93 protein-coding genes, 1 tRNA gene and 1 pseudogene (1 of these 95 only partly in view) are annotated in these 108964 nt (G+C 73.5%); 48 read left to right on the top strand and 47 right to left on the bottom strand.

The window, feature by feature from the left end:
• Nucleotides 1-170: 170 nt before the first annotated feature.
• The 4 genes from trpB to lgt all read left to right on the top strand — a co-directional run bounded on the left by trpB (nucleotide 171) and on the right by lgt (nucleotide 4235).
• Nucleotides 171-1454 (top strand): tryptophan synthase subunit beta, encoded by a 1284-nt coding sequence (trpB, locus tag KV205_RS22005; RefSeq protein ID WP_265866249.1) that lies wholly within the window; start codon nucleotides 171-173, stop codon nucleotides 1452-1454.
• Entirely contained in the window at nucleotides 1451-2269 is an 819-nt protein-coding gene (gene trpA, locus KV205_RS22000) for a tryptophan synthase subunit alpha (RefSeq protein WP_265866248.1), read from the top strand. The genes trpB and trpA overlap by 4 nt, the downstream gene beginning before the upstream one ends.
• A gap of 64 nt (nucleotides 2270-2333) precedes the next feature.
• Nucleotides 2334-3164, top strand: a complete 831-nt coding sequence (locus tag KV205_RS21995) for a thioredoxin domain-containing protein (protein WP_265866247.1) — start codon at nucleotides 2334-2336, stop codon at nucleotides 3162-3164.
• 69 nt (nucleotides 3165-3233) lie between these two features.
• Nucleotides 3234-4235 carry a prolipoprotein diacylglyceryl transferase gene (gene lgt / locus KV205_RS21990; RefSeq protein WP_265866246.1) on the top strand — a complete coding sequence of 334 codons (1002 nt, stop codon included), beginning with the start codon at nucleotides 3234-3236 and terminating at the stop codon, nucleotides 4233-4235.
• A 98-nt stretch (nucleotides 4236-4333) separates the two neighbouring features.
• Here the strand turns inward: lgt and KV205_RS21985 are convergent, their stop codons facing one another.
• The 7 genes from KV205_RS21985 to KV205_RS21955 all read right to left on the bottom strand — a co-directional run bounded on the left by KV205_RS21985 (nucleotide 4334) and on the right by KV205_RS21955 (nucleotide 12636).
• Nucleotides 4334-5167 (bottom strand): aldolase/citrate lyase family protein, encoded by an 834-nt coding sequence (locus KV205_RS21985; protein ID WP_265866245.1) that lies wholly within the window; start codon nucleotides 5165-5167, stop codon nucleotides 4334-4336.
• Entirely contained in the window at nucleotides 5164-6402 is a 1239-nt protein-coding gene (locus KV205_RS21980; protein WP_265866244.1) for a CaiB/BaiF CoA-transferase family protein, read from the bottom strand. The genes KV205_RS21985 and KV205_RS21980 overlap by 4 nt, the downstream gene beginning before the upstream one ends.
• Complete coding sequence (rbsK, locus tag KV205_RS21975) at nucleotides 6399-7292, bottom strand: ribokinase (RefSeq protein WP_265866243.1); 894 nt, start codon at nucleotides 7290-7292, stop codon at nucleotides 6399-6401. Before rbsK ends, KV205_RS21980 begins: the two co-directional genes overlap by 4 nt.
• Nucleotides 7289-8935: an ADP-ribosylglycohydrolase family protein gene (locus KV205_RS21970; protein ID WP_265866242.1), complete on the bottom strand. Its 1647-nt coding sequence runs from the start codon at nucleotides 8933-8935 to the stop codon at nucleotides 7289-7291. The genes rbsK and KV205_RS21970 overlap by 4 nt, the downstream gene beginning before the upstream one ends.
• Nucleotides 8932-10095 (bottom strand): ADP-ribosylglycohydrolase family protein, encoded by a 1164-nt coding sequence (locus KV205_RS21965; RefSeq protein WP_265866241.1) that lies wholly within the window; start codon nucleotides 10093-10095, stop codon nucleotides 8932-8934. Before KV205_RS21965 ends, KV205_RS21970 begins: the two co-directional genes overlap by 4 nt.
• Entirely contained in the window at nucleotides 10064-11182 is a 1119-nt protein-coding gene (locus KV205_RS21960) for an ADP-ribosylglycohydrolase family protein (protein WP_374214706.1), read from the bottom strand. The genes KV205_RS21965 and KV205_RS21960 overlap by 32 nt, the downstream gene beginning before the upstream one ends.
• A gap of 419 nt (nucleotides 11183-11601) precedes the next feature.
• The gene (locus KV205_RS21955) at nucleotides 11602-12636 is read right to left on the bottom strand and encodes an ADP-ribosylglycohydrolase family protein (protein ID WP_265866240.1); all 1035 of its coding nucleotides are present in this window, start codon (nucleotides 12634-12636) and stop codon (nucleotides 11602-11604) included.
• Nucleotides 12637-12874: 238 nt separating this feature from the next.
• On the opposite strand from KV205_RS21955, the gene KV205_RS21950 reads away from it, so the two are divergent.
• The 3 genes from KV205_RS21950 (at nucleotide 12875) to KV205_RS21940 (ending at nucleotide 20192) form a co-directional block, all read left to right on the top strand.
• A complete protein-coding gene (locus KV205_RS21950) occupies nucleotides 12875-13603 on the top strand; it encodes a VIT1/CCC1 transporter family protein (RefSeq protein WP_265866239.1) in 729 nt (242 codons plus the stop codon).
• A gap of 561 nt (nucleotides 13604-14164) precedes the next feature.
• Nucleotides 14165-18739 carry a glutamate synthase large subunit gene (gltB, locus tag KV205_RS21945; protein ID WP_265866238.1) on the top strand — a complete coding sequence of 1525 codons (4575 nt, stop codon included), beginning with the start codon at nucleotides 14165-14167 and terminating at the stop codon, nucleotides 18737-18739.
• Nucleotides 18732-20192 (top strand): glutamate synthase subunit beta, encoded by a 1461-nt coding sequence (locus KV205_RS21940; protein ID WP_265866237.1) that lies wholly within the window; start codon nucleotides 18732-18734, stop codon nucleotides 20190-20192. The genes gltB and KV205_RS21940 overlap by 8 nt, the downstream gene beginning before the upstream one ends.
• Nucleotides 20193-20320: 128 nt before the next feature.
• On the opposite strand, the gene KV205_RS21935 is transcribed toward KV205_RS21940, so the two are convergent.
• Genes KV205_RS21935 through KV205_RS21925 form a run of 3 tightly spaced genes read right to left on the bottom strand, consistent with a single transcriptional unit; the run spans nucleotide 20321 to nucleotide 23060 of the window.
• Nucleotides 20321-21205, bottom strand: a complete 885-nt coding sequence (locus tag KV205_RS21935; protein ID WP_265866236.1) for an alpha/beta hydrolase — start codon at nucleotides 21203-21205, stop codon at nucleotides 20321-20323.
• Entirely contained in the window at nucleotides 21202-21936 is a 735-nt protein-coding gene (locus KV205_RS21930; RefSeq protein WP_265866235.1) for a glucose 1-dehydrogenase, read from the bottom strand. Before KV205_RS21930 ends, KV205_RS21935 begins: the two co-directional genes overlap by 4 nt.
• The gene (locus KV205_RS21925; protein ID WP_265866234.1) at nucleotides 21933-23060 is read right to left on the bottom strand and encodes an LLM class flavin-dependent oxidoreductase; all 1128 of its coding nucleotides are present in this window, start codon (nucleotides 23058-23060) and stop codon (nucleotides 21933-21935) included. The genes KV205_RS21930 and KV205_RS21925 overlap by 4 nt, the downstream gene beginning before the upstream one ends.
• Nucleotides 23061-23146: 86 nt before the next feature.
• On the opposite strand from KV205_RS21925, the gene KV205_RS21920 reads away from it, so the two are divergent.
• The 4 genes and pseudogenes from KV205_RS21920 to KV205_RS21905 all read left to right on the top strand — a co-directional run bounded on the left by KV205_RS21920 (nucleotide 23147) and on the right by KV205_RS21905 (nucleotide 25492).
• Entirely contained in the window at nucleotides 23147-23722 is a 576-nt protein-coding gene (locus tag KV205_RS21920) for a PadR family transcriptional regulator (RefSeq protein WP_265866233.1), read from the top strand.
• The gene (locus tag KV205_RS21915) at nucleotides 23723-24442 is read left to right on the top strand and encodes a VWA domain-containing protein (RefSeq protein WP_265866232.1); all 720 of its coding nucleotides are present in this window, start codon (nucleotides 23723-23725) and stop codon (nucleotides 24440-24442) included.
• Nucleotides 24443-24525: 83 nt separating this feature from the next.
• Nucleotides 24526-24897, top strand: a pseudogene (locus KV205_RS21910) (VOC family protein); the annotation flags it as partial.
• Nucleotides 24898-24964: 67 nt separating this feature from the next.
• Entirely contained in the window at nucleotides 24965-25492 is a 528-nt protein-coding gene (locus KV205_RS21905; protein ID WP_265866231.1) for a pyridoxamine 5'-phosphate oxidase family protein, read from the top strand.
• Here KV205_RS21905 and KV205_RS21900 read toward each other — a convergent pair.
• Both KV205_RS21900 and KV205_RS21895 read right to left on the bottom strand, forming a co-directional pair.
• Entirely contained in the window at nucleotides 25489-26475 is a 987-nt protein-coding gene (locus KV205_RS21900; protein WP_265866230.1) for an acyl-CoA dehydrogenase, read from the bottom strand. The two genes, KV205_RS21905 and KV205_RS21900, sit on opposite strands and share 4 nt — an antisense overlap.
• Entirely contained in the window at nucleotides 26475-27629 is a 1155-nt protein-coding gene (locus KV205_RS21895) for an acyl-CoA dehydrogenase family protein (protein WP_265866229.1), read from the bottom strand. The genes KV205_RS21900 and KV205_RS21895 overlap by 1 nt, the downstream gene beginning before the upstream one ends.
• A 47-nt stretch (nucleotides 27630-27676) precedes the next feature.
• On the opposite strand from KV205_RS21895, the gene KV205_RS21890 reads away from it, so the two are divergent.
• The 4 genes from KV205_RS21890 to KV205_RS21875 are packed head-to-tail and all read left to right on the top strand — an operon-like array spanning nucleotide 27677 to nucleotide 31481.
• On the top strand, nucleotides 27677-28858 hold the full coding sequence (locus KV205_RS21890; protein WP_265866228.1) for an acyl-CoA dehydrogenase family protein: 1182 nt from the start codon (nucleotides 27677-27679) through the stop codon (nucleotides 28856-28858).
• Nucleotides 28855-29649 (top strand): SDR family oxidoreductase, encoded by a 795-nt coding sequence (locus tag KV205_RS21885; protein ID WP_265866227.1) that lies wholly within the window; start codon nucleotides 28855-28857, stop codon nucleotides 29647-29649. Before KV205_RS21890 ends, KV205_RS21885 begins: the two co-directional genes overlap by 4 nt.
• A 15-nt stretch (nucleotides 29650-29664) precedes the next feature.
• Entirely contained in the window at nucleotides 29665-30294 is a 630-nt protein-coding gene (locus tag KV205_RS21880) for a TetR/AcrR family transcriptional regulator (protein WP_265866226.1), read from the top strand.
• Nucleotides 30295-30323: 29 nt separating this feature from the next.
• A complete protein-coding gene (locus KV205_RS21875) occupies nucleotides 30324-31481 on the top strand; it encodes an acetyl-CoA C-acetyltransferase (RefSeq protein ID WP_265866225.1) in 1158 nt (385 codons plus the stop codon).
• A 64-nt stretch (nucleotides 31482-31545) separates the two neighbouring features.
• Here the strand turns inward: KV205_RS21875 and KV205_RS21870 are convergent, their stop codons facing one another.
• From KV205_RS21870 to KV205_RS21850, 5 genes are read right to left on the bottom strand one after another with little or no spacing between them, the layout of a single operon-like run.
• The gene (locus tag KV205_RS21870) at nucleotides 31546-32472 is read right to left on the bottom strand and encodes a tyrosine-protein phosphatase (RefSeq protein ID WP_265866224.1); all 927 of its coding nucleotides are present in this window, start codon (nucleotides 32470-32472) and stop codon (nucleotides 31546-31548) included.
• A gap of 10 nt (nucleotides 32473-32482) precedes the next feature.
• Nucleotides 32483-33529: a nitronate monooxygenase family protein gene (locus KV205_RS21865; protein ID WP_265866263.1), complete on the bottom strand. Its 1047-nt coding sequence runs from the start codon at nucleotides 33527-33529 to the stop codon at nucleotides 32483-32485.
• Between the two features lie 14 nt (nucleotides 33530-33543).
• Nucleotides 33544-34269, bottom strand: a complete 726-nt coding sequence (locus tag KV205_RS21860) for a CoA-transferase subunit beta (protein WP_265866223.1) — start codon at nucleotides 34267-34269, stop codon at nucleotides 33544-33546.
• Nucleotides 34266-35114 carry a CoA transferase subunit A gene (locus tag KV205_RS21855; RefSeq protein ID WP_265866222.1) on the bottom strand — a complete coding sequence of 283 codons (849 nt, stop codon included), beginning with the start codon at nucleotides 35112-35114 and terminating at the stop codon, nucleotides 34266-34268. Before KV205_RS21855 ends, KV205_RS21860 begins: the two co-directional genes overlap by 4 nt.
• Complete coding sequence (locus KV205_RS21850; RefSeq protein WP_265866221.1) at nucleotides 35111-35863, bottom strand: enoyl-CoA hydratase family protein; 753 nt, start codon at nucleotides 35861-35863, stop codon at nucleotides 35111-35113. The genes KV205_RS21855 and KV205_RS21850 overlap by 4 nt, the downstream gene beginning before the upstream one ends.
• Before the next feature lie 64 nt (nucleotides 35864-35927).
• Here KV205_RS21850 and KV205_RS21845 point away from each other — a divergent pair, with 64 nt between their 5' ends.
• Nucleotides 35928-36692 (top strand): SDR family oxidoreductase, encoded by a 765-nt coding sequence (locus KV205_RS21845; RefSeq protein WP_265866220.1) that lies wholly within the window; start codon nucleotides 35928-35930, stop codon nucleotides 36690-36692.
• Between the two features lies 1 nt (nucleotide 36693).
• Complete coding sequence (locus KV205_RS21840) at nucleotides 36694-37569, top strand: SDR family oxidoreductase (protein WP_265866219.1); 876 nt, start codon at nucleotides 36694-36696, stop codon at nucleotides 37567-37569.
• A gap of 522 nt (nucleotides 37570-38091) precedes the next feature.
• Here the strand turns inward: KV205_RS21840 and KV205_RS21835 are convergent.
• Nucleotides 38092-39684, bottom strand: coding sequence for an ankyrin repeat domain-containing protein (locus KV205_RS21835; protein ID WP_265866218.1), 1593 nt, complete (start codon nucleotides 39682-39684; stop codon nucleotides 38092-38094).
• A gap of 66 nt (nucleotides 39685-39750) precedes the next feature.
• Nucleotides 39751-40584 (bottom strand): hypothetical protein, encoded by an 834-nt coding sequence (locus tag KV205_RS21830; protein ID WP_265866217.1) that lies wholly within the window; start codon nucleotides 40582-40584, stop codon nucleotides 39751-39753.
• A 187-nt stretch (nucleotides 40585-40771) separates the two neighbouring features.
• Between KV205_RS21830 and KV205_RS21825 the strand changes: the two genes are divergently transcribed.
• Entirely contained in the window at nucleotides 40772-41560 is a 789-nt protein-coding gene (locus KV205_RS21825; RefSeq protein WP_265866216.1) for a trypsin-like serine protease, read from the top strand.
• Between the two features lie 67 nt (nucleotides 41561-41627).
• Here KV205_RS21825 and KV205_RS21820 read toward each other — a convergent pair whose 3' ends face one another.
• Nucleotides 41628-43382, bottom strand: a complete 1755-nt coding sequence (locus KV205_RS21820; RefSeq protein ID WP_265866262.1) for a beta-galactosidase family protein — start codon at nucleotides 43380-43382, stop codon at nucleotides 41628-41630.
• Between the two features lie 140 nt (nucleotides 43383-43522).
• Here KV205_RS21820 and KV205_RS21815 point away from each other — a divergent pair, with 140 nt between their 5' ends.
• The 4 genes from KV205_RS21815 to pepN all read left to right on the top strand — a co-directional run bounded on the left by KV205_RS21815 (nucleotide 43523) and on the right by pepN (nucleotide 48396).
• Nucleotides 43523-44410 carry an AraC family transcriptional regulator gene (locus KV205_RS21815; protein WP_265866215.1) on the top strand — a complete coding sequence of 296 codons (888 nt, stop codon included), beginning with the start codon at nucleotides 43523-43525 and terminating at the stop codon, nucleotides 44408-44410.
• Between the two features lie 11 nt (nucleotides 44411-44421).
• Nucleotides 44422-44727 carry a chorismate mutase gene (locus KV205_RS21810; RefSeq protein WP_265866214.1) on the top strand — a complete coding sequence of 102 codons (306 nt, stop codon included), beginning with the start codon at nucleotides 44422-44424 and terminating at the stop codon, nucleotides 44725-44727.
• A gap of 76 nt (nucleotides 44728-44803) precedes the next feature.
• Nucleotides 44804-45802 carry an asparaginase gene (locus tag KV205_RS21805; RefSeq protein WP_265866213.1) on the top strand — a complete coding sequence of 333 codons (999 nt, stop codon included), beginning with the start codon at nucleotides 44804-44806 and terminating at the stop codon, nucleotides 45800-45802.
• 110 nt (nucleotides 45803-45912) lie between these two features.
• Complete coding sequence (pepN, locus tag KV205_RS21800; protein ID WP_265866212.1) at nucleotides 45913-48396, top strand: aminopeptidase N; 2484 nt, start codon at nucleotides 45913-45915, stop codon at nucleotides 48394-48396.
• Between the two features lie 16 nt (nucleotides 48397-48412).
• On the opposite strand, the gene KV205_RS21795 is transcribed toward pepN, so the two are convergent.
• Nucleotides 48413-49303: a LysR substrate-binding domain-containing protein gene (locus KV205_RS21795; protein WP_265866211.1), complete on the bottom strand. Its 891-nt coding sequence runs from the start codon at nucleotides 49301-49303 to the stop codon at nucleotides 48413-48415.
• Nucleotides 49304-49410: 107 nt separating this feature from the next.
• On the opposite strand from KV205_RS21795, the gene KV205_RS21790 reads away from it, so the two are divergent.
• The 4 genes from KV205_RS21790 (at nucleotide 49411) to KV205_RS21775 (ending at nucleotide 54365) form a co-directional block, all read left to right on the top strand.
• Nucleotides 49411-49836 (top strand): hypothetical protein, encoded by a 426-nt coding sequence (locus tag KV205_RS21790; RefSeq protein WP_265866210.1) that lies wholly within the window; start codon nucleotides 49411-49413, stop codon nucleotides 49834-49836.
• Entirely contained in the window at nucleotides 49829-51460 is a 1632-nt protein-coding gene (locus tag KV205_RS21785; protein WP_265866209.1) for a multicopper oxidase family protein, read from the top strand. Before KV205_RS21790 ends, KV205_RS21785 begins: the two co-directional genes overlap by 8 nt.
• A gap of 107 nt (nucleotides 51461-51567) precedes the next feature.
• Nucleotides 51568-52956 carry an aminotransferase class V-fold PLP-dependent enzyme gene (locus KV205_RS21780; protein ID WP_265866208.1) on the top strand — a complete coding sequence of 463 codons (1389 nt, stop codon included), beginning with the start codon at nucleotides 51568-51570 and terminating at the stop codon, nucleotides 52954-52956.
• Entirely contained in the window at nucleotides 52953-54365 is a 1413-nt protein-coding gene (locus KV205_RS21775) for a lysine N(6)-hydroxylase/L-ornithine N(5)-oxygenase family protein (protein WP_265866207.1), read from the top strand. The genes KV205_RS21780 and KV205_RS21775 overlap by 4 nt, the downstream gene beginning before the upstream one ends.
• 13 nt (nucleotides 54366-54378) lie before the next feature.
• Here the strand turns inward: KV205_RS21775 and KV205_RS21770 are convergent, their stop codons facing one another.
• Nucleotides 54379-56178 (bottom strand): bifunctional UDP-sugar hydrolase/5'-nucleotidase, encoded by a 1800-nt coding sequence (locus KV205_RS21770; protein WP_265866205.1) that lies wholly within the window; start codon nucleotides 56176-56178, stop codon nucleotides 54379-54381.
• Between the two features lie 115 nt (nucleotides 56179-56293).
• On the opposite strand from KV205_RS21770, the gene KV205_RS21765 reads away from it, so the two are divergent.
• Both KV205_RS21765 and pyk read left to right on the top strand, forming a co-directional pair.
• Complete coding sequence (locus tag KV205_RS21765; protein ID WP_265866203.1) at nucleotides 56294-56977, top strand: SIMPL domain-containing protein; 684 nt, start codon at nucleotides 56294-56296, stop codon at nucleotides 56975-56977.
• Nucleotides 56978-57113: 136 nt separating this feature from the next.
• Nucleotides 57114-58544, top strand: a complete 1431-nt coding sequence (gene pyk, locus KV205_RS21760; RefSeq protein WP_265866201.1) for a pyruvate kinase — start codon at nucleotides 57114-57116, stop codon at nucleotides 58542-58544.
• A 48-nt stretch (nucleotides 58545-58592) separates the two neighbouring features.
• Here pyk and KV205_RS21755 read toward each other — a convergent pair.
• Nucleotides 58593-58665: transfer RNA gene (locus KV205_RS21755), tRNA-Leu, on the bottom strand.
• A 124-nt stretch (nucleotides 58666-58789) separates the two neighbouring features.
• Here KV205_RS21755 and KV205_RS21750 point away from each other — a divergent pair.
• Nucleotides 58790-59458: an ANTAR domain-containing response regulator gene (locus tag KV205_RS21750; protein ID WP_265866199.1), complete on the top strand. Its 669-nt coding sequence runs from the start codon at nucleotides 58790-58792 to the stop codon at nucleotides 59456-59458.
• Nucleotides 59459-59532: 74 nt separating this feature from the next.
• Here KV205_RS21750 and KV205_RS21745 read toward each other — a convergent pair whose 3' ends face one another.
• The 9 genes from KV205_RS21745 to KV205_RS21705 all read right to left on the bottom strand — a co-directional run bounded on the left by KV205_RS21745 (nucleotide 59533) and on the right by KV205_RS21705 (nucleotide 70197).
• Nucleotides 59533-60249 carry an ABC transporter ATP-binding protein gene (locus tag KV205_RS21745; protein WP_265866197.1) on the bottom strand — a complete coding sequence of 239 codons (717 nt, stop codon included), beginning with the start codon at nucleotides 60247-60249 and terminating at the stop codon, nucleotides 59533-59535.
• On the bottom strand, nucleotides 60246-61262 hold the full coding sequence (locus tag KV205_RS21740) for an ABC transporter ATP-binding protein (protein WP_265866195.1): 1017 nt from the start codon (nucleotides 61260-61262) through the stop codon (nucleotides 60246-60248). Before KV205_RS21740 ends, KV205_RS21745 begins: the two co-directional genes overlap by 4 nt.
• A gap of 5 nt (nucleotides 61263-61267) precedes the next feature.
• Nucleotides 61268-63028 (bottom strand): branched-chain amino acid ABC transporter permease, encoded by a 1761-nt coding sequence (locus KV205_RS21735; protein WP_265866261.1) that lies wholly within the window; start codon nucleotides 63026-63028, stop codon nucleotides 61268-61270.
• A 5-nt stretch (nucleotides 63029-63033) separates the two neighbouring features.
• The gene (locus KV205_RS21730) at nucleotides 63034-63966 is read right to left on the bottom strand and encodes a branched-chain amino acid ABC transporter permease (protein WP_265866194.1); all 933 of its coding nucleotides are present in this window, start codon (nucleotides 63964-63966) and stop codon (nucleotides 63034-63036) included.
• Nucleotides 63967-64097: 131 nt separating this feature from the next.
• Nucleotides 64098-65333: a branched-chain amino acid ABC transporter substrate-binding protein gene (locus KV205_RS21725; RefSeq protein WP_265866192.1), complete on the bottom strand. Its 1236-nt coding sequence runs from the start codon at nucleotides 65331-65333 to the stop codon at nucleotides 64098-64100.
• 470 nt (nucleotides 65334-65803) lie between these two features.
• Nucleotides 65804-66244 carry a hypothetical protein gene (locus tag KV205_RS21720; protein ID WP_265866191.1) on the bottom strand — a complete coding sequence of 147 codons (441 nt, stop codon included), beginning with the start codon at nucleotides 66242-66244 and terminating at the stop codon, nucleotides 65804-65806.
• Nucleotides 66241-67125, bottom strand: a complete 885-nt coding sequence (locus KV205_RS21715) for a trypsin-like serine protease (RefSeq protein WP_265866190.1) — start codon at nucleotides 67123-67125, stop codon at nucleotides 66241-66243. Before KV205_RS21715 ends, KV205_RS21720 begins: the two co-directional genes overlap by 4 nt.
• A 207-nt stretch (nucleotides 67126-67332) precedes the next feature.
• Complete coding sequence (locus tag KV205_RS21710; protein WP_265866189.1) at nucleotides 67333-67842, bottom strand: PaaI family thioesterase; 510 nt, start codon at nucleotides 67840-67842, stop codon at nucleotides 67333-67335.
• Between the two features lie 72 nt (nucleotides 67843-67914).
• Nucleotides 67915-70197: an FdhF/YdeP family oxidoreductase gene (locus KV205_RS21705; protein ID WP_265866188.1), complete on the bottom strand. Its 2283-nt coding sequence runs from the start codon at nucleotides 70195-70197 to the stop codon at nucleotides 67915-67917.
• Nucleotides 70198-70352: 155 nt separating this feature from the next.
• Here KV205_RS21705 and polA point away from each other — a divergent pair, with 155 nt between their 5' ends.
• A complete protein-coding gene (gene polA / locus KV205_RS21700; protein ID WP_265866186.1) occupies nucleotides 70353-73073 on the top strand; it encodes a DNA polymerase I in 2721 nt (906 codons plus the stop codon).
• Between the two features lie 58 nt (nucleotides 73074-73131).
• Here polA and KV205_RS21695 read toward each other — a convergent pair whose 3' ends face one another.
• A complete protein-coding gene (locus KV205_RS21695; RefSeq protein WP_265866184.1) occupies nucleotides 73132-74010 on the bottom strand; it encodes a DUF4184 family protein in 879 nt (292 codons plus the stop codon).
• Between the two features lie 191 nt (nucleotides 74011-74201).
• Between KV205_RS21695 and KV205_RS21690 the strand changes: the two genes are divergently transcribed.
• The 3 genes from KV205_RS21690 to KV205_RS21680 all read left to right on the top strand — a co-directional run bounded on the left by KV205_RS21690 (nucleotide 74202) and on the right by KV205_RS21680 (nucleotide 77295).
• The gene (locus KV205_RS21690) at nucleotides 74202-75953 is read left to right on the top strand and encodes a lytic transglycosylase (protein ID WP_265866182.1); all 1752 of its coding nucleotides are present in this window, start codon (nucleotides 74202-74204) and stop codon (nucleotides 75951-75953) included.
• Nucleotides 75954-76117: 164 nt separating this feature from the next.
• On the top strand, nucleotides 76118-76258 hold the full coding sequence (locus tag KV205_RS21685; protein WP_265866181.1) for an SPW_0924 family protein: 141 nt from the start codon (nucleotides 76118-76120) through the stop codon (nucleotides 76256-76258).
• 11 nt (nucleotides 76259-76269) lie between these two features.
• Nucleotides 76270-77295, top strand: a complete 1026-nt coding sequence (locus KV205_RS21680) for a DUF3068 domain-containing protein (RefSeq protein ID WP_265866180.1) — start codon at nucleotides 76270-76272, stop codon at nucleotides 77293-77295.
• Here KV205_RS21680 and hrpB read toward each other — a convergent pair.
• Nucleotides 77279-79837 carry an ATP-dependent helicase HrpB gene (hrpB, locus tag KV205_RS21675; protein ID WP_265866179.1) on the bottom strand — a complete coding sequence of 853 codons (2559 nt, stop codon included), beginning with the start codon at nucleotides 79835-79837 and terminating at the stop codon, nucleotides 77279-77281. The two genes, KV205_RS21680 and hrpB, sit on opposite strands and share 17 nt — an antisense overlap.
• A 115-nt stretch (nucleotides 79838-79952) precedes the next feature.
• Nucleotides 79953-80783, bottom strand: a complete 831-nt coding sequence (locus tag KV205_RS21670) for a class I SAM-dependent methyltransferase (protein ID WP_265866178.1) — start codon at nucleotides 80781-80783, stop codon at nucleotides 79953-79955.
• A 359-nt stretch (nucleotides 80784-81142) separates the two neighbouring features.
• Between KV205_RS21670 and rpsA the strand changes: the two genes are divergently transcribed.
• The 4 genes from rpsA to KV205_RS21650 all read left to right on the top strand — a co-directional run bounded on the left by rpsA (nucleotide 81143) and on the right by KV205_RS21650 (nucleotide 84919).
• Nucleotides 81143-82645, top strand: coding sequence for a 30S ribosomal protein S1 (gene rpsA / locus KV205_RS21665; protein WP_019885395.1), 1503 nt, complete (start codon nucleotides 81143-81145; stop codon nucleotides 82643-82645).
• Between the two features lie 179 nt (nucleotides 82646-82824).
• Nucleotides 82825-83763, top strand: coding sequence for a PAC2 family protein (locus KV205_RS21660; protein WP_265866176.1), 939 nt, complete (start codon nucleotides 82825-82827; stop codon nucleotides 83761-83763).
• 31 nt (nucleotides 83764-83794) lie between these two features.
• Nucleotides 83795-84400 carry a dephospho-CoA kinase gene (coaE, locus tag KV205_RS21655; protein ID WP_265866175.1) on the top strand — a complete coding sequence of 202 codons (606 nt, stop codon included), beginning with the start codon at nucleotides 83795-83797 and terminating at the stop codon, nucleotides 84398-84400.
• 147 nt (nucleotides 84401-84547) lie between these two features.
• Complete coding sequence (locus KV205_RS21650) at nucleotides 84548-84919, top strand: tetratricopeptide repeat protein (protein ID WP_265866174.1); 372 nt, start codon at nucleotides 84548-84550, stop codon at nucleotides 84917-84919.
• A gap of 58 nt (nucleotides 84920-84977) precedes the next feature.
• Here KV205_RS21650 and KV205_RS21645 read toward each other — a convergent pair whose 3' ends face one another.
• Nucleotides 84978-85259 carry a DUF6343 family protein gene (locus tag KV205_RS21645; RefSeq protein WP_265866173.1) on the bottom strand — a complete coding sequence of 94 codons (282 nt, stop codon included), beginning with the start codon at nucleotides 85257-85259 and terminating at the stop codon, nucleotides 84978-84980.
• Between the two features lie 89 nt (nucleotides 85260-85348).
• Here KV205_RS21645 and KV205_RS21640 point away from each other — a divergent pair, with 89 nt between their 5' ends.
• Nucleotides 85349-86080 carry a bifunctional 2-polyprenyl-6-hydroxyphenol methylase/3-demethylubiquinol 3-O-methyltransferase UbiG gene (locus KV205_RS21640; protein ID WP_265866172.1) on the top strand — a complete coding sequence of 244 codons (732 nt, stop codon included), beginning with the start codon at nucleotides 85349-85351 and terminating at the stop codon, nucleotides 86078-86080.
• Here the strand turns inward: KV205_RS21640 and KV205_RS21635 are convergent.
• Nucleotides 86070-86405, bottom strand: a complete 336-nt coding sequence (locus KV205_RS21635) for a hypothetical protein (RefSeq protein ID WP_265866171.1) — start codon at nucleotides 86403-86405, stop codon at nucleotides 86070-86072. The genes KV205_RS21640 and KV205_RS21635 overlap by 11 nt on opposite strands.
• 222 nt (nucleotides 86406-86627) lie before the next feature.
• Between KV205_RS21635 and KV205_RS21630 the strand changes: the two genes are divergently transcribed.
• Genes KV205_RS21630 through KV205_RS21615 form a run of 4 tightly spaced genes read left to right on the top strand, consistent with a single transcriptional unit; the run spans nucleotide 86628 to nucleotide 93646 of the window.
• Entirely contained in the window at nucleotides 86628-89564 is a 2937-nt protein-coding gene (locus tag KV205_RS21630; protein ID WP_265866170.1) for a DEAD/DEAH box helicase, read from the top strand.
• The gene (locus KV205_RS21625) at nucleotides 89561-90925 is read left to right on the top strand and encodes an SWIM zinc finger family protein (protein WP_265866169.1); all 1365 of its coding nucleotides are present in this window, start codon (nucleotides 89561-89563) and stop codon (nucleotides 90923-90925) included. The genes KV205_RS21630 and KV205_RS21625 overlap by 4 nt, the downstream gene beginning before the upstream one ends.
• 43 nt (nucleotides 90926-90968) lie before the next feature.
• Nucleotides 90969-91463 carry a hypothetical protein gene (locus KV205_RS21620; RefSeq protein WP_265866168.1) on the top strand — a complete coding sequence of 165 codons (495 nt, stop codon included), beginning with the start codon at nucleotides 90969-90971 and terminating at the stop codon, nucleotides 91461-91463.
• 26 nt (nucleotides 91464-91489) lie between these two features.
• Entirely contained in the window at nucleotides 91490-93646 is a 2157-nt protein-coding gene (locus KV205_RS21615) for a tetratricopeptide repeat protein (RefSeq protein WP_265866167.1), read from the top strand.
• Here KV205_RS21615 and KV205_RS21610 read toward each other — a convergent pair.
• Entirely contained in the window at nucleotides 93643-95004 is a 1362-nt protein-coding gene (locus KV205_RS21610; protein ID WP_265866166.1) for a hypothetical protein, read from the bottom strand. The two genes, KV205_RS21615 and KV205_RS21610, sit on opposite strands and share 4 nt — an antisense overlap.
• A gap of 655 nt (nucleotides 95005-95659) precedes the next feature.
• Between KV205_RS21610 and KV205_RS36180 the strand changes: the two genes are divergently transcribed.
• Nucleotides 95660-96445 carry a chaplin gene (locus KV205_RS36180; protein WP_274710685.1) on the top strand — a complete coding sequence of 262 codons (786 nt, stop codon included), beginning with the start codon at nucleotides 95660-95662 and terminating at the stop codon, nucleotides 96443-96445.
• Between the two features lie 185 nt (nucleotides 96446-96630).
• Here the strand turns inward: KV205_RS36180 and KV205_RS21595 are convergent, their stop codons facing one another.
• The 3 genes from KV205_RS21595 to KV205_RS21585 all read right to left on the bottom strand — a co-directional run bounded on the left by KV205_RS21595 (nucleotide 96631) and on the right by KV205_RS21585 (nucleotide 99129).
• On the bottom strand, nucleotides 96631-97290 hold the full coding sequence (locus tag KV205_RS21595) for a DUF2293 domain-containing protein (RefSeq protein WP_265866165.1): 660 nt from the start codon (nucleotides 97288-97290) through the stop codon (nucleotides 96631-96633).
• Between the two features lie 78 nt (nucleotides 97291-97368).
• Nucleotides 97369-97827 (bottom strand): hypothetical protein, encoded by a 459-nt coding sequence (locus KV205_RS21590; RefSeq protein WP_265866164.1) that lies wholly within the window; start codon nucleotides 97825-97827, stop codon nucleotides 97369-97371.
• Nucleotides 97828-97917: 90 nt separating this feature from the next.
• On the bottom strand, nucleotides 97918-99129 hold the full coding sequence (locus KV205_RS21585) for a pyridoxal phosphate-dependent aminotransferase (protein WP_265866162.1): 1212 nt from the start codon (nucleotides 99127-99129) through the stop codon (nucleotides 97918-97920).
• A gap of 84 nt (nucleotides 99130-99213) precedes the next feature.
• Here KV205_RS21585 and KV205_RS21580 point away from each other — a divergent pair, with 84 nt between their 5' ends.
• Nucleotides 99214-99891: a helix-turn-helix domain-containing protein gene (locus KV205_RS21580; RefSeq protein WP_265866161.1), complete on the top strand. Its 678-nt coding sequence runs from the start codon at nucleotides 99214-99216 to the stop codon at nucleotides 99889-99891.
• A 6-nt stretch (nucleotides 99892-99897) separates the two neighbouring features.
• On the opposite strand, the gene KV205_RS21575 is transcribed toward KV205_RS21580, so the two are convergent.
• A complete protein-coding gene (locus KV205_RS21575; RefSeq protein WP_265866160.1) occupies nucleotides 99898-100269 on the bottom strand; it encodes a MerR family transcriptional regulator in 372 nt (123 codons plus the stop codon).
• Nucleotides 100270-100324: 55 nt separating this feature from the next.
• Nucleotides 100325-101107: an SDR family NAD(P)-dependent oxidoreductase gene (locus KV205_RS21570; protein ID WP_265866159.1), complete on the bottom strand. Its 783-nt coding sequence runs from the start codon at nucleotides 101105-101107 to the stop codon at nucleotides 100325-100327.
• A 90-nt stretch (nucleotides 101108-101197) separates the two neighbouring features.
• Here KV205_RS21570 and KV205_RS21565 point away from each other — a divergent pair, with 90 nt between their 5' ends.
• Complete coding sequence (locus tag KV205_RS21565) at nucleotides 101198-101842, top strand: uridine kinase (protein ID WP_265866158.1); 645 nt, start codon at nucleotides 101198-101200, stop codon at nucleotides 101840-101842.
• Nucleotides 101843-102080: 238 nt separating this feature from the next.
• Here the strand turns inward: KV205_RS21565 and KV205_RS21560 are convergent, their stop codons facing one another.
• The 4 genes from KV205_RS21560 to KV205_RS21545 all read right to left on the bottom strand — a co-directional run bounded on the left by KV205_RS21560 (nucleotide 102081) and on the right by KV205_RS21545 (nucleotide 106091).
• The gene (locus KV205_RS21560) at nucleotides 102081-102992 is read right to left on the bottom strand and encodes a PfkB family carbohydrate kinase (RefSeq protein ID WP_265866157.1); all 912 of its coding nucleotides are present in this window, start codon (nucleotides 102990-102992) and stop codon (nucleotides 102081-102083) included.
• Complete coding sequence (locus KV205_RS21555; protein ID WP_374214705.1) at nucleotides 102989-103900, bottom strand: pseudouridine-5'-phosphate glycosidase; 912 nt, start codon at nucleotides 103898-103900, stop codon at nucleotides 102989-102991. The genes KV205_RS21560 and KV205_RS21555 overlap by 4 nt, the downstream gene beginning before the upstream one ends.
• 99 nt (nucleotides 103901-103999) lie before the next feature.
• Complete coding sequence (locus tag KV205_RS21550) at nucleotides 104000-105190, bottom strand: hypothetical protein (RefSeq protein WP_265866155.1); 1191 nt, start codon at nucleotides 105188-105190, stop codon at nucleotides 104000-104002.
• Nucleotides 105191-105194: 4 nt separating this feature from the next.
• Entirely contained in the window at nucleotides 105195-106091 is an 897-nt protein-coding gene (locus KV205_RS21545) for a hypothetical protein (protein ID WP_265866154.1), read from the bottom strand.
• 471 nt (nucleotides 106092-106562) lie between these two features.
• Between KV205_RS21545 and KV205_RS21540 the strand changes: the two genes are divergently transcribed.
• The 3 genes from KV205_RS21540 to KV205_RS21530 all read left to right on the top strand — a co-directional run.
• On the top strand, nucleotides 106563-106919 hold the full coding sequence (locus tag KV205_RS21540; protein ID WP_265866153.1) for a cupin domain-containing protein: 357 nt from the start codon (nucleotides 106563-106565) through the stop codon (nucleotides 106917-106919).
• 317 nt (nucleotides 106920-107236) lie between these two features.
• Nucleotides 107237-108628: a discoidin domain-containing protein gene (locus tag KV205_RS21535; protein WP_265866152.1), complete on the top strand. Its 1392-nt coding sequence runs from the start codon at nucleotides 107237-107239 to the stop codon at nucleotides 108626-108628.
• A 12-nt stretch (nucleotides 108629-108640) separates the two neighbouring features.
• A protein-coding gene (locus tag KV205_RS21530) for an MFS transporter (protein WP_265866151.1) crosses the window boundary here: on the top strand, nucleotides 108641-108964 show its start. 978 nt of this gene lie beyond the right edge of the window; 324 of the gene's 1302 nt are visible here — the first part of the coding sequence; its start codon is at nucleotides 108641-108643; its stop codon lies off the right edge, out of view.

The following is a 108964-nucleotide window of genomic DNA, read 5'->3' as shown; positions in this document are numbered from 1 at the left end:
TCCGTTGTGCCCACCCTCCCCCTAGGGCTTCGCCCTGGGGGGACCCCCAGCCCCTGCGGAACGTATGCCCACAACGGGTGCGGCGAGGCACCCCGCGACACGACACGCGCAATACCGTGACCACCGACCACACGTGATCCCGGGGCACCCGCCCCGCGAGGAGCAACCGCATGTCCAGCGAGTTCTTCATTCCCGACCCGGAGGGTCAGGTCCCGTCTCCCGAGGGCTACTTCGGTGCCTATGGCGGCAAGTTCATCCCGGAGGCCCTCGTCGCCGCCGTCGACGAGGTCGCCGTCGAGTACGAGAAGGCCAAGCACGACCCCGAGTTCGCCCGCGAGCTCAACGAGCTGATGGTCCATTACACGGGCCGCCCCAGCTCCCTCACGGAGGTCCCGCGGTTCGCCGAGCACGCCGGCGGCGCCCGCGTGTTCCTGAAGCGCGAGGACCTCAACCACACCGGCTCGCACAAGATCAACAACGTGCTGGGCCAGGCCCTGCTCACCAAGCGCATGGGCAAGACCCGCGTCATCGCGGAGACCGGCGCCGGCCAGCACGGCGTCGCCACCGCCACCGCGTGCGCGCTGTTCGGGCTCGACTGCACCATCTACATGGGCGAGGTCGACACCCAGCGCCAGGCCCTCAACGTGGCCCGGATGCGCATGCTCGGCGCCGAGGTCGTGGCCGTGAAGTCCGGCAGCCGCACCCTCAAGGACGCCATCAACGAGGCGTTCCGCGACTGGGTCGCCAACGTCGACCGCACCCACTACCTCTTCGGCACGGTCGCCGGCCCGCACCCCTTCCCCGCCATGGTCCGCGACTTCCACCGGGTCATCGGCGTCGAGGCCCGCCGCCAGATCCTGGAGCGCGCCGGACGCCTCCCCGACGCGGCCGTCGCCTGCGTCGGCGGCGGCTCGAACGCCATCGGCCTCTTCCACGCGTTCATCCCCGACGCCGCCGTCCGCCTCGTCGGCTGCGAGCCGGCCGGCCACGGCGTCGAGACCGGCGAGCACGCCGCGACCCTCACCGCCGGCGAGCCCGGCATCCTGCACGGGTCCAGGAGCTACGTCCTCCAGGACGAGGAGGGCCAGATCACCGAGCCGTACTCGATCTCGGCCGGCCTCGACTACCCCGGCATCGGCCCCGAGCACGCCTACCTCAAGGACAGCGGCCGCGGCGAGTACCGGGCCGTCACCGACGACGCCGCCATGCAGGCGCTGCGTCTGCTGTCCCGTACGGAGGGCATCATCCCGGCCATCGAGTCGGCGCACGCCCTCGCCGGCGCCCTGGAGGTCGGCAAGGAGCTCGGACCCGAGGGCCTGATCGTCGTCAACCTCTCCGGCCGCGGCGACAAGGACATGGATACCGCCGCTCGCTATTTCGGGCTGTACGACACCGACGCCGAGGTGGCCGCGAACGCCGCCGACACCGCCGAGATCGAGGGGGACGCGAAGTGACCGGCAACATCCAGCTCCTGAGCGACACCCTCGCCAAGGCGAAGGCCGAGAACCGGGCCGCGCTCATCGCGTACCTCCCGGCCGGCTTCCCGTCCGTCGACGGCGGCATCGCCGCCATCAAGGCGGCCTTCGACGGCGGCGCCGACGTCGTCGAGGTCGGCCTGCCGCACAGCGACCCGGTGCTCGACGGCCCGGTCATCCAGACCGCCGACGACATCGCGCTGCGCGGCGGCCTGAAGATCGCCGACGTGATGCGCACGGTCAAGGAGACCTACGAGGCCACCGGCAAGCCGGTCCTCGTGATGACCTACTGGAACCCGATCGACCGCTACGGCGTCGAGCGCTTCACCGCGGAGCTCGCCGCCGCCGGCGGCGCCGGCTGCATCCTGCCCGACCTGCCGGTCCAGGAGTCCACCCTCTGGAGGGAGCACGCCGGCAAGCACGGTCTCGCCACCGTCTTCGTCGTCGCCCCCAGCAGCAAGGACGAGCGCCTCGCCACCATCACCGCGGCCGGCTCCGGCTTCGTCTACGCCGCCTCGCTCATGGGCGTCACCGGCACCCGCGAGTCGGTCGGCGAGCAGGCCGCCGAGCTGGTCCGCCGTACCCGCGCCACGTCCGACCTGCCGGTCTGCGTCGGCCTCGGCGTCTCCAACGCCAAGCAGGCCGAGGAGGTCGCCGGCTTCGCCGACGGCGTCATCGTCGGCTCCGCCTTCGTCAAGCGGATCCTCGACGCGGACGGCGACGAGGCCGCCGCGCTCGGCGCCGTAAGGGAACTGGCGGCCGAACTCGCCCAGGGCGTGCGCCGCACCTCGTAACCCATACGGGTGGATTTGCGACCGGGGAGGCGCGCCCGCGCCTCCCCGGTTCGTTCTCGTGGGCGTGAGCGAGAAGAACCGTGACGGTAATCGGAGCGCGCGGGAGCGCCTTCAGCAGCAGCGCGAGCGCGAAAAGGCGCGGGAGAAGCAGCGGCGCGTCCTCGTCGTGTCGGCGGCGGTGGTCGGCGTCCTCGGCCTGGCCGCGGTCGTCGGCGTGATCGCCGCCAACAGCGGGGGCAAGGACAGCTCCGACAAGGCCGGCCCCGTCGTCGACCCGGCCGGGGCGATCGCCGGCGACCGGCCCGCCATCCCGACGGGCCGACCGGACGCCCCCTCCACCCTGCAGATCTGGGAGGACTTCCGCTGCCCCGCCTGCCAGCAGTTCGAGGGCGCCTTCCGGGACACGATCCACGAACTGGAGGCGGCGGGCGCGCTCAAGGCCGAGTACCACCTCGCCACCCTCATCGACGGCAACCTCGGCGGCAGCGGCTCGCTGCGCGCCGCGAACGCGGCGGCCTGCGCCCAGGACGCCGGGAAGTTCACGGCGTACCACGACGTGCTGTACACCAACCAGCCGCCGGAGACCGACGACGCCTACGCCGAGAACGACAAGCTGATCGAGCTCGCCGGGAAGGTCCCCGGGCTCGACACGCCCGCCTTCCGCGGCTGCGTCGAGGACGGCACGCACGACGGCTGGGTGAAGAAGTCGAACGACGCCTTCAAGAAGAGCGAATTCAACGGCACCCCGTCCGTGCTGCTCAACGGAGAATCGATCTTCCCGCAGAAGGGCAGCGAGCAGATCTCCCCGGACAACCTGAAGAAGTGGGTCGCCGAGGCCAACAGGGGCAAGAAGCCCGGCACCGCGTCCCCGGCCGCCGGTTCACCCACCCGCTGACGGCGTTACGGAGAAGTTGCCGGGCTGGCTGCCGCACGGCCCGCCCGGCAGGGTAGCGTCGGACCTGCCATGGACCTTGCCTACATTCCCAGCCCGTCGACCGGCGTGATCCACCTCGGACCGATCCCGCTGCGCGGCTATGCCTTCTGCATCATCATCGGTGTCTTCGTCGCCGTCTGGCTCGGCAACAAGCGCTGGATCGCCCGGGGCGGCACCGCCGGTACGGTGGCCGACATCGCCGTCTGGGCGGTGCCCTTCGGCCTCGTCGGCGGCCGCCTCTACCACGTGATCACCGACTACCAGCTGTACTTCAGCGAGGGTGAGAACTGGGTCGACGCCTTCAAGATCTGGGAGGGCGGCCTCGGCATCTGGGGCGCCATCGCGCTCGGTGCCGTCGGCGCCTGGATCGGCTGCCGCCGCCGCGGCATCCCGCTCCCGGCGTACGCGGACGCCATCGCGCCCGGCATCGCCCTCGCCCAGGCCGTCGGCCGCTGGGGCAACTGGTTCAACCAGGAGCTCTACGGCAAGCCGACCGACCTGCCCTGGGCGCTGAAGATCACCGCGGGCCCCAACCGCGAGGCCGGCCTCTACCACCCGACCTTCCTCTACGAGTCGCTGTGGTGCATCGGCGTCGCGCTCCTGGTCATCTGGGCCGACCGCCGCTTCAAGCTGGGCCACGGCCGGGCCTTCGCGCTGTACGTCGCCGCCTACTGCGCCGGCCGCGGCTGGATCGAGTACATGCGCGTCGACGAGGCGCACCACATCCTCGGCCTGCGGCTGAACGTGTGGACCGCGATCATCGTCTTCCTGCTCGCCGTCCTCTACATCGTGATCTCGGCGAAGGTGCGCCCGGGCCGCGAGGAGATCGTGGAGCCGAAGAAGGGCGACACGGCGGAGAAGCCCGCCGCGGACGGCGACGCCGAGGAGAAGGCCGTCGAGGGCGCCGAGGCCAAGGACGCCGAGGCCAAGGATGCCGAGCCCGCGGACCAGGCCGAGACCGAGGCCGAGACCGGCGTCGAGGAGAAGCACAAGGACGGCGCCGGGAACGGGGCCGGGGCCGGCGGGCGCTGACCCGCACGGCACAGGGCCGCTCGCGGCACAGGACATGGCGGAGGGCCGCCGGGACCGAAGGGTTCCGGCGGCCCTCCGCCGTTGTGTACGCCGGGTCGTCAGGCCCTGCGGGCGGCGAGGGCCAGGACGCGGCGGGCCCGGGCGACCACGGCCGCGTCGACGAACCGGCCGTCCGGCAGCGCGAGAGCGCCCTCCTGGGCCTCGGCCGCCTTGACCACCTCCTCGGCCGCGGCGATCTCGTCGGGGGCGGGGAGGTAGGCCCGCTCGATCACCGGGAGCTGGCGGGGGTGGATCGCGGTGCGCCCCAGGAAGCCGAGCGCGCGGCCCCGGGCGCAGCTCGCGGCGAGGGCGTCGAGGTCGCGGACGTCGGGGTGGACGGACTGGACCGGCGGCGGCAGGGCGGCGGCGCGGGCGGCGACCACGACCCGGCTGCGCGGCCAGTCGAGCCCGCGGTCCTCCCGTACGCCCAGGTCGGCGGCGAGATCGGCCTCGCCGAGGGCGATGCCGTGGACCGAGGGGTGGGCGGCGGCGATGGCGTGGGCGTGCTCGACGGCGAGCGCGTTCTCCAGGAGCGGGTAGAGCGGGAGGCCCGCGGCGATCTCGGCGATCCGGGCGATGTCAGTGGGGTGTGTCACCTTGGGAACACGGAGAGCGACGAGTCCGGGGAGGGAGACCAGGGATGGGATGTCGCGGGGTGCGTGCACACGGACATGGACCGGTACGGGCTGGGGGTCGGCGAGCAGTTCGCGGGTGGCCGCGAGGGCGTAGGCCCGGCGGTCCGGGGCCACCGCGTCCTCCAGGTCGACGATGACGACGTCGGCGCCGGAGGCCAGGGCCTTGCCGACCACGTCGGGGCGGTCGCCCGGGGCGTAGAGCCAGGTGAGGGGGACGGGTCGGGTGACAGGGCGGGTGACGGGCCGGGTGGGGGTCATACGGCTCCTTCGGCGCGCAGGGTGGCGATCTCGCCGGGGGTGAGGCCGAGCTCGGAGAGGAGGGTGTGGGTGTCGGCGCCGTGCGGGCGGCCGGTCCAGCGGATCGCGCCGGGGGTGTCGGAGAGCCGGAAGAGCACGTTCTGCATCCGGATCGGGCCGAGTTCGGGGTCCGGGACCTCGGTGACGGTGCCGAGGGCCTGGAACTGGGGATCGTCGAGGACGTCGCGGACGTCGTAGACGGGGGCGATCGCGGCCTCCGCCTTCTCGAAGGCGGCCATGGCCTCGTCGCGGGTGTGGCGGGCGATCCAGGAGCCGACCGCCTCGTCGAGGACGTCCGCGTGTGCGGCCCGTCCGGTGCCGGTGGCGAACCAGGGTTCGTCGATCAGCTCCGGCCGGCCGACCAGGCGCAGCACGCGTTCGGCGATCGACTGGGCGGAGGTGGAGACGGCGACCCAGGAGCCGTCGGAGGTCTTGTAGGTGTTGCGCGGGGCGTTGTTGCGGGAGCGGTTGCCGGTGCGCGGCTGGACGTAGCCGAGCTGGTCGTACCAGAGGGGGTGGGGTCCGATGACGGAGAGCATCGGTTCGATGATGGCCATGTCGACGACCTGGCCGTGGCCGGTGGTGTGCCTGGCGGTGAGCGCGGTCATCACGGCGTACGCGGTGGCGAGGGCGGCGATCGAGTCGGCGAGGCCGAAGGGCGGCAGGGTCGGCGGTCCGTCCGGCTCGCCGGTGATGGCGGCGAAGCCGCTCATGGCCTCGGCGAGGGTGCCGAAGCCGGGCCGGTGGGCGTACGGGCCGAACTGGCCGAAGCCGGTGACCCGGGCGAGCACCAGGCGCGGGTTGACCGTGGACAGCTCCTCCCAGCCGAGGCCCCAGCGTTCCAGGGTGCCGGGGCGGAAGTTCTCCACGATCACGTCGGCATCGGCGGCGAGCCGCAGCAGGGTGTCGCGGCCGCCGGGCGTGGACAGGTCGAGGGTCATGGTCCGCTTGTTGCGGCCGAGGACCTTCCACCACAGGCCGACGCCGTCCTTGGCGGGGCCGTGGCCGCGGGACGGGTCGGGCTTGCGGGGGTGCTCGATCTTGATCACGTCGGCCCCGAAGTCGCCGAGCATCATCGCGGCGAGCGGGCCCGCGAAGAGGGTGGCGAGGTCGAGGACGCGCAGTCCGTGCAGCGGCGGCTGCGGGGCGGTGCCGGCGTCGGGGCTCGTGGCGGCGGGGCTCACGGCGGCGGTCATGCGAGGGCCGCCTCGATCGCGGCGCGGTACGGCATCGAGGTGGACGCGCCCTCGTGCTGCACCGAGAGGGCGGCGGCCGCCGACGCCCAGGCGAGGGCCTCCGGCATGGGGCGGGCCTCGGTGAGGGCCACGGCCAGGACCCCGGCGAAGGTGTCGCCGGCGGCGGTGGTGTCCACGGCCCGGACCCGGGGCGCGGGCACGGTCCGCGGCTCGGCGCCGCGCACGGCGTGCAGGCAGCCGGCCGCGCCGAGGGTGACGACCACCTCGGGCACCTGCTGCAGGAGCGCCTTGGCGGCGGCGGCCGGGTCGGTCTCGCCGGTGAGGGCGGTGGCCTCGTGCTCGTTCGGCACCAACAGGTCGGTGGCGGCGAGGAGTTCCGGCGGCAGGGGCTGGACGGGGGAGGGGGTGAGGATGGTGCGGACGCCGCGCTCGCGGGCGGCCCGCGCACCCTCGACGACCACGGAGAGGGGGAGTTCGAGCTGGAGGAGCAGGGCGTCGGCGGTGCCGATCAGGGCCTCGTCGCCGTGGTCGAGGGAGGTGACGGTGCCGTTGGCGCCGGGGACGACGACGATCGCGTTGCCGCCCTCGTCGTCGACGACGATATGGGCGGTGCCGGAGGCGCCCTCGACGGTGCGGAGCAGATCGGTGTCGACGCCGCTGTGTTCGAGCGCGGCCCGCATCCGTAGGCCGAAGTCGTCGGCGCCGACCGCGCCGATCATCGACACCTCGGCGCCGGCCCGGGCGGCGGCGACGGCCTGGTTGGCGCCCTTGCCGCCGGGGACGGTGCGGAACTCGCGGCCGGTGACGGTCTCGCCGCGGGCGGGCGCCTTGGCCACATAGGCCACGAGGTCCATGTTCGTGCTGCCGAGCACGACGATGCTGCTGGTCATGGGCGTACTGCCTCCGAGTGCGTCAGTGCGGCCAGGGCGTCGAAGCCGATGCCGTCGAAGGACGGCACCGAGGTCGAGAGCCGGTTCTTGAGAGGGGAGGTCCAGGATTCGGGCAGGCGGTCCGGGTGTCCGGCGAGCAGTCCCGCGACCGAGCCGGCGGTGGCTCCGTTGGAGTCGGTGTCCCAGCCGCCGGACACGGCCGCGCCGATGGAGCGGGTGAAGTCGCCGTCGGCGTGGGTGAGCGCGGCGGCGAGCAGGGCGGCGTTGGGCACGGCATGGACCCAGTGATACCCGCCGAGTTCGGCGTGGAGCCGGTCCACCACGGTGTCGAAGTCCGGTTGCGTACGGGCGGCCCCGATGCCGAACCGCACGGCCCGGGCCAGCCGTGACCCGGGCGGCACGACGGCGAGCCCGGCGGCGAGGCAGGTGTGCACGTCGGCGGTCCCGCTCGCGGCGGCGGCGATCGTCGCGGCGACGAACATCGCGCCGTACACGCCGTTGCCGGTGTGGCTGAGCACGGCGTCCCGGTGGGCCTGGCGGGCGGCGCCGGCCGGGTCGCCGGGGTGGGTCCAGCCGTGCACGTCGGCGCGGATCTGCGCGCCGATCCACTCGCGGAAGGGGTTGCGGCGGCAGGCGGTGTACGGGGGTTCGACACCGTCGAGGAGGTTGCGGTAGGCGATCCGCTCGGCGGTGAAGGTGCGTCCGGCGGGCAGTTCGTCCAGCCAGAGCCGGGCGACGTCGGCGGTGTCGAAGCCGCGGCCGTGGCGGCGGAGGAGGAGCAGATTGAGGAGGGGGTAGTTGAGGTCGTCGTCCTCGGGCATCCCGTCGATGTTCTCGGCGAGCGAGGTGGTGGCGGAGCGCCGGTTCCACGGGTGTGCGGCGAGGAGCTCCGCGGGGACGCCGCGGGCCGTGAACCAGTCGCGGAGCGGCCAGTTGCCGGTGGCGCGGGCGAGGGCGCGGATGGCGGGGAGGGGCAGCTTCTCCACGGGCTTGCCGAGGAGGCAGCCGGCGGCGCGGCCGAGCCAGGCGGCGTGCAGCCGGTCGTACAGGGCGTCGGATTCCCGGGCCCCCACCCCGCCCTCCCCCAGAGCTTCGCCTGGGCGGTGCCCCCACCCCGAAACTCTGACGAGACCGGGGGCTCCGCCCCCGTCCCCCCGGTACCGCGGCGCTTCGCGCGCGGGAGGACCGGCCGGGCTGTGGGCGGCGCCCTGCCCGGTGGCGGCTTCGCCGGGGCTCGGCGGCCAGGCGGGGCAGGCGGCGACGATCGCGGCGAGGGGGGTGGGTTCCAGTGGGGCGAGGGGGGAGGGGAGTTCGGACAGGGCGTCGAGGAGGGACTCGGCCAGGGGGCGGAGGTCCGGGCGGGGGGTGGGGGAGGCGCCGGCGGTGGGGGGTGCGGGTGGGCCGCCGGCGGCGGACCAGCGGGCGGCGAGGGCGCGGGCGTCGCGGCCGTCCTCCGCCGCTTGGCGCAGTTCGTGACCCACCAGGTCCTCGGGCTGGACCCAGGTGAGCCGGAGCGCGGCGGGGGGCGCCGAACAGGCGGGCGTTCTGGTGTCGTTGCGGGAGGGGGTGGGCCGGTTGCCCTCCGAGACCAGGCCGAGTTCGCGGCCCACAGGGGCGGAGGGGACGTCCGGGGTGCTCGTCATCGGGCCGCGCCCGTCAGGGTCGCGTACGCCGACTCGTGGGCGCGGCGGCGGGCCGTGTCGCGGGCGAAGATCTCGTGGGTGACGGCGGTCAGGGCGGCGGCCGGGGCGTGCAGGTCCAGGCGGCTGGCCTCGGCGACCTGTTTCGCCCACTCCGCCGGGACGGCGGACTCGCCGTGCAGGGCGCCGGCGAGCGCGCCGGCCATGGTGGCGATGGAGTCGCAGTCGCGGCCGTAGTTGACGGCGCCGAGGACCGTACGGCGGTAGTCGCCGTCGCCGACGAGAAGCATGCCGAGGGCGACGGGCAGTTCCTCGATGGCGTGGGTCCGGGAGGGGCGGCGGGCGTCCAGGGAGGGGGCGCGGTAGTCGGGGCCGACGGAGTCGAAGGGGGCGACGGCCCGGCGCAGCGGGGCGAGCGCGGTCTCGAAGTCCCGGTGCGCGTCGCCGACTTCGGCGACCGCCTCGATCGCCGCGCGGGTGCCGTCCTTGGCGAGGGCGAGCGCCGTGTCCACGACCGAGCGCGGGGTCGCGCCGGGCGCGCAGGCCGCGGCGACGGCGGCCGCGAAGACGCCGGCGGCCTCGCGTCCGTACGAGGACTGGTGGGCGCCCGCGATGTCGACCGCCTCGGCGTACGCGGCGGCCGGGTGCGCGGCGTTGACCAGGCCGACCGGGGCCATGTACATCGCGGCGCCGCAGTTGACGATGTTTCCGGTGCCGGCCTCGCGCGGGTCGGCGTGCCCGTAGTGGAGCCGGGCGACGATCCACTTCTCGGCCAGGAAGACCCGCTGGAGGGGCAGCGCCTCCGCCTCCAGTTCCGGGATCCAGACCGGGCGGCCGATGAGTTCGGGGACCAGGTGCTCGGCGACCGCGTACGCGTCGAGGTGGTCGCGGACCTTCTCGTACACCCTGATCAGGGCGTGGGTCATCAGGGTGTCGTCGGTGACGTGCCCGTCGCCCTTGTGGTACGGCGCGATGGGGCGGGCGGTGCGCCAGTCGGCGCCGTTCCAGGGGCCGACGATGCCGGTGACGCGGCCGCCGTGGCGTTCCACGATCTGTTCGGGGGTGTAGCCCTCGACGGGGCCGCCGAGGGCGTCGCCCACGGCGGCCCCGAGGAGGCTGCCGGTGATGCGGTCATCCAGAGTGGGGTGAGTTTGAGGCGTCATGCCGGAATTGTCCACCCGGGGTGATCGGTTCCGTGGCTGCGAGGAGACCGGCGAGTTCGACCAGGTCGGTGCCCGCGAGGCGGGGCAGGGCGCAGCCCGCGAGGGTGCGGCAGGCGGCCCGCCAGGTCGCCGGCACCGAACCGCCGCCGCCCAGCGCGCCGGTGAGCGCGCCCGCGAGGGCCGGAGCGGAGTCGGCGACCCGGGACAGACAGACGGCGGCCGGTACGGCGGCGGTCATGTCGCCGCGCGCGGCGAGCGCGAGCGCGAGGGCGACCGGGACGGTCTCGGCGGCGGCGATGCCGTAGCTGTAGACGTGGTCGACGATCTGGTGCTCCAGGAGCGGGACCAGCTCGAAGGCGGTGGTGGCGGTGCGGGCCAGCTGGACGGCGTGGCGGGCGTTGCGGCCGATCTCCGTCACGGGCGGCAGCTGGGCGAGCGCCGCCCCCACCGCGTCCGCCGCCGACGCGCCGCCGAGCGCCGCCGCGACCGCCGCGGCCATGGCCCGGGCGCCGTGCACGCCGTCGCCGTCCTGCGTGTACCGCGCGTCGAACTCGGCGAGCGCGGCCGCCGCCTGGGGGTCCCCGGGGTGGACGAGGGCGAGCACGGCGGCGCGGACGCAGGCGGCGTCGTCGAAGTAGTGCGGGTTGTCGTGCCCGGTCGCGGGCGGCCGCAGTCCGGTCGCCAGGTTCCCGAGCCCGGCCCGCACCGAGATCCGCGCCCGCAGCGGGAGCACGGCGGACTCGACCTCGGGCGCGCGGGCGGCCGCGGCGGCGACCTGGCTCGCGAGCGCGTTCCACGCCTGGTCGACGGCGGCCCGCAGCCGCCGCTCGGGCGCGAGCGTCCGGAACAGCGGTCCCGCCGCCGCGAGCAGCGCCTCCGCCGTGAACACCGCCCACTCGGCGTCGTCCGAGGGCCCGAGGCGGAGGGGCTCGGGCGGCTGGTTCAGCGCGATCGGTACGGGCAGCGTCGTCGTCGCGTTCTCCTCGGCGAACGTGTCCAGCTCCCGCGTGAGCCGCCGTGTCCACTCCGGCATCCGCGCCGCCCGGTGCCGTGCCGCCGGCCACCCGGCCGCGTCCCCGGCCGCCATCCCGAGCAACACCCCCTCGATCCCCTCGCGTCGCGCCGCGCCCCGCCCCCGCCTGCGCACCCCCAGCACCGGCGCCCGGCGCCCGGTGGGCGCGGCGGGCCGGGCCCTTTCGGCGGTGGCGGCTTCGCCGGATCGGCGGGCGGCGCGACCCTGCGGCCCGGCTTCGCCGGGATTCGCGCCCGCCGCTGCCGCTGCCGCTGCCGCTGCCGCTGCCGCAGCCGAGTCGGTCGGCGCGCCGAGGCGTGCCTGCGCACCCTGCCCACCGGCTCCGCCCCCGGCTCCGCCCCCGGCGTCGGGCCGGCCGTCCACCCGCCCGTCGGGCTGGGCGCCTGGCGCCTCCGCGCGGTCCTCCGAACTCGTCGAAGACCATTCCTCGCCGCCTCGGTTCGGCGTTGCCGTGGTCGTCAGGTCTGCGCTCATCAGGACTCTCCCTCCGGGGTGAGCAGGTCGGCGATGTCGAGGACGTGGTAGCCGCGCATGGAGGGGAGGCAGGAGCCGGCGACCGGGGGGATGACGGAGGCCCATTCGGGCGGGATCGCGGCGGCGCCGCCCAGGGCGCCGGCGAGGGCGCCGGCGACGGCGGCGGTGGTGTCGGCGTCGCGGCCCATGTTGACGGCGGTGAGGACCGAGGTGCGGAAGTCGCCGCGGGCCGCGGCGAAGGCGCCGAAGGCGAGGGCGACGGCCTCGGGGGCGAGGTCGGTCCAGGGGTAGCCGCCGATGACGACGGCGGAGCGCACCGCGCGCTCCCGGGTCAGCGGGTCCGGCTCGACGCGCTGGGCCGCCACCACCGCGCGGCGCATCGAGCGGGCGGTCCAGGAGTCCATCGGGACCACGGAGAGGGCGGCCGCGATGACGGAGGTGACACTCGCGCCGTCCATCGCCGCCGCGACGCCCGCCGCCACCGCCTGGCCGCCGTAGATGCCCTCGCCCTCGTGGCTGACGCTGCCGTCGATGGAGACGAGCCGCGCCGCCTCCGCCGGGCGGCCCGCCGCGAAGACCCCGAAGGGTGCCGCCCGCATCGCGAGACCGTCGCTCCAGGCGTGCCGGTGCTGGGCCGAGATGGGCGCGGCGAGGCCCCGCCGCAGGTTCTCCAGGGTGCCGCGCTCCGAGAAGCCCGCGCCCCGGAACGGGCCTTCGTCGAGGTCGGCGATCCAGTGGTGCCAGGCCCGTTCGACATGGGCCACGGTCAGGGCGGAGCCGTGCCGGGCGAGCAACAGGCCCGAGAAGATGGCGTACTCGGTGTCGTCGGTACCGGCCGGGCGGTCCGCCACGAAGCCCTCGATCCGGCCCCAGCGACGGCGGATCTCCGAGGGCCGCAGATTCTCCGCGGGCGCGCCGAGCGCGTCGCCCACCGCGAGGCCGAGCAACGCCCCCCGCGCCCGTTCCCGCACCTCGCCCGCCGTTCTCGCCGCCCCGCCCGTCCCCGCCCTGACAGTCGCGTCGCCGGTCCTCATTCCGTACCCCTTCCGTGCTCTCCCCCATCTCTGCCACGCGGGGGCACACACCCTTCACGGAAACGTTTCTGTCACCCGGGTGACGGTGTGTCAGTTCCCTCCGGTCCCCGCGCGAACGGCAAGGTCAGCCTTAGTAAGTACGGCCTGCCTTGCTGGCGAGCCCCTTACATCGGGCGTATTTTCGAGGATGTCGAAGGGGGCGGGGCTGCCGAACCCGCAGCGAAGACAGGGGAGAAGCATGTCCATCATCGAAGCCGTCGCGCCGCTCCACGAAGCCCACCGCGACAACCACACCCACCGTGACGTCAACGGCGGCTGGCTGCGCCCCGCGGTCTTCGGCGCGATGGACGGACTCGTCTCCAACCTGGCGCTCATGACCGGTGTCGCCGGCGGCGCGGTCTCCTCGCAGACCGTCGTCATCACCGGTCTCGCCGGTCTCGCCGCCGGCGCCTTCTCGATGGCCGCGGGCGAATACACCTCCGTCGCCTCGCAGCGTGAGCTGGTCCAGGCCGAACTGGACGTCGAGCGACGCCAGTTGCGCAAGCACCCGATCGACGAGATGGAGGAGCTGGCCGCGCTCTACGTCTCCCGCGGCGTCGAGCCCGCGCTCGCCCGCGAGGTCGCGATGCAGCTGTCCCGGGACCCGGAGCAGGCGCTGGAGATCCACGCCCGCGAGGAGCTGGGCATCGACCCCGACGACCTGCCGTCGCCGACGGTCGCCGCGGTGTCGTCCTTCGGCTCCTTCGCGCTCGGCGCCCTGCTGCCCGTCCTGCCGTATCTGCTCGGCGCGACCGCGCTCTGGCCGGCCGTGCTGCTCGCGCTCCTCGGGCTCTTCGCCTGCGGCGCCCTGGTCGCCCGGGTGACCGCCCGCAGCTGGTGGTTCAGCGGACTGCGCCAGCTCGTCCTCGGCGGTGCCGCCGCGGCCGTGACGTACGGGCTCGGCATGCTCTTCGGCGCCGCGCTCTGACCGTACGAGCGCGCTCCAGCCGTACGGGCCGTGCTCCAGCCGTACGAGAACGGCTTCACCGCCGCGCCCAGGCCCCCCACAGGCCCCCGCACCCGCGGGGGCCTTCCGCCTGCTGCCTACCCTCGCCGCTCGCCGCTCGCCGTGCGCCCGTAGGGCCGACCGGGCACCCTGTCTCTGTGACGTATCTCCCTGGGCGGATCCGCCGTTCCGGTGAGACACTATGCACAGCGCCACATATCTAGCCGGTTACCGGGCGGTTTCGAAGTTCCGTTCGGCGGGCATGAGGCACAAGCGCCGCGGGCAATGACGCCCGCTCTGTGACGGTCCACCCGCACCCCAGGGTCCCGGTCCGTTCCCCACGGGAAACGCCTTCGTCGCACCGCGATTCCCGTACCCCACAGCTGAACCACCCGCCACCGCCCGTATCGGTGGTGTCCGCATGCTGGAATGAGCTATCCACTTTCCGAGAAGCCAGCCATCATGTAACCTGCACGAAATTTCGCGGAGGGCCAACGTCGTCCCTCGGCTGCTGCATATGCCACGACGACGACGGGAGAGCCGATGCGTTCCGACGCCTGGTCGCCCATGGACGGTCGCCCCGCCCCGCAGGGGATGTACGACCCCCGTAACGAACACGACGCCTGTGGTGTCGGGTTCGTGGCCACCCTCACCGGTGTTGCCAGCCACGAGCTGGTCGAGCAGGCGCTGACCGTACTGCGCAACCTCGAGCACCGCGGCGCCACCGGCTCCGAGCCCGACTCCGGTGACGGCGCCGGCATCCTGCTCCAGGTCCCGGACGCCTTCCTCCGCGAGGTCGCCGGATTCGAGCTTCCCGAGGCCGGCGCGTACGCCGTCGGCATCGCCTTCCTCCCCGCCGACGGCTCCGCACAGGCCGTCTCGCGGATCGAGACGATCGCGTCCGAGGAGGGTCTGAACGTCCTCGGCTGGCGCGAGGTCCCCGTCGCCCCCGACCTGCTCGGCGCCTCCGCCCGCTCGACCATGCCGGTCTTCCGCCAGCTGTTCGTGGCAGACGGTACGAGCAACGGCATCGCGCTCGACCGCAAGGCCTTCGTCCTGCGCAAGCGCGCCGAGCGCGAGGCCGGGACCTACTTCCCGTCGCTCTCCGCCCGCACCATCGTCTACAAGGGCATGCTGACCACCGGCCAGCTGGAGCCCTTCTTCCCGGACCTGTCGGACCGCCGCTGCGCCACCGCCGTGGCCCTGGTCCACTCCCGGTTCTCCACCAACACCTTCCCGAGCTGGCCGCTCGCCCACCCGTACCGCTTCGTCGCGCACAACGGCGAGATCAACACGGTCAAGGGCAACCGCAACTGGATGACCGCCCGCGAGGCCCAGCTCGTCGGCGACGTCTTCGGCCAGGGCCAGGACGGCCGCGGCATCGAGCGGATCTTCCCGGTCTGCACCCCGGACGCCTCCGACTCCGCCTCCTTCGACGAGGTCCTGGAGCTGCTCCACCTCGGCGGCCGTTCGCTGCCGCACGCGGTCCTGATGATGGTCCCCGAGGCGTGGGAGAACCACGACTCCATGGACCCGGCCCGCCGCGCCTTCTACCAGTACCACTCCACGATGATGGAGCCCTGGGACGGCCCCGCCTGCGTCACCTTCACCGACGGCACCCAGGTCGGCGCGGTCCTCGACCGCAACGGCCTGCGCCCCGGCCGCTACTGGGTCACCGACGAGGGCCTCGTCGTGCTCTCCTCCGAGGTCGGCGTCCTCGACATCGACCCCGCCAAGGTCGTCCGCAAGGGCCGGCTGCAGCCGGGCCGGATGTTCCTCGTCGACACCGCCGAGCACCGCATCATCGAGGACGACGAGATCAAGGCCGCCCTCGCCGCCGAGCAGCCGTACGCGGAGTGGCTGGAGACCGGCGAGATCGAGCTCTCCGACCTCCCCGAGCGCGAGCACATCGTGCACACCCACGCCTCGGTCACCCGCCGCCAGCAGACCTTCGGCTACACCGAGGAAGAGCTCCGCGTCATCCTCGCCCCGATGGCCCGCACCGGCGCCGAGCCGATCGGCTCCATGGGCACGGACTCGCCGATCGCGGCCCTGTCCGAGCGCCCGCGGCTGCTCTTCGACTACTTCACCCAGCTGTTCGCGCAGGTCACCAACCCGCCGCTGGACGCCATCCGCGAGGAGCTCGTGACGAGCCTGCGCTCCTCGCTCGGCCCGGGCAGCAACCTGCTCGACCCGACCGCGGCCTCCTGTCGCTCGGTCACCCTGCCCTTCCCGGTGATCGACAACGACGAGCTGGCCAAGCTCATCCACATCAACGCCGACGGCGACATGCCCGGCATGAAGGCCGTGACCCTCTCCGGCCTCTACCGGGTCTCCGGCGGCGGCGACGCGCTCGCCGCCCGGATCGACGAGATCTGCGCCGAGGCCGACGCGGCGATCGAGGACGGCGCCCGGCTGATCGTCCTGTCCGACCGGCACTCCGACGCCGAGCACGCGCCGATCCCGTCGCTGCTGCTCACCGCCGCCGTGCACCACCACCTCATCCGCACCAAGCAGCGCACCAAGGTGGGTCTGCTCGTCGAGGCCGGTGACGTCCGCGAGGTCCACCACGTCGCCCTGCTCATCGGCTACGGCGCCGCCGCGGTCAACCCGTACCTGGCCATGGAGTCCGTCGAGGACCTGGTCCGGGCCGGCACCTTCATCACGGACACCGAGGCCGAGCAGGCCATCCGGAACCTGATCTACGCCCTCGGCAAGGGCGTCCTCAAGGTCATGTCCAAGATGGGCATCTCGACCGTCGCCTCCTACCGCGGCGCCCAGGTCTTCGAGGCCGTCGGCCTCGACACCGCCTTCGTCGAGAAGTACTTCAACGGCACCGCCACCAAGATCGGCGGCGCCGGCCTCGACGTCGTCGCCAAGGAGGTCGCCGCCCGCCACGCCAAGGCGTACCCCGCCACCGGCATCCCCTCGGCGCACCGCGCCCTGGAGATCGGCGGCGAGTACCAGTGGCGCCGCGAGGGCGAGCCGCACCTCTTCGACCCGGAGACCGTCTTCCGCCTGCAGCACGCCACGCGCTCCAAGCGGTACGACATCTTCAAGAAGTACACCGACCGGGTGAACGAGCAGTCCGAGCGCCTGATGACGCTCCGCGGCCTGTTCGGCTTCGCCGCCGAAGGCCGCACCCCGATCTCCATCGACGAGGTCGAGCCGGTCTCCGAGATCGTCAAGCGCTTCTCCACCGGCGCCATGTCCTACGGCTCCATCTCGCGCGAGGCCCACGAGACCCTCGCCATCGCCATGAACCAGCTGGGCGGCAAGTCCAACACCGGTGAGGGCGGCGAGGACCCGGACCGCCTGTACGACCCGGCGCGCCGCTCCGCGATCAAGCAGGTCGCCTCCGGCCGCTTCGGCGTCACGAGCGAGTACCTGGTCAACGCGGACGACATCCAGATCAAGATGGCCCAGGGCGCCAAGCCCGGCGAGGGCGGCCAGCTGCCCGGCCACAAGGTCTACCCGTGGGTCGCCAAGACCCGGCACAGCACCCCGGGTGTCGGCCTGATCTCCCCGCCGCCGCACCACGACATCTACTCCATCGAGGACCTGGCTCAGCTGATCCACGACCTCAAGAACGCCAACCCGGTCGCCCGCATCCACGTGAAGCTGGTCTCCGAGGTCGGCGTCGGCACGGTCGCGGCCGGTGTGTCCAAGGCCCACGCGGACGTCGTGCTCATCTCCGGCCACGACGGCGGTACCGGCGCCTCCCCGCTGACCTCGCTGAAGCACGCGGGCGGCCCCTGGGAGCTCGGCCTCGCCGAGACCCAGCAGACCCTGCTGCTCAACGGCCTGCGCGACCGCATCGTCGTGCAGACCGACGGCCAGCTGAAGACCGGCCGCGACGTCGTCATCGCCGCGCTGCTCGGCGCCGAGGAGTTCGGTTTCGCGACCGCGCCGCTCGTCGTCTCCGGCTGCGTCATGATGCGCGTCTGCCATCTCGACACCTGCCCGGTCGGCATCGCCACACAGAACCCGGTGCTGCGCGACCGCTTCTCCGGCAAGGCCGAGTACGTCGTCAACTTCTTCGAGTTCATCGCGCAGGAGGTCCGCGAGCTCCTCGCCGAGCTGGGCTTCCGCTCGATCGAGGAGGCCGTCGGCCACGCCGAGCTGCTCGACACCAGCCGTGCCGTCTCCCACTGGAAGGCGCAGGGCCTGGACCTGGAGCCGCTCTTCCACGTGCCGGCGCTGCCCGACGGCGCGGTCCGCCACGCCCTGATCGAGCAGGACCACGGCCTGGAGAAGGCCCTCGACAACGAGCTCATCGAGCTCGCCGCCGAGGCCCTGAACGCCGCCTCCGCCGAGGAGGCCCAGCCGGTCCGCGCCCAGGTCGCCATCCGGAACATCAACCGGACCGTCGGCACCATGCTCGGCCACCACGTGACCAAGCGCTTCGGCGGTGCCGGTCTGCCGGCCGACACCATCGACATCACCTTCACGGGCTCCGCGGGCCAGTCCTTCGGCGCCTTCCTGCCGGCCGGTGTCACGCTCCGCCTGGAGGGCGACGCCAACGACTACGTCGGCAAGGGCCTCTCCGGCGGCCGCGTGATCGTCCGCCCGGACCGCGGCGCCGACCACCTGGCCGAGTACTCGACCATCGCGGGCAACACCATCGGCTACGGCGCCACCGGCGGCGAGCTGTTCCTGCGCGGCCGCACCGGCGAGCGCTTCTGCGTCCGCAACTCCGGCGCGCTGGTCGTCTCCGAGGGCGTGGGCGACCACGGCTGCGAGTACATGACCGGCGGCCAGGCGGTCGTCCTCGGCGAGACCGGCCGCAACTTCGCGGCGGGCATGTCCGGCGGCGTCGCCTATGTGATCGACCTGAACCCGGACAACGTCAACTCCGGCAACCTCGGCGCCGTCGAGGCCCTGTCCGACACGGACCGGGAGTGGCTGCACGAGGTCGTGCGCCGCCACCAGGAGGAGACCGGCTCCACGGTCGCCGAGAAGCTGCTCGCCGACTGGGACGCCGCCGCGGCCCGCTTCAGCAAGATCATCCCCACCACGTACAAGGCAGTGCTCGCCGCCAAGGACGCCGCTGAGCTCGCCGGCCTCTCCGAGGCCGAGACCACCGAGAAGATGATGGAGGCGGCGACCCATGGCTGACCCGAAGGGCTTTCTCACCACCGGCCGCGAGGTCGCCAGGACCCGGCCCGTCGCCGAGCGCGTCAAGGACTGGAACGAGGTCTACGTCCCCGGCTCCCTGCTGCCGATCATCAGCAAGCAGGCCGGCCGCTGCATGGACTGCGGCATCCCGTTCTGCCACAACGGCTGCCCGCTCGGGAACCTGATCCCCGAGTGGAACGACTACGCCTACCGCGAGGACTGGTCGGCGGCGTCGGAGCGGCTGCACGCCACCAACAACTTCCCGGAGTTCACCGGCCGCCTGTGCCCGGCTCCGTGCGAGTCGGCGTGCGTGCTCGGCATCAACCAGCCGGCCGTCACCATCAAGAACGTCGAGGTCTCGATCATCGACAAGGCGTGGGACGGAGGCGACGTCAAGCCGCAGGCGCCCGAGCGCCTCTCCGGCAAGACCGTCGCCGTGATCGGCTCGGGCCCGGCGGGTCTCGCCGCCGCCCAGCAGCTGACCCGGGCCGGCCACACCGTGGTGGTGTACGAGCGGGCCGACCGCATCGGCGGTCTGCTGCGCTACGGCATCCCCGAGTTCAAGATGGAGAAGCGGCACATCAACCGCCGCATCGAGCAGATGCGCGCGGAGGGCACCAAGTTCCGCACCGGCGTCGAGGTGGGCCGCGACATCACCGCGACCGACCTGCGTAAGCGCTTCGACGCGGTCGTCGTCGCGGCCGGCGCCACCACCGCCCGCGACCTGCCCGTCCCGGGCCGGGAGCTCAAGGGCGTGTACCAGGCGATGGAGTACCTGCCGCTCGCCAACAAGGTGCAGGAGGGCGACTTCGTCGCCCCGCCGATCACCGCCGAGGGCAAGCACGTGGTCGTCATCGGCGGCGGCGACACCGGCGCGGACTGCGTCGGCACGGCGCACCGCCAGGGCGCGGCCTCGGTCACCCAGCTGGAGATCATGCCCAAGCCGGGCGAGGAGCGGAACGCCGGCCAGCCCTGGCCGACCTTCCCCATGCTCTACAAGGTCACCTCGGCCCACGAGGAGGGCGGCGAGCGGGTCTACTCCGTCTCCACCACCCACTTCGAGGGCGACGAGGACGGCAACGTCCAGTTCCTGCACCTCGTCGAGGTCGAGTTCGTCGACGGCAAGCTGACCCAGAAGCCGGGCACGGAGCGCAGGATCCCCGCCCAGCTGGTCACGCTCGCGATGGGCTTCACCGGCACCGACGTCGAGAACGGCCTGGTCGCGCAGTTTGGTCTGGACCTCGACGAGCGGGGTAACATCGCCCGTGACGCGGACTTCGCCACCAATGTCGATGGCGTCTTCGTCGCCGGTGACGCCGGCCGCGGTCAGTCCCTGATCGTGTGGGCCATCGCGGAGGGCCGCTCGGCCGCCCGCGGCGTCGACCGCCACCTGACGGGTGCCAGCTCCCTGCCGGCCCCGATCCGCCCGACGGACCGTTCCCTGATGGTCTGATCCGCCGGATCACCCCTCTGACGTCCCGTACAACGACGTACGGAACTGAGCGCGGCGCCCCCCGAATGTCCCCGACCGGACGACTGGGTAGGGCGCCGCGGCGCGTTCGAATCCACGCGGACGCGTTCCTACGGGCAGACGAGGGACCTGAGCCAGGCCGCCGCTGCGTCCAGAGCCCGGTCCGCCTCCGGGAGCACTCCCAGGCCGCCCAGGAAGCCGTGGAACATGCCCGTGTGGAGCTGGACGTGGGTCGGGACGCCGGATGACGAGAGACGGCGGGCGTAGGCGAGGCCCTCGTCGCGGAGGGGGTCGCAGTCGGCGAGGACGATCAGGGTCGGCGGGAGGCCGGAGACGTCGGTCGCCAGGCCGGGGGAGGCGGCGCCGGGGTCTCCGTCGGGGCCCAGATACTGCTGCCAGTACCAGCGCATATGGGCGGTGGTGTGGAAGAAGCCCTCCGCGTAGGTGGCCGCCGACCCGCCGTCCAGCCGGTGGTCCAGGACCGGGTAGAGCAGCAGCTGACCGGCGAGCGCGGGGCCGCCGCGGTCACGGGCGCGCGGGGCGCAGGCCGCTGCGAGGTTGCCGCCGCTGGAGTCGCCGGCCAGGACGAGGGGGCGGCCGGGGTGCCGGGCGGCGGCCCATTCCAGGGCCGCGTACACGTCGTCCTCGGCGGCCGGGAAGCGGTGCTCGGGGGCGCGGCGGTAGTCGACGGAGACGACCGTCGCGCCGCTGCGGGCGGCGAGGGCGCGGCACAGCCGGTCGTGGGTGTCCAGGTCGCACAGCACCCAGCCGCCGCCGTGCGCGAAGACGACGACCAGGTCGGCCTCGCCCTCGTACACGCGGACGGGGACGTCCTTCGCGTACGTGTCGACGGCGCCGGCGCCCGGCGGGAGCTCGCCCAGGTGGGTCCGCGCCGCCGCCCGCAGTGCCGCCGCGCCGTCCTCGGGGCGCGGGAAGCCCGCCGACATCGCGTCGCACAGGGCGCGGGCGGCCGGGGTCAAGGGGTCCGGCGTCATGCGGTGAGCCCTCCGTCCACGGTGAACTCGGCGCCCGTCACGTACGAGGCCGCGTCCGACAACAGGAACGCGACCAGCTCCCCGACCTCGCGCGGCCGGCCCATCCGCCCGAGCGGCACGTGCGACCAGTCCCGGTCGGCGACCGCCGCCGTCATCGGGGTGTCGACGGCGCCGGGATGGACCGTGTTGACACGGATGCCGTACGGGGCGAGATCACGCGCCGCCGAGCGGCTGAGGCCGCGCAGCCCGAACTTGCCCGCGCCGTACGCCGCGTGGCCCGGGACGCCGACCAGGCCGGCCGTCGACGACACGTTCACGATCGAGCCGCCGCCCGCCTCGCGCAGCGCCGGAAGCACCGCCCGCATGCCGAGGAACGGGCCCAGCAGATCGACCCGCAGGAGCAGCTCGAAGTTGTCGTACGTCTCGTCCTCCAGCGGCGCGGTGCGCCACAGAGCCGCGTTGTTGACCAGGCCGTCGAGCCGGCCGTACGAGCCGAGCGCCGTGGCCGCGACCGCCGCCCAGTCCTCCGCCGACGTCACGTCGTGCCGTACGAACACGCCCCGGTCCGGCCCGAGTTCGGCCGCGACCGCCCGGCCCTCCTCCTCCCGTACGTCGGTGAGGACCACCCGCGCGCCGGCCTCCGCGAGCAGCCGGGCCTCGGCGGCGCCCTGGCCCCGGGCCGCGCCGGTGACGATCACGGCTCTGTCCCGCAGACCCTTGGGCCCGGTCACGCGGCCGTCTCCAGCGCGCGGAAGTGCGGGATGACCTTCTCGCCCCACTGGCGGACGGTCTCCAGACAGACCTCCTGCGGCACCGTGCCCATCTGGATCAGGCACATCACCTCGTCGACACCGATCCGCCGCAGCCGCTCGACATGGGCGATGGCCGTGTCGGCGTCCCCGTAGGCGTGGTCGGTGTTGTACGTGCCGGTGTCGACCGGCCGGGCCGGGATGTGCGCCTCGTGGAGCCGGGCCACCAACTCGTCCCTCTCGCGGGCGAGGGCGGCGGTGTGGTCCTCGTCCTCGGCGTGGCCGGTGGGCGCGGGGCCGCCGCCGTACCAGTGGGCGATGGACTCGGCGAAGAAGCGCTGGCCACGGGTGCCGAGCCGCAGGGCGCGCGCCGCGTCGTCGAGCACGATCGTCGGGCAGAGCGCCGAGAAGTGGTCGTTGACCTCGGTGGAGACGAACTTCGAGCCGTCCCGTACGGCGACGGCCTCGTCGTACACCGTGCGCATCGCGCGCACGTCGTCGGCGCCCGCGAAGCCCATCACCAGGGCACCGATGCCGAGTTCGGCGGCCAGCCTGAGGGTCTCGTGCTTGGAGCAGGCCATGAAGAGCGGCGGATGGGGGTGCTGCACGGGGCGGGGGAGGACCGCGCCGGGGCCGATGTCGAGCGAGCCGTGCCACTCGAACTCCGGCTTCCGCCAGGCGGCGGCGAAGATCCGCAGCGCCTCCTCCACCTGCGGCTGGGTGTGCTCGGGCCGGACCCCGAACATCCGCATCTCCTGCCGGGTCGCGCCGCGCCCGGCGCCGACGTCGACCCGCCCGCCGGACAGCACGTCCAGCATGGCGGCGCGCTCGGCGACCCGGACCGGGTGCTGGTAGCCGAAGGGCATGGTGACCACGCCGTGACCGAGGCGGATCCGCTCGGTCCGGGCGGCCACCCAGGTCAGGAAGATCTCGGACGCGCTCATGTGGGCGTACTGGGTGAGGGAGTGGTGCTCCACCGCCCAGATCCGGTCGAAGCCCATCTCCTCGGCGAGGACGGCCTGTTCGACGCAGTCGTGGATGAGCTGGTGTTCGCGGTCGGGGGTCGGGTCGACGAGCTGTGCTTCGAAGATCATGGAGAACTTCACGGGAGCTCCTCCCCAGGCGGTTATGCCTAATTGAAATACTTCTAGCAGGCATAGGGAGAGGAGGGAAGGGCCGTAGACTGCCGTCCGTGGTGGACCAAGAGACCGTGCCAGGGCTTCCCGCGACCGGCTGGGCAGTGCTCGGACTGCTGTCCCACGGACGGGAGTTGTCCGGCTACGACGTCAAGAAGTGGGCCGACCGCTCGCTCGGGCTGTTCTACTGGAGCCCCTCCTTCAGCCAGGTCTACAGCGAGCTCAAACGCCTGGAGAGCAGCGGCTACGCCACCTCGCGGCTCGTCGCCCCCGAGACCGGCAGCCGCGACAAGCGCGTCTACCGCATCACCGACGAGGGCCTCGCCGCCGTGCGCACCTGGGCCCGGACGGCCCCGCTCGACCCGCCCGTCCTCAAGCACGGGCCGATGCTGCGGCTCTGGCTCGGGCACCTCATCGAACCCGGGCGGATGCGGGAGATCCTGGCCGCGCACCGGGAGTACGCCGAGGGCATGCGGCGGCGGGCCGAGGCGGACGTGGCCGACGCGGGGGCGGACGAGGCGTGGGCGTACCCCCGGCTCACCCTGACGTGGGCCGAGCGCTACTACACGGCCGAACGCGACCTGGCCGACGCCATGCTCGCGGACATGGAGGAGCTGGAGGGGGACAGGTAAATGGCACTGAGTCTGCGCAAGGTCGAGGAGAGCGCTCCCGCGCTGGTCAGCCTCTACAAGAAGGCGGGGGACTCGCTCCGCAGGCACGGGATGGAGGGGCAGCGGGCGGCCGTCTACCTCGTCGTCGACTACTCCGGCTCCATGCGGCCGTACTACGCCGACGGCACCGTGCAGGCCCTCGCCGACCGGGTGCTCGGGCTCTCCGCGCAGCTCGACGACGACGGGCGGGTCCCCGTGGTCTTCTTCTCCACCGACATCGACGCCGAGACCGAGATCGAGCTCGCCGACCACGAGGGACGCATCGACCGGATCGTCGCCGGGCTCGGGCACATGGGCAGGACCAGTTACCACCTGGCCATGGACGCGGTCATCGACCACTACCTCGACAGCGGCTCGGACGAGCCCGCGCTCGTCGTCTTCCAGACCGACGGCGGGCCGAGCAGTAGGCCCGCCGCCGAGCGGTACGTCTGCAAGGCGGCCCGGCTGCCGCTGTTCTGGCAGTTCGTCGGTTTCGGCGACCCGGACAGCCGGCAGTTCGACTTCCTCCGCAGGCTCGACGAGCTCCCGGTGCCGGCGAAGCGGATCGTCGACAACGCCGGCTTCTTCCACGCCGGGAAGGACCCGCGCAGGGTCCCGGACGCCGAGCTGTACGACCGGCTCCTCGCCGAGTTCCCCGTCTGGCTCGCCGCCGCCCGCGCCCAGGGCATCGTCCGGTCCTGAGACGCCGGGCGGCCCGCCTGTACGAACCGGGAAACCGGTAAACCGGTGGTCGGCCGGTTCCGGGCCGGGCGATAGTGACCCGCATGAGTTCTCTTGTGCGCCACGTCACGATCGACTGTTCCGACGCCTACGCCCTGGGGTCCTTCTGGGCCCGGGTCCTCGATGCCAAGCTCTCCGACGAGGACAACCCCGGCGACCCCGAGGCCCTCCTGGAGACGCCGGGTGCCGCCCTGCTCTTCATCCGGGTACCCGAGAAGAAGTCCGTGAAGAACCGGATCCACCTGGACCTCCAGCCGCAGGACCGGACCCGCGACGAGGAGGTCGAGCGGGTGGTCGAGCTCGGCGCGAGCGTCGTCGACGACCAGCGCCGCCCGGACGGCACCGGCTGGGTCGTCATGGCCGACCCCGAGGGCAACGAATTCTGCATCGAGCGCAGCAAGGGAGAGCGCGCGGCGCAGTAGAGAAACGGTATCCGGAGTAATCCGGACGGAAGGTGTCGGGATTCCGGTGTCTCCTGGAGGAATGGGAGACACCGGAACCAGCACCGCCCCGACCACCTGGGCGGCCTTCGAGGCCGCCGAGCCCGAGCTCGCCGCGATCGTCCGCGAGCGCTTCGGCCAGTACACCCATCACGCCCTCGCCACCCTCCGCAAGGACGGCTCGCCGCGGCTCAGCGGCATCGAGGCCGACTTCCGGGCCGGTGAGCTGTACCTCGGCATGATGCCGAACTCGCGCAAGGCCCTCGACCTGCGCCGTGACCCCCGCTTCGCGCTGCTCGCCAACCCCGGGGAGGGGACGAGCATGGGCGGCGGCGACGTCCGACTCTCCGGACGGGCGGTCGAGATCAGCGACCCGGAGAAACTGGACTGGTACGCGACCGAGGTCGGCATGCCGATGCCGTTCCATGTCTTCCGGGTCGAGCTCACGGAGGTCGTCCGGACGTACGTCGACGGCGAGGAGATCGTCCTGCGCACCTGGTCCCCGGGGCGCGGCGTGCGGACGCTCCGGCGCGGCAACGACGACAGCCCGCCCCGCGAGGACCCCCGCTAGCGGCGCGTCGCCAGCACCTGGGAGCGGCACCACGACGGCGTGCCCCAGGCATCCCGCAGCGGCCGGGCCCTGCGCAGCCAGAGAGAGAGGTCGAGCTCCTCCGTGTAGCCGATGGCGCCGTGGACCTGGAGGGCGGTGGCGGCGGCCGTGTGGGCGGCCTCGCCGGCCGTGGCCTTCGCCGCCGCGAGATCACCGCTCGCGAAGGTGAGCGCCGCTCCGAAGAGCAGCGGCCGGGCGAACTCCAGGGCGAGCAGGGTGTCCGCGAGCCGGTGCTTGACCGCCTGGAAGGAGCCGATCGGGGCGCCGAACTGGGTGCGCTGCTTCGCGTACGCCACTGTGCGGTCCAGGAGCGCCCCACCCACCCCCAGCGCCTGCGCGGCCGTCGCGAGCAGCGCCCACGCGCGGGCCTGGCGGGCCGCGGCGGTGACGGCCGGACCGGCCGCCAGGAGTTCGCCGCCCGCCGCCGGCCGGGCGAGCCGGCGCACCGGGTCGGCCGAGATCCGCAGCTCCTCGTGACCGGGCGCGAGCCGCAGCTCCGCGCCCCGTACGACGAACACCAGGTCGGCGGCGTCCGGGTCGAGCGCGTACGGCGACACCTCGTCCACCGCCAGGGTCGCCACCGTCGTGCCCTCCGCGATCCCCGGCAGGAAGCGCTTGGCCGGGCCGGTCTCGCCCCGCTCGGCGAGTGCGGCGAGCAGCGCGCCCGCCGCGACCGTCTCCACCAGCGGCCCGGGCGCGGCGTGCCGGCCCACCTCCACGAAGGCGTGGGCGAGTTCCACCGGCAGCGGTCCCACTCCCTCGTGCGCCTCGGGCACGGCGAGCGCGAACACCCCCGCCCCGCCGAGCCGGGCCCACAGGGCGCGCCCGGGCCCGGGATCGCCCGCGGCCCATGCCCGTAGCGCCGCCGGAGTGGCGGCGGCGGTCAGCATCGCGTCGAGCGAGGCGGCGAAGTCGCGCTGTTCGTCGGTCGGCAGAAAACGCATCAGCGGCGGCCCTTCGGGAGGCCGAGCAGCCGCTCGGCGATGATGTCGCGCTGGATCTCGTTGGTGCCCGCGTAGATCGGCCCGGCGAGCGAGAAGACATGCCCCTCGGCCCACTCGGTGTCCGCGAACTCCCCGTCCGTGCCCAGCAGATCGAGCGCGGTCTCGTGCAGGGCGAGGTCGTACGTCGACCAGAACACCTTGTTGAGGCTCGACTCGGCCCCGATCTCCCTGCCCGCCGCGAAACGGGACGCCCCGGCGGCCGTGAACAGCTGATAGGCCCGCGCCCCGATCACCGCGTCCGCGACCCGGTCGCGCAGCGCGGTGTCCGCCGGGTCCGCCGTCTCCCGCCACAGCCGTACGAGCCGGTCGGCGGCGGCCAGGAAACGGCCGGGGGAGCGGAGGGTGAGCCCGCGCTCGTTGCCGGTGGTGGACATGGCGATCCGCCAGCCCTGCCCGGGCTCGCCGATGACGTCCTCGTCCGGCACGAACACCCCGTCCAGGAACAGCTCGGCGAAGGCCGGTCTGCCGTCGAGCCGCCCGATCGGCCGCACGGTCACGCCCGGCGCGCGGAGGTCGAACATCAGATAGGTGAGACCCCGGTGCGGCCGGCCCTCGGCCGCCGGCGCCGGGTCGGTGCGGAAGATCCCGAAGGCCCGGTCGGCGAACGCGGCCCGCGAGGACCAGGTCTTCTGCCCGGAGAGCAGCCAGCCGCCCTCCGTCCGCACCGCCCGCGAGGTCAGCGAGGCCAGGTCCGAGCCGGCCTCCGGCTCGGACCAGGCCTGCGCCCAGATCGTCCCGCCGGTCGCCATGGACGGCAGGATCCGGGCCCGCTGCTCCTCGGTGGCGTGCTCGAAGAGGGTGGGGGCGAGCAGACTGATGCCGTTCTGCGAGACCCGGCCGGGCGCGCCCGCCGCGTAGTACTCCTCCTCGAAGGCCAGCCAGCGGAAGATGTCCGCGTCCCGGCCGCCGTACCGTTCGGGCCAGGAGACCACCGACCAGTGGCCGGCGGCGAGTTCGGCCTCCCAGGCGCGGTGGGCCGCGAAGCCCTCCGCGGTCTCCAGGGACGGCAGCGGCCGGGCCGGGACGTGGGCGCGCAGCCAGTCGCGGGCCTCCGCCCGGAAGTCGTCGTCCCCGGGCGAGCTGGTCAGGTCCATCGGCGTCCACCTTCCCTAACAAGTGTTTGGTAGGTTAGCGTGCCTCCATGAGCAGCGTCGAGGAGTTCCGCACCGGGATACGCGACTGGCTCCGGTCTCAACTCACCGGCGAATTCGCCGCGTTGAAGGGACTCGGCGGACCGGGCCGGGAACACGAGGCGTTCGCCGAACGGCTCGCCTGGGAACGGCACATGGCCGCCCACGGCTGGACCTGCGTCGGCTGGCCGAAGGAGTACGGCGGGCGCGGTGCGAGCATCGAGGAACAGCTCGCCTTCCACGAGGAGTACGCCCTCGCCGACGCCCCCGCCCGGGTCAACCACATCGGCGAACAGCTCCTCGGCCCCACCCTCATCGACCACGGCACCGAGGAGCAGAAGGCCCGCTTCCTGCCCCCGATCCGGGCCGTCGAGGAACTGTGGTGCCAGGGCTACAGCGAACCCGACGCCGGCTCCGACCTCGCCGCCGTCCGCACCCGCGCGGTCCGCGACGGCGACGAATGGGTCGTGCACGGCCAGAAGATCTGGACCTCGCTCGCCCACGAGTCCCAGTGGTGCTTCGTCCTCGCCCGGACGGAGCCACGCGCCGAGCCACGCGCCGAGCCACGCGCGGATTCCCGTACCCCCGGCGCACGCCCGCACGCCGGGCTCTCCTACCTCCTCGTCCCGCTCGACCAGCCCGGCGTCGACATCCGGCCGATCGTGCAGCTCACCGGCACCAGCGAGTTCAACGAGGTCTTCTTCGACGGCGCCCGCACCGCCGCCACGCACATGGTCGGCGCACCCGGCGACGGCTGGCGGATCGCCATGGCCACCCTCGGCTACGAGCGCGGCGTCTCCACCCTCGGCCAGCAGGTCGGCTTCCGCCGCGAACTCGAAGCCCTGATCGCCCTCGCCCGCGCCAACGGCGCCGCCGACGACCCGCTGATCCGCGACCGGCTCGTCCGCGCCTGGACCGGACTGCGCACCCTGCGCGCCCACGCCCGCACCGGCACCGAACCCTCCCTGGCCAAGCTCTCCTGGTCCCACTGGCACCGGGACCTCGGCGAACTCGCCATGGACGTGCGCGGCTCCGCCGCCACCCTCGCCGCCGGCGAACCGTACGAACTCGACGCCTGGCAGCGCCTGTTCCTCTTCTCCCGCGCCGACACCATCTACGCCGGGTCGAGCGAGATCCAGCGGAACATCATCGCCGAGCGGGTGCTCGGCCTCCCGAAGGAGCCGCGCGCATGAGCCCTCGTACACCCCCGCCGCCCTATGTCGAGGGCCACGGCCTGCTCGCCGGCCGCACCGCCGTCGTCACCGCCGCCGCCGGCGCCGGCATCGGCGGCGCCACCGCCCGCCGCCTCCTGGAGGAGGGCGCCCGCGTGCTGATCAGCGACGCCCACGCCCGCCGCCTCAAGGAGACCGAGACCGCCCTCGCCGCCGAGTTCGGCGCCGACCAGATCGCCGCCCACCCCTGCGACGTCACCGACGAGACCCAGGTCCAGGCCCTCTACGACACCGCGATACGGCTCCACGGCGGCCTGGACGTCCTGGTCAACAACGCCGGCCTCGGCGGCACCGCCGCCCTCGCCGACATGACCGACGAACAGTGGAACCGGGTCCTCGACATCACCCTCACCGGCACCATGCGCTGCACCCGCGCCGCCCTGCGCCACTTCCGGGAGACCGGCCGCGGAGGGGTGATCGTCAACAACGCCTCCGTCGTCGGCTGGCGCGCCCAGGCCGGCCAGGCCCACTACGCCGCCGCCAAGGCCGGCGTCATGGCCCTCACCCGCTGCGCCGCCGTCGAGGCCGCCGCGTACGGCGTCCGCGTCAACGCCGTCGCCCCCTCCCTCGCCATGCACCCCCACCTGGTCAAGGTCACCTCGGCCGAGCTGCTCGACGAGCTGACCGCCCGCGAGGCCTTCGGGCGGTACGCCGAGCCCTGGGAGGTCGCCAACGTCATCGTCTTCCTGGCCGGCGACTACTCCTCGTACATGACCGGCGAGACGGTCTCCGTCAGCAGCCGGCACCCGTAGGACAACAATGGACCTGTGCCTACGACCAAGCCTTCCCCGAAGAAGAAGACACAGGTGACCGCCTCGCCCGAGCGGCGCCGCGAGCTGCTCGACACCGCCGCCGAGGTCTTCGCCGCCCAGGGCTACAACGCCACCACCGTCCGCAAGATCGCCGACGAGGCGGGCATGCTCGCCGGCAGCCTCTACTACCACTTCGATTCCAAGGAATCGATGCTCGACGAGATCCTCTCCACCTTCCTGAACGAGCTCTGGGACGGCTACGACACCGTGCTCGCCGCCGGGCACGGCCCCAGGGAGACCATCGAGGCCCTGGTCACCGAGTCCTTCCGGGAGATCGACCGGCACCGCGCCGCCGTCGCCATCTACCAGAAGGAGGCCCGACACCTCTCCGACCAGCCCCGCTTCCACTACCTCGCCGACTCCCAGGTCAAGTTCGAGAAGGCCTGGCTCGGCACCCTGGAGCGCGGCGTCGGGTCCGGCGTCTTCCGCGCCGACCTCGACATCCGGCTCACCTACCGCTTCGTGCGCGACACCGTGTGGGTCGCCGCGAGCTGGTACCGCCCGGGCGGGCAGCACAGCCCGGACGAGATCGCCCGCCAGTACCTGTCGATGGTGCTCGACGGAATCGCCGTACGCACCCCCTAGGTATCCAGAGACATCCAGGAGGAACAGCCATGGCCGAGGCCTACATCGTCGACGCGGTCCGCACCCCGGTGGGCCGCCGCAAGGGCGGGCTCGGCGCCGTCCATCCGGCGGACCTCGGCGCCCACGTCCTGAAGGCGCTCGTCGCGCGCACCGGCGTCGACCCGGCCGCCGTCGAGGACGTGGTCTTCGGCTGCCTCGACACCGTCGGCCCGCAGGCCGGCGACATCGCCCGCACCTGCTGGCTCGCCGCCGGGCTCCCCGAGGAGGTCCCCGGCGTCACCATCGACCGCCAGTGCGGCTCCTCGCAGCAGGCCGTGCACTTCGCCGCCCAGGGCGTGCTCTCCGGCACCCAGGACCTGGTCGTCGCCGGCGGCACCCAGAACATGACGATGATCCCGATCGCCTTCGCCTCCCGGCAGGCCGCCGAACCCCTCGGCCTTGACCAGGGCCCGTACGCCGGCTCCGCGGGCTGGCGGGCCCGCTACGGCGACGCGCCGGTCAACCAGTTCCACGGCGCCGAGCTCATCGCCGCCAAGTGGGGCATCACCCGGCGGCAGCAGGAGGAGTTCGCCCTCCGCTCGCACCGGCGGGCGCTGCGCGCCATAGACGAGGGCCGCTTCGAGCGGGAGACCGTGCCGTACGGGGCCGTGACCGTCGACGAGGGCCCGCGCCGCGACACCAGCCTGGAGAAGATGGCCGGACTGAAGCCGGTCGTCGAGGGCGGCACCATCACCGCCGCCTGCTCCTCCCAGGTCTCGGACGGCGCGGCCGCGATGCTGCTCGCGAGCGAGCGCGCGGTGCGCGAGCACGGGCTCACGCCACGGGCCCGGATCCACCATCTGTCGGTGCGCGGCGAGGACCCGATCCGGATGCTGTCCGCGCCGATCCCGGCCACCGCGTACGCCCTGAAGAAGACCGGCATGGCCATCGACGACATCGACCTCGTCGAGATCAACGAGGCCTTCGCTCCGGTCGTCCTCGCCTGGCTCAAGGAGACCGGCGCCGACCCGGAGCGCGTCAACGTCAACGGCGGCGCCATCGCCCTCGGCCACCCGCTCGGCGCCACCGGCGTGAAGCTGATGACGACCCTGCTGCACGAACTGGAGCGCACGGGCGGGCGGTTCGGGCTGCAGACGATGTGCGAGGGCGGCGGGCAGGCGAACGTGACGATCATCGAGCGGCTGTAGGGCCTCTTCTCGTACGAGGACGGGCGCGGCCCTCAGGAGCCGCGCCCGTCCGTTCGTGCTGTCGTCAGCCGACCAGGCGGTCCCGCAGCCCCACCAGGGTGCGCAGGTCCAGGCCCAGGCCCTCCGTCACGTACCGGAACAGGGTGCCGTAGCCGGCCTGGACCTCGGCGAGGGCCGCGTCCAGGTACTCCTGGCGGACCTCCTGGAGCGGGATGATCAGGTCGGGGTTCTGCATGAGGCCGCCCTGCTTCAGGCCCTCGCGGACCCGGGCGTCGTACGCGGCGCGGAAGGTGTTGGAGGCCAGATAGTCCTCCGTGGCCGCCCCCTCCGGCACGCCGACGAGCATGAGCAGCAGCCAACTCGCCCAGCCCGTACGGTCCTTGCCCGAGGTGCAGTGGTAGAGCTGGGGCGCGGCGCCCGGGGCGGCGAGCTCGCGCAGGGTCGCCCCGAACCGCGCGCGGTTGTCGGCGTCGGTGACGAAGGTGCGGTACACCTCCGTCATGAAGGCCGCGGCCCGGCCGCCACCGAGCATCTCCTCCTGCCGGACCGGGTCGCGCGAGCCGATCGCGGCGAGCAGCCGCCCGTACAGACCGTTGTCGGTGACGGACCGGGAGACGGCGGCGACCCCGGCCGGCAGCCGGTCGGCCCCGTCGTACTGCACCTCCAGCGGGATCCGGAAGTCGACCACCCGGCTGAGCCCGAGCCCGCCGAGCGTCGCCACGTCGGCGTCGGTCAGCTTGCCGAGGTGATCGCCCCGGTAGACCAGCCCGTACCGGACCCGCTCGCCGTCATACGTGCCGTAACCGCCCAGGTCACGCACGTTGACCGCGCCCTGGAGCGGGATCTGGCGGATGGCGCTTGTTGCGATACGGGGCCGTGGTCGGGGCCGGGGCGAGGCCAGGACGGGTGGGGCGGCGACCGCGAGGAGAGCGGTGGCGCCGGCGGTGCTCAGCAGTGCGCGTCTCGACAGTGCGCGTCTCGGCAGAGACATGGCTGACTCCCTACGTGGATGGAAGGGTACGGAGCACGTGCGCGGCCTCGGACATGATCCGGGCGACGAGTTCCGCGCAGCTCGGCAGGTCCTCGATCACCCCCGCGACCTGTCCGGAGGCCATGACGCCGAGGTCGGTGCGGCCCTCGACCATGGAGGCCTTCAGGAGCATCGGGGTGTTCGCGGCGAGCAGGACCTGGCTCCAGGACAGGTCCTTGCCGTGGCGCAGCGCGAGCCCGTCCCGGACCATCGCCGCCCAGGACAGGCCGCTGAGCCGCCGGAACCCGGCGGCCCGGCGCACCGCCTGCGCCAACCCCCGTACCCGGCCCGCCCGTTCGAGCTCCGCGACCATCTCGGTGCGCAGCATCCGGTGCGGCAGCCCGTCGACGGCGGTGGTGACGGTGATGTCCTTGACGGTCGCCGCCAGGTACTTCGCCTTGACCGCGTCCGGCACGGTCGAGTCGGAGGTGAGCAGGAAACGGGTGCCCATCGCGACGCCCGCCGCGCCGTAGGCGAGCGCCGCGACCAGGCCCCGCCCGTCGTGGAAGCCGCCCGCCGCGATCACCGGGATGTCGACCGCGTCCACCACCTGCGGGAGCAGCACGCTGGTCGCCACCTCACCGGTGTGTCCGCCGCCCTCGCCGCCCTGCACGACCACGGCGTCCGCGCCCCACGCGGCGACCTTCTCGGCGTGCCGGCGCGCCCCGACGGAGGGGATGACGACCACTCCGGCGTCCTTGAGTTCGGCGATCAGCTCGCGGGAGGGCGCGAGGGCGAACGAGGCCACCTTCACGCCCCCCTCCACGACGATCCGCACCCGTTCGCGCGCGTCGCCGGCGTCGGCCCGCAGGTTCACCCCGAAGGGGCGGTCGGTGCGGGACTTCACCTCCCGTACGGCGGACCGGAGTTCGGGCACGGTCATGGTCGCGGAGGCGAGGATGCCGAGCGCGCCCGCGTCGGCGGTGGCCGAGACGAGCCGGGGGCCGGCGACCCAGCCCATGCCGGTCTGCACGATCGGGTGCTCGACGCCGACGAGCTCGGTGAGCGCGGTCTTGATGCGGGGTGCGTCCATCAGGGCCTGACCTCGCGGTTCCGCGACCCCTGCGGGTCGATGACCTCGCGGATCAGACGCAGCTCGGCGGAGGTGGGCTCCCGCGTGGTGGGCACCTCGCCGTCGACGGCGAGCTCGAAGCCGGTGGCGGCCCGGACCTCGTCCACGCTCACCCCCGGGTGCACGGAGGCGAGCCGCATCCGGTGGTCGGGGGTCGCGAAGTCGAGCACCGCGAGGTCGGTCACGACGCGGGGGAGGCGGTGGTAGGGGCCGACGGCGTGGTCGTAACCGACTCCGCTGATCATGTCGACGCGCTCGACGAAGACCCGTGGCGAGTGCCGGGGGATCCAGTAACTCACCGGGTTGTTCAGGGTGTTGACGGGTGCGCCGCGCACCCCGAGCAGCTGCCGGGCGGGCCGGGCCCAGTCGCCGATGCAGGAGATGTTCTGGTTGCCGTAGCGGTCGATCTGGCTCGCGCCCATCATCACGTGCCGCTTTCCGCCGGTGACCATGGTGAGGTGGCGGCGGTACGGCAGCCAGCCCTCGGGCCGCCCGTCCAGGCCGATGAGCATCGCCTCGCCGTCGGTGAGCAGCAGGTCGGGGGAGAAGGTGCGCTTGGCGAGCCGGGCGCCGAGGGCGGGGATCAGGCTCATGGGGCTGGCCAGCACCTCGCCGTCGTCGCGCCAGGCCTCGGCGCAGGCGATCACGCAGTACTCGGCCCGGGTGATCGTGTCCGCGGGCGTCATCGCGTCTCCTCCTCGCGCCAGGCGCGGACGGCGGCCTGGTAGTCGTCCTCGCTCTTGCCGCTGAGGAAGCGCTCGGCGAACTCGGGCCAGGGGGTGGTCGCGTAGAGCTTCTGGAAGGGCTCGTCGCGGCCGTGGTCGGGGACGCAGGAGGTGAAGTGCGCCCCGTTCGGGGTCTCGACGACGCCGGTGACGCTGTGCCGGCTGACCAGCAGGGTCTGGGGGAGGACGTCCGCGCCGAATCCCTCGACGATCCGCTCGCAGGAGACGTACGCGGTGTCGGCGGCCTCGCAGAACAGGTCGTCGAAGTACGGGTCGGGTCCCAGGTACTGCCCGTTGCCGAGCCGGTCGGCGCGGTTGAGGTGGACCAGGGCCGCGTCCATCCGCAGCGCGGGCACGGCGACGAACTCCTCGCCGTCCTCGTACGGGGACGTCACCGTACGCAGCTCCGGGTTGACCCGCATGACGTCGGAGCCGAGACCGGCCCGGACGGGCAGGAACGGCAGCCGGTTGGCGGCGGCGTGCAGGCCCCACATGAACATCGCCTCGTCGAGCTCGGTGAGCGCGAACGCGCCGCGCTCGCGGGCGGCCCGGAAGTGCGGTTCGAGGGGGATGGAGTCGAGGGTCGCGAAGGGCGCGACGAGCCGGCGGATCCGGCCGGCGGCGGCGAGCAGGCCGACGTCGGGGCCGCCGTACGAGATGACGGTGAGATCGCCGATCTCGGCCCGGAGCAGCGCTCTGACCAGGGCCATCGGCTTGCGCCGCGAGCCCCAGCCGCCGATCCCGATCGTCATCCCGGAGCGCAGCCGTCCGACGACCTCGTCCACCGTCATGGTCTTGTCGGTCACCGGTCCTCACCGCCCCTTCCGAAGCCGTCGCGGACCCGGTCGGCGACCCCGCTCAGGGCGGCCTCGAAGGTGAAGCCCTGCTCGAAGCGGTAGCTGCGACGCACGTCCACCGGGTCGATGCCGTTGATGGCGGCCTTCGCGAGCCGGATGAGGGTCCCGTCCTTCGCCGCGATCTCGTCCGCCAACTCCAGGGCGGCGGGCAGCAGTTCCTCGCGCGGGACCACCTTCCACACCGAGCCGTGGGCGTGCAGCTCGGCGGCCGTGGCGGTGCGCGAGGTGTAGTAGAGGGCGCGCATCAGATGCGGAGGCACGAGCCGGGCGAGGTGGGTGGCGGCGCCGAGCGCGCCCCGGTCGAGCTCCGGGAGCCCGAAGCTCGCGTCCTCGGAGGCGACGATCGCGTCCGCGTTGCCGACCAGGCCGATGCCGCCGCCGAGACAGAAGCCGCCGACCGCCGCCACCACCGGCACCTCGCAGTCGTAGACCGCGGCGAAGGCCTCCGCGCAGCCCCGGTTGACGGCGATGAGCGAGCCGTGGCCGGGGTCGCGCTGGAGCTCCTTGATGTCGACGCCCGCGTTGAAGCCGCGGCCCTCGGCGGCGAGCACGACGCAGCGGATCTCCGGGTCGCGCCCGGCGGCGCGGACGGCGTCGGCCAGCTCGTACCAGCCGTGCGCGGGAAGGGCGTTGACGGGTGGGAAGTCGACGGTGATCAGTGCGACGCCCTTGTCCGGGCGTGAGGTGGAGACACCCATGAACGGATCAGCTACCTTTCCACCAAACGTTTGTTAGGTGACGCTGGGAGGAAGGTAGCAGCCGATGGAGCTGGACGGGAGGGTCGCCGTCGTCACCGGCGGAACCCGCGGGGTCGGCGCCGGCATCGCCCGGGCCTTCCTGCGGGCCGGCGCCGAGGTCGTCGTCTGCGCCCGCAGACCACCGGACGCGCCGGTCGCCGAGGCGGGCCGCGCGGCCGTGTTCGAGTCGGTCGACCTGCGCAGACCTGCCGAGGTCGGTGACTTCTTCGCTCGGATCGGCGAGCGGTACGGGCGGCTCGACACCCTCGTGAACAACGCGGGCGGCACGCCGTACCGCCTCCTGGGCGAAGGGCGCGGCGAACAGCACGCGCGGGTCGTCGAGTTGAACCTCACCGTCCCGCTGCTGGTCTCCCTCGCCGCGTACGAGCGGTTGCGCGCCGCCCGCGGCTCGATCGTCATGATCGGCAGCGTCAGCGGCACCCGGCCCTCGCCGGGCACCGCCGCGTACGGCGCCGCCAAGGCCGGCCTGGAGAACCTGGCCCGGTCCATGGCTGTCGAATGGGCCCCCGAGGTGCGGGTCAACACCCTCGTCCTCGGCATGGTCCGCACCGAACTGTCCCACCTGCACTACGGCGACGCCGACGGCATCGCGGCCGTCGGCCGCACCGTGCCGCTCGGCCGGCTCGCCGAACCGTCCGACATCGGCGAGGCCGCGGTCTTCCTCGCCTCCGAGCGGGCGGCGTACGTGTCGGGGGCGTCGCTGCTCGTGCACGGCGGCGGGGAGCGCCCCGCCTTCCTGGACGCCGCAACCGTCAACAAGGAGGACTGACATGGGTCTGTGCGACGCACGCGTGGTCATCGTGACGGGCGCCGGCCGTGGCCTCGGCCGCGCCCACGCGCTCGCCTTCGCCGCCGAGGGCGCCAGGGTCGTCGTCAACGACCTCGGCGTCGGCCTCGACGGCCGGCCCGACGCGGACAGCCCGGCGGCGCTGGTCGTCGAGGAGATCCGCGCGGCGGGCGGCGAGGCCGTCGCGCACGGCGGCGACATCGCCACCGAGGAGGGCGCGGGCTCGCTCGTGCGCACCGCCCTCGACACGTACGGGCGGCTCGACACCCTCGTCAACAACGCCGGGTTCCTGCGCGACCGGATGCTCGTCAACCTCGGCGAGGACGACTTCGACGCGGTGCTGCGGGTGCACGTGAAGGGCCACTTCCTGCCGCTGCGGCACGCGGCGGCGTTCTGGCGCGCCGAGTCCAAGGCGGGGCGCGCCGTGGCGGCCCGGGTCGTCAACACCACCTCCGGCGCGGGCCTCCTCGGCAGCGTCGGCCAGGGCAACTACGCCGCCGCCAAGGCCGGCATCGTCGGTCTCACCCTCGTCGCCGCGGCCGAGATGGGCCGTTACGGCGTCCAGGTCAACGCCATCGCACCCGCCGCCCGGACCCGGATGACCGAGCACACCTTCGGCGACCTCCAGGCCCTCCCCGAGGACGTCTCCCCGCTCGTCGTCTGGCTCGGCTCCACCGCCTCCGCCGGTGTCACCGGCCGCGTCTTCGAGTCCGAGGCCGGCCGCCTCACCGTCATGGAGGGCTGGCGCCCCGGCCCCACCACCGACAAGGGCACCCGCTGGACCCCGGCGGAGGCGGGCGAGGCGGCCCTGAAGCTCCTGTCGGCGGCGGAACCGCCCCAGCCGGTGTACGGCGCGTAGCGCGGCCGCGCCGGGGGCCCGGGCTTGCCTGGACCGGTCCGGAGCCTGGCCCCCGGCATCGCCCCCGGCTCCGGGGGAGGCTGACCTCAGCCGCGCTGACCCTGGCCCGCAGGGCCTGGGCGCTTGCCTGGACCGCGTCCGGAGCCCAGCCCGCCCGGCTCCGCCCCCGCGTCCCGCCCGGCGGGAGATGGGCTCCGGGGCGGCTGACCCCGGCTGGGCTGTCCCGTGGCCCGCAGGGCCCGGGGCGCCTGGACCGCGTCCAGAGCCCAGCCCCCTCGGGCACCGCCCCCGCGTCCAGCCCGTGGGAGACAGGCTCCGTGGGCGGCGGACCCGGCTGCGCTGTTCCGTGGCCCGAAGGGCCCGGGCGCGCCTGGACTGCGTCCGGGGCTCAGTCCCCGGCTCCGCCCCCGCGTCCCGCCCGGCGGGAGACGGACTCCGGGGGCGGCGGACCCAGCCGGGCTGTTCCGTGGCCCGCAGGGCCCAGGCGCGTCTGGACCGGGTCCGGAGGAGCCCGGTGCGCCCCTAACGGCACCTCGGCGTCGTCCACTCCAGGCGCGTCCGGACGCGCGGGTCCGTCACGTGCGGCAGGGCCGCGAGGGCCGTCTCGCGGGCCGGGCCCTCCGGGTCGGAGTCGGCGAGGAGGCGGGCCAGCGGGTCGACGGCGCGCGGGTCCTGACGGAGGGCCAGGCCGCGGGCGGCCTCGGCGACGGTCTCCGGGTCCGGGTCGGTGAGGCGGGCGGCGAGGGCCTCCCGGATCGCGGGGGTGTCGTCCGGGAGTTCGGCCAGGGCGAGGGTGGCCCAGTCGCGGACCCGGGGGTCGGGGTCGCGGCTCAGGACGGTGATCCGTTCGAGCGCCGCCGTGTCGCCGGGCGGGACGATGCCGGCGAGGGCGGCCGAGACCTCGCGCCGTACCTCGGCGTCGGGGTGCGCGGCGAGCACGAGGAGTTCGGGCACTGCGGCGCCGTCGCCGCACCGGCCGAGCGCCACGGCCACCGAGGCCGCGGGCTCCCGGTCCCCGGCGGCCATCGCCTCCGCCGTCTCAGCCGCGAGGCCGCGCAGCACCGGCACGGCGCCCGCCTCGTACCCCGGAAGCGCCGCCAGGACCCGCGCGCCGAGCGCGCGGCGCAGCGGGTCCGGGCTCGCGCACCACGCCGTCGCGGTGACGAAGACCGTCTCGGGGGCCCCGGCCTCGGACCCGGCGGCCTCGGACCCGGCCCCGGCGGATCCGAACTCGGACCCGAACTCGGACCCGAACTCGGACCCGGACCCGCCCGCCCCCGCGGCCACCGCCGCCACCGCCGTCGTCCAGTCGTCCCCGCCGGGGTCGCCGCAGCGCAGCGCGCGCTCGGCCAGGACCTCCGGCGGGGACGGTTCGCCCAGCGCGCACTCCAGGAGGGTGGCGATCGCCGCGTGGCCGGTCTGGCGTTCGTCGCCGCGGCTCGGCGCGCCGTCCTCGCGCAGCAGCTCGACGACGACGGTGATCCCGCCGTCCTCCGGCACCCGCCGCACCACCGCCTCGTACGTGTCGGCGGCGCCGCCGCTCTCCACCAGGCCGCGCCGCAGCACCGCGGCCATGTCGACGCCGATCCACCGCCGGGCCTCGTCCAGGGCCTCGTCGAGGGCCTCCCGCCGGTGCCCCGCGCCGTGTTCGAGCAGGGCCCGGACCAGAGAGGGCGAGCCGCGCCGGGCGGCGGCGGTCAGCGGGGCGAGGCCGTCGGGCCCGGGCCGGTCCGGGTCGGCGCCGGCCGCGAGCAGCACGCGGGCCGTCTCGGTGTGCCCGAGCCGTACCGCCCAGGCGAGCGCGGTGAAGCCGTACCCCTCCTCCTGGTCCGGCTCCGCGCCCGCCGCGAGCAGCGCCCGTACGACCTCGGTGTGCCCGCCGCAGGCGGCCCCGCACAGCGGCAGGTCCCCGTCGTCCGCGCCGCTCGCCCGCCCCGGGTCGGCCCCGGCGGCGAGCAGCAGGCGCACCGCGCCCGGCTGGTTCTCGACGGCCGCCCGGTACAGCGGGGTCTCTCCGTCGGCGTCCCGCCCCTCGGGGTCGGCGCCCCCGCGCAGCGCCACGACCACCGCGTCGTCCCCGGCCTCACTCCACAGCGTGTCGAACAACGTGCTCATGCGCCCGACCCTCACCCGGAACACCCGAACGGCGCAAATGGATACGCCCCAGGCCGCGCTTCGGAGCTACGGCGCGCAGTCGAGGACCGTCCCGCACACCCCGCACCGTGCCTTCACCCGCCGCGTCCCCGCCACCCGCAGCCGCTGCCCGCACACCGGGCACGGGAACACGCCGTCCCCGCCATGGGCCCGGGCCCGCCGCCGCGCCGCCCAGCCCGCACCCGCCAGCGGCGGGCGGTGCCAGTCCCGCGCGGCCTCCGCCCGGCCCCGTACCCACGCCTCGTACGCCACCGCGCTGGTGAACCACGGCGAGGGGTCCTCGCCGAAGACCTCGGCCCGCTTGGCGAGCACATAGCCGAACTCCTCCGGCGTCAGATAGCCGAGCTTCTGGCTGGACATCCCGTCCTGCCGGAACGCGTCGAGGAGCAGCCAGCCCGCGCCGAGGTAGGTGGCCACGACGTCCGTCAGGATCTCGTTCTCGGCGACCGTGGGCCGCTCCAGACCGAGCCGGTGCAGCAGCACATGGGTGATCTCGTGGGCGAGCGCGGCGCCGATGTCCCGCTGGTGCGCGGGGCGCGCGAAGCGCTCGTTGAGCTCGACGAAGTACTCCGGGCCCGCGCCCAGCTCCACGCTCGCCGCGTGCTCCATCGCCCGGAAGCTCACCACCATCCGCGCCTCGGGCAGCCCCAGATGCCGCACCAGGGCGCGGGCCACCCGCTGGGCGCCCAGATGGAGCCCGTCGGTGGGGTCGAGCAGCACGTCGGAGGCCGGGATGCTCAGCTCGTAACGCCGCACGCCGTCGGGGGAGAGCCGCCGGTAGAGCGCCGTGATGGCGGAGCGAACCGTGTCGAGGTGCGGGAACCCGTGCACGACGGGGGAGGATTCGTCGCTGTGCGGCATCCAGGATCACCCCCTGCGTCCAGGGTACGGGCGGCGCGCCGCGCCGCCCCACGTGTTGCCCGGCCCGCTCGCCCGGCTGGCCGAAAAGGCCTTCTTGTGACGCCTGTTGGCCGCTGTTCATAATCCGGACCAGGTCTTGACGGGCTCATGCCATCAAGATCAACCCCCCACGAGAGAAGGCAGTCGCATGCAGAAGAAGAACAGACTGGTGCGCGCTTTGCAGAAGCTCGCCGCCACCGGCGCCGTCGCCCTCGCCGCCGTCAGCCTCCAGCCCACGAGCACCGCCTCCGCCGCGCCCGCCCCGGTCGTCGGCGGCACCCGCGCCGCCCAGGGCGAGTTCCCCTGGATGGTCAGGCTCTCCATGGGCTGCGGCGGCTCCCTGATCAGCCCTCAGATCGTCCTCACCGCCGCGCACTGCGTCGACGGCTCCGGCAACAACACCAGCATCACCGCCACCGCCGGCGTCGTGGACCTCCAGTCCAGGAACGCCATCAAGGTCCGCTCGACCAAGGTCCTCCAGGCCCCCGGCTACAACGGCCAGGGCAAGGACTGGGCCCTCATCAAGCTCGCCTCGCCCATCAACGGCATCGCGAACCTGAAGATCGCCGACACCACCGCCTACAACAGCGGCACCTTCACCGTGGCCGGCTGGGGCGCCACCCGCGAGGGCGGCGCGCAGCAGCGCTACCTGCGCAAGGCGACCGTCCCCTTCGTCTCCGACGCCGACTGCCAGTCCGCGTACGGCAGCTCCCTCGTCCCCGGTGAGGAGATCTGCGCCGGCTACAACGAGGGCGGCGTCGACACCTGCCAGGGCGACTCCGGCGGCCCGATGTTCCGCAAGGACAACAACAACGCCTGGGTCCAGGTCGGCATCGTGAGCTGGGGCGAGGGCTGCGCCCGACCCGGCTACCCCGGCGTCTACACCGAGGTGTCCACCTTCGCCTCGGCCATCAAGTCGGCGGCCGCGACTCTGTAGCAACACTTCTTGTACGTGTACGTGTACGGGGTGCCCGGGGCCGAAGGGTCCTGGGCACCCCGCCCGTTCACGCCAGCTCCACCGGTCCGCCCGCGGCGCCCTCCAGCTCAAGCACCCACACCTTGTTCGCGCCCTCCCGGAGCACCGGGCCCGGCACGAACAGGGCGTCCTGCGGGCCCGCGTTCCAGTAGCGGCCCAGGCAGAAGCCGTTCACCCAGACGAAGCCGCGGGTCCAGCCGGGGAGGCGGAGGTACGCGTCACCGGGGGACGGGACCTCGACCGTCCCCGTGCAGAGGCCGGGCCCCGACCCCTCAGGCACCGGCCCGAACGGGACCTTCGCCACCGCCGCCGCCTCGAAGGAGGCGAGTCGCAGCCCCCGCGCCCGCACCCCGTGCAGGAACTGCCGTTCGTGCCGCACCCCGCCCGTGATCCCCTTCGGCTCGGCGAGCCGCGGCCCGTAGTTGACCCGGCCCAGGGACTCCACCCACAGATCGACCACGGCGGGCCCCGCCACCGGCTCCGGCAGCTCCGCGTCCTCGGTGTCCAGGACCCCGGCCGGCACCCCGTCCACGTACACCGTCGCCCGGTCCCGCAGCCCCGTCACCCCCAGCGGGTACGGCTGCCGCGGCCCGGGCACGTGCAGCCGGTAGCGCACCAGGCCCCGGTCCACCCCCAGCTCCTCGAAGGTCGGCGGCACCGGGCGCTCCGTCTCCTCGTCGCCGAGCACCTCCAGGACCTCCGCCAGGGGCGCCCACGCGCCCACCGCGCCCGCCGCCGGCGCCCCGATCCGCACCGGCGGCTCCGGCATCTCCGGCAGCGGACCGTCCGCGTACCGGGCGAGCACCTCCCTGAAGCGCCAGAACTTCTCCGTCGGCAGCCCCGCCTCGTCGACCGGCGCGTCGTAGTCGTACGAGGTGACCGTCGGCCGCAGCGCGCCGCCGTGCAGCGCCCCCGAGCGGTTCGCCCCGGCCCAGCCGGCGAAGCTCGTACCGCCGTGCGCCATGTAGACGTTGACCGAGGCCCCGCACTCCAGGATCTCCCGCAGCGCGGCCGCCGCGTCCGCCGCGTCCCGGCCCACATGGTCCGTGCCCCAGTGGTCGAACCAGCCGCACCAGAACTCCATGCACATCAGCGGGCCCCGCGCCTGATGCCGGCGCAGCGTCGCGAACGCCTCTCGCGCCCCCGAGCCGAAGTTCGCCGTCGCGAGCACCCCCGGCACCGAACCGCCGGTCAGCATGTGGTCCTCCGGGCCGTCCGAGGTGAACAGCGGCACCTCCACCCCGCAGTCGAGCAGCAGGTCGGCCACCCAGCGCAGATACCCGGCGTCCGTGCCGTAACTGCCGTACTCGTTCTCCACCTGCACCATGAGGACCGGACCGCCCCGCCCGATCTGCCGCTCCACCACCTGCGGGAGCAGCCGCCGGAACCAGCGCTCCACCGGCGCCAGGTACTCCGGGTCGGCCGTGCGCACCCGCCGCCCCAGCGGGCCGGTCAGCCAGTGCGGCAGCCCGCCGTTCTCCCACTCGGCGCAGATGTACGGGCCGGGGCGCACGATCGCCCACAGCCCGGCCCGCGCCACCGCGTCCAGGAAGCGGCCCAGCGCCGCCAGGTCCCCGTACCGGCCGGGCTCCGGCTCGTACAGATTCCACGGCACATACGTCTCGACGCAGTTGAGGCCCATCGCGCGCAGCATCCCGAGCCGGTGGTCCCACTGCTCCTCGTGCACCCGGAAGTAGTGCAGCGCGCCCGAGAGCAGCCGCACGGGCCGCCCGTCGAGCAGGAAGTCCTCGTCACCCACGACGAACCGGCGGAACTCGTCCATGCGGCTCGCGTTCGCGCGCCCTGCGTTCATGTGCCTCGCGTTCATGTGGCTCACCCTCGCCCTCTGGCGGCGGACCGGTCCATGGACAAAGATCGTCGCAGTTTGGACGTTCGAACCGGCGTCACGGAGGCGGTCGCGCGATGTACCACACCTGGATGCGCTACTTCACGCCCAGCCCCGTCCACCACCGGCTCGGCCTGGTCTGCCTCGGCGTCGGGCTCCAGCACGGCGCCCTGCCCACCGTCGGCCCGCGCACCCTCGACCACCACGTCGCCGTCGTCGTCGGCTCCGGCAGCGGCTGGTACCGCGGCCCCGACGGGCGCCGCACCACCGTCACCGCGCCCGCCCTGATCTGGCTCACCCCCGGCGTACCGCACCACTACTCCGCCGACCCCGGCACCGGCTGGGACGAGTCCTTCGTCGACTTCACCGGACCCGCCACCGCCACCTACACCGAACTCGGCTACATCGAACCCGAGCGGCCCGTCGTCCCGCTCGCCGACGCCGCCCCCGCCCGCGCCGCCATCGGCCGCATCGCCCGCGCCGCCCGCCCCGGCAACCCGCTCCTCGAAGTCGAGACCGCCGCCGCCGTCCACGAACTCCTGGTCGCGCTGCGCCGCGCCCGCGCCGACACCAACGCCGACGGCGCCCCCGTCCTCGCCGCGCTCGCCCGCGACGCCTTCACCCGCCTCTCCGTCGCCGAACACGCCGCCCGGCACGGCATGACCCCCGCCGAGCTGCGTACCGCCGTCCGCCGCGCCGCCGGCTGCAGCCCCAAGGACTATCTGCTCACCGTCCGCCTCGGCCGCGCCAAGGAACTCCTCGCCGCCACCGACCTGCCGGTCGCCGCCGTCGCCCGCCGCGTCGGCTACGACGACCCCGCCTACTTCTCCCGCCTCTTCACCCGCCGCGTCGGCACCGCCCCCGTCCGCTTCCGCGAGCAGCAGGGACGCACCGTGCCGGGCGGCTGGAGCCATACCGTTCCGGATCCCGAACACCCGCCCACCATCCTCACCGGATCCGGATAGGGTCCCAGGTCATGAGCGAGATCGACGAGTCCGTACGGACCGAGCTGACCCGGCTGCGCGAGAGCATCGACAACATCGACGCGGCGGTGGTCCACATGCTCGCCGAGCGCTTCAAGTGCACCCAGCAGGTGGGCGTCCTCAAGGCCGAGCACAACCTGCCGCCCGCCGACCCGGCCCGCGAGGCCCGGCAGATCGCCCGGCTGCGGGAACTCGCCGAGAGCGCCAGACTGGACCCGGCGTTCGCGGAGAAGCTCCTCAACTTCATCATCGCGGAGGTCATCCGCCACCACGAGACGATCGCGGACGAGGCACGCTGAGGACTCGCCGAGGGCACGCCGAGGACAGGCTGAGGACAGGCTGAGGACAGGCCGAGGAAGGAACGGGGAACCCGGAATGGCACGCGTCACCGTATTCACCCTGGGCGGCACCATCTCCGCACGGGGCGGTGACGCGGCCCGGATGACCGGCACCGAGGTGCTCGCCGGGCTCGGCGTCACACCGGAGGGCGTCGACGTCGAGCTGCGCGACTTCCGCCGGGTCCCCAGCTCCTCCCTCTCCTTCGAGGACCTCGCCGCCCTCGCCGACGAGATCGCCGCGGCCGTCGCCGCCGGCTCCGGCGTGGTCGTCGTCCAGGGCACCGACACCCTGGAGGAGACCGCCTTCCTGCTCGACCTGCTCTGCACCACCACCGAACAGCCGATCGCCGTCACCGGCGCCATGCGCCGCCCCGACCTGCCCGGCGCCGACGGCCCCGCCAACCTGGCCGCCGCCCTCGCCGTCGCCGCCGACCCCGGCTGCCGCGGACTCGGCGTGCTCGTGGTCCTCGCCGACGAGATCCACGCCGCCCGCTTCGCGCACAAGGCCCACACCACCTCGATCGCCACCTTCGCCTCGCCCGGCGCCGGCCCCCTCGGCCAGGTCGTCGAGGGCGAGCCGCGGATCCTGCTCCGCCCCGCGGTGCCGGCCCGGGCCTGCACGCTGCGCCTCGACCCCGCCGTACGGGTGGCCCTGCTCACCCTTACCCTCGGCGACCGCGGCGAACTCCTGGAGGGGCTCGCGGACCGGTACGACGGACTCGTCGTCGCCGCCTTCGGCGCCGGACACGTCCCCGGCGCGCTCGTCGAACCCCTCGCCGCGCTCGCCGAGCGCATCCCGGTCGTCCTCGCCTCCCGCACCGGCGCCGGCGCCACCCTCTCCCACACCTACCGCGGCCCCGGCTCCGAGTACGAGCTGCTGCACCACGGCCTGATCCCGGCCGGACCGCTCACCCCGGTCAAGGCCCGGCTGCTCCTGCACACCCTGCTGTCCAGCGGCGCCAAGGGCCCGGCCGGCTACGACCGGCCCCGGATCTCCGCCGCCTTCGCGCACCTGGACGGCGCGGGCCTGGCCTGAGGGCCCGCCCGAGGTGTTCCCGGTCCCGCCCGGGACTCCCCGTACGAACTCCTGAGCTCTCGGTGAACGCCCCTCCCCGGGGCGGGAGGGCATCGGGCAGCATGGCCCCCATGTCCGTACTGACGCGCGACGAAGCGCAGACCCGTGCCCAGCTCCTCGACGTCCACCACTACGCCGTGGACCTCGACCTCACCACCGGCGACGAGACCTTCGGGTCCACCACCCAGATCAGGTTCACCGCCCGCGCCGCCGCGGACACCTTCGTCGAGCTCAAGCCGGACGCCCTGCACACCGCCGCCCTCGACGGCACCCCGCTCGACGTCGAGGCCCTCGACGGCAACCGGCTCCCGCTCACCCTCACCGAGGGCGAGCACACCCTGAGCATCACCGCCACCATGCGCTACTCGCACACCGGCGAGGGCATGCACCGGTTCACCGACCCCACCGACGGCGAGGCGTACGTCTACACCCAGCTGTTCATGGAGGACGTCCAGCGCGTCTTCGCCGCCTTCGACCAGCCCGACCTGAAGTCCGTCTTCGACGTCTCCGTCACCGCCCCCGAGGGCTGGACCGTCCTGTCCAACGGCATCACCGAGCAGCAGGCGGACGGCCGCTGGACGGCCGCCACCACCCCGCTGATCTCCACCTACCTGGTCTGCGTCGCCGCCGGCCCCTGGCACTCGGTGCGCACCGAGCACGCCGGCCTGCCGTTCGGCATCCACTGCCGCCGCTCGCTCGCGCCCCATCTGGACGCCGACGCCGACGAGATCCTCGACATCACCAAGGCCTGCTTCGACCGCTACCACGAGAAGTTCGCCGAGCCGTACCCCTTCGACTCGTACGACCAGGCCTTCGTGCCCGAGTTCAACGCGGGCGCCATGGAGAACCCCGGACTCGTCACCTTCCGCGACGAGTTCGTCTTCCGCTCCGCCGTCACCGAGACCGAGCGGATGCACCGCGCCATGGTCATCGCCCACGAGATGGCCCACATGTGGTTCGGCGACCTCGTCACCCTGCGCTGGTGGGACGACATCTGGCTGAACGAGTCCTTCGCCGAGTACATGGGCTTCCAGACCGTCAACGAGGCCTGCTCCGAGCTCTTCGCCGACACCTGGATCGACTTCGGCGTCACCCGCAAGGCCTGGGGCTACGAGGCCGACCAGCGGCCCTCCACCCACCCCGTCGCCCCGGCCGCCGACGCCGTCCCCGACACCGCCTCCGCGCTGCTCAACTTCGACGGCATCTCCTACGCCAAGGGCGCCTCCGCGCTGCGCCAGCTGGTCGCGTGGATGGGCGAGGACGACTTCCTCGCCGGCATCAACATCCACTTCAAGCGGCACCGCTTCGGCAACGCCACCCTCGCCGACTTCGTCGACAACCTCGCCGCCGCCACCGACCGCGACGTGCACGGCTGGGCCGAGCAGTGGCTGCGCACCACCGGCGTCGACACCCTCACCCCGCGCCTGGCGGGCGAGGGCAAGCGGTGGCAGCTCACCGTCGACCGGGCCGGCAGCCGCCCGCACCGCCTTTCCGTCGGCATCCACGACCGCGACGCCGCCGGCGACCTCGTCCTGCGCGAGCGGGTCTGGGCCGACGTGCCGCAGGAGGCCCCGCTCGACCTCGAAGGACCGCGCCCGGCGCTCGTCGTCCTCAACGACGGCGACCTCACCTACACCAAGATGCGCTTCGACGAGGCGTCGGCGGAGAGCGTGCTGCGCGGCCTCTCCCGCGTCCCCGACCCGCTGACCCGCGCGGTGGTCTGGAACGCGCTGCGGGACATGGTCCGCGACGGCGAGCTCAGCGGCGCCGACTACCTGGCGGTGGCCCTCGCCCACCTCCCCGAGGAGACCGAACTCGCCGTCGTGCAGGGCGTGCTCGGCTTCGCCCGTACGCAGATCGCCGACCGTTACGTCTCCGAGGCCGACCGCCCGGCCGCCCTCGCCACGCTCACCGAGATCACCCGCGCGCTGCTGCGCCGCACCGAGGACGGCGAGGCGCCCGGGCTGCGCCTCACCGCCGTCCGCGCCTGCATCGACAGCGCCACCACCCCGGACAAGATCGCCTCCTGGCTGGAGGAGGGCACCGTCCACGGCGGCCCCGAGCTCGACCCGGAGCTGCGCTGGCGGATCCTCGCCCGGCTCGCCGTCCTCGGCGCGACCGACGAGGCCGCGATCGCCGCCGAGCTGGAGCGCGACCCCAGCGCCACCGGCCAGGAGGGCGCGGCCCGCTGCCGGGCGGCGCTGCCGACGGCGGAGGCGAAGGCGGCCGCCTGGTCGGCCATGTTCGACTCCGACGAGCTGTCCAACTACCTGTTCACGGCCACCGCCGACGGCTTCTGGAAGCCCGAGCAGGCCGAACTGACCCGGGACTACGTGGCCCGCTTCTACCCCGCCGCGATCGCCATGGCCGAACGCCGCGGCCCCGCTCTCGCGGAAGCCGCCGGCCGCCGCGCCTTCCCGGCCTTCGCGATCGACGCCGACTCCCTCGCCCTCGGCGAACGCCACCTCGCCGACGACACGATGATCCCGGCCCTGCGCCGCCAGCTGGTCGACCAGCTCGACGACCTCCGCCGGGCCCTGCGGGTACGCGGCTAGCCCTCCGGGCCCGGTCCTAGACCGGGCCCGCCGACCAGTCCCACCCCGTCAGCGCCGCGTGCATCAGGCGTGCGGCGCCGCCGGGGTGGGCGTTCGCGGGGCGGAGGAGGGTCAGGGTGCGGCGGCAGCCGGCGCCGTCGACGGCGATCCAGGCGACCGGGGCGCGGGTGGCGCTGCGGCGGGCCATGTCCGGGATGAGGCCGATGCCGAGGCCCGCGGCGACCAGGATCGCGGTGGCGCTCGGCTCGTCGCCCTCGCACACGATCCGCGGCGCCGCCAGGCCCTCCGCCGCGAACAGCCGGTCGAGCAGCCGGCGCTGCCAGTGCCCGGTGCGGGTGGAGACGAAGGGCTGCTCGGCGAGTTCGGCGACGCTCACCGATTCCCGCTCCGCGAGCGGATGCCCGAGCGGGGTGACCACCCAGACCGGCTCGTCGAGCAGCCCGACCGCCTCCAGGCCCTCGGCCGGCACCGGTTGCGAGGCCACGCACAGGTCGACCTCCTGCGCCCGCAGCGCCCGCCCCATCCCCTCGGCCGGCATCTGGTGCAGGGCGACCTCGACCGCCGGATGGGCCCGCTTGAAGGCGGCGAGCGGACCGGTGAGCGTCAGGAAGGTCTCCGACGCGATCCGTACGGTGCCGACGCCGTGCTCCGCGATGTCCGCGACGGCCCGCCGCCCGGCCTCCAGCTCGCCGAGCGCACGCTCGACATGCCGCAGAAAGGCCCGCCCCGCGTCGTTGAGGCGCAGCCGCCCCGCCCGGTCGAAGAGCGGGGCGCCGAGCTCGCCCTCCAGCCGGGCGATGGTGCGGCTCAACGAGGGCTGGGCCACGTGGAGTTCCTCGGCGGCCCGACTGAGGTGCTCGAGCCGGGCCACGACCTGGAACTGCCGGAGCGCGTGCAGATCCATCATGTCTCCCCGGGCATGACGCCATAGCAGTATCGATCTTGGACACCATAACCGCCGCGCGCATAGCGTCGGAGGCGTTCAGAGTCCCGAGCGGGGGAGGGGGACGCGGCATGCGCTTGCGACCCGTCGAGTGGGTGTTGCGGGCCGTCGTCACGGTCCACATGGTGGCGGTCTTCGCACAACCGGTCTTCGCCGGCGTGTACTTGAGCGGAGACTTCGACGGCCTGGGGATGCACGCGACCGGCGCGGACGTCGTCACCTCGCTCTGTCTGCTCCAGCTGATCGTCGCGATCGTCGTCCGGGTCCGGCTGCGCCGCGCCTGGCCCTGCCTGGTCACCCTGGCGCTGGCGGTCGCGGAGACCGTGCAGTACTTCGCGGGGGCGGCGGGCGCGCTGTGGCTGCACATCCCGCTCGGGGTGTTCACGATCGCGGCCGCGGCGGTGCTGTTCGTGGCGATCTGGGCGCGGCCGGTGGCCCGTCCGGTGGTCGGCCCGGTGGCCCGCCCGGCGGGGAAGGCGGCGACCGTCGATGCGTGAACCATCCCCGTACGGGCGGGGTCTGAGCCGCCGTCAGGTGCTGGCCATCGGGGGCGCGCTCGGCGCGACGGCGGTCACCGGCCTGGGCGCCGCGGCCGCGCTGTCCCGCCACCCGGCGGCGACCGGCGCCGAACTGCGCAGCGCCGTACCGCTGCCGCCGCCGTTCCGGGTCCCGCTGCCGCTGCCGGCCGTCCTCGCGCCGGTCAGCCGCGCGGGCGGGACGGACCGCTACGCGATCACCCAGCGCGAGGTGACGGCGGAGATCCTGCCGGGTGTACGGACGCCGCTGTGGACGTACGGCGGGACCTTCCCGGGCCCGACGATCGAGTCGCGGCGCGGCCGCCCGGTCACCGTGACCCACCGCAACGAGCTGCCCGTGCCGACCGTCGTGCACCTGCACGGCGGGCGCACGCCGGCGGCGTCGGACGGGTATCCGACGGACCTGGTGACGCCGGCGGGCTGGCAGCGGCACGCGGGCCACGCCATGTCAGGGCACGGCATGTCCGGGCACGGCACGAGCATGCACGACCCGCGCGCCGTGACGAGTGAACTGACCCGGGACTACACCTTCCCGCTGGACCAGCGCCCGGCGCTGCTCTGGTACCACGACCACCGCATGGACTTCACCGCCCCCGCGATCTGGCGGGGCCTGGCCGGCCTCCACATCGTCCGCGACGCCGCCGAGGAGGCCCTCGGCCTGCCCGCGGGGCCGCGCGAGCTGCCCCTGATGATCGCGGACCGGGCCTTCGCGGAGGACGGCAGTCTGGCCTACCCCTCCCTGGACCCGACGCTGCGCGAGCGGCCGGGCGTGCGGGAGCCCTACCTCGCGGGCGTGCTCGGCGACGTCATCCTGGTCAACGGCGCGCCGTGGCCGGTGCACGAGGTCGACGCGGCGCGCTACCGGCTGCGGCTGCTCAACGCGTCGAACGCGCGCCACTACGAGTTCGCGTTCGTGGACGAGGGTGACGGCCGACTGTGGGAGTTCCACCAGATCGGCTCCGACCAGGGCCTGCTCGCCGCGCCCGTCACGCACCACACCCTGCCGATGGCCCCGGCGGAACGCTACGACGTCGTCGTGGACTTCTCCCGCTTCCCGGTCGGCAGCCGCGTCCGCCTGGTGAACCGGCTCGGCTCCGGGCGCACCCGGGACGTCATGGCCTTCCACGTCGTCCGCAAGGCGCCCGACGACAGCCGTGTCCCGCGGGTCCTCTCCACCGATCTGCCCGCCTGGCGCCGCGAGGACGCGGTCCGCGTCCGCGACTTCTCGTTTCGCGCGGGCCGCATGGGCGAGGACGACACCCACGGCTGGCTGATCGGCGGCCTCCCCTTCGCCCCCTCCCGCACCGACGTCACCGTCCGCCACGGCGACACCGAGGTCTGGCGCCTCGTCGCGGACGTCCACCACCCCGTCCACCTCCACCTCACCGGCTTCCGCGTCCTCTCCCGCGGCGGCCACCCCCCGCTCCCGCACGACGCGGGCCTCAAGGACACGATCTCCCTCCGCCCCGGCGAATCCGCCGAACTCCTCACCCGCTTCGACGCCTACCGCGGCCGCTACCTCTTCCACTGCCACAACGCGGAACACGAGGACATGGGCATGATGGCCAACCTGGAGGTCGTCTAGAGCCACCAGCGGGTCCCACCCCCACCCCGCAACCCCCCGTCCCTCGTTCGGGTCACAGCGCCCGACTCTCCGGACAATCCCCGACAACCCCCGGCACTCTGTCGTCCATGCGTGCCGCACCCCTCGCCGGTGGCCCCCAGGGGGCCGATGCCCTGCGTCCGCTGATCGATGTCGTGCTGCGGGCGCTGCGGGACGGCGCCGTCGAGCGGGGCGGGCCGCTGCCACGGGGTGGGCCCGAGAGGGTGGGGCGGGAGGTGCGGGAGGCGGTAGGGGTGGCGGTCCCCGAGCACGGGACGGGGGCCGAGGAGGCGCTGCGGACCGTCGTGCGGGCGGTCGCCGCGGGAGCGGCGGATCCCGCCGAGGCGCTGTGCGCGGCGCATCTGCACACGCCGCCGCTCGCGGTCGCCGCGGCCGCCGATCTCGCCGCCTCCGCGCTGAATCCTTCGATGGACTCGTGGGACCAGGCGCCGGCCGCGTCCGAGCTGGAGGCCCTTGTGGCGGCCGCGCTCGCGGCCGAGGTGTTCCCGGGCGAGGCACACCCCGACGCACTCGTCACGACCGGCGGCACCGAGTCCAACCTGCTCGCCCTCCTCCTGGCCCGGGAGCGGCACGGCGCCGTCCGGGTGGTCGTCGGGGCCGACGCGCACCACTCCTTCCACCGCGCCGCCTGGCTGCTCGGGCTGCCCGAGCCCGTCGTCGTACCCGCGCCGAACGGCACGATCGACCCCGTCGCCCTCGACGAGGCCCTCCGCGCCACCCCCGGCCCGCTCCTCGTCGCCGCCACCGCCGGCACCACCGACGCCGGACTGATCGACCCGCTCCCCGAGATCGCCGACCTGTGCGCGGCGCACGGAGACGCCGACCTCCACGTCGACGCCGCCTACGGCGGCCCGGCACTCTTCAGCGCCGCCCACCGCCCGCTGCTCGCCGGGCTCGACCGGGCCCGCACGGTCACCATGGACCTGCACAAGCTGGGCTGGCAGCCCGCCGCCGCCGGGCTGCTCGCCGTACGGGACGCCGCCGACCTCGCCGTACTCACGCACACCGCGGACTATCTGAACGCCGACGACGACACCGACGCCGGCCTGCCCGACCTCCTCGGGCGCTCGCTGCGCACCACCCGCCGCCCGGACGTCCTGAAGACCGCCGTGACGCTGCGCGCCCTCGGCCGCGACGGCCTCGGCGGGCTCGTCGACGCGTGCATGGAGCTCGCCGCGCACCTCGCCGACCTGGTGGAGAAGGCCCCGGGCCTGGAGCTGTACGCCCGCCCCACCCTCACCACCGTCCTGTTCCGGCCGTACGACGCGTCCGACGAGGCCGTGGCCGGGATCCGCCGCACCCTCCTCACCGAGGGCCGCGCCGTCCTCGGGCGGGCCGCCGCCGACGGGCGGCTCTGGCTCAAGGCCACCCTGCTCAACCCCCACGCCACCCCCGGCGACCTGCGAAACATCCTCACTCTCGTGAACACCCTCGTGGAAGGCGGCTCCGACCGATGACCGGCAGCACCCCCCAGCAGGCCCTCGACCGCCCGTACGACCTGGTCGGTGTCGGCATCGGACCGTTCAACCTCTCCCTCGCCGCCCTCGCCGACGGCGTGCCCGGCGGGCTCGCCGCCGCCTTCTACGAGCAGCGGTCGGACTTCCACTGGCACCCCGGGCTGCTCATCGAGGGTGCCACGCTCCAAGTGCCGTTCCTGGCCGACCTGGTGACCCTCGCCGACCCGGCCAGCCCGTGGACCTTCCTCAACTACCTGAAGAGCCGCGACCGGCTCTTCCCCTTCTACTTCGCCGAGACCTTCCACATCCAGCGCGCCGAGTACGACGCCTACTGCCGCTGGGCCGCCGGCCTGGTGCCCGGGCTGCACTTCGGCCACCAGGTCGACTCGGTCCGCTGGAACCCCGAACGGCGCCTGTTCGAGGTCGACTTCACCCAGCTCGACGCCGACGGCGAGGCCGAGGCGCTGGGCCGCTCGTACACCCGTAACGTCGTCCTCGGCGTCGGCACCGAGCCGTACGTCCCCGAGCCGCTGCGCCCGCTCGCCGACGCGCCCGGCGTGCCGGTGATCCACTCCGCGGACTACCTCGCCCACCGCGACGCCCTGCTTTCGGCCGGGCACGTCACCGTCATCGGCTCCGGCCAGTCCGGCGCGGAGATCTTCCTCGACCTGCTGCGGGCCCGGCCCGCCGGGGCGGAGAAGCTGCACTGGCTGGCCCGCACCGAGGCCTTCGCGCCCATGGAGTACTCCAAGCTGGGCCTGGAGCACTTCACGCCCGACTACACCCGCTACTTCCACGCGCTGCCCGAGCAGACCAGAGGCGAACTCCTGCCCCGCCAGTGGCAGTTGCACAAGGGCATCGACACCGACACGATCAGCGCGATCCACGGCGAGCTGTACCGCCGCACCCTGCACGGCGGCTGGCCCGACGCGGTGCTCACGCCCGGCGTGCGGGTCCGCACCGCGGGCCGGGTCGCCACCACCAAGGTGGAGCTGCACCTGGAACACGTACAGCAGGGCAGCCGCTCCCGCCTGATCACCGACGCCGTGGTGCTGGCCACCGGCTACCAGGAGCGCCCGGTGGACCGGATGCTCGCCGGCCTCGACCCGTATCTGCGGCACGACGCCGCCGGCCGGCCCCGGATCGACACCGAGTACCGGCTGGTCCTCGACGAGTCCGTCACCGGCTCGGTCTACGTCCAGAACGCCGAGCGGCACACCCACGGCGTCGGCGCCCCCGACCTGGGTCTCGCCGCCTGGCGCAGCGCGGTCATCCTCAACTCGGTGACCGGCAAGGAGCCGTACCCGCTGCCGCGCCGCACCGCGTTCACCAGCTTCGGCCTGGACGCGCGAGAGGCGCCGAGCCTTCCGGCCCAGGACCGGAAGCTGACGCCTCTCGTACAGCAGTGACAGCCAGAGGTGACTAGAAGACCGGGACGCCGTCCCGGGTCAGCTTCCAGTCGACCGACGCGAACTGAGCCGGGTCGACGGTCCCCTTCGCCTTCACCCACTGGATGATCGTGTTGCGGATCTCGTCCGAGTTGGCCCACAGCTTCGGAGCGGCGGCGACGTGCGGGAAAGCGCCGCCGCCGTTCGCCCGGTAGTTGTTGACCGCGAACACGAACTGCGCCGCCGGGTCGATCGGCTTCCCCTCGAAGGACAGTTTCGCGATCCGCGCACCGGCCGGCTTCGCGATGTCGATCTCGTACGCCAGACCCGACACCGCGTCGTAGTTGTAGTCCGGGGTGGCGTTCGCGTTGGTCAGCTTCGCGGTGTCCACCGGCGCGTCCGCCGGCGTCTGCACGTAGTACTGCGCCGAGTACTCCAGGTAGTCCTTCAGCTGGGCACCCGTCATCAGACGGGCCTCCAGGGTGTTCTCGAAGACGTAGAGACCGGCCGCGTCCCGGATGGTCACCTGACCGGCCGGGATCCTCGCCGTACGGGAGAAGCAGGAGGCCTGCGAGACCACCGGCAGGTTCGCGTACTGGCCACCCGCGAGGGCCGCCTTCACCGTCTCGGCCTGCACGACGTTGATCAGGTCGATGATCGGCTCGTCCTTCCACGGCGCGTCGGCCGTGGTCATGGTGGCGGTGCAGGTGCCGATGACCTGGTTGACGTACTCCACGACCTTCTTGTGCTCGTCGGCGAGCATCCCGGTGATCGCCGGGTCCTCCTCGACGGTGTTGGAGTTGAGGACCTGCGCGCCGACCTTCTCGACGGTCCAGCGGCCCTTCTCCCACACCAGGTCGAAGTCGAAGAGGGTGAGGCGCTGGCCCCACTTGAGCGGCTCGGAGAGGACGACCTGCTTGCCGGTCTCCTTGTTGGCGACCCGGTACTCGGGGATCTCGGTGTGCGCGTGGCCGACCAGGATCGCGTCGATGCCGGGCACCTGCTCGGCCACCAGACCGGCCGCGTTCTCGATGTACGGGAGCTGGTCGCCGTACGAGGAGGTGCCGCTGGAGCCGGAGTGCGCGGAGACGATCACCACGTCGGCGCCCATGGAGCGCAGCTTCGGGACCCACTTCGCGGCCTGCTCCTCCAGGCCGGGGAAGACCATCTTGCCGTTGACGTTGGCCTTGTCCCAGATCGCGATGCCGGGGTTGGTGAGGCCGAGCACGGCCACCTTCACGTCACGGCCGTGCGGGGTGCGCAGACAGTGCATGCTGTACGGCGCGAAGGCCGGGCGCAGCGTCTTCGCGTCGAGCGCGTTGGCGCCGAGCAGCGGGAAGTCGCACTGGTCCTGGAACTTGCGGAGGACCGGGATGCCGTAGTTGAACTCGTGGTTGCCGAGCGCGGCGGCGTCGTAGCCGATCGCGTTCATGGCCTGGGCCATCGGGTGGACCGGGCCGCCGGCCTTCGTGATCGGGTCGACCTTGGCGTAGTAGTAGGACAGCTGGGTGCCCTGGATGGTGTCACCGGCGTCGATGAGCAGGGTGTTGCGGCGGCCCTTGGCCTTGCGCACCTGGTTCACCAGGGTGGAGATCTTGGCGAGGCCGACGTCGTTGTGGGCCTTGTCGTCGAACTCCTTGTCGGTGAAGTAGTCCCAGTTGAAGACGTTCCCGTGCAGGTCGGTGGTGCCCATCACGGTGAAGGAGTACCGCTTGGCCGGCCGGGGGCGGCCGCCCCCGTGGGCCTCGGCCGGGGCGGCGACCCCGGCGGTGAGGGCGATTCCGGCTCCGACGGCGGCGGAGCTCTCCAAGAAGGCCCGGCGGTTCAGCGGCATGTGTGTCTCCCCATTGATCAAGCGCCCCCCAAGGGCGCACAACGCGCGTAGATTCTGGCTCAGACGGCACCGTCGCAACAGACCTTTCGGGTTACGGAGTGGGAAAGTGTTCGGTATGACACAGCACCACCACCCGACTCCCGAGGCGCCGCAGGTGACCGTCCGCGGCGAGGGCCGCCTGGAGGTGGAGCCCGAGCTCGCCCGGATCGAGGTGTCGGTACGTTCGGGGGGCACCGACCGGGCCTCGGTGCTCGCCGCCCTGACGGACCGCAACGCCCAGGCGCTCGCCCTGCTGAAGTCGTACGGCGAGGCCGTCACCGCCCTGGAGACCGGCGCCCTGTCCGTCACCCCCGAACCGGCCCGGCACGGCCGCGGCGAGAAGGTGCGCGGCTACCGCGGCTGGGTGCGGCTCTCGGCCGAACTCTCCGACTTCACCGCGCTCGGCGAGCTGACCACCCGCCTCGCCGACCTGGAGTGGACCCGGGTCGACGGCCCGTGGTGGGCGCTGCGCCCGGACTCCCCGGCGTACGCGGAGGCGCGCACCCAGGCCGTACGGGAGGCGGTGCGCCGCGGCCGGGAGTACGCGGAGGCGCTCGGCGGCTCGCTCGTGGCGCTGCTCGAACTCTCCGACACCGGTCTGGCCGGCGCCGTGCCGCCGGGGCGGCCGCTGGGCGCGCCGCGGATGGCCTTCGCGGCCGAGTCGGTGGACGAACCGGCGCCGCTGGACCTGGAGCCGCAGCGGCAGACGGTGGTGGCGGAGGTCGCCGCGCGCTTTGTGATGAGCCCGCCGGCCCTCTGAAAAACGGCCGGAATTCCGCTCATCGGAGCAGCCCCGCGCACAAATTCAAGACTTGTCAACAACCTTTCACGGAAAGGTTGTTGGGTCGTCATGCGGAGCCGCTTCGCTACCCGCTGGTAAGGCCTACCCTCGCCTTATGCGCCGAGCAAAAATCGTTTGTACCCTTGGGCCCGCCACCGAAACATACGACCAGATCAAGGCGTTGATCGAGGCCGGAATGGACGTGGCCCGCCTCAACCTCAGCCACGGCGGCCACGCCGAGCACGAGGAGCGCTACCGGCACGTCCGCAAGGCCGCGGGCGAGGCCGGCCGCAGCGTCGGCGTCCTCGCCGACCTTCAAGGCCCGAAGATCCGCCTCGGCCGATTCCGCGAGGGTCCCGTACTCCTTGAACGCGGCGACGAGTTCACCATCACCGTCGAGCCCATGGAGGGCGACCAGCACGGCTGCGGCACCACCTACGCCGGGCTCGCCGAGGACGTCACCGCCGGTGAGCGCATCCTCGTCGACGACGGCCGGGTCACCCTGGAGGTCACCTCCGTCGACGGCCCCCGGGTGCGCACCCGGGTCGTCGAGGGCGGCATGGTCTCCGACAACAAGGGCCTCAACCTGCCGGGCGTCGCCGTCTCCGTGCCCGCCCTGTCCGAGAAGGACGTCGAGGACCTGCGCTGGGCCCTGCGCACCGGGGCGGACGTCATCGCCCTCTCCTTCGTCCGCAGCGGCCGGGACGTCGAGGACGTGCACCGGATCATGGACGAGGAGGGCCGCCGGGTCCCCGTCATCGCCAAGATCGAGAAGCCGCAGGCCGTCGAGAACATCGACGGCATCGTCGCCGCCTTCGACGGCATCATGGTCGCCCGCGGCGACCTGGGCGTCGAAATGCCCCTGGAGCAGGTGCCGATCGTGCAGAAGCGGGCGATCAAGCTCGCCAAGCGCAACGCCAAGCCGGTCATCGTCGCCACCCAGATGCTCGACTCGATGATCGAGAACTCCCGCCCCACCCGCGCCGAGGCCTCCGACGTCGCCAACGCCGTCATCGACGGCACCGATGCCGTGATGCTCTCCGGCGAGACCAGCGTCGGCAAGTACCCGATCGAGACCGTGCGCACCATGAGCCGGATCGTCGAGGCCGCCGAGGAGGACATCCTCGCCAAGGGGCTGCCGCCGCTGACCGAGCGCAGCAAGCCGCGCACCCAGGGCGGCGCGGTGGCCCGGGCCGCCGCCGAGATCGGCGACTTCCTCGGGGCGCGGTTCCTGGTCGCCTTCACCCAGTCCGGCGACACCGTCAAGCGCCTGTCGCGCTACCGCTCGCCGATCCCGCTGCTCGCCTTCACCCCCGACCCGGCGACCCGTGCCCAGCTCAACCTGACCTGGGGCGTCGAGACCTTCCTCGGCCCGCACGTCGAGTCGACCGACGCGATGGTGGCCCAGGTCGACGAGGAGCTGCTGCGGATCGGGCGCTGTCAGAAGGGCGACATCGTGGTCATCACGGCCGGCTCGCCGCCCGGCGTCCCCGGCTCGACCAACCTGGTCCGGGTGCACCACATCGGAGACCCGGTCACGAACTGACCGGCCGACCTGATCGGCGAACGGGTGACCTTGGAAATCTCGTTAATGTACCCCGGGTGGGATTCGAACCCACGCTGGATGGTGTTTGAGACCATTGCCTCTACCGCTGGGCTACCGGGGCATCCTTCGAAACGAAGGGAGGCGGTCACCCGCCGTGCCCCTACCTTACAGGAGGTGGGTAGGCTCATGGGGAGCTGTATCCGCCTCGCTTCCACAGGGAACGAGGCCTTGAACGAGGAGCCCGCGTGACCGCCCCCGAGTCGCCCCAGCCCGCCGCCGACGACGACGCCGCGCCGGCGTCGCACGTCCCGCCGCTGACGACCCGCGTCGTCATCGCCGAGGACGAGGCCCTCATCCGTCTCGACCTCAAAGAGATGCTGGAGGAGGAGGGCTACACCGTCGTCGGCGAGGCCGGCGACGGCGCCCGCGCCGTCGAACTGGCCCGCGAGCACCGCCCCGACCTGGTCATCCTCGATGTGAAGATGCCGGTCCTCGACGGCATCTCGGCGGCCGAGAAGATCGCCGGCGAGTCCATCGCCCCGGTCCTCATGCTCACCGCCTTCTCGCAGCGCGAGCTCGTCGAGCGGGCCCGGGACGCCGGCGCCATGGCGTATCTGGTGAAGCCGTTCAGCAAGAGCGACGTGGTCCCGGCCATCGAGATGGCCGTCTCCCGCTTCGCCGAGCTGCGCGCCCTGGAGAAGGAGGTCGCCGACCTCTCCCAGCGCCTGGAGACCCGCAAGCTGGTCGACCGCGCCAAGTCGATCCTGCAGACCCAGTACGGGCTGACCGAGCCCGCCGCGTTCCGCTGGATCCAGAAGACCTCCATGGACCGCCGCATGTCGATGCAGCAGGTCGCCGAGGCGGTCATCGAGGACGCCGAGGAGAAGAAGGCCGCGAAGGCCAAGGAGCAGTAGGCGGCGCCGTAACGCCGTACGAAAGAAGGCCCGCCCCACATCGTCGTGGGGCGGGCCTTCTGTCTGGGGCGGTGCTACTCCTCGCCGAGGTACGTCTTGCGCACGTCGTCGTTCACGAGCAGCTCCTGGCCGGTGCCGGACAGCTTGATGGTGCCGACCTCGAGCACGTACGCCTGGTCCGCGAGCGAGAGCGCGGCCTGCGCGTTCTGCTCGATGAGCAGGATCGTCATGCCCTCGGACTTCAGCGTCGCGATGGTCTCCATGATCTTCTGCATCATGATCGGGGAGAGACCCATCGAGGGCTCGTCCAGCATCAGCAGCTTGGGCTGGGACATCAGCGCCCTGCCCATCGCCAGCATCTGCTGCTCACCGCCGGAGAGGGTGCCCGCGGCCTGCTTGCGACGCTCGCCCAGGATCGGGAAGAGGTCGTAGGCCTTCTGGATGTCCTTCTCGATGCCGTCCTTGTCCTTGCGGAGGAAGGCACCGAGCTGCAGGTTCTCGGCGATGCTGAGCCGGGGGAAGATGTGCCGGCCCTCGGGGGAGTGGGCCAGGCCCAGCGAGACCACCTTGTGGGCGGGGACGCCGTTGAGCGGCTGCCCGTCGAAGGTGATCTTTCCCGCGGTGGGCTTGAGGAGGCCCGAGAGGGTGCGCAGGGTCGTGGTCTTGCCGGCGCCGTTGGTGCCGATCAGGGCGACGACCTGGCCCTCCTCGACGGAGAAGGAGATGCCCTTGACGGCCTCGATCTTGCCGTAGGCGACCCTGAGGTCCTCGACCTCGAGCAGAGCGGTCACTTGGAGTCTCCTTCGGTGGTGCTGTCCGCGTCGGCGGCCGGAGCCGCGTCCTCGGGGGTGTCGCCCGCGTCCTCGGCCGCGTCGTCGCCCGTGTCCTCGTCCGCGTCTTCAGCGGCCTCGGCCTCGGGCGTCGCCTCGTCGGCCGCTTCATCGGCCGAGTGGGCCTCGGCCGCCTCGACCTCGGCGACCTCCGCCGCGCCCGGGGCGTCCTCGTACGGCGTACCGAGGTACGCGGCCACGACCCGCTCGTCGCCCTGGACGACCTCGGCCGTGCCCTCGACGAGCTTCTCGCCCTGGACGAGGACGGCCACCCGGTCGCACAGCTTGAAGATGAACTTCATGTCGTGCTCGATGACCAGGACCGCGATGCCGCGGTCGCGGATCGCGAAGACGAGCTCCTCGGTGGTGCGGGTCTCGGCCTGGTTCATGCCGGCCGTCGGCTCGTCGAGCAGCAGCAGACCGGGGTCGCTCGCGAGGGCGCGGGCGATCTCCAGCTTGCGCTGCTCGCCGTACGGCAGGTTGCGCGCCAGGTGCTCCGCCTTGTTCGCCAGGCCCACGAACTCCAGGAGTTCCATGGCCCGATCGCGGGAGGCGGCCTCCGCCCGCTTGAAGCCGGGACCGCGCAGCAGCGCGGACCACAGGCCCTCCTTGGTCCGGGTGTGGCGTCCGACGAGGACGTTCTCCAGGACCGTCATGTTGGAGAAGAGGCGGATGTTCTGGAAGGTACGGGCGATGCCGGCCTGGGTGACCAGGTGCGGCTTCGGCGGAAGCACCGTCCCCTTGTAGCTGACCTGGCCCTCGGTGGGCACGTACAGACCGGTCAGGCAGTTGAAGAAGGTGGTCTTGCCGGCGCCGTTGGGGCCGATCAGGCCGACGATCTCGCCCTCGCGGACGGTCAGGTTCACGTCGCGGACGGCGGTCAGACCGCCGAAGCGCATGGTCACGCCGCTGGCGTCGAGGACGGTGGCGCCGGTGGCGGTCGCCGTGGTGCCGGTCTCGGTGGTGGTCGTCATGGCGTTCACGCCCCTGCCTTCGCCGCACCGGCGCCGGAGGTCGCGTCCGCGTCCGCTTCCGCGGACTGACGCTGTTCCGGTACGCCGGCCTCGTCGTCGTTCTCGTGGAATTCCAGCTGCGCCCGCTTGTTGGCGATGAGGCCCTCGGGGCGGAAGCGCATCAGCAGGATCAGCGCGATGCCGAAGCCGAGCAGCTGGTAGTCCTGGAGGAAGGACAGCTTGGCCGGGATCAGGAAGAGCAGCGCGGAGCCGACGATCGGGCCGGAGATGGTGCCCATGCCGCCGAGGATGACCGCCGCCAGGAGGAAGGCGGAGTTCGGCGGGACGGGGCCGGCGAACACGTAGTTCTCCGGGACCACCGTGGTGTTGACGTGTGCCTGCACGGTGCCCGCGAGGCCGGCCAGGGCCGCGCCGAGGGCGAAGGCGACGAGCTTCACGCGGAAGCCGTTGATGCCCATCGCGGTGGCGGCGGTCTCGTCCTCGCGGATCGCGACCCAGGCGCGGCCGATCCGGCTGTTGCCGGCGCGGGAGAAGACGACCACGACCAGCGCCATGATCAGGATCATGAGCAGGTAGTAGTTGGCGTACGCGCCGAGCGTGATGCCCAGGATCGTGTGCGGCTCGCCGAAGTTGTAGCCGAAGAACTCCAGCTGCGGGATGTTCGGGATGCCGTTCGGGCCGTTGGTGATCTGCGGGCCCGAGGTGCCGTCGAGGTTGCCCATGGCGATGCGGAAGATCTCACCGAAGCCGAGGGTCACGATGGCCAGGTAGTCGCCGCGCAGCCGCAGGGTCGGGGCGCCGATGACGACGCCGAAGACCAGCGAGGCCGCCATGCCGGTGAGCGCCGCGGCCCAGAAGGGGAACTGGACGCCGAAGGCGGAGGAGGTGGCTCCGGAGACCAGTGCGGCGGTGTACGCGCCGACGCCGAGGAAGGCGACGTAACCGAGGTCGAGCAGGCCGGCGAGGCCGACGACGATGTTCAGGCCGAGGGCGACGGTCGCGAAGATCAGGATGTTGACCGCGATCAGCGTGTACGTGTCGCCGCTCTGCTGGATGAACGGGAAGGCGATCGCCATGACCAGGCTGGCGGTGATCGTCACCTGCCGGTTGCGCGCGGTGATCTGCGAAAGGCGGGCGGTGATCCCGGACTTGACCAGCGCGGTGACCGAGAAGGCGACCAGGATCAGGTACGCGATGAAGAGCTGCGGCTCCGAGTCGTCGGTGTCGATGCCGAAGGTGACCACGAAGAGGCCCACGGCGAAGACGGCGACGATGATCAGGACCTCGGCCCAGGACGGCAGCTGCTTGGCCGGGGCGGCCTTGCGGGTGTCGTCGGGCAGCTTGTACGCGGCGATCGCCGGGACGGCGGCGGCGATGACGGCGAAGCCGGCACCGGGCTCCAGGTCCACCAGGGCGCCCAGCTCCACGATGATCGATATCGCGGTGAAGAGGGTGGTGGCGAAGGTGCCCAGGGCCACGATCCACAGCGGCTTGCGGGCGCCGGTGGGGGTGAGCCAGCCGAGGCCCTTGATGCCGAGCGCGGAGAGCGCGTACAGGCCGGTGAGGACGGCTCCGACCAGCGTGAGCAGCTGGAGCGGGGCGGGGTTGCCGTAGATCGTGAGGTTGCCCGGGAACTGGGTGGTCCAGGTCCAGGCGAGGAAGGCGCTGGCGACGGTCGCGACGGAGCCGGCGACGATCGTCCAGAGCAGGGCCGCGGGCGTGGCCGGGGCCTTGGTGACGGTCTGGTCGATGGTGGTGTCGGTCATGGTGCTCACGCCCTGTCCGCGACGCGTTCGCCGAGCAGGCCCTGGGGCCGCACGAGGAGGACGACGATGAGGAGGACGAAGGCCCACACGTTGGACCAGGCACCGCCGCCGAGCTGCTGCATGCCGGGGATGTCCTCGATGTAGGCGATCGAGAGGGACTCGGCGATGCCGAGGACCACGCCGCCGACCATGGCGCCGTAGATGTTGCCGATGCCGCCGAGGACGGCCGCGGTGAAGGCCTTCAGCCCGAGGATGAAGCCCATCTCGAAGTTGATCTGGCCCTTGTCGAGGCCGTAGGCGACCGCGGCGACGGCGGCGAACGCGGCACCGATGGCGAAGGCCATGACGATGATGCGGTCGGTGTTGATGCCCATCAGCTTCGCGGTGTCGGGGTCCTGCGCGGTGGCCTGCATGGCGCGGCCGCTGCGGCTCTTCGAGACGAAGACGCCGAGGGCGAGCATGCACAGCGGGGCGAGGACGAGCACGAAGGCGTCGGCGCGCTGGATCTGCAGACCGTCGAAGATCTGGAAGGCCTCACCCTTGAACTCGGGGAAGCTGACGGCCTTCTTGGCGTCCGGGTAGAACTGCCAGACGAGCTGCTGGAGTGCGATCGACAGACCGATCGCGGTGATGAGCGGGGCGAGCCGGGGCGCGTTGCGCAGCGGTCGGTAGGCGAACCGCTCGGCGGCGGTGGCGACGGCCACGGAGGCGATCGCGCCACCGAGGATCATGAGCGGGATCGCCACCAGGAGGGACGTTCCGCTCGGCAGAGCGGTGTAGGTGGTGAGGGCGCCGAAGCCCCCGATCATGAAGATCTCGCCGTGGGCGAAGTTGATGAGCTGGACGATGCCGTAGACCATGGTGTACCCGATGGCGATGAGGCCGTAGAGGGCACCGAGGGCCAGACCGTTGGCCAGCTGTTGCGGCAGTTCGTTCACCGCAGGCCTCCGATGAGCTTGTCGGATAAGACTCCGCGCGAGGGCGCTGTTTGCGCCCTCGCGCGGCGTGGTTCAGGTCGTGCGGGGCTCCCGGCGCCTGGGCACTCGGCGCGGCGCCGGGACGGTGGCGCTTACTGGTTGAAGGTGTCGCTCTTGACGTCGATCCACTTGCCGCCCTCGACCTTGTAGACCGTGAGCTGCTTGTTGGTGGTGTCGCCGTACTCGTCGAAGGAGACCTTGCCGGTCACACCGTCGAAGGAGACCTTGCCCAGGGCCTCGGTGACCTTGGCGCGGGCGTCGGTCGGGACCTTGCCGCCGTTGGCGTCGACGACGGCCTTGACGGCCTGGATGATCGCCCAGCCGGCGTCGTAGGAGTAGCCGCCGTAGGCCGCGTACGGGTCCTTGTAGCCGGCCGCCTTGTAGTCCTCGATGAACTTCTTGGCGGTGTCGAGCTTCTCGACCGGGTAGCCGATCGAGGTCGCCAGGTCGCCCTCGTTGGCCTCGCCGGAGGCGCTGATGAAGGCCGGGTCGTAGATGCCGTCGCCGCCCATGACCGGGACCTTGGCGCCGGTCTTCTTGATCTGGTCGGAGAGCAGGCCCCCCTCGGGGTACTGGCCGCCGAAGTAGACGGAGTCGGCGCCGGAGGACTTGACCTTGTCGGCGGTGGAGGAGAAGTCGGTCTCCTTCACGGTGACGTGGTCGGTGCCGACGACCTGGCCGCCGAGGCGCTTGAACTCGTCGGTGAAGATCCCCGCGAGGCCGGCGCCGTAGGTCTGCTTGTCGTCGACGACGTAGACCTTCTTCTTGCCCGCGTCCTTGAAGAGGTACTGGGCGGCGAACTTGCCCTGGACCACGTCGGTGGCGGCGGTACGGAAGTAGGTCTTGAAGGGACGCTTGAACTCGCCCTTGCCCCAGTTGTCGCCCTGGGAGAGGGACGGGTTGGTGTTGGCCGGGGAGACCTGCGCCAGGTTGGCGGCGGCGAAGACACCCTGCATCTGCTGGGAGACGCCCGAGTTCAGCGGGCCGACGACGCCGACGACGTCCTTGTTGCCGACCAGCTTGGTGGCGTTGGCCTGGCCGGAGGCCGGGACCGCCTGGTCGTCGAGGGCCTCGATCTTGAAGGTGACGCCGGGGACGAGCTTCTGCTTGTTGGCGGTCTGCACCGCCAGGTCCACGGAGTTCTTGATGCCCTGGCCCAGCGCGGAGAGCGAACCGGTGAGCGGCGCGTCGACGCCGATGACCACGGTGGTGCCGCCGCCGGCGCTGTCGCCGCCGCCCTTGTTCTCGTCGCGCGAACCGCAGGCGGTGAGGGTGAGCGCACCCGTGGTGAGAACGCTGGTCAGGATGAGCAAAGAACGGTGTCGCACGAAGGTTTCCTTTCCCTGGCGCGGCCCCCTCGAGCTGAGGCGGTGCCGTGAAGCTGTGAAGCTGGGAGCTGAGAGGTGCCGTTTTCGATGCCGGGCCGTACGGGGGTGAAGCGGGCCGTGCAGAGCAAGCGCCCGGCGGCGCGGTGACTGGCCGTGACTCTAAGCGCAGCCGGGGAAAGTCCGGGAGCGCCGACGGGATGATGTGACTGTCTTGTTATGCCGACAGGGGGAACTGGTGTGCAGGCCATGGGCAAAACAGGACATAACGGTCGGCAATGCGGTGTTCACATGCTGAGAACGCCCAGAGAACACCCAGTTCCGCTAAGGCGCTTGAATGGTTCATGGTCCTGACAAGATCATCCGGCGACTCTCCGGATATCGGACACCCCCTCTGAGCTGAGCGGACGAAGCGGCTGACCGGAGCGCTCCGCTCCGCCGTCGGTGCCACCTCGTGGGAATGTCACGCAGAGTCACGACGGGGATGGCCGGGAACCGCTGGTGGGTACGCGCTGTTCGCTGGGCGGTCGCCAGTTCTCCGAACTGCCCGTCGCACCCTTCGCCGCCTCGCACCTCCGCCGGGTCTCGCGGTCGGTCAGCGCGAACGCCGCCGCGCGTCCCGTACGCCGCTCCTCTGCGCGCGCGTCGGCGAGCACCTCGTCGTGGATCTCGTACTGCTCGTTGGACATCCCCTTCTGCTCCCAGTCGAGCCCCGCCCACTTGCTCCCCTTCAGGGCCTCTTTCACCCAGTACGACACCAGACTTGTGCATACGTCCGTCGGCGAACTCGCCGTCGGCTCCGGGTCCGCGGTCCGCTCGGGCGCCCGCCCGCAGCCCGTCGACAGGGCGAGCGCGCAGCCGGCCAGGACCGCGGCGAGCGCGGTCCCGGCCGGGTGCGGGCGGCGACGGGTCACGGCAGTTGGACGAAGGTCCGCAGGAAATCGCGGGCGCCCGGGGTGTCGAGCCGGTACACCACGTTCGTGGCGTAGCAGGGGGTGTCACCGGTGATCGTGGTCGCCACGAGCGTCCGCCGGCCGCCGAGCTCGGCGAAGTTCGGCCCGCCCGAATCCCCGTAACAGGCACCGCCGTTGCCCTGCGGCGCGGTCATGCCGAGCCGGATCCACGCGGCGTTCAGCGCGTCGAACGAGACCGGCGCCTTCATGCGGACGCCGCCGCCCGGATGGGTGTGGCCGCCCGGCCCGCGCTCGGCCTCCTGGGTGCCGTAGCCGGCGACGACGAAGGGTGTGGCGTTCAGTCCCTGCGGGCCGAGCGCGTCCAGCGCGCCCGGCTTCGGCAGCGCCGCGGGCTTGAAGCTCCAGCGCTCCGCGATCTTCGCCGCGGGCAGTTCGATCACCGAGATGTCATGGGTATCGGCCGCCGGGCCCGGGTAGGCCGGGTGACTGTGCGCGACGCCCTCGACGGCCACGGCGCGCGCCACGGCGGCCGGGTCGCCCGGATGCGCGGCGGCGGCCGCGTCCAGGGCGGCCTGCACGTCCTGGTCGAGCGACACGTGGAAACGCACGTTCTCCGGCCAGTCGGTCGTGCAGTGCGCCGCGGTGAGGAAGGTGTCGGCGTCGATCATGGTCCCGGAGCAGACCCAGTCGACCCGGTCGGGCGTGCCCGGGTCGGCGTCGTCGTCCCAGGTCGCGACGAGGGCGCCGACCTCGGTGCGCTCGGGCGCGGGCGTCGCGTTGTACGAGTTGATCGCCGCGGACGGGATCGCGGTGGCGAGAACGGCGGCGCAGGCCGCGGCGGACACGGCGGTCGCCACGGTCGTGGTGCGTACGGCGGTCAAGACAACCCCTTGGTCGAGGAACGCGGGTGTGAGCGGACCCGTCAGTGAAGCGGCTGTGGCGGGCGAGGGCAAGAGGGCGCGGGAACAAGGGAGTTGGGGGACTCGGGATCCCGGAACGCACCGCGGCCCGGTACGGGAGGTTCCGTACCGGGCCACGAAGGGGGAGAGGGGCGGGGCGCCGCTCGGACGCAGGGCTCAGGCCCCGGCTCAGGCGCCGGCGCCGTCCAGCCGGCCGGCCGCCGGGAGGTGCTGCGCGTCCTGGCCGCCGACCTCCTTGAGCATGCAGGTCAGCCGCGCCGTGCAGACCCGCTTGTCCTGCTCGTCCGTGATCACGATCTCGTACGTCGCGGTCGAGCGGCCCCGGTGCACCGGCGTCGCCACACCCGTCACCAGACCGCTGCGCACCCCGCGGTGATGCGTGCAGTTCAGGTCCACGCCCACGGCGATCCGGGACACCCCGCCGTGCAGCATCGAACCGACCGAGCCCAGGGTCTCGGCGAGCACCGCGGAGGCGCCGCCGTGCAGCAGCCCGTACGGCTGGGTGTTGCCCTCCACCGGCATCCTGCCGACCACCCGGTCCGCCGAGGCCTCCAGGATCTGCACGCCCATCCGGTTGCCCAGGTGCCCGGCCGAGAACAGCGCAGGCAGGTCCACGCCCAGCGAGGCGTACTCGTCGATGACCTCCTGCGGGAACTTCACGTGCTGCTGCTCACCCATGGACGGGCTCCGTTCGTCGTCGTGCGCCTGTACTTCTCTTCCGTCGCTCTTCCGAGCTGCCTGAGCAAACGCTTAGGCGGTTGCGGATTCTTCCAGACGCACGATCACGGACTTGCTCGCGGGGGTGTTGCTGACGTCGGCCGTCGACTCCAGCGGCACCAGTACGTTCGTCTCCGGGTAGTACGCCGCGGCGCAGCCCCGGGCCGTCGGGTAGTGCACCACCCGGAAGCCGGGCGCCCGCCGCTCGCTGCCGTCCGTCCACTCGCTCACCAGATCCGCGTACGCCCCGTCCGCGAAGCCGAGCGCCGCCGCGTCCTCCGGGTGCACGAGGACCACCCGGCGGCCGCCCGTGATGCCCCGGTAGCGGTCGTCCAGACCGTAGATCGTGGTGTTGTACTGGTCGTGCGAGCGCAGCGTCTGCAGCAGCAGCCGCCCCTCCGGCACCGCCGGGTACTCCACCGGCGCCGCCGTGAAGTTCGCCTTCCCGGTCGCCGTCGGGAAACGGCGCTCGTCGCGCGGCGCGTGCGGCAGCGCGAAGCCGCCCGGGTTCGCCGCGAGCCGCGCGTTGAAGTCCTCGAAGCCCGGGATCACCCGGGCGATCCGGTCGCGGATCGTCGCGTAGTCCGCCTCGAAGTCCTCCCACGGCGTCGCCGAGCCCGCTCCGAGCACCGCCCGCGCCATCCGCGCCACGATCGCCGGCTCGGACAGCAGGTGCGGGCTCGCCTGCGGCAGATTGCCGCGCGAGGCGTGCACCAGACCCATCGAGTCCTCGACCGTCACGAACTGCCGCCCGCCCTTCTGCACGTCCTTGTCCGTACGGCCGAGCGTCGGCAGGATCAGCGCGCGGGTGCCGGTCACCGCGTGCGAACGGTTCAGCTTCGTCGACACGTGCACCGTGAGGCGGGCCTTGCGCATCGCCGCCTCGGTGACCTCGGTGTCCGGGGTCGCCCCGACGAAATTGCCGCCCATCGCGAAGAACACCTTCGCGTCGCCGTCGCGCAGCGCCTCGATGGCCCGCACCACGTCATAGCCGTGATGGCGCGGCGAGACGATCCCGAACTCCTTGTCCAGGGCGTCCAGGAAGGCCGCGGCCGGCCGCTCGAAGATGCCCATGGTGCGGTCGCCCTGCACATTGGAGTGACCGCGCACCGGGCACACCCCCGCGCCCGGCCGCCCGATGGCGCCCCGCAGCAGCAGGAGGTTCACGACCTCGCGGATCGTCGGCACCGAGTGCTTGTGCTGGGTCAGGCCCATCGCCCAGCAGACGATCGTCCGCTCCGAGGCCAGCACCATCTCCAGGGCCCGCTCGATCTCCGCCCGGGAGAGCCCGGTCGCCGCGAGCGTCTCGTCCCAGTCGGCGTCCTTCGCGGCCGCCGCGAACTCCTCGTACCCATGGGTGTGCGCGGCGACGAACTCCTCGTCCACCGCCCCCGGAGTCTCCAGGACGAGCTTGTTGAGCAGCCGGAACAGCGCCTGGTCGCCGCCGATCCGGACCTGCAGGAAGAGATCGGTGAGCGCGGCGCCCCGGAGCATGCCCTGCGGGGTCTGCGGGTTCTTGAACCGCTCCAGACCGGCCTCCGGCAGCGGATTCACCGAGATGATCTTCGCGCCGGCGGCCTTGGCCTTCTCCAGGGCCGACAGCATCCGCGGATGGTTCGTCCCCGGGTTCTGCCCGGCGACGACGATCAGATCGGCCCGGTGCAGGTCCTCCAGGGACACGCTGCCCTTGCCGATGCCGATGGTCTCGCTCAGCGCCGAGCCCGAGGACTCGTGGCACATGTTGGAGCAGTCCGGCAGATTGTTCGTACCGAACTCGCGGGCGAAGAGCTGCAGCAGGAACGCCGCCTCGTTGCTGGTCCGGCCCGAGGTGTAGAAGAGCGCCTCGTCCGGCGAGGACAGCGCCGTCAGCTCCTCCGCGATGATCGCGAACGCCCGCTCCCAGCTCACCGCCTCGTACCGGTCGGCACCCTCCGGCAGATACATGGGGTGCGTGATCCGGCCCTGCTGGCCCAGCCAGTAACCACTGCGCTCCGCCAGGTCCGCCACCGGGTGCGCGGCGAAGAACGCGGGCGTCACCCGGCGCAGCGTCGCCTCCTCGGCGACCGCCTTCGCCCCGTTCTCGCAGAACTCCGCCACATGGCGCTTGTCGCCCTCCGGCCACGCGCAGCCCGGACAGTCGAAGCCGTCCTTCTGGTTGACCTTGAGCAGCGTGCGCGCGGTGCGCCGCACACCCATCTGCGCCTGGGCGATCCGCAGCGTGTGCGCGACGGCGGGCAGCCCCGCGGCCGCGTGCTGCGGCGCCGCGACCTGCGGCGCGTCCTGGACCGGGTCACCGGCGGGCGGCTTGCTGACCATCGCGCTCTCCCTTGAGCGAAACAAAGCTGTCGTACGACCCGATCCTGTCACGCACCCCTGACATCGGGCCATGCGCGGTAGGTGGCCGCGGGAGCGGAGCGGGGTCGACAGGAACGGTGGACGGGAATGTCAGTCGCGCGTGGCAGGATCGTCCCGTGGCCGAGACAGCAGCGAAGAAGACCGATATGACCGAAGAGAACCGCCCGCGCCTGCTCCTCATGGACGGGCACTCCCTGGCGTACCGGGCGTTCTTCGCACTGCCCGCGGAGAACTTCACCACCGCGACCGGGCAGCCGACGAACGCGATCTACGGATTCGCGTCCATGCTGGCGAACACGCTCCGCGACGAGGCGCCCACGCACTTCGCCGTCGCGTTCGACGTGTCCCGCAAGACCTGGCGTTCCGACGAGTTCCCCGAGTACAAGGCGAACCGCTCCAAGACCCCCGACGAGTTCAAGGGACAGGTCGAGCTGATCGGCGAGCTGCTCGACGCCATGCACGCGCCGCGCTTCGCCGTCGAGGGCTTCGAGGCGGACGACGTCATCGCCACCCTCGCCACCCAGGCCGAGGCCGAGGGCTTCGAGGTCCTCATCGTCACCGGCGACCGGGACTCCTTCCAGCTCGTCACCGACCACACCACCGTGCTCTACCCCACCAAGGGCGTCTCCGAGCTGACCCGCTTCACCCCGGACAAGGTCCAGGAGAAGTACGGGCTCACGCCCTCGCAGTACCCCGACTTCGCGGCCCTGCGCGGCGACCCGTCCGACAACCTGCCCGGCATCCCCGGCGTCGGCGAGAAGACCGCCGCGAAGTGGATCAACCAGTTCGGCTCCTTCGCCGAACTCGTGGACCGCGCCGAGGAGGTCAAGGGCAAGGCAGGCCAGAACTTCCGTGACCACCTGGAGTCGGTGAAGCTCAACCGGCGCCTCACCGAGATGGTCCGCGACGTCGAGCTGCCGAAGACCGTGACGGACCTCGCCCGCGAGCCGTACGACCGGACGGCCGTCGCCCTCGTCCTCGACACCCTGGAGATCCGCAACCCCTCGCTGCGCGAGCGGCTCCTCGCCGTCGACCCCGGTGCCGCCGAGGAGACCGCCCCCGCGCCGGCCCCCGGCGTCGAGCTCGACTTCACCGTCCTCGGCTCCGGCGAGCTCGCCGGCTGGCTCGCCGAGCACGGCGGGCAGCCGCTCGGCATCGCCACCGTCGACAGCTGGGCTCTCGGCACCGGCAGCGTCACCGAGGTGGCCCTCGCCGCGGAAGGAGGCGCCGCCGCCTGGTTCGACCCGACCGAGCTGGACGAGGGCGACGAGAAGGCCTGGTCGGCCTGGATCGCCGACGCCGACCGCCCGAAGATCATGCACAACGCCAAGGGCGCCATGCGGGTCTTCCCCGAGCACGGCTGGAGCGTCGCCGGCGTCACCATGGACACCGCGCTCGCCGCCTACCTGGTGAAGCCCGGCCGCCGCTCCTTCGCCCTGGACGCCCTGTCCGTCGAGTACCTCGGGCGCGAGCTCGCCCCCGCCGCGGCCGCCGACGGCCAGCTCGCCTTCGGCGCCGAGGACACCGCCGAGGCCGAGGCCCTGATGAGCCAGGCCCGCGCCGTGCTCGACCTCGGCACCGCCTTCGAGGAGAAGCTCGCCGAGGTCGGCGCCAAGGACCTCCTCCACCAGGTCGAGCTCCCCACCTCCGTGCTCCTCGCCCGCCTGGAGCGGCACGGCATCGCCGCCGACCGGGACCACCTGGAGGCCCTGGAGCAGCAGTTCGCCGGCGCCGTGCAGCAGGCCGTGAAGGAGGCGCACGCCTCCGTCGGCCACGAGTTCAACCTCGGCTCGCCCAAGCAGCTCCAGGAGGTCTTCTTCGGCGAGCTCAACCTGCCGAAGACCAAGAAGACCAAGACCGGCTACACCACGGACGCCGACGCGCTCGCCTGGCTCGCCGGCCAGACCGAGCACGAGCTCCCGGTCATCATGCTCCGCCACCGCGAGCAGGCCCGGCTGCGCTCCACCGTCGAGGGCCTCATCAAGACCGTCGCCGCCGACGGACGCATCCACACCACCTTCAGCCAGACCGTCGCCACGACCGGCCGTCTCTCCTCCACCGACCCCAACCTGCAGAACGTGCCGGTACGGACCGACGAGGGCCGCGCCATCCGCCACGGCTTCGTCGTCGGCGAGGGCTTCGAGGCCCTGATGACCGCCGACTACAGCCAGATCGAACTGCGCGTCATGGCCCACCTCTCCGAGGACGAGGGCCTGATCGAGGCCTTCACCTCCGGCGAGGACCTGCACACCACCGTCGCCTCCCAGGTCTTCGGCGTCGAGCGGTCCGCCGTCGACGCCGAGATGCGCCGCAAGATCAAGGCCATGTCGTACGGCCTGGCGTACGGGCTCTCCGCCTTCGGCCTCTCCCAGCAGCTGGGCATCGAGCCGGCCGAGGCGCGCGGCCTGATGGACACCTACTTCGAGCGCTTCGGCGGCGTCCGCGACTATCTGCGCCGCGTCGTCGACGAGGCCCGCGCCACCGGCTACACCGAGACCATGCTCGGCCGCCGCCGCTACCTCCCGGACCTCAACAGCGACAACCGCCAGCGCCGCGAGGCCGCCGAACGCATGGCCCTCAACGCCCCGATCCAGGGCACCGCCGCCGACATCGTCAAGGTCGCCATGCTCGACGTCGACCGCGCCCTCACCGAGTCCGGCCTCGCCTCCCGCATGCTCCTCCAGGTCCACGACGAAATCGTCCTCGAACTCGCCCCCGGCGAACGCGCCCAGGTCGAATCCCTCGTCCGCGCCCACATGTCCGACGCGGTCACGCTGCGCGCCCCGCTGGATGTCTCGGTGGGCGTCGGCCAGAACTGGGACGAGGCGGCGCACTGACGCGACGTCCCGACCTGAAAGGCCCGGCCCCACGAGGGCCGGGCCTTTCGGCTGACGGTCAGTGGGGGCCCTGACCGGAACGCTCCGGAGTACGTTCCGCCACAGGGGCAACGGGCGGCACCCCCGGACCCGCACCCGCACCGGCCCGGACCCGCACCCCCACCCCGTACACCAGCACCCCCACGAACAACCCCGACCCCGCCCCGAAGCACAGCGTCGGGATGATGTCGACCGGCGTCCCGATCCGCCCCCAGTACGCGTAGAAGCGCAGCACCCGCTGCACCGCCCCGGCCACCACGCACCCCCCGATCACCGCCGCCGCGAGCAGCAGCCCGCGCCGGTCGAGGACCGGCACCCGCGCGGGCACCGGTGCGTCCAGGGGCGTCGCGCGCAGGGCCCGTACGGTGAACCAGCAGAGCAGCACCAGGGCCAGCGCCGAACCCCCGTACTGCGCGTAGAGGTAGACGGGGAAGCCGGCCACGACCTCGCCGAGGACCGGGATCACCCGGGTGCCCCACCGGTCGAGATGGGTGAACGCGTCCCACACCACGTGCGTGGTCGCGCCGATCATCGCCGACAGCACGAACCACCCGGCCAGCGCCGCCGGATGCCGCTCCCGCCACGGCCGGCCGCGCACGAAGCCGTACACCCGGCCCCGCCACCCCCGCGGCAGCAGCGCCACCAGCGGCTCGCGCACCAGGAGCCACAGCCCCACCATCGCCGCCGTGATGAGCACGTCGACGGTGACGACGCCGAGGAAGGAGTGCGTGACGTTCCCGAACAGCATCGCGCCGGGAATCGCCGAGGCCGCGAAGTACGTCATGTCGGGGGAGAAGGAGCCGGCGACGAGCGCCGACGCCACCAGCGGGCCCCGGCCCGTTCCGCCGCGGCGGATGCCCGGCAGGACCGCTGCGGCATGACTGAGTGTGAACGGCACGGAACTCCCCCTCGATCCGAAGTGCCCCCTCAGTATTCAGGACCGTCCGACGGAGAAAGCTCCGGCGGCCAAGTAGTGACGAAACAGTGAAAGACGGTCAGCACGCGGTGTCCCGGTGACCGGAGTTGGCATAGGGTCGGCGATCGGAGCCGCGCGGGGAGCGCGGAGGGGACACGGGGAGGACCACACGTATGGCAGCGCACTTGGGCCGCCGGCTACGCAGGGGAGCCACCAGCGGTGCGGTCGTGGCCGCCGCGGTCGCGGCGCTCGCCGCCTCTCAGGCACCCGGCACGACCACGCCGCCCACCGACGGCACGAGCGGCGACCTGCCCATCGGTGCCGGTGACGCGACCACACCCCCGGACGGCTCGGCCTCCGGCGACTCGCCGTACTACACCGAGCTGCCCCCGCTGAACACCCCCAACAAGCCCGGCGCGCCCACCACCCCGCCGCTGTTCACCGGCCCCGGTGAGGCCGGCATACCCGCGACCGTCTACGCGGCCTACAAGCGCGCCGAGGAGTCGATACGCTCCACCGACCCCGGCTGCAACCTGCCCTGGCAGCTGCTCGCCGGCATCGGCAAGGTCGAGTCCGGGCAGGCCGGCGGCGGCAACGTCGACGCCAACGGCACCACCAAGTCCCCGATCCTCGGCCCGGTCCTCAACGGCGTCGGCTTCGCCAACATCTCCGACACCGACGGCGGCCTGTACGACGGCGACACCACGCACGACCGGGCGATCGGCCCGATGCAGTTCATCCCGTCCACCTGGAAGACCTGGGGCCAGGACGCCAACAGCGACGGGAAGAAGGACCCCAGCAACATCTACGACGCGGCCCAGGCCGCCGGCCTCTACCTCTGCGCCAACGGCCGCAACCTCGCCCTCCAGGCCGACCTCGACCAGGCGATCCTGAGCTACAACCACTCCAACGAGTACCTGCGCACGGTGCTCTCCTGGTTCGAGTACTACAAGCGCAACTCCCACCAGGTGCCCGACGGCACCGGCCAGCTCCCCGGCCACCGCAGCGACGACCCGGTCACCAACCCGGCCGGCACCCGTCCGCTCCCGACGACCCCCGCGTCGCCGAAGCCGAGCCCGACGCCGGCCACGCCGAAGCCCACCCCCGCCAAGCCGACGCCGTCGAAGCCCACCACTCCGCCGGTCACCGACCCCGCGAGCCGGGTGACCCGGATCTCCCGGGACGGCGCCACCACCCTCACCGCCCGTGCGGGCAGCGGCTTCGTCACCCGGCCCACCGTGCTCGCCGTCGACGCGGCCGGCAAGCCGGTCCCCGGCGTCCAGGTGCGGTTCCGGGTGGTCGGCGACACCGACACCCGGTTCGCCGTCGGCGTGCGCGAGGTCACCGTCGTCACCGGCAGCAACGGCAAGGCCGTCGCCCCCACCCTCAAGGCCGGCGAGGCCACCGGCGCCTTCACCGTCAGCGCCGCCGTGGCCGGCCGGACCCTGAACGCGGTCGAGTTCACCGCGACCGTCACCGAGCGCTCCGCCGACACCCTCACCCGCCTCGACGCCAAGGAGCTCGCGGCCGTCACCGGCGGCAGCTTCGCCGACCGGGTCGCCGTCAAGGCCACCGACGACGGCAACGTCGCCGCTGGCGTCGCCCTCACCGCCACCTTCGTCACCTCGACCGAGGACCCGAAGCCCGCCACCGAAGGACCCTTCTTCAAGGACGCCGACGGCAACCCGGTCCGCACCCTCACCGGCCTGCGGACCGCGGCCGACGGCACGTTCACGCTGCCGGAGGTCTTCGCGGGCGACACGGCCGGGACCTTCACCCTGCGGATCACCGCGCCCGGCGGCGGCACGCTCACCGTCACCTTCAAGGTGACCGCCCCGGAGCCCGAGCCCACCCCGACTCCCACGCCGACCCCGTCGCCCTCGGAGTCCGGGACCGGCACCCCGTCGCCCACGCCGAGTTCCTGACCGCCCGGGCGCTGCCAGCCCGGCCCCTCGTGCCGCCCCCGTGTCCGCCGCGCCGGACCCGGGGGCGCACGCGTTCTGAGTGCAACGTGTTCTCATCTCGCGGTCGCGTTGCTACGGTGCCCCCGCCCTGGCGACGTATCAGATCGAGCACCGGGAGGCCGACCTTGCGCGCCCTTGCCGCAGCCGTCATCGGACTCGTGCCCGTCCTCCTGTTCATCCTGCTCGTCTCCTTCACCGATCTGCCGCCGGACGGGCCGACCTCGCCGCTGCCCCTGCTCACCGCCGATCCCGGCCCCAAGAAGTGAGGGGCCGCCCCATGCGCCGCCGAGCGAGCCTCGTCCTGCTCTCGTTCGCCGTCTTCTTCGCCGCCATGGCCCCGACCATGCGCTGGTACGCCTTCCCCCGGCTCGCCAAGATCCCGCCGAACCAGTACCAGGAGACCGTCCTGGAGGCGAAGCCCGCGACCCTCCTGAACTACTCCACCCTCAAGTCCGAGCAGGTCGACAAGATCACGATCGTCCAGACCCTCAAGGGCAATGTGGAGGAGTCGAAGAAGATCGAGCGCGACGCCGGCCGTGACGTCGTGGTCTGGGACTCCCTCTCCTATGTCCTCGGCCCCGACGGCAAGATGGTCTCCAAGATCCCCGAGCGCTACGTCTTCGACGCCCACACCCAGGACCCCGTCCACGCCACCGGCGAGATGGTCGACGGCGACCCGGTCCGCCGCGAGGGCATCGAGTTCAAGTGGCCCTTCCTCACCGAGAAGCGGGACTACCAGTACTTCGACGCCCAGACCCGCACCTCCGCCCCCATCCACTACCAGGGCACCCGCACCTTCCGCGGCCTGGAGGTCTACTACTTCGAGCAGACCGTCCCCTGGACCGAGGTCCCCATGCCCAAGACCATGCCGGTCCAGGGCATCACCCCGGACGTCCTCGCCAAGACCGGCCTCACCCGCTGGTACACCACCAAGCGCATGTTCTGGATCGACCCCGTCACCGGCGCCCCCGTCAACGGCGAGGAGATCCACCGGGAGGAACTCCGCAACGCCCGCGCCCTCATGGGCCAGGACACCGTCACCGTCTTCGCAGGCCACGTGAAGATGCGCGAGGACTACATCGCCTACGTCGTCGACCTGGTCGAGAGCAACCGCCTGATGGTGCTCCTGCTCGTCTCCTATCTCCCGTGGAGCTTCACCGTCCTCGCCCTCGTCCTGCTCGCCCTCTCCCTCTGGCTGGAGGCCCGCTCCCGCCGCCCCGCGACCGCGACCGCGATCGGTACCGACCCCGGTCCCGACCCGGGTCCGGACCCCGGGCCCGGGCCCGTCAGCGCTCCCGCCTGAGCCGGGCACTGGTGTGCCGGGTCGGCTCCGCCACCGAGGGGTCCTCCGGCCACGGGTGCTTCGGATACCGCCCCCGCAGCTCCGCCCGCACCGCCCGGTAGCCCTCCCGCCAGAACGAGGCCAGGTCCGAGGTCACCGCCGCCGGCCGCCCGGCGGGGGACAGCAGGTGCACCAGGACCGGCACCCCCGCCACCCGGGGCGTCTCGGCGAGCCCGAACATCTCCTGCAGCTTCACCGCGAGCACCGGCCGCTCCCCGCCGTACTCCACCCGTATCCGCGAACCGCTCGGCACCTCGATCCGCTCCGGCGCCAGCTCGTCCAGCCGCCCCGCCTCGCCCGTCGCCCACGGCAGCAGCCGGCGCAGCCCCTCACCCGCGTCGATCCGCCCCAGATCGGCCCGTCGGCGGGCCCGCGACAGCTCCGGCTCCAGCCACTCCGCCGCCCGGCCGAGCAGCGCCTCCTCCGACACCTCGGGCCACGGCTCGCCCACCACCCGGTGCAGGAAGGCCAGCCGGCTCCGCAGCTCCACCGCGTCCCGCGACCACCGCAGCAGCCCCGTGCCCTCCCGGCGCAGCCCGTCGAGCAGCGCCGCCCGCACCAGCGCCGGATCGACCGCGTCCCGCAGCGGCCGCACCGTCAGCTCCACCGCCCCCAGCCGCTCCACCGACCGGGCCACCACGTCCCCGTCCTCCCAGTGGACCTCCTCGCCCGAGCTCAGCAGATGCCCCGCCGCCCGCCGCGCCACCGCCTCGTCCACCACGGCCGCGAGCCGCACCCGGGCCACGGCGCTCTGCACCGTCCGGTCCGCCACCGCGACCGCCAGCCACGGCGCCGACCGCAGCCCCGAACCCTCGGCGAGCCGCGCCCCGGTGCCCGACACCATCAGACAGCCGCCCTGCTCCCGGGCCCGCGCCACCCGCTCCGGAAACGCCAGCGCCGTCACCAGCCCCGCCACCGCGTCCTCCCCGGCGGCCCCCGGTCCCGCGGTCCGCCCGTCCGCACCGGGCCCGGCCGCCTCGCCGGCCGACCGCTCCAGCCGCCGCACCTCCGCCTTCCAGCGCGCCCCGTACCCGTCGCCGCCGCGGCGGGCCTCGCGCCAGGCCGCCGCCAGATCGTCCCCGTACTCCCGGGGCGGCTCCTCGCTCAGCAGCGCCACCACCTCCGCCGCCCGCCGCGCCCCGACCTCGGGCGCCCCGTCGAGCAGCGCCCGCCCGAGGCGCGGATGCAGACCGAGCCGGGACATCCGCACCCCGCGGTCGGTGGCCCGGCCCTCCCCGTCCACCGCGCCGATCGCCGTCAGAACCTGCCGGGCCGCCGCCATCGCCCCGGCCGGCGGCGCGTCGAGCAGCGCGAGACCGGCCGCCGAGGGATCCCCCCAGCACGCCGCCCGCAGCGCGAAATCGGTCAGATCGGCGACCTTGATCTCGGGGGCGGGGAACCGTGCGAGCCGCGCGTCCTCCGCCGTCGACCAGCAGCGGTACACCGTGCCGAAGGCCTCGCGCCCGGCCCGCCCGGCGCGCTGCGTCGCGACCGCCGCCGACACCGGCACGGTGGCCAGCGAACCCAGGCCCCGCGCATGGTCCGTCCGAGGCTCCCGGGAAAGCCCGGAATCGACCACGATCCGCACGCCCGGCACCGTCAGGCTCGACTCCGCCACCGAGGTCGTCAGGACCACCCGGCGCCGCCCGCCCGGCCCGCCGCCCCGCAGCACCGCGTCCTGCACCGCCGCCGGCGCCCGCCCGTGCAACTGCAGCACCTCGGCGTCCACGCCCGCGAGCAGCCCGGCCGTCCGGGCGATCTCCCCGGTGCCCGGCAGGAAACAGAGCAGATCGCCCTCGTGCCGCTCCAGCGCCTCCCGCACCGTCGCGGCCACATGCCGCAGCAGCGCCGGGTCCACCCAGGTGCCGTGCGCCGGCCGCACCCCGGCCGGCGGCGGTGCGAAGTGGATCGCGGAGCCATGGACCTTCCCCTCCGCCCGCACCACCGGCGCCGGACCGCCCCCGTCGAGGACGGTCAGCAGCTCCGCCCAGGCCGCCGCGTCGCTCGTCGCCGACGCGGCGATCAGCCGCAGCTCGGGCCGCAGCGCCGCCCGCACGTCCACCAGGAACGCGAGCGCCGTGTCCGCGTCCAGATGCCGCTCGTGGCACTCGTCGAGCAGCACCACGTCCACGCCGGCCAGCTCGGGATCGCGCTGCAGCCGCTGGAGCAGCACGCCCGTGGTCACCACCTCGACCCGGGTGGCCGGACCGGTCCGCCGCTCCCCGCGCACGGAGAAACCGACGGACCCGCCGACCTCCTCGCCGAGCAGCCAGGCCATCCGCCGCGCCGCCGCCCGCACCGCCATCCGGCGCGGCTCGGCGACCAGCACCCGCCGCTCCGGCCCGTCCCCTATAAGACCCGCGAGGGCCAGCGGGACCAGCGTGGTCTTGCCGGTCCCCGGCGGGGCGTGCAGCACCGCCGTGCCGCGCTCCTCGAGCGCGGTCAGCAGCTCGGGGACGGCATGGCGGACGGGAAGCAGGTCGAGTGCGTCGTTTCGGATCACGCGGCCAGTCTCGTACGACCCGCCGACCCGGTGCGCGCGACTGTCCACAGGCCCGCCGATTCGTATGACTGATCGGCGGGGCAGCTCGCCGGCCGTGGTCCGTGCGGCGCGGCCGCTAGTCCATGCGCTCGCACACGAAGATCGCCGTGCCCGGGATCAGGTTCCCTCGCAGCGGGGACCATCCGCCCCACTCCTGGTCGTTCCAGGACGGCCACTCCGGCTCGACCAGGTCCACCAGCCGGAAGCCGCCGGCCACCACGTCCCGCACCCGGTCCCCGATCGTCCGGTGGTGCTCGACGTAGACCGCGTTCCCCCGCTCGTCCTGCTCGACGTACGGCGTCCGGTCGAAGTAGGAGGCGGCGATCGACAGACCTTCCGGACCGGGCTCGTCCGGGAACGCCCAGCGGATCGGGTGCGTCACCGAGAACACCCAGCGCCCGCCCGGCCGCAGCACCCGGCGCACCTCGCGGAACACCCGTACCGGATCGGCCACGAACGGCACCGCGCCGTACGCCGAGACCGCCAGGTCGAAGCTGCCGTCGCGGAACGGCAGCGCCCCCGCGTCCGCCTCCACCAGCGGCACCTCTTCCCCGATCCGCAGCGCGTGCTGCAGCTGCCGGTGCGAGAGGTCCAGGGCCACCGGCCTCGCCCCCTGCGCGGCCAGCCAGCGCGAGCACTGCGCCGCGCCCGCGCCGATCTCCAGGACGTCCAGGCCCTTCAGCGCCGCGGCCGGTCCGAGCAGCCCGGCCGCGGCCTCGTCGAGACCCTCCGGCCCCCACACGAACCGGTCGTCCCCGAGGAACGCTCCGTGCTCGCTCTGGTACTCGTCGGCGTTGCGGTCCCACCAGCCGCGGCTGGCCCGGCTGCTCTCCGCTTCCCCGGCGTCACGCCGGGTGGCCTCCGCCTCGTCCTCGGGCCCGTCTTCGTGTCCGTACTCTTGGTTCATCTCGCCCGTCGATGTAGTTTGCGCTCAGAGCCGCGCGCGTAGATGCGGGCGGCCTCCCGTGGCCAGGATGGCCTGGGCCGACATGAGTTGTGCCGGATATGCGGCGATCCGCCCCGGGTGTGCGCTTCGCGCATTGACCCTGTCCGGCCGCCCCCGTATGCTAAAGGTTGCGCTGCGGGCCTGCGCGCCTCAGACGGAGCAGGCCGCGCTCGCACCTGTTGCAGTCCCCTCGGTTTTCGAGGCGCCCCCCGTTCGACGGGACCGGCGCTTCATTGGCTGTCCGGCTTCTTCAGTGCGATACGGGCTCTCGGCGTAGCAGTACCTACGACTTTCTGTCCGTAACCGGAGCCCTTTCCCACATGACGAGCAGCACCGAGACCACCGCCACCACCCCGCAGGTTGCGGTCAACGACATCGGTAACGAGGAAGCCTTCCTCGCCGCGATCGACGAGACGATCAAGTACTTCAACGACGGCGACATCGTCGACGGCGTCATCGTGAAGGTCGACCGGGACGAGGTCCTGCTCGACATCGGTTACAAGACCGAAGGTGTCATCCCGAGCCGCGAGCTCTCGATCAAGCACGACGTCGACCCCAACGAGGTCGTCAAGGTCGGCGACGAGATCGAGGCCCTGGTTCTCCAGAAGGAGGACAAGGAAGGCCGCCTGATCCTCTCGAAGAAGCGCGCCCAGTACGAGCGTGCCTGGGGCACCATCGAGAAGATCAAGGAAGAGGACGGCATCGTCACCGGTACCGTCATCGAGGTCGTCAAGGGTGGTCTCATCCTCGACATCGGCCTCCGCGGCTTCCTCCCGGCCTCCCTGGTCGAGATGCGTCGCGTCCGCGACCTCCAGCCCTACGTGGGCAAGGAGCTCGAGGCGAAGATCATCGAGCTGGACAAGAACCGCAACAACGTGGTCCTGTCCCGCCGCGCCTGGCTCGAGCAGACCCAGTCCGAGGTCCGCCAGACCTTCCTCACGACCCTCCAGAAGGGTCAGGTCCGCTCCGGCGTCGTGTCCTCCATCGTCAACTTCGGTGCCTTCGTGGACCTGGGTGGCGTCGACGGCCTGGTGCACGTCTCCGAGCTGTCCTGGAAGCACATCGACCACCCGTCCGAGGTTGTCGAGGTCGGCCAGGAGGTCACCGTCGAGGTTCTCGACGTGGACATGGACCGCGAGCGCGTCTCCCTGTCGCTGAAGGCGACCCAGGAGGACCCGTGGCAGCAGTTCGCCCGTACCCACCAGATCGGCCAGGTCGTTCCGGGTAAGGTCACCAAGCTGGTTCCGTTCGGTGCGTTCGTCCGCGTGGACGAGGGCATCGAGGGTCTGGTCCACATCTCCGAGCTGGCCGAGCGCCACGTGGAGATCCCGGAGCAGGTCGTCCAGGTCAACGACGAGATCTTCGTCAAGGTCATCGACATCGACCTCGAGCGTCGTCGCATCAGCCTCTCGCTGAAGCAGGCCAACGAGTCCTTCGGTGCCGACCCGGCCTCGGTCGAGTTCGACCCGACCCTGTACGGCATGGCCGCGTCCTACGACGACCAGGGCAACTACATCTACCCCGAGGGCTTCGACCCCGAGACCAACGACTGGCTCGAGGGCTACGAGACCCAGCGCGAGGCCTGGGAGACCCAGTACGCCGAGGCGCAGCAGCGCTTCGAGCAGCACCAGGCTCAGGTCATCAAGTCCCGCGAGGCCGACGAGGCCGCCGCTGCCGAGGGTGGCGCCGCCGCTCCGGCCGGTGCCCCGGCGGGCGTCTCCGGTGGTTCGTACTCCTCGGAGTCGGACGACAACTCCGGCGCCCTGGCGTCGGACGAGGCCCTGGCTGCCCTCCGCGAGAAGCTGGCCGGCGGCCAGAGCTGAATCGGCTCACCGCTGAGCTCCAGTAGCTAGCGTCGAGGCCCGTCTCCCTCCGGGGAGGCGGGCCTCGTTCGTTTCTCCTCGGCGCGAAAACGCGCACCGACCTCGGCGTGATCGCGAGAACGGGAATGGGCGCGGAGCGGAGGGTGTTGACCCAGGAGAACCGAGGAGGAGCGGAAATCGTGCTTGATCCCCAGGATTTGTACGAATGGGACCAGAAGGGCCTGGCCGTCGTCGACCTGGCCCTGGCCCAGGAGTCGGCCGGACTGGTCATGCTCTACCACTTCGACGGCTACATCGACGCCGGCGAGACCGGCGAGCAGATCGTCACGCGCCTGCTCGACACGCTGCCCCACCAGCCCGTGGCCCGCTTCGACCACGACCGTCTGGTGGACTACCGCGCCCGCCGCCCGCTGCTGACCTTCCGCCGCGACCGCTGGACCTCCTACGAGACCCCGGCGATCGAGGTGCACCTCGTCCAGGACGCCACCGGCGCCCCCTTCCTGCTGCTCTCCGGCCCCGAGCCGGACGTCGAGTGGGAGCGCTTCGCCGCCGCCGTGGGCCAGATCGTCGAGCGCCTCGGCGTGCGCCTCGCCGTGAACTTCCACGGCATCCCCATGGGCGTCCCGCACACCCGACCGGTCGGCCTCACCCCGCACGGCAACCGCGTCGACCTCATGCCCGGCCACCGCAGCCCCTTCGACGAGGCCCAGGTGCCCGGCAGCGCCGAGTCCCTCATCGAGTTCCGCCTCGGCGAGGCCGGCTTCGACACCCTCGGCGTCGCCGCCCACGTCCCGCACTACGTGGCCCGCTCCCCGTATCCGGACGCCGCCCTCACCGCCCTGGAGGCGGTCACCGCCGCCACTGGCCTGGTCCTGCCCGGCGTCGCGCACGCCCTGCGCACCGAGGCCCGCCGCACCCAGACCGAGATCGACCGCCAGATCGGCGAGGGCGACGAGGAACTGGTCGCCCTGGTCCAGGGCCTTGAGCACCAGTACGACGCGGTGGCCGGCGCCGAGACCCGCGGCAGCCTGGTCGCCGAGCCCGTCGACCTGCCCTCCGCCGACGAGCTGGGCCGCGAGTTCGAGCGCTTCCTCGCCGAACGGGAGGGCGACGCGTAGCGGGCGGACCGCGGGATCTAAGCTGCCGCTCATGCTGAAGGTGGGCCTGACCGGCGGTATCGGCGCCGGCAAGAGCGAAGTGTCCCGGCTGCTCGTCTCGTACGGCGCCGTCCTGATCGACGCCGACCGGATCGCGCGCGAGGTCGTCGAGCCCGGCACCCCCGGGCTCGCCGCCATCGTCGCCGAGTTCGGCGAGGGCGTCCTCACCCCCGAGGGCACCCTCGATCGGCCCGGCCTCGGCGCCATCGTGTTCAACGACCCCGAGCGGCTCGCCGCCCTCAACGCGATCGTGCACCCGCTCGTCGGCGCCCGCTCCGCCGAACTGGAGGGGCGGGCCGGCCCCGACGACGTCGTGATCCACGACGTGCCGCTGCTCACCGAGAACGGCCTCGCCCCGCTCTACGATCTCGTCGTGGTCGTGGACGCCGCCCCCGAGACCCAGCTCGACCGCCTGGTCCGGCTGCGCGGCATGACCGAGGACGAGGCCCGCGCCCGGATGGCCGCCCAGGCCACCCGCGCCCAGCGCCGGGCCGTCGCCGACCTGCTCATCGACAACGACGGCCCCCTTGAGGCGCTGGAACCTCAGGTGCGCAAGGTCTGGGAAGAGCTCCGGCAGCGCGCCGCGGACACCCGCTGACGGGAATCCGCCACGGCGCCGCGGGTCGCAAGTGCCCCCGGACTGGGTAGGAATGCCCACCAGGGGAGGCCCCGCGCCACGGCCCCCCGACGGAATACGGTCACCGTGCCCGCTGTTGAACCGCCGGAACGAGGGGAAGGAAACGCCGTGGCCGAGAGCACCCCGGAGACCCACGTCATCGACTACCGGGCCGCCGAGCAGCTGCTCGCCGCCCGGGACCCGAGAGGCGCGGTCAAACTCCTCGACTCGGTGATCGCCGCCCACCCCGAGAACACCGCGGCCCGCCTGCTGCGCGCCCGTGCCTTCTTCGCCGCCGCCCAACTCCGCTCGGCCGAGCTCGAGTTCGGACTGGTCCTGGAGCGGGAACCGGACAACGCGTTCGCCCACTTCGCACTCGCCCGCACCTTCGAGCGCTCCGGCCGCTCCGCCCAGGCCCTGCGCCACTTCCGGCTCGCCGCCGCGCTCGACCCCAAGCCGGAGTATCTGGAGGCGGCCCGGTTCGGTCCCGCCGAGGCCTGAACCGCCGGTGCGCCTCCGCCCTGGGCCTGAGCCGCCGGTGCGCCGACAGCGACGCGGCTCAGCGACCGCGGCCGCGGCCGCGGCCGCCGTGATCGGGCTCGTACGGCGGGATGTCACGCCCCGGCTGCCAGTGCGGGCCCTGCCGGATGTGGTGGGCGACCATGACGAGATCGACGGCCGCCACCACGAACAGCACCCCGCACGCCGCCGCCCAGCCGGGCCGTTCGACCAGCGAGAACACCGTCGTACCGAAGCCGGCCCACAGGACACCCCACAGGCTCAGCCAGAACCGCAGCCGCAGCGCACTGCGCGCGGTCGCCGGTTCACTCCCCGTACGCATGACTCACATCTCCCGGGTGAGGTGAACCCCTCGGGCACTTTCCAGGATCCCACCCGAGGACCGACGGGCGTCGAGAGGACGTGACAGGCATGAGCGAACCACGGAACACGGACCGGAAGCGCACCGGACACGGCGGGACCGGCCCCGGCCCGATCACCCCGGACGGCTGCGCCGTCGACCTCTACCGGCGCCTTGCCGTCGGCACCGAACCCGAGGTGATCGGGGCCGCGCTGCCGCCCGGCGCCACCCTCCTCGAGCTGGGCAGCGGCGCGGGCCGGGTGACCGTCCCGCTCGCCGAGCGCGGCTTCGCCGTGACCGCCGTGGACGAGTCGGCCGAGATGCTCGCCGTCGTCGGCGAGCGCGCCCCGGACGTCGAGACCGTGCTCAGCCCCATCGAGGAGCTGCGGCTGCCGAGGCGGTTCGACGCCGTCGTGCTCGGCTCGTTCCTCGTCCACACCGCCGACCACCGCACCCGGCAGGGCCTCCTGGAGACCTGCCGGCGGCACGTGAAGGACGACGGGCACGTCCTCGTCCAGCGCGAGGGCCCCGGCTACCACGACGACGTGCCGCGCGAGCGGCACGACCCCGCCGGCTACACGGTGCGGATCGCGGCCACCGACCCCGTCGGCGACGGCGTCGACCGGGTGCTGTGCGAATACGTCTTCCCGGACGCCCGCTGGACCCAGACCTTCCTGTCCCGCCGGCTCAGCCCCGAGGCCTTCGAGGGACACCTCGCTGAGGCCGGACTCGCCGTCGAGCGCTACCTCACCGACGACGGCACCTGGGTGCTCGCCCGGCCCGTCCCGGGGGTCAGTGGATGACGCTGTAGCTGCGCCAGGGCAGGGTGCCCGGCACGATCTCGTCCGCCGTCCGGGTCGCCAGATAGATGGGGTCCTTGCCCTTGCAGTCCAGCGTCCGGTAGAGCTGGATGTCCACCAGCGTCGCGTTCTCCACCCTGGTCGCGCCCGACGGCGCGAGCCGGTGACAGCCGTTCACCGAAGGGCTGGTCACCCTCACCACGACCTCGCGCCCCGTCTCGTAGTTGAGCGTGCCCACCATGGTGCGGCCGAGACCCGAGCAGCCCGCGAGGGCGAACGTGAGCAGGGCGGCCCCGCTGGCGATGGAGAGACGCCGGTGAAGGGACATGGCGGGATTCCTCGTCTGTCGGGCGTGGGCGGCCGAGGCCTGTTCTCCGTCACCCTGCCGCCTCCCGGGCCGGGTGTCATGTCCGGTTGGGCCGGTCGGGGGAGCCCGCCGCGGACCGTGGCGCGCGGCCGTTGTCAGACCCCACCCGTAAGGTCGGAGGTCCAGTCGGAATCCGTCACGGAAGACGGAGCACGGAGCACGGAACGGGAGGTGAGCAGCGCCGTGACCACAGTCCTCGCCGGCGCCGCCGCCGTCTTCCTGCCCGCCGCCCTGCCCCGGGACGGCCGCATCGCCCTGTGGGCCCCCGACGGCGGGCCGCTGCCCGGCGAGCGCCCCGGACCCGGACCCGGATCCCTCACCGGACCCGACGGAGCAGCCCCGGTCCTGCCCGCCTCCGCCGAGCGGGCCGAGCTCACCGTCGTACGGCGGCACGGCACCGGGGCCCGGACCCGGACCGTACCCGCGGTGCTGCTGCCCGTCGCCGACGCCCTGCCCCACCTGGTCGCCGCCCGCCACCACCCCGCCGCGCACCCCGCCACCGCCTGCTGGGGCGCCGCCGCCCTGCACGCCCTGCACCTCGTCGCCCGCGGCCGGCTGCTGCCCGGACTGACCGCCGACGACCACGACGCCTGGCGGGCCGGACCGCTCGACGCCGACGACATCGCCCATCTGCGGGCCATCGCCGCCGCCATGCCCTACGAGGCCCACGCCACGCCCGTCCCCGGCCCCGGGCCGCTCCGGCTGCCCGAGCCCGAGGCCCTGGTCCGCGCCTTCCTCGACGCCGTCGCCGACACCCTGCCCCGCACCCCTGCCGCGCCGCACGCCGCCGGCGCCCCGTTCGCCGCCCGCGAGCCCAGCCGGCTGCCCGGCGCGCGGGCCTGGGCCGCCGAGGCCGCCGCCGGCATGGACGCCGGCGTGCGGATCTCGCTCCGCCTCGACCTGTCGCCCTTCGAACTGTTCGACGTGTCCGGCCCGGAGGACGTCGTCGACACCGCCGATGCCACCGGCACCGAGGTGCGGCAGGCCGCCGCCGCGCTCCTCCAGGTGCACAGCCTCGCCGACCCCACCCTCGTCATCGACGTCGGCCCCCTGTGGGCCGGCGAGGGCGACGAGCGCTTCGGTCCGCGGGCCCGCGTCGACGCCGTGCTCGCACTGCGCCGCGCCGCCCGCGTCTGGCCGCCGCTCGGCCGCCTCCTCGAACGGCAGGTGCCCGACGTGATGCCGGTGACCGAGGACGAGCTGTACGAGCTCCTCGGCCCGGCCGCGGCCCGGCTCGCCGACGCCGGGGTCGCCGTCCACTGGCCCCGCGACCTGGCCCGCTCCCTCACCGCCTCCGCCGTCGTCCGCCCCGACCGCGCCGCGCCCGGCTCCGCGACCGACGGCACCGGCTTCCTCGACAGCGCCGAGCTGCTGCGGTTCAACTGGCAGCTCGCCCTCGACGGCGACCCGCTCACCGCCCGCGAGATGGACGCCCTCGCCGAGGCCCACCGGCCCGTGGTGCGGCTGCGCGACCAGTGGGTGGTCGTCGACCCCGACCTCGTCCGCAAGGCCCGCAAGCGCGAACTCGGCCTGCTGCAGCCGGTCGACGCGCTCGCCGTCGCCCTCACCGGCACCGCCGAGGTCGACGGCGAGACCGTCCCCGCCGTCCCCGTCGGCGCCCTCGCGGCGCTGCGCGACCGGCTGCACGCCGGCCCCGAGGACGTGCCCCCGCCGCCCGGACTCGACGCCACCCTGCGCGACTACCAGCTGCGCGGCCTCGCCTGGCTCGACCTCATGACCTCGCTCGGCCTCGGCGGCTGCCTCGCCGACGACATGGGCCTCGGCAAGACCGTCACCCTCATCGCCCTGCACCTGCGGCGCGCCCGCACCGCGCCCACCCTCGTCGTCTGCCCCGCCTCGCTCCTCGGCAACTGGCAGCGCGAGATCCAGCGCTTCGCCCCCGGCGTCCCGGTCCGCCGCTTCCACGGCCCCGACCGCAGCCTCGACGGAGTCGACGGCGGCTTCGTCCTCACCACCTACGGCACCCTGCGCACCAGCGCCGACCGGCTCGCCGAGCGGGACTGGGGCATGGTCGTCGCCGACGAGGCCCAGCACGTCAAGAACCCGTTCTCCGCCACCGCCAAGGCGCTGCGCACCGTGCCCGCCCCCGCCCGGGTCGCGCTCACCGGCACCCCCGTCGAGAACAACCTGTCCGAGCTGTGGGCCCTGCTCGACTGGACCACCCCCGGCCTCCTCGGCCCCCTGAAGGCCTTCCGCTCCCGGCACGCCCGCGCCGTGGAGAACACCGACGAGATCGAGAACGAGGAGGCGGTCGCGCGCCTGGCCCGGCTGGTCCGCCCGTTCCTGCTGCGCCGCCGCAAGTCCGACCCCGGCATCGTCCCCGAGCTGCCGCCCAAGACCGAGTCCGACCACCCGGTGGCCCTCACCCGCGAACAGGCCTCGCTCTACGAGGCGGTGGTGCGCGAGACCATGGCGCAGATCGAGGGCGCCGAGGGCATGGCCCGGCGCGGCCTGATCATGAAACTGCTGACCTCGCTCAAGCAGATCTGCGACCACCCCGCCCTCTACCTCAAGGAACGCGCCCCCGGCTCCGGTGCGCGCGCCGCGACCGGCCGGCTCCGGCTCGCCGGCCGCTCCGGCAAACTCGCCCTGCTCGACGAGCTCGTCGACACGATCCTCACCGAGGACGGCGCCGTGCTCGTCTTCACCCAGTACGTGTCGATGGCCCGGCTCCTGGAGGACCACCTGGCCGCCCGGGGCGTCCCCACCCAGCTGCTGCACGGCGGCACGCCGGTCGCCGAGCGCGAGCGGATGGTCGACCGCTTCCAGGCCGGCGAGGTCCCCGTCTTCCTGCTCTCCCTCAAGGCCGCCGGCACCGGCCTCAACCTCACCCGGGCCGGCCATGTCGTGCACTACGACCGCTGGTGGAACCCGGCCGTCGAGGAACAGGCCACCGACCGCGCCTACCGGATCGGCCAGACCCAGCCGGTCCAGGTCCACCGGCTGGTCGCCGAGGGCACCGTCGAGGACAGCATCGCCGAGATGCTCCGCGCCAAGCGGGCCCTCGCCGACGCCGTCCTCGGCAGCGGAGAGGCCGCCCTCACCGAACTCACCGACCGCGAGCTCGCCGACCTGGTGTCCCTGAGGAGGCCCGCATGAGCCCCCACGGCACCCTCCCCGGCGACCGTCCGGACCGCCCCGACCGCGCCGACCGCGCCCGGTTCGCCGGCGCCGGAGCCCGCGCCCGTACCCGCTCCGCGGCCGCCCGTACGGCCGGGGCGCCCCGCCACGACGCCCGGCGCCGCACCTTCCCCCCGCTCGCCCCGCGCGAGGCCCCCGACGGGCGGTTCGCCGCCACCTGGTGGGGCAACGCCTGGGTGGACGCCCTGGAGGACACCGCGCTCGACCCGGCCCGGCTCGCCCGCGGCAAGGCCTACGCCCAGCGCGGCCACGTCGACGCCATCACCGTCACGCCCGGCCGCGTCGTCGCCTATGTGCACGGCAGCCGCCCCCGGCCGTACCGCGCGGAGATCCGGCTGCGGACCCTCGGCGACGACGACTGGGAACGCTTCCTCGACAAGGCCGCCGCCCGGCCCGAGCACATCGCCGCCCTCCTCGACAAGGACGTGCCGCACGCCCTGGAGGCCGTCACCGGACTCCTGCCGGCCCCCGGCGACCTCGTCCCCGACTGCACCTGCCCCGACGACGGCTACCCCTGCAAGCACGCCGCCGCCCTCTGCTACCAGGCCGCCCGCCTCCTCGACGAGGACCCCTTCGTCCTCTTCCTCATGCGCGGCCGCGACGAGCAGGAACTGCTCGCCGACCTCACCCGGCGCAACGCCGTCCACGCCGCCGCCGAGAGCGCCCCCGCCGCCCCCGCCCTGCCCACCGTCCTCGCCCGCGCCGTGCTCGCCCCCACCACCGGGCACGCGCCGATGCCGCTGCCCCCGCCGTTCCCCGCACCCGACCGGCCCGGCCGGCCCGCCGTCTTCCCCGCCGACCCCGAGGCACCGGACCCGCTCGCCCTCGACCTCCTCGCCGGAGAGGCCGCCGCCCGCGCCCACACCTTCCTCACCACCGGACACGACCCCGTCGCCGCCCTCAACCCCTGGCAGGACGCGGTCCGGCTGGCCGCCGCCCACCCCGGCTCCGGCCTCACCGCCTCCACCCGCGCCCTCTACCGCGACCTGGCCTACGCCCTCGACCGCACCCCCACCGACCTGGCCCGGGCCGTCGCCGCCTGGCGCCAGGGCGGCGTCGCCGGACTCGCCGCCCTGGAAGGGCCCTGGGACCCGCCCGCCGGCCCCTTCGACCGGGCCCGCCCCGCCCTGCTCGCCGCCGACCTCCCGGCCTTCCGCCCCTGGCGCAACCGGCTGTCCACCGCATCGCTCCAGCTGCGCCTCGGCCGCGACGGCCTCTGGTACGGCTACGAGTCGGACACCGACCGCGAGGACTGGTGGCCGCGCGGCACCCCCGACGCCGACCCGGTCGGCGTGATCACCGACCTCCTGGGGAGGTGACCGATAGGCTGGGAATGACGCAGCAGGCGGTGAAGGGGGCCCGGTGGAAGCCGAGTTGGTGGCACTGGCGACAGCGGGGGCGACGGCCCTCGTCCAGCAGATGGTCGGCGACGGCTGGGAGCGGGCCCGGACCCGGGTGGCCGCGTTCTTCGCCGCCCGCTCCGGCGGCGACGAGCAGGCCGTCGGCGCCGAACTCGAGGCCGCCCGCGACGAACTGGTCCGCGCCGCGCAGGGCGGCGACCAGGACGCGGCCGAGGAGGCACGCACCGAGGCCCGCGTCGAATGGCGCGCCCGGATGCGCCGCAGCCTGCTCGCCGACCCCGAGGCGGCGGCCGAACTGCGCCGAATCCTCGCCGAGTTGGCGGGCCCCGAGGCCGCCGCGCCGCAGAACGTCACCACCGTGAACAACACCCTCACCGGCGGAAGCCACGGCATCGTCCTCCAGGTCGGCACGGTCAACCGGATGCACACCGTCCACGAGACCGGCGGCCCGGGCGGCACCGGCGCGGGCGCCGCCCCGGACGGCCCTCGCGCATGAGCCCGGACCCCGTACCGTACGGCCCGGTGTCCCCCGGCCCCGTGGTGCGCAACGAGATCGGCGGCACCGCCACCGTCCACGGGCCCGTCGTCCAGGCCGGGCGGATCGACACGCTGACCGTGGCCGCCGCCGTCCCGGCGATCCTCCCCGGCAGCCCCGCACCCCGGTTACTCCCGGCCCCCGCACCCCACTTCACCGACCAACATGACGAACTCGCCCGTCTGACGGCTCTGCTGGACGGGGCCGACGGGACGCTCGAAGAGGACCCCGCGCCCCGGGTGGTCGTCCTCACCGGCACCGGCGGCATCGGGAAGTCCGCCACCGCGCTGCACTTCGCCGCCCGGCTGCGGGACCGTTACGGCGGCGGGCAACTCCACGCCGACCTGCGCGGCGACGCCACCGCCACCGCGGCCACGCCGTCCACCGTCCTGGTGCGCTTCCTGCGCGCCCTCGGCGTCGCCCCGCCCTACCTGCCGGCGGACGAGCAGGAGCAGATCGACTGGTACCGCACCCTCACCGCGGACCGCCGGATGCTCACCGTCCTCGACAACGCCCACTCCGCCGCCCAGGTGCTGCCGCTGCTGCCCACCGGCCCCGGCTCGCTCACCCTGGTCACCAGCCGCCGCCGGCTCGACGGCCTGACCCGCGAGGCCGGCGCCCGGGTGATCCAGCTCCCGCCGCTCGGCCCCGCCGACGCCGCCCTCCTCCTCACCCGGCTGTCCGGCCGCGAGGCGCCGCACCCCGCCGCGGCGGAAGCCGTCGCCCGCCGCTGCGGCGGACTCCCGCTCGCCCTCTGCATGGCCGGCGAACGGCTCGCCGTCCGCACCCACCTCACCTGGCAGCAGCTGGAGCAGGACATGGCCACCGCGGCGGCACCGTCCGACGAGCCCGGGAACGACGGCACCGACTCGCTCACCACCGACCCGGTCACCGCCGCAGCCGACACCTCCTACGACGACCTCACCCCCGGCGCCGCCCGTCTCTACCGGCTCGGCGGGCTGCGCCCCTGGCCCGCGCTCACCGCCCCCGCCGCCGCAGCGCTCACCGAGGTGACCGAACCGGAGGCGGCGGACCTGCTCGACGAACTCGCCGCCATCCACCTCCTGGAGGAGCACGCCGCCGGCCGCTACCGCCACCACGACCTGCTGCGCGTCCACGCCGAACGCCGGGCGCTGCGCGTCGACGGCCACCCCCGCGCCGCCGCGGCCGTCGGCCGGCTGCTGCGCCACCACCTGGCCGCGGCCGCCGCCGCGGACGCCCGCGTCATGCCGGGCCGCTGGCACCTCGGCCCCGCCTACGACCGGCTGCCCCCGGACCCGCGCACCGCCGAACAGGCCACCGACTGGCTCCTCGCCGAGCGCGAGAACCTTGTCGAGGCGGTGCGGACCGCCGACGAGTACGGACTCGACGACCTCACCTGGCAGTTGTGCGAGGCGCTGTGGAGCCTCTTCCTCCGGCACGGCTTCCACCAGGACTGGCTGGCCACCCACCGGCTCGGCGTCCGCGCCGCCGCCCGGTGCCCCGCCGTTCCCGAGGCCGAGGGCCGCATGCACGCCCAGCTCGGTTTCGCCCTCAAGGGTCTCGGCCGCCTCGACGAGGCCGAGCAGGCGTTCACCGCGGCCGCCGAGGCCGACCGGCGCTGCGGCCACCGCCGGGGCGAGGCGACCGCCGTCGAGTCCCTGGGCCTGGTACGCCTGGAGCAGCGCCGGTACGAGGAGGCCGAGGCCTGCTTCCTCGCCGCCGAGGCCCTCACCGACGACCCGCGCGCCCGCGCCCTGCTCGCCCACCACCGGGGCCGCGCCCTCTCCGGCCGCGGCGAGCACGCCCGGGCCGCTGCCACCCTGGAGCAGGCCGGGCGGCTCATGACCGAACTGCCCGTCCCCGACACGTACAACCAGGCCCGGGTCCTCACCAGCCTCGGCCAGGCGGCCCTCGCCGCCGGCGACCGGGAGCGCGCCGCCGACGTCCTCGCCGAGGCCGCCGGGCGGATGCGCCAGGAGAAGGCCCCGGTCCAGGACGCGGCCCTCGCGGAGCTCCGCGCCCGCGCCGCGGCCACTCCCGACGAACGCCGCGTCTTTCTCACCGAGGCGGCCGGCCTCCACGAACGCCTCGGCTCACCCCGCGCCGCCGCCCTGCGCGCCGAACTCGCCGCGACCGACACGACCGACGCTTCGGACGCCTAGGCCGGAACGGCCCGTACCGCCACCCGGTGGCACACCCGGCCCGTCGTCACCACGAGGACGCCCGCCTCCGTGAGCGCGGTGAGCGGGCGGCCGGTCGCCTGCCAGCCGAGGACGGCCGAGGCGTACGCGAAGGGGTCGCAGGGGTCCGGGAAGCCGTCCTGGCGGGGGAGGGCGGTGAGGTCGAGCAGGGTGCCGGTGCGGTCCCGGACCAGACAGCGGCCGGGCCCGGTGCGGACGGCGGCGAGGGCTGCGTACGGGTGGGTGGCGAGGAGTTCCGCGGCGCGCGGGCCCGGCGGGGCGCCGGTGAGGCCGCGGTCGGTGACCAGGTCCGCGAGCGCGAGCCGCCCCGCGTCGGGGGTGTCCTCGTCCACGACCGTGTGGGCGCCCTCGGTGCCCTCCGCGTCCTCCGCGTCCTCCGCGTCCGGGCCGGCCGGTTCGGTGGACGGGTCGGCGTAGCGGGTCACGGCCACCTCCGGCGGCCCGCCCGCGAGGACGCGCGTGAGGACCCTGAGCGGGACGGTGAGGTTCGGGGTTCCGAGGGCGGCCTCGCCCGGGATGGTGCCCGGGACCGGCAGCTGGGGGAGTGCGGCGGGCCGTGCGGGCTCGGGGGTGCCGAGCAGGGAGTGGAACAAGGACCGCAGGAGCCCGGCCGAGCCGCCCGGGTCCGAGCTCGCGAGCGCCGCGAACCCGTCGTACCGCCCCGGCACATGGCCGTCGATCACCGCGTCGAGCCGCGTCCGCAGCGGGATCCCGGGGCGCAGCCGCGGCGCGGCCCGGCCGAGCGCGGCGACCGGCGAAGCCGGGTCGAGATCGCGATCCGCGAAGGCGCCGAGCAGCACCGGCAGGCCGAGGGCGGCGGCGTAATAGGTGACCGAGCCGTGGTCGCCGATGACGCAGTCGGCCGCCGCGACGGTCTGCCGCCAGGGGCCCAGCGGGTCGATCAAGGTGAGCCCGGAGGCGGCGGCCCGGCGCAGCCAGGCGCGCACCTGGCCGGGGCCGTGCCCGTACCCGATGTTGGGGTGGAGCACGGCGCACAGCCGGTACTCGTCCACCGGCAGCGTCTCCGTCAACTCCCGCAGCAGGGCGGGGAAGGCGTCGGAGCCGAAGAGGGAGGCACGGCCCCAGGTGGAGTTCAGGACGACGAGCCGGCGCCCGTCGCCCGCACCGAGCGCGCGCCGCAGCGCCGGCCGCCGGCGGCGGAGCGCGAGCATCCGGTCGAAGCAGGGATCACCGGCGAGGACGGCGGTCTTCGCGGCCTCGGGGCAGGCCAGGCGCAGCCGGTCGAGCTGCTCGGGGTGGGACAGGACGGTCGCCGTGGCGAGCGGCTTGCCCTCGTGCAGCAGCCAGTCGGGCGCCATCCCGAACACCGGCGCGGCGCCGCCGCCCGCACCCTCGCCCCCGAGCCCGGTGTCCGGTGTCCGGTGTCCGGTGTCCGGTGTCCGGTGTCGCCAGCTTCTTATTGTATCCAGTGCCGTGTGAGAGGATGGTCAACTTCCCCTGAAACGCCTGGAGTTCGCCGCCGTAGCTGGCGCTGACGGCCAGGTCCACACCGCCCGCCGCGGCCAGCTCCTTCGCCTGTTCCCAGGGCACCACCGGCAGTCCCGCGCCGTCGAGCAGCGCGTCGACCCCGGCCAGGAACGGCGAGGACCCGGTACAGGTCGCGAGAGTCTGCACGTCCGGGGCGTCGTCGAAGAGGGGGAGTACGTCGAGCAGTCGGGTCGCCGAGGTGACGTTGTGGACGACGAAGAGGACCGTGCGCGTGGTCCCGCGCGTTCGCCAGCGCGCCGCGTCGCGTCCCACCGGCACCCGCAGTCGATCCTGCCCCACGGTCAGCTCACCCCCCTTCCGCGCCACCGTAGCCCACCGGCAACGCCGCACGTCGGGGCATGATCGCCCGCCGCACACTCCCTCGTTGGAGTGAAAGACGTCGGGCGCCGGATCCGGCCACCTCACGGATGGCGTTATTTCGGGTACGGGCGAGTGCCCGTGAAGACATCCGGAAGGCAGGAAACCATGAGGCACATTCGCCGAAGTGGTCTGGCCACACTGTTGGTCACCGGCGGCGCGCTCGCGCTGTCGGCGGGCGCCGCCCACGCCGACTCCGCGGCCCAGGGCGCGGCGGTCGGTTCGCCGGGCGTCGGCTCCGGCAACACGGTTCAGCTGCCGGTGCACGTGCCCGTGAACGTCTGCGGGAACACCGTCAACGTCGTCGGACTGCTCAACCCGGCGGCCGGCAACAGCTGTGCCAACACCTCCGGCGGCTCCCGGGCCGACGACTCCGGCGCCCACGCCGGCAGCCCCGCCCACAAGGACCTGCCCGGCACCCCGCGCGCCGGCTCGTCCGACTCCGGCACCCGCGCCGGCGGCGGCTCCTCGCACGGCGGCGCCCAGAACGGCGGCGGCGCGACCGCCGAGGGCCACACCGCGGGCTCCCCGGGCGTCCTGTCCGGCAACGGACTGCAGCTGCCGGTCGACCTCCCGGTCAACGTCAGCGGCAACTCGGTGAACGTGGTCGGCATCGGAAACCCCACCATCGGCAACACCTCGGTCAACGAGTCGGCGCCGGAGGAGGAGTGCGACGAGCCGGAGACCCCGACCCCGCACCCGCCGACCCCGGTGCGCAACCTGCCGCCGGCCCCGAGCCACGAGCATGGCCCCGTCCCGCAGTCGACCAAGGTCCAGCTCGCCAGCACCGGTTCGGACTCCCTGGGCTTCGCCGCCCCGGCCAGCGCCGCGCTGCTCCTCGGCGGCGCGCTCCTCTACCGCAGGGCCCGCCGCGCGTCGGCCGACCAGGCCTGACCGACGTACCAGCCCTGCCTGACCGACGTACCAGCCCTGCCTGATCGACGTACCAGCCAGGCCTGACCGACGCACCAGCCGACCGTGGCCGACCACGGCCGGCCAGGTCCGGTGCGCGGCCCGCTCTCAGCGGGCCACTTCGTGGGCCGGAGGGCCGAGTTCAGGGCGCCGCGTCGCCGCGCCCCTCAGCCCGCCCGCCAGGACCGGAGCACCGTCTCGATGGCCGGCGCGATCCGCGCCCGGGCCTGGTGCCGGGGCACCCCGGCCATCAGCAGCGCGTCGTAGTCGGTGTCGACATGACGTACGGCGGCCCGCACCGCGGCCGTGACCGCGCCAGGGTCGAGTGCCCGCCCGGCCGCCGTACGCCCCACCCGGCCGCTGCCCTTCGCCGAGGCGTGCGCGGCGATCCGCTCCGCGCGCTCGCCCGGGCAGCCCGGGAACAGCCGCAGAATCTCCGCCTCCAGGGCCGCCGTGACCTCCGCGTCCCGCGCGGCCCGGCGCGCCGCGTCCCGGGCCCGGCGGCGCGCCCGGGCCTCGGCGTCCGCGAGGCAGGCGGCCTCGGCCCGGACCAGCGCCGCCTCCTCGACGAGCAGGCCCTGGCGCTCGTACCGCGTGCGGCGCCGGTTGTGCCGTACGACCACCGCCCACAGACCACTGCCCTCGCGGGCCCGGCGGGTGAGGGCGGTGTCCCCGCGGCGCAGGAAGACGAGATGCCCGAGGTCGGCGCAGTCCAGGCACACGGGCGCGTTGAACTCGACGATCATGCGCTCCAGGGGGCCCTGGCGGCATTCCGAGCAGCGGCGCCGCCGGAGCGGTTCGACCACGACGGGGGCGACGAGATCCACGCCGGTGTTCTACCCGCGGGCACCCCGGCGCATCCCCCACGTCCGGTGGTGGGGAGGGGGTGCCAGCGGGAAGGGGTGTCAGCGCACGCCGGGCGCCGCGGCCTCGATGAACCGGGCCAGGGCCTCCTTGGCCTCGTCCGAGCGGAGCGTGCGCTCGGCGTCGTCCGTGGCCTCGTGCATGCAGTGGGTGGTCTCGAAGGCGGCCTCGGCGAGCCGGCGGGTCCGCGGGTCGTCGCACATCAACTGGACCCGGAAGAGCGCCTGCCGGGCGGCGGTGCGCTGGCGGTACGAGGCGTGGCGGGACTGCTCGGCCTCGTCGGAGCCGGGCTCCAGATGGGCCTTGAACCAGCGGTCGTTCTGGCTCTGCCGGTAGTCGACGACGGCGCCGGCGAAGGCGCTGTAGGTCGCGATCCGCTCCTGCCGCAGCTGCTCGGTCCGGGCGAGCGAGGCCGTGCGCTCGGCGGCCCGGCCCTGGAACCAGTGGGTGGCCACGACCCCCAGCAGCGTTCCGACGACGGCTATCAGCGCGGCATCCATGACGGACTCGCCCCTTCCCCTCACTCCTGCTCGCTCCTGCGACGTTCCGTCAGATCATCGCAGGAACGGGCTGGTTGTGAGTCCCGCCCCCTACTGCCGGTAGCCGGCGAGGAAGCGCCCGATGCGGCTGATGGCGGCGTCCAGATCGTCGGCGTACGGCAGGGTGAGGATGCGGAAGTGGTCGTGGTGCGGCCAGTTGAAGCCGGTGCCCTGCACCACCTGGATCTTCTCCCGCAGCAGCAGGTCCAGGACGAACTTCTCGTCGTCGTGGATCGGGTACACCGCCGGGTCGAGGCGCGGGAAGGCGTAGAGCGCGCCCTTCGGCTTGACGCAGCTGACGCCGGGGATCTCGTTGAGCTTGCGCCAGGCGAGGTCGCGCTGCTCGCGCAGCCTGCCCCCGGGGGCGGTGAGCTCGTGGATGGACTGCCGGCCGCCGAGCGCGGCCTGGATGGCGTACTGCGCGGGGGCGTTCGGACACAGCCGCATGGAGGCCAGCATGGTCAGGCCCTCCAGGTAGTTCGCGGCGTGCTGCTTCGGACCGGTGACGATCATCCAGCCGGAGCGGAAACCGGCCACCCGGTAGGTCTTGGACAGGCCGCCGAAGGTGAGGACGACCAGGTCGGGGGCGAGTGAGGCGGTCGGGTAGTGCACCGCCTCGTCGTAGACGATCTGGTCGTAGATCTCGTCGGAGAAGACCATCAGGCCGTGCCGGCGGGCGAGGTCGAGGATGCCCTCGACGATCTCCTTCGGATAGACCGCGCCGGTCGGGTTGTTGGGGTTGATGATCACCACGGCCTTGGTGCGGTCGGTGATCTTCGAGGCCATGTCGTCGAGATCGGGGTACCAGTCGGCCGACTCGTCGCACACGTAGTGCACCGGCTTGCCGCCGGCGAGGGTGGTGACCGCGGTCCACAGGGGGTAGTCGGGGGCCGGGATCAGGACCTCGTCGCCGTCCTCCAGGAGCGCCTGGGTGGCCATCGAGATGAGCTCGGAGACACCGTTGCCGAGATAGACGTCGTCGACGTCCACCTCCGTCAGACCCATCGACTGGTAGCGCTGGGCGACCGCGCGGCGGGCGGACAGGATGCCACGGGAGTCGGTGTAGCCGTGCGCCCGGGGGAGCATCCGGATCATGTCCTGGACGATCTCCTCGGGCGCCTCGAAGCCGAAGAGCGCGGGGTTGCCGGTGTTGAGGCGCAGCACGCTGTGGCCCGCCTCCTCCAGGGCGTTGGCCTGCTCGATGACCGGGCCGCGGATCTCGTAGCAGACCTCGCTCAGCTTGCTCGACTGCCGGAACTCCATGCGCCGACCTCCCCAGAAGTGTTGATGCTTGGTTTTACCAAGTTCGAGCTTGGAAAGTCCAACAACATGTCTAGACTGCGTCGCATGCCAGCTCAGTCGCGCCCGCCGCGCCCCTCGACCCGCCGCCGGAGCTACGACCAGTACTGCGCCGCAGCGCGCGCCCTCGACGCGGTCGGCGACCGGTGGACCCTGCTGATCGTCCGTGAACTCCTCGCCGGGCCGCGCCGCTACACCGATCTGCACGCCGATCTCCCCGGCGTCAGCACCGACATGCTCGCCGGCCGGCTGAAGGACATGGAGAGCAGCGACCTCGTCACCCGCCGCAAGCTGCCGCCGCCCGTCTCCGCATACGTCTACGAGCTCACCGACCGAGGCCGCGCACTGCTGCCCGTGCTGCGCGCCCTCGCCGCCTGGGGCGCGCCCGCCCTCGGCGACCTGCGCCCCACCGACGCCGTCCGCGCGCACTGGTTCGCCGTCCCGCTCCTCGACGCGCTCGCGGGCCTCGGCGCGAAGGTCGTCCATGTGACCCTGGACGAGGGCGAGTTCCACGTACGGAGCGGGGCCGACGGACAGTTCGCGTACGGGGACGGGCCCGCGGCCGACGCCGAGGTGCGGCTGCGCACCGATGCGGCGACCTGCCGGGCGCTGGCGGAGGGCGGCCTGACGCTCGCGGAGGCGGTGGAGTCGGGGCGGGCGGAGCTGACGGAGGCGGTGGAGTCGGGGCGGCGGGCGGAGCTGACGGAGCGGGTGTCCGTCGGGTGAGGTGAGCTAGCCACCGGACCTGGAGGCCTGCGCCGTATGTGCGGCGAGGGCGGCGGCGAGCCGGTCCCTGGCCTCCGTCTGCGCCGCGATGCGCGCGTCGAGCACCGCGAGCCGCTCCCGGGCGATCGCGAGGCCGCTCGGGGACGGCGGGGCCGCGGGCACGTCCCCGTCGAGGCAGGCGGCGAACGCGGCCACGTCCTCCAGGGTCAGCCCCACGCCGAGGAGATGGCGGATGTTGGCCACCCGTACCGCCGCGCCCTCGTCATACACCCGGTAGCCGTTGGCGGCGCGCGCCGAGGAGAGCAGCCCTGCCGCCTCGTAGTGCCGCAGCGCGCGGGCGGTCGTGCCGGTCCGCCGGGCCAGTTCACCGATGCGCAAGGTCCGTCCCCACCTCCTCGCACCTTCGTATCACGTGTGACGGGCGGGGCAGGTGTTACGTGACGAGGGCGCCGCCGTCCACGGGGAGCACCGTGCCGGTCAGGAACCCGGCGTCCGGCGAGGCCAGCGCGGTGATCGCCCAGGCCACCTCCTCCGGCCGGCCGATCCGCCCCAGCGGGGTGTGCGCGGCCTGCCACTCCCGTACGGCGCGGCGCCGCTCCGGCGTCAGACCGGCGTGCTCGCCGATCGGCGTCTCGATCGCGCCGGGCGCGACCGCCACCACCCGTATCCCGCGCGGCGCGAGCTCCACCGCCCAGCAGCGGGTCAGGGTCTCCAGGGCGCTCTTGGTCGCCGGATAGACGGAGTTGTCCGGCCAGCCGCGCTGCCCGATCGTCGTCGTCACATTGACGACCACCCCGCCGCCCCCGGCCTCGGCCAGCGCGTCGAGCGCGGCCTGGGTGAGCAGCACCGGGGCGACCAGATTGGTCGCCAGGAGCGGGCCGAGCACATCGCGGTCCAGCGTGGCGAGCGGGCCGCCGGTGGCGATGCCCGCGTTGTTGACGAGCACGTCGAGCCGCCCGTACGTGTCGAGGGCGGTGCGCACGATCGCCTCGGGCGCGTCGGGCGCGGTGACGTCGGCGACGAGCGGGCGGATGGCCGGGTGGCCGACGGCCGTCCCGTCGAGCGGTTCCGGGCGCCGCCCCACGGCGAGGACGGTCGCGCCCTGCCGGGCGAAGGCGCGGGCGGTGGCCCGCCCGATGCCGGTGCCGGCTCCGGTCACGACGACGACCCGGGGCGTGGGGGCGGGCTGTGCGGTGGTGGTGGTCTCGTGGTTCATGCGGAGATCGTCGAACCCTGCCGCCTGCGGCAAGGTCAAGCCCGGGCGGCGGGCGTCGGAGGGTGGGGTTCGTACGGCAGGATGGGACGGATGCGATGCGAAGCGATCAGCTGGGAGCGGCTGGCCGACACCGTGGCCGACCGGGTCGACCGGACCGAACCCGGGGACGGCGGCGACCGGCTGAAGGTGGGCGTCGACGGGGCCCCGGCCGCGCCGGGCGGGGAGTTCGCCGAACGCGTGGCGGCGGTGCTGCGGCTGCGCGGCCGGTCGGTGCTCGTCGTCGCGACCGACGGCTTCCTGCGCCCGAAGTCGCTGCGCTTCGAGTACGGCAAGCAGGACCCCGACGCGTACTACTCCGGCTGGTACGACACGGGCGCGCTGTGGCGCGAGGTGTTCGGCCCGCTGGAGCCGGGCGGCAGCGGGCGGGTGCTGCCCGACCTGTGGAACCCGGTCACCGACCGCGCCACCCGCAGCCCCGCCGTCCCCCTCCCGCCGGGCGGCGTCCTGCTGCTCCACGGCCCCTTCCTGCTCGGCCACTGGTACCCCTTCGATCTGAAGCTCCACCTCCGCCTCTCCCCGGGCGCCCTGGCCCGCCGCACCGAACAGGCGTGGACCCTGCCCGCCTTCGCCCGCTACGAGTCGGAGGTCGGCCCGGCCGACACCGCCGACGCGGTCATCCGCGCGGACGACGCGCGGAGGCCGGCGTGGACGGGGTGGCGGGACGCGCGCGACTAGGGGTGTCTTGTCGATCAGGCCCGTCCGGCGGGAGCCCGGTCAGGACGAGGCCCCCGCACCGGGTCGCGCACCGCACCCGGCCGGCCGGGAAGGGCAGCTCCAGGGCGGTGGGCCCGGTCCGCGGGTCGTGCTCCTCCCGGCTCGCCAGGACGCGTCGCCCGACGTGGGGCGCGAACGGGGTGTCAGCGCCCGCCGGGCGCACGACGATCCGGCCCGACGAGTGCCGGCCTTCCCGGGGTCATCCGGTGACCGTACCGCCGTCGGGGCGGGCGCCGACCGTCGTCACCGCGAGGGCGCCGGCCGCGCAGCCCGCCGTGGCCGCTTCCGTGGGGGAGGCGCCGGTGTGGAGGGCGGTGAGGAAGGCGCCGGTGAAGGCGTCGCCGGCGCCGGTGGTGTCGACGGGGGTGGCGGGTGGGGCCGGGACGTGGGCGGTGATGTGGCCGTCGGCGGCGAGGACGGCGCCGTGGGGGCCGAGGGTGACGGCGACCAGGGGGTAGTGGCGGCTGAGGGCCGCCGCGGCCTCGGCCGGGTCCGGGCGGCCGGTCAGGAAACGGGCCTCGTCGGTGTTGGGCAGCAGGCAGGCGGCGCCCGCCGTCGCGGCGAGGAAGGCCTCGGCGCCGAGGCCGGCGAGGAAACCGGCCGAGGCGGGGTCCACGCTCACCGGGAGACCCGCCGCGCGGGCGTCCCGCAGCACCCGGAGCGCCGTCGCGCGGCTGGGCTCGGCGAAGAAGAGGTAGCCCGACAGATGCACCCGGGCGACCCCGTCGAGCAGCGCCGGCGCCCAGTCGCCGGGTGCCAGCCGCAGCGCCGCTCCGCTGTCCGTCAGGAAGGTGCGCTCCGCGTCCGCGCCGACCAGCGCGATCACGGTCGCCGTCGGCGCCTCCGGGTCCGTCACAAGGAGCGGCCGGACGCCCGCGCGGCGCAGCGCCCGGTCGTGCCAGGAGGCGGAGTCGGTGCCGACCCGGGCCAGCAGACGCACGTCGGCGCAGCCCGAACGGGCCGCCCAGCACGCCACGTTCGCCCCCGCGCCGCCGGGCAGGGTGCGGATCCGGGCCGCCGTGTCGGTCGCCGCCGCGAGCGGGGCGTCGTGCCGGGCGACCACGTCCGTGACGACGTCCCCGACCACCAGGAGCGCCCCGGACCCGGTCACGGCAGCTCGCGGTACGCGGCGGCGATCCGGGCGGCGAGCTCCACATTGCCCCGTACCGCCGCCAGGTTCGCCTCCAGGGACGCGCCCTCCGTGTGCACCGTCAGATACTCCAGCAGGAACGGCGTCACCGCCTGCCCCGTGATCCCCTTCTCCCGCGCCGCGGCGAGCCCGGCCGCGAGCACCCGGTCGTGCAGGGCCGGGTCCAACTGCTCCGCGGCCGGTACGGGGTTGCCGACGACAAGCGCCCCGCGAGGCCCGCCCAGCTCGTCGCGCGCACGCATCACCCGCGCCGCCTCCGCCGGGGTCCGCACGGTCCAGTCGACCCGTTCGCCGGAGGAGGCGAGGTAGAAGCCGGGGAACATCTCCGTGCCGTAACCGAGCACGGTCACGCCAAGCGTCTCCAGGCGCTGCAGGGTCGCCGGCACGTCGAGGATCGACTTCACGCCCGCGCACACCACCGTGACGCCGACCTCGGCGAGCAGCCGCAGGTCCGCCGACTCGTCCTGGGTCTCGGTCCACTCCCGGTGCACACCGCCGAGGCCGCCGGTCGCGAACACCCGTATGCCGGCGGACTCGGCGAGCCAGGCCGTCGCCGACACGGTCGTCGCTCCCGAGGCCCCGCTCGCGAGCGCCGGCGCCAGGTCGCGATGGCCGAGCTTGCGCACCGACGGGTCCTCGGCGATCCGGGTGAGCGCGGGGGCGTCGAGGCCGATCCGGGCCACCCCGTCGAGCACCGCGATCGTCGCCGGCACCGCCCCGCCCTCGCGGACCAGCGCCTCCAGCTCCTCGGCCACGGCCAGGTTGCGCGGGCGCGGCAGGCCGTGGGCGATGATCGTCGATTCGAGCGCGACGACCGGGCGCCCCGCGTGGAGCGCCTCCCGTACTTCTTCGGACACCTGTGTGGACATGGTGGACATGCTGGATCTCTGGCGCGGCCACCCGCCCCGCAAACCTCACCGCAGAACATGGCGAACATCAGCCACAAGGCTCCTCAGCCGCAGGACACCTCAGCCACAGCCCGGCAGGCCGGGCAGCCGGGCCGCGTCCACCACCCGGATCACCGGGCGGGCGCCGGCGGTCTTGGCGTTGCCGACGCTGTACGCGAGGGCCAGCGCGTTCCCGGAGGCCGCGGCGTAGCCGTACGGGGGCGTGATCCGCGCGTACGAGCCGGAGCCGGAGCCGGAGGCAGGGCGGCGGTCCGGGTGTCCGAGGTCGAGGGCGTACGAGGTCTCCGGCGTGCGCCAGGTGACGAGGCGCCCCGCGATCCGCAGCTGGTCCATGCCGTCCGCGGCCGGGGAGGCGGTCACGGCGGCGTAGGGCCGGGCCTCGCCGGGGCGCCAGACCATCAGCCGGGGCGCCGTCTCGCCCTCGACCCACGCCCAGGTGGTGCCGTCCGAGGCGAGGGCGCGGATGTCGCGGAGGGCGGCGATCGGCGCGGGCAGCGCGGCCGGGCGCCCGTCCTTCAGGGCGACCGCCACCGGCCGGGTGTGCCCGCCCGCCGACTCCCGCCACACCAGCAGGCCGCCCGCCGCGAACGGCGTGTCCAGGACCGCCGTGCGCCACACGCGCGCGTGCCCGCCGCCACCGCCACCGCCACCGTCGGCGGCCGGCGCGGCGAACACCGAGGCCCGGCCCGTGCCCGTGCCCTGCGCCCACACGACGGTGCCGTCGCGGACCACCGGGCGGGGGAGCGGGCCCGGCCGGTCGGCGCGGGCGAGGCGCCGGGCCGTGCCGGTGACCGCGTCCCACACGTACAGGCTCCACGGGCTGTCGAGGGTCCGCCCCTCCAGGACGGCGAACGCGGCCCACCGACGCCCGTCGAAGTCGGCGGCGAGCAACTGGTGCTCGACGGGGTCGGCGAACCGCAGCAGGGTCCGGGGCGGGCTCCCGTCGCCCCGTACGAGCACGGCCCGCCGCCCCATGTCGCCGTTCCCGGTGAGCTGGAGCGCCGTCCAGCCCGGGCCGGTGTCCGTGAGGACCGCGCGCTGCCCGTCGGGCGGCCGGTACTCGCCGGCCGCGAAGGCCCGCTCCCAGGCGTCCGGCAGCGGCACCTCGCAGGCCGGGACCGTCCGCACGGCGGCGGCCCGTGTCGGCGCGGAGCTCGCCGGGCCCGGCGGGGCCCCGCCGCCCGGCGAGCACCCCGCGAGGAGGGCGCCCGCCAGGAGCAGGGCCGGGACGCGCGTCCGACGAAACGGCACGGTGCTACCAGACGTAGCCACGGCCGCCCATGATCGTGGTCAGGGTGTCGGAGGAGATGTGCGCGGACTTGGGCACCGGCCCCGCCCAGGAGATGACGCTCGTGCTCACCCCGCCGACCGGATCGAGGTAGTTGACCTGGCCGGCGGCGGTGTCCGTGTTGTAGCCGTCGATCGCGACCCAGTGGAAGATCTCGATGTTGGGGTGCCCCACCAGGTGCGGCCCGCCGGGCACCTCCCAGGCGTTGCCCGCGATGGCGTAGTCGTTGTCGGTGTTGTGGGTGATGTGCTGCTTGAAGGCGGTCTTGTCGGCCGCGGTGGGGGTGTAGGGCAGGGCGTTGGGCACGTAACCGGCACCGGGCAGCCGGTAGTTCAGCGCGTCGACCATCGGGTAGCCGGTGGGATCGGGCACGTTGATGTCGATCCCGTACCAGGCGGTGCCGGCCGTGGTGGTCTTCAGCAGGGTCGCCGCGTCCCGCTGGGAGCGTCCGCCGACCTCGTCGTGCGCGGACTGGGTGATGACCAGGGCGGCCGGGCCGCACCAGTAGGAGGTCTGCTGCGACTGGTGGATTCCGCCGGACAGCTTGTACCCGGCGAGCGCGCTCGTGGCGCCCGTCGTGTCCGCGGTGCCCGTGGTGCTCAGGGGACCCATGGCGCCCGTGGCGCCGAGGGCGTGCGCCTCCTCGTACGATCTCGCCGCCGCGGCCTGCTTGACCGCGGCGAGCCGGTACTGGGCCGGCGTCAGGTGCTGCGGCCCCAGGGTGTCGTGGGCGGCCTTGTAGTCGGCGCCGGGATCGGGCGCGGCGGCCGTGGCGGCCGTGGCGGCGGGGGCGGTGGTGGCGGCGGTCAGCAGGGCCGCCGCGCCGAGGACGGCGGCGCGGAGAAGGGTGGGGGTGGCCGACATCGCACTCTCCTGTCCGGAGTGGGGGGAGTTGTGGGGTTGTGGGGGAGTGGCTCTCGGGGAGTGTGCCGTCCTCGCCACCGCACTGCCAGGGGGCGCGGCGTGATCCCCCGGACCAACATTGGCCCCACCAAAGGCGCCTTCCCGGACCAGCGGTGATGCCCCCGGGCGCCCTCCGTCCGGCGGGCGGTTTTCGGCGCGCTTCACCCGTACGCCCGTTCGTCCGTTCCTTCGCGCACCGCTCCACGCGCGCGTGCGTACGCCTTGCGTACGGCTACGGAATCGGTGCCCGCCGGCCCCGTCGCCCAGCCCCGGAACGCCCCTTGGCGCACGGGCGCCGCGCAAACCCCCCGTACGGATTCCGTCGTGTCGAACGGGTTGACGAAGTGCCTGGTCGGAGCGGGAAACGGAGGGTCGAATTCCAGGAACTCCCGGGCGCGGAACGGCGTTCGGGCCCCGCTACAGTCACCGCCCATGACCACTCACGCGCAGCCTTCCTTCGCCGTCCACATCCCCGACGCCGAGCTCGAGCCCGAGCCGCTCGACCCCGGTCAGATCGTCTCCGGCACCCCCGAGGTGACCGGCAAGGTCCTGTGGGAGTCCGCCGACGGCAAGCAGCTCCGCGGCATCTGGCAGATCACCCCCGGCGTGGTCACCGACACCGAGGCGAACGAGCTCTTCGTCGTCGTCAGCGGCCGCGCCACGGTCGCGGTCGAGGGCGGCGCGACGCTGGAGATCGGCCCCGGCGACGCGTGCGTGCTGCGCGAGGGCGACCGCACCACCTGGACCGTGCACGAGACCCTGCGCAAGGCGTACCACATCAGCCTCTGAGGCCCCGCCGCCCGCCGCCCGCCCACGCGTGGCTCGGTCCCACGGCCTGTGAACACCCCTCCTCCCGAAGGCGGTTCACGGGTCTGGTAGGAAACCTTCCTATCCGCTAGCCTCACGGGCGGCGGCTTGGCGCGGCGCCCGCCTTCCCCGGACCCCTGACTCCTCGGGAAGCGGGCGTGACGCGCTCAGCGAGAGCTCTGACCCGGCCGCCGTGCACCGCGGCACGCCGCGTGGCGCCCCATCGCCACGCGGCCGGACCGCGCTGTCCGCACCGCAGTCCAGCTCTCGCCGTCCCCCCAGGCAAGGGAGCTCCAGGTATGCGCCTGTACGCCTCCGCCCCACCCCGCCGCACCACTCCGTCCCCCGCCTTCCTCCTCACCGTGGTCACCGCGGCGCTGTGTCTGATCGGCGGGCTGCTGCTCGCCGCCACCGGCCGCGCGGACGCGGCCGATCCGCTGCTGTCCCGCGGCAAGCCCGCGACCGCGTCCTCCATAGAGGACACCGGATACGAACCCGCCAAGGCCTTCGACGGCGACGGGACCACCCGCTGGGCCAGCGCCGAGGGCTCCGACCCGCAGTGGCTCAAGGTCGACCTCGGCGCCCCGTCCGCCGTCTCGCGCGTCAAGCTCGTCTGGGAGGCCGCCTACGCCAAGGCCTACCGCGTCGAGATCTCCGCCGACAACGCCACCTGGACCCGGCTCGCCACCGAGACCGCCGGCAACGGCGGCACCGACGACTGGACCGGACTGGCCGGAAAGGGCCGCTATCTACGGATCTACGGCACCGCCCGCGGCACCTCGTACGGCTACTCGCTCTACGAGGCGGAGGTGTACGGCACCCCGGACGGCACCACCCCGACGAGCACCCCGCCCACGACCCCGCCGCCCACGAGCCAGCCGCCCGGCACCGGCGCCTTCACCGTCGTCGCGGCCGGCGACATCGCCGCCCAGTGCACCGCCTCCAGCAGCTCCTGCGCCCACCCGAAGACCGCCGCGCAGGCCCAGCGGATCAATCCGGCCTTCTATCTGACGATGGGTGACAACCAGTACGACGACGCGCGCCTGTCCGACTACCGGAACTACTACGACAAGACCTGGGGCGTCTTCAAGGCCAAGACCCGCCCCGTGCCCGGCAACCACGAGACCTACGACCCGGCCGGCCCGCTCGCCGGCTACAAGTCGTACTTCGGCGCCATCGCCTATCCGCAGGGCGAGCCGTACTACAGCTACGACCAGGGCAACTGGCACTTCATCGCCCTCGACTCCAACTCCTTCGACGACCCCGACCAGATCCAGTGGCTCAAGGACGACCTCGCCCGCACCACCAAGGGCTGTGTCGCCGCCTACTTCCACCACCCGCTCTACTCCTCCGGCGGCCACGGCAACGACCCCGTCTCCAAGCCGGTCTGGCAGATCCTCTACGACGCCAAGGCCGACCTCGTCCTCAACGGCCACGACCACCACTACGAGCGCTTCGCGCCGCAGGACCCGAACGGCCGGGCCACCGCCGACGGCATCCTCGAGATCGTCGGCGGCATGGGCGGCGCCGAGCCGTACCCCATCGAGACCGTCCAGCCCAACAGCCAGAAGCGGATCAGCGGTCCGTACGGCGTCCTGAAGCTCGACTTCACCGACACCACCTACACCTGGCAGTACGTCGGCACCGACGGCCAGGTCAGGGACACCGGCCCGACCTACACCTGCCACTGATCGCCGCCGCCCATGTATCTCGCGACCACCGGTCGCCGGGACGTGCCGCCCGCCCCCACCGGGGCGCGGCGGCGCGTCTCCGCCACCGTCCTCGCCCTCGGCACGGTCAGTCTGGTCACCGACGTCTCGTCCGAGATGGTCACCGCGGTCCTGCCGCTCTACCTGGTGCTCGGCCTCGGTCTCACCCCGCTCCAGTTCGGCTTCCTGGACGGGCTGTTCAACGGCGCCACCGCCCTCGTCCGGATGGTCGGCGGGCACCTCGCCGACCGCGGCGGCCGGCACAAACGGGTCGCCGGCCTCGGCTACGCGCTCTCCGCCTGCTCCCGGCTCGGCCTG

Source organism: Streptomyces sp. SKN60 (assembly GCF_026236535.1).
Lineage (GTDB): Bacteria > Actinomycetota > Actinomycetes > Streptomycetales > Streptomycetaceae > Streptomyces.
Note: the sequence above shows the minus strand (reverse complement) of the source record. Positions and strands in the feature narration are given on the sequence as shown.

Coding starts and splice junctions, on each gene's coding strand:
- KV205_RS21875 (WP_265866225.1), top strand. CDS start 30,324: ATGGCCGAGGCCTACATCGTCGACGCGGTCCGCACCCCGGTGGGCCGC.
- KV205_RS21610 (WP_265866166.1), bottom strand. CDS start 95,004: ATGGCGCCCGACTGGCTGCTGCACGAGGGCAAGCCGCTCGCCACGGCG.
- KV205_RS21840 (WP_265866219.1), top strand. CDS start 36,694: ATGGGTCTGTGCGACGCACGCGTGGTCATCGTGACGGGCGCCGGCCGT.
- KV205_RS21900 (WP_265866230.1), bottom strand. CDS start 26,475: ATGCGTTTTCTGCCGACCGACGAACAGCGCGACTTCGCCGCCTCGCTC.
- KV205_RS21815 (WP_265866215.1), top strand. CDS start 43,523: ATGTACCACACCTGGATGCGCTACTTCACGCCCAGCCCCGTCCACCAC.
- KV205_RS21670 (WP_265866178.1), bottom strand. CDS start 80,783: ATGAACCAAGAGTACGGACACGAAGACGGGCCCGAGGACGAGGCGGAG.
- KV205_RS21935 (WP_265866236.1), bottom strand. CDS start 21,205: ATGACGCCGGACCCCTTGACCCCGGCCGCCCGCGCCCTGTGCGACGCG.
- KV205_RS21810 (WP_265866214.1), top strand. CDS start 44,422: ATGAGCGAGATCGACGAGTCCGTACGGACCGAGCTGACCCGGCTGCGC.
- KV205_RS21765 (WP_265866203.1), top strand. CDS start 56,294: ATGACACAGCACCACCACCCGACTCCCGAGGCGCCGCAGGTGACCGTC.
- KV205_RS21820 (WP_265866262.1), bottom strand. CDS start 43,382: ATGGACGAGTTCCGCCGGTTCGTCGTGGGTGACGAGGACTTCCTGCTC.
- KV205_RS21895 (WP_265866229.1), bottom strand. CDS start 27,629: ATGGACCTGACCAGCTCGCCCGGGGACGACGACTTCCGGGCGGAGGCC.
- KV205_RS21775 (WP_265866207.1), top strand. CDS start 52,953: ATGACCGGCAGCACCCCCCAGCAGGCCCTCGACCGCCCGTACGACCTG.
- KV205_RS21890 (WP_265866228.1), top strand. CDS start 27,677: ATGAGCAGCGTCGAGGAGTTCCGCACCGGGATACGCGACTGGCTCCGG.
- rpsA (WP_019885395.1), top strand. CDS start 81,143: ATGACGAGCAGCACCGAGACCACCGCCACCACCCCGCAGGTTGCGGTC.
- rbsK (WP_265866243.1), bottom strand. CDS start 7,292: ATGACCAGCAGCATCGTCGTGCTCGGCAGCACGAACATGGACCTCGTG.
- KV205_RS21790 (WP_265866210.1), top strand. CDS start 49,411: ATGCGCTTGCGACCCGTCGAGTGGGTGTTGCGGGCCGTCGTCACGGTC.
- KV205_RS21785 (WP_265866209.1), top strand. CDS start 49,829: ATGCGTGAACCATCCCCGTACGGGCGGGGTCTGAGCCGCCGTCAGGTG.
- KV205_RS21850 (WP_265866221.1), bottom strand. CDS start 35,863: ATGGGTGTCTCCACCTCACGCCCGGACAAGGGCGTCGCACTGATCACC.
- KV205_RS21625 (WP_265866169.1), top strand. CDS start 89,561: ATGAGCCCCCACGGCACCCTCCCCGGCGACCGTCCGGACCGCCCCGAC.
- KV205_RS21915 (WP_265866232.1), top strand. CDS start 23,723: ATGGCACTGAGTCTGCGCAAGGTCGAGGAGAGCGCTCCCGCGCTGGTC.
- pepN (WP_265866212.1), top strand. CDS start 45,913: ATGTCCGTACTGACGCGCGACGAAGCGCAGACCCGTGCCCAGCTCCTC.
- KV205_RS21705 (WP_265866188.1), bottom strand. CDS start 70,197: ATGGTCAGCAAGCCGCCCGCCGGTGACCCGGTCCAGGACGCGCCGCAG.
- KV205_RS21845 (WP_265866220.1), top strand. CDS start 35,928: ATGGAGCTGGACGGGAGGGTCGCCGTCGTCACCGGCGGAACCCGCGGG.
- KV205_RS21835 (WP_265866218.1), bottom strand. CDS start 39,684: ATGAGCACGTTGTTCGACACGCTGTGGAGTGAGGCCGGGGACGACGCG.
- KV205_RS21960 (WP_374214706.1), bottom strand. CDS start 11,182: ATGGCGGCCGGGGACGCGGCCGGGTGGCCGGCGGCACGGCACCGGGCG.
- KV205_RS21545 (WP_265866154.1), bottom strand. CDS start 106,091: ATGTCGGCCACCCCCACCCTTCTCCGCGCCGCCGTCCTCGGCGCGGCG.
- KV205_RS21535 (WP_265866152.1), top strand. CDS start 107,237: ATGCGCCTGTACGCCTCCGCCCCACCCCGCCGCACCACTCCGTCCCCC.
- KV205_RS21580 (WP_265866161.1), top strand. CDS start 99,214: ATGCCAGCTCAGTCGCGCCCGCCGCGCCCCTCGACCCGCCGCCGGAGC.
- KV205_RS21690 (WP_265866182.1), top strand. CDS start 74,202: ATGGCAGCGCACTTGGGCCGCCGGCTACGCAGGGGAGCCACCAGCGGT.
- KV205_RS21770 (WP_265866205.1), bottom strand. CDS start 56,178: ATGCCGCTGAACCGCCGGGCCTTCTTGGAGAGCTCCGCCGCCGTCGGA.
- KV205_RS21590 (WP_265866164.1), bottom strand. CDS start 97,827: ATGGATGCCGCGCTGATAGCCGTCGTCGGAACGCTGCTGGGGGTCGTG.
- coaE (WP_265866175.1), top strand. CDS start 83,795: ATGCTGAAGGTGGGCCTGACCGGCGGTATCGGCGCCGGCAAGAGCGAA.
- KV205_RS21795 (WP_265866211.1), bottom strand. CDS start 49,303: ATGATGGATCTGCACGCGCTCCGGCAGTTCCAGGTCGTGGCCCGGCTC.
- KV205_RS21735 (WP_265866261.1), bottom strand. CDS start 63,028: ATGACCGACACCACCATCGACCAGACCGTCACCAAGGCCCCGGCCACG.
- trpB (WP_265866249.1), top strand. CDS start 171: ATGTCCAGCGAGTTCTTCATTCCCGACCCGGAGGGTCAGGTCCCGTCT.
- KV205_RS21540 (WP_265866153.1), top strand. CDS start 106,563: ATGACCACTCACGCGCAGCCTTCCTTCGCCGTCCACATCCCCGACGCC.
- KV205_RS21780 (WP_265866208.1), top strand. CDS start 51,568: ATGCGTGCCGCACCCCTCGCCGGTGGCCCCCAGGGGGCCGATGCCCTG.
- KV205_RS21870 (WP_265866224.1), bottom strand. CDS start 32,472: ATGTCTCTGCCGAGACGCGCACTGTCGAGACGCGCACTGCTGAGCACC.
- lgt (WP_265866246.1), top strand. CDS start 3,234: ATGGACCTTGCCTACATTCCCAGCCCGTCGACCGGCGTGATCCACCTC.
- KV205_RS21680 (WP_265866180.1), top strand. CDS start 76,270: ATGCGCCGCCGAGCGAGCCTCGTCCTGCTCTCGTTCGCCGTCTTCTTC.
- KV205_RS21860 (WP_265866223.1), bottom strand. CDS start 34,269: ATGACGCCCGCGGACACGATCACCCGGGCCGAGTACTGCGTGATCGCC.
- KV205_RS21985 (WP_265866245.1), bottom strand. CDS start 5,167: ATGACCCCCACCCGGCCCGTCACCCGCCCTGTCACCCGACCCGTCCCC.
- KV205_RS21805 (WP_265866213.1), top strand. CDS start 44,804: ATGGCACGCGTCACCGTATTCACCCTGGGCGGCACCATCTCCGCACGG.
- KV205_RS21740 (WP_265866195.1), bottom strand. CDS start 61,262: ATGACGACCACCACCGAGACCGGCACCACGGCGACCGCCACCGGCGCC.
- KV205_RS21940 (WP_265866237.1), top strand. CDS start 18,732: ATGGCTGACCCGAAGGGCTTTCTCACCACCGGCCGCGAGGTCGCCAGG.
- pyk (WP_265866201.1), top strand. CDS start 57,114: ATGCGCCGAGCAAAAATCGTTTGTACCCTTGGGCCCGCCACCGAAACA.
- KV205_RS21905 (WP_265866231.1), top strand. CDS start 24,965: ATGGGAGACACCGGAACCAGCACCGCCCCGACCACCTGGGCGGCCTTC.
- KV205_RS21955 (WP_265866240.1), bottom strand. CDS start 12,636: ATGAGGACCGGCGACGCGACTGTCAGGGCGGGGACGGGCGGGGCGGCG.
- KV205_RS21830 (WP_265866217.1), bottom strand. CDS start 40,584: ATGCCGCACAGCGACGAATCCTCCCCCGTCGTGCACGGGTTCCCGCAC.
- KV205_RS21645 (WP_265866173.1), bottom strand. CDS start 85,259: ATGCGTACGGGGAGTGAACCGGCGACCGCGCGCAGTGCGCTGCGGCTG.
- KV205_RS21970 (WP_265866242.1), bottom strand. CDS start 8,935: ATGACGAGCACCCCGGACGTCCCCTCCGCCCCTGTGGGCCGCGAACTC.
- KV205_RS21635 (WP_265866171.1), bottom strand. CDS start 86,405: ATGTCCCTTCACCGGCGTCTCTCCATCGCCAGCGGGGCCGCCCTGCTC.
- KV205_RS21555 (WP_374214705.1), bottom strand. CDS start 103,900: ATGTCCACACAGGTGTCCGAAGAAGTACGGGAGGCGCTCCACGCGGGG.
- KV205_RS36180 (WP_274710685.1), top strand. CDS start 95,660: ATGAGGCACATTCGCCGAAGTGGTCTGGCCACACTGTTGGTCACCGGC.
- KV205_RS21565 (WP_265866158.1), top strand. CDS start 101,198: ATGCGATGCGAAGCGATCAGCTGGGAGCGGCTGGCCGACACCGTGGCC.
- gltB (WP_265866238.1), top strand. CDS start 14,165: ATGCGTTCCGACGCCTGGTCGCCCATGGACGGTCGCCCCGCCCCGCAG.
- KV205_RS21950 (WP_265866239.1), top strand. CDS start 12,875: ATGTCCATCATCGAAGCCGTCGCGCCGCTCCACGAAGCCCACCGCGAC.
- KV205_RS21585 (WP_265866162.1), bottom strand. CDS start 99,129: ATGGAGTTCCGGCAGTCGAGCAAGCTGAGCGAGGTCTGCTACGAGATC.
- KV205_RS21980 (WP_265866244.1), bottom strand. CDS start 6,402: ATGACCGCCGCCGTGAGCCCCGCCGCCACGAGCCCCGACGCCGGCACC.
- KV205_RS21710 (WP_265866189.1), bottom strand. CDS start 67,842: ATGGGTGAGCAGCAGCACGTGAAGTTCCCGCAGGAGGTCATCGACGAG.
- KV205_RS21825 (WP_265866216.1), top strand. CDS start 40,772: ATGCAGAAGAAGAACAGACTGGTGCGCGCTTTGCAGAAGCTCGCCGCC.
- KV205_RS21640 (WP_265866172.1), top strand. CDS start 85,349: ATGAGCGAACCACGGAACACGGACCGGAAGCGCACCGGACACGGCGGG.
- KV205_RS21965 (WP_265866241.1), bottom strand. CDS start 10,095: ATGACGCCTCAAACTCACCCCACTCTGGATGACCGCATCACCGGCAGC.
- KV205_RS21885 (WP_265866227.1), top strand. CDS start 28,855: ATGAGCCCTCGTACACCCCCGCCGCCCTATGTCGAGGGCCACGGCCTG.
- KV205_RS21570 (WP_265866159.1), bottom strand. CDS start 101,107: ATGAACCACGAGACCACCACCACCGCACAGCCCGCCCCCACGCCCCGG.